The sequence below is a fragment of the Glycomyces albidus genome, from assembly GCF_009451885.1.
GTDB lineage: Bacteria > Actinomycetota > Actinomycetes > Mycobacteriales > Micromonosporaceae > Glycomyces > Glycomyces albidus.
On the sequence record NZ_WIAO01000001.1, the window covers coordinates 222621 to 335861 of the forward strand.

A 113241-nucleotide genomic window follows, 5' to 3' on the forward strand; every position below is an offset into this window, starting at 1 on the left:
CGGCGGTGCTGATCCTGGACGAGCCGGTGAACGGCCTGGACCCGGACGGTGTGAAGTGGATCCGGCTGCTGCTCAAGGGCCTGGCCGCGGAGGGCCGGACGGTGTTCCTGTCCTCGCACCTGATGAGCGAGCTGGCGCAGACCGCCGAGCACCTGATCGTGATCGGGCAGGGCCGGCTGCTGGCCGACACCACGGTCGACGACTTCGTGTCGGGCAGCGGGCAGTCGCGGGTGCGGGTGGTCTCGCCGGATGCGGCGCGGCTGGCCGAGCACCTGGCCGGCCCGGGCGTCTCGATCGCGAGCCCGGAGCGGGGCGTGCTGGAGGTGAGCGGCACCGAGGCCGCGGTGGTGGGCCAGACGGCCGCCGCGCACGGCCTGGTCCTGCACGAGCTGCGGACCGACCGCGGCTCCCTCGAGGACGCGTTCATGCAGTTGACCGCGGACGCGGTCGAGTACCGAAACACTCTGGAAGGGGCGAAGTGATGACCGCCGCTGCGATGACCGACCGCCCGGCGTACGCGCCGAAGGGCGAGTACCGACTGACCGGGGCGGGGCTGCTGCGCTCGGAGTGGACGAAGCTGTGGTCGCTGCGGTCCACCTGGATCGTGCTGCTGTGCGCGGTCGTGTTCGCGGGCGGCCTCGGCGCGCTGATCTCGGGGTCCGTCCCGACGGACCAGGGGTTCTCGGGCGCGGACATGTCGCTCGGGTTCGCCATGGCCGGCGTGTCGCTGAGCTCGGTGTTCATCGCCGTGCTGGGCATCCTGACGGTCACCGGCGAGTACTCGACCGGTTCGATCCGCTCGACGATGTCGGCGGCGCCGCGGCGCCTGAGCGTGCTGTGGTCCAAGGCCGCCGTGTACGGCGCGGTCGTGGCCGCGCTCTTCACCGTCATGGTGTTCGCGACGTTCTTCCTGTCGCAGGCGCTGTTCGACGGCACCGCGCTGGGCGGGATCTCCGTCGGCGACGACGGGGTCCTCGGAGCGCTGCTCGGGTACGTGGCGATGATCGTCTACCTGGCGCTGCTGGCGATCGCGATCGGCGCGATCCTGCGGAACTCGGCGGGTTCGATCGGGTTCTACATCGGCGTGATCATGATCCTGCCGGAGCTGGCGACGCTGCTGCCGTGGAACTGGGTGTCCGACGTGACCCCGTACGCGCCCGGGAACGTCCCGAACACGCTGCTCCTGGTCGACACCTCGCAGGGGACGCTCGGCGTCGGCGAGTCGTGGCTGTGGATGGGCGTCTGGCTCGTCGTGGCCTACGGTCTGGCGGCCGTCCTGCTGAAGCGCCGGGACGTGTGACAATCGTCGGCGTGGTGAGAACGGCGTCGTGGCGCAGACCGTGAACGCGACCCGCAAGCGCGGGCTGTGGCAGCGGGTGTCGGAGTTCGACTCACGGCACCCGCTGCTTTGGAACCTGTTCCCGATCTTGCTGTACCTGTTCTTCGGGTGCCTCGGTGTGATCGGGGCGGCGATCGGCGAGGTCGAGTTCCGGCATCCGTGGGCGCAGGCCGCGGCGGCGGCGCTGTTCCTGGTGCCGACGATCTGGCGGCGGCGGTACCCGTTCTCGGTGCTGGTGAGCCAGCTGGCGCCGGCGGCGATCACGGTCCCGCTGGCGCTCACCGGGAACGGGTCGGGAGTCGTGGACGGCGCGGCGGCCCTGTCGTTCACGGTGGTGCTGTACAACGTGGTGCTGCGGCGCCCGCTCAGGCTCCTGTGGTGGGCGGCGCTGGTGTCGCTGGTGCCGACCTTGATCGACTGGGCGGTGAACCATCCGTTCTCGGTCGGGAGCTTCCTGGGGTACTTCGTGCCGACGGCGGTCTACTTCGGATTCATCGTGGCGATCGGGATGCTCGTGCGGACCCGCCGGGACTTCCAGAGCACCCAGCGCGACCAGGCGACCCGGGAGGCGGTCGCCGAGGAGCGCAACCGGATCGCGCGGGAGATGCACGACATCATCGGGCACAACCTGGCGGTGATCAACGCGCTCGCCGACGGCGGCTCGTACGCGGCCGCGGCCTCGCCGGACAAGGCGAAGGAGGCCCTGGAGGCGATCGGGCGGACGAGCCGGGAGGCGCTGGGCGAGCTGCGGCGGGTCCTGTCGGTGCTCAAGGCCGAGGACCCCGCGGAGATCGAGCTCGCACCCCAGCCGGGCCTGTCCGACATGGACGCGCTGATCGAGCGGGTCCGGGAGGCGGGGCTGCCGGTGACGCTGCGGGTCTCGGGCGATCCGTGGGAGCTGACGGAGAACCAGCAGCTCGCGGTGTACCGGACGGTGCAGGAGTCGCTGACGAACGTCCTCAAGCACGCGACCGGGCCGAGGCGGGCCGAGGTGTCCCTGGAGTACCAGGACTCGGGTCTGTCGTTGACGGTGTCGAACTCCGGCGACCGGGTCGACCAGGCCGGGACCGCGCGCGGTCTGGCGGGGCTGGCGGAGCGGGCGGCGGCGTTCGGCGGCACAATGGTGGCCGGGCCCGAGGCGCGCGGCGGATGGCGCGTCGCCTTGTGGATGCCCGAGAACGGGAAGGAACGCCGGTGACCACGCTGCTCATCGTTGACGACCACCCTCTGCAGCGCATGGGGTTCCGGATGCTCGTGGAGAGCCAGCCGGACCTGGTGGTGCTCGGCGAGGCCGAGAACGGGGCGGACGCGGTGCGCCGTGCGACCGAGCTGGGCCCGGACGTGGTCCTCATGGACGTGCGCATGCCCGGTGTCGACGGCATCGAGGCGACCCGGCGGATCATCGCCGCGGGCGGGCGCAGCCGGGTCCTGGTCCTGACGACGTTCGACCTCGACGAGTACGCGTACGCGGCGCTGCGGGCGGGCGCGAGCGGGTTCCTGGTCAAGGACGCCCAGCCCGAGGAGCTGCTGGCGGGCATCCGCGTGGTCGCGGCCGGGGACGCCGTGGTGGCCCCGAAGCTCACGCGCCGGCTCCTGGACCGGTTCGCCGACCAGTTCCCGGTCGGCGACGAGGCCGAGGCGGGCGCCGACGCCCAGCTCGACGTGCTCACCGAGCGCGAGCGCGAGGTCCTGACCGCGATCGGCAAGGGCTGGAACAACACCGAGATCGCCGAGCGGTTCCACCTCGCCGAGTCGACCGTGAAGACGCACGTGGGGCGCATCCTCGCCAAGATCGGGGCCAGGGACCGCGTGCAGGCGGTCATCTTCGCCTACAACACCGGACTGGTCTCGCCCGAGAGCCGCTGAGGCACCTTGCCGCAGGCGCATGCGCGCCGTGCGCCGGCGGTGATATGTCACATGGCACGTGTCATATGGCGCCGGCGGCCGCGAGGACGTGTGGGAGCCGGACGAGGACGTGGGGCCCGGAGACCACCTGGCCGGGCGACGCCCGCTACTCGGGCGGCCAAAGGGCGTTCACAGGCGCGTGAACGCGAGCAGGTCGCATTCGGCCTCGACCGGCCGCGACACGGTCTCCTCGGCGGCGTCCGCCTCCAGGGCGGCCAGGCCGTCCCGGTACTCCTCGTCGGTGAGGTGCTCGTACACCGACAGGGCCCGCATGCGCTGGCGCTCGGTGTACTCGCGGAGGCTGTCGGCGGAGCGGTGGTGGACCTCGAGGAGCCCGGCGTGCGCGAACCCGGCGGCGGCGAAGACGCCGACGGTCTCGCCGAGCGTCGGGAACAGTTCCATGTCGATGTCCCGGCTGCGCGGGAAGTACCGGTAGAGCAGCAGGTCCTTGAGGCGGTCGGCGAGGGTCGTGGCGATGAGCAGCCGCGCGCCGGGCGCGAGGACCCGGGCGAGCTCGCGGGCCGCGGCGGGCCGGTCGGGTACGTGGTGCCACACCAGGAACATGAGCGCCAGGTCGACGCCGGCGTCGTCGAGCGGCAGGTCCTCGGCGCTGCCCTCGACATAGGTGACGAGCGGGTGCGAGGACTCGACGTGGGCGACCTCGCGCATCCGCGCGGACGGCTCGACGCCGACGACCTCGGCGCCGAACGCGTCGGCGAGGACGGGCGCGAACCGGCCGGTGCCGGAGCCGACGTCGGCGATGCGGGAGATCCGGCGGTCGCCGGCCAGGTCGCGGAAGGCCCGCATCCAGTTGCGGCGGCTGGACGGCAGGAGCCTGCGTCCCTTGGCGTATCCGGCGTGCTGGGTGCGGTCGTAGTCGACGCGTTCGAGCCCCACGGTGTTCCCCCTCGTTCAGTCGGCCCCGGGCGCGGTCGGCACCCAGAAGCGCAGCTTGTCGCCGCGGCGGTCCTCGAGTACCCCGCCGTTCGCCTCGATGACCTTGCGGGAGGCGGTGTTGTCGGCGTCGCAGGTGATGAGGGCCTTCTCGATGCCGTAGGACGCGGCGACGGGCAGGGCGGCGGCGAGCATGGCGGTGGCGTGGCCGCGTCGGCGCGCGGAGGGGCGCACGTCGTAGCCGATGTGGCCGCCGATGTCGCGCAGGTACTCGTTGAGGCGGTGCCGGATGTTGATGCGCCCCAGCCAGGTGTCGCCGTCCACCCACCAGTGGGTGGTGGAGGGCACGAAGGAGGCGGGCGGGTCCTCGGTGAGCATGCGCTCCATCTCCAGGACGCCGGTGATCCAGACCGAGGGGTCGTCGGGCGGGCCGAACCGCTGGATGAGGTCGCCCAGGAGGCTCCCGTCGTCAGGTCCGCCGCGGCCTTCGGCGATGAACTCGCGGACCGCCTCCGCGAACGAGCGGGCCAGCCGGTCGGTGGGAAGGATCAGTTCTGGCACGGTTGCGACGGTAATGGACCCGTTCCGGGACTGCAACCGCAAACCGCACGCGCACCGCGAGTTCGCGGATCGGCGCGGGAAATGTAGCGCGGCCGTCATCTTGCGTTGGTACCGTTGCGGGTCGGTTCAAGGGAGGTTCCGCATGGGCGGTTCGGTGCTGGCGGCTTCGGTGCTGCTGTTCGACATGGACGGGACGCTGGTCGACTCGACGGCGTCGGTGGAGCGGGCGTGGGGGCGGTTCGCCGCCCGCCACGGCCTGGAGGCCGCGGCGATCCTGGCGGTGGCGCACGGGCGCCCGACGATCGAGGTGGTCGCCGAATTCGCGCCTCCGGGCGTGGACGTGGTCGGCGAGACCGACCGCATCGAAGCCGAGGAGATCGACCGCACCGACGGCATCAGCGAGATCCCCGGCGCCGCCGCGCTGCTGGAGTCCCTCGACCCGTCCCGCTGGGCGGTCGTCACGTCGGCGACCCGCGCGCTCACCCTCCGCCGCCTCGCCGCGGTCGGCATCCCGCTCCCGAAGGTCCTCGTCGCCGCCGACGACGTCACCAAGGGCAAGCCCCACCCGCAGCCCTACATGCTCGCCGCCCGCGCGCTCGGCTTCGACGCGAGCGCCGCGGTCGCCTTCGAGGACGCCCCGGCAGGGCTCATCTCGGCCACGGAGGCCGGCGCGGCCACGGTGGTCGTCGGCGGGTACGAGGGCGACGCCACCGCCGGCCTCCCCCGCGTTCCCGACCTGACCGGCGTCACCGTGACCCAGGACGGCCCGGCCCTGGCGGTGCACCTGCCCTGAGCGGTCACCGCTGCCCGCATCCGCTGTCATGTTTCCGACAATGCAGTGCCGGGTCCGTGTGCGCCCGTTCGATGCGGCACGGGAACCCACGTGCGGTTCCCGATCGGTTCCGCCTCGATTCCCGTGCCGCTTCAGGATCCGGCCCCCGCATGCGCCCTGGTCGACGAGGTGCTCCACGATGGGGGCATGACCCCGACCGGCAGCAGGCGATGGAACCACAACATCCATTACTTCCCGCGCATACTGGGCGCGGTCCCGGCCACCGCTCGCCGCGCACTCGACGTCGGTTGCGGTGAAGGGATGCTCGCGCGCGAGCTGCGTCGGATCGTTCCGCAGGTGACCGGCATCGACCTCGACCGCCCCAGCGTCGACGAGGCGCGCCGGCACGGCGACGACATCGACTACGTCCTCGGTGATTTCCTCACGCATCCGTTCACGCCGGCCTCGTACGACTTCGTCTCCTCGGTCGCGACCCTGCACCACCTGGACGCCGCAACCGGGTTGAACCGCATGCGCGAACTGCTGCGCCCCGGCGGTGTTCTGGCCGTCGTGGGGCTGGCCCGCAGCGAGATTCCAAGGGATCTGCCGTGGGACCTGGCCGGAGCCGCCGTCGGGACGGCCCACCGCGCCTTCAAAGGACACTGGGAGCATCCGTCCCCGACGGTGTGGCCGCCTCCGGCGACCTATTCGCAGATGCGAACGCTGGCGGCCGAGATCCTGCCGGGCGCCCGGTACCGGCGCCATCTGCTGCTGCGCTACAGCATCATCTGGCGCCGACCACCTGAGTGAGGCCTGTCGAGCGTGTGCGCCGGTGCCGCCCCGGTCCGGTCCGAGCGCGCGACCCGACCGGCGTGCGGCGTTCTCGGTGCAGGCGGCCGATTCCTGTACGGTGGAGACCGGTGTGCCGGGAAGTCTGGTCGGCGATGAACATGTTCATCCGCTGATCGGAGCACCCTTGCGCGACCTCTACAAGTCCCGTGCCGACCGCGAGGTCATCGTGCGATGGTGCCGTGCACGGCTGGACGCCTGGGAGGTGCCGCACCGCCGCGAGACGATCGCGGTCGAGGGCACCCCGGTGCACCTGACCCACATCGGTACCGGACCCGCCCGGGTCGTGTTCGTGCCGGGCACGAACTTCAACGCGGCCACGAGCTTGACGGTCGCGCGTTCCCTTGCTCGCCACTGGGACACGACGCTCATCGACCTGCCTGGACAGCCGGGGCTCAGCAGCGGCGGGCGCCCGCATGCCGCCCACCGCGCCTGGTACGGGCGCATGCTCGCCGAGACCCTAGACGCGTTCGGCGCCGATCAGGTCGTGGCGGTCGGCCATTCGCTCGGCGGGTCGGTGCTCCTGTCGTGCGACTCGGACCGGATCGCCGGTCGCGTACTGCTCGCACCCGCCGGTGTCATACCGCTGCATGTGGACATGCGGATGATGGTGCCTTCCCTCCGGTGGCTGCTCGCACCGAGCCAGGAGCGGTCCGAAGCGCTGCTCGCCGACTTCACCGCGCCCGGCCACGCGCCGCCCGAGGCGATCGTCCAATGGCTCCAGCTGGTGGCCGCCCACTGCCGCTCCACCCTCGCCCCGCCGCCACTGCCCGAGGCCGTCCTGCGGCGCCGCCTCGGGTCACCGCTGATCGTCGCGACCGGAGCCCATGACTGCTTCCTGCCTCCGGCGCGCCTCGGACCGGCGGTCAGGGAGAGGCTCGGCGTCGACCTGCACGTCATCGACGACGCCGGCCACCTCGCCGCCGACGAGCAGCCCGAGGCGATCACCACGCTCGTCGCCCTCATGCTCGCCGACCCCGACGCCCCGCTGACCGCCTTCACCAGGAGGAACGACCGGTGAATCGGCCCAGAACCGACTGGTGTCCCTTCGCGAGGCGGGGAACACCGGCGTCAGGGTGATGCAGTTCCGACGGACCGGAGCTGTCCGCCCTCATACCTTCGCCCAGGGGTCTGCGTTGAAACGGAAGGGCTCGGACGTTCGGTCAGTCGCATCCCCTGTCAGGTGAGCCGGTCCCGTGGCGTCGGGTCAGGACCGAATGCCGGCGGTCGCGGCCGGTGCGGTCCGGCCGCCTGACGCCGGATGTCACACCGTCGAGCGCCCGAACGTCATGGGAGGTGATCGAAGCCGAACCCATAGGAGATCGAACATGAACGCCGACAACGCATCAAGCCGGATCGCCCTGATCACCGGTGCGAACAGGGGCATCGGCCGCGCCACCGCCGAGCGGCTCGCCGCGCTCGGTGCCACCGTCGTCATCGGCGCCCGGCACCGCGAGCGCGGGGAGGCGGCCGCTGCGTCGATCCGGGAGTCCGGCGGCGACGCCCGCGCGGTCGCGCTCGACGTCACCGACCAGGCGACGGTCCAGCAGGCCGCCGAAGAGATCGAGGAGCGCTACGGCCGCCTCGACGTGCTGGTCAACAACGCCGGCATCTCCGGGTCGGGGAACGCCGCGCCGCAGGATGCGGTCGACCGCGTACCGAGCGCGGTCGACCTCGCCGTCGTGCGGGAGGTGTTCGAGGTCAACGTCTTCGGTGTCATCGCCGTCACGAACGCGATGCTCCCGCTGCTGCGGGCCTCCGACGCCGGCCGCATCGTCAATCTCACCAGCCACGCCGCCTCGCTCACGCTCTACGCCGACCCTCAAGGGCCCCTTGCGGGCCTGCCCTCGGTCGCGTACTCGCCTTCGAAGACCGCACTGAACGCGGTCACGGTGCAGTACGCCAACGAACTGCGCGGTGAGGGCATCCTCGTCAACGCGGTCGCCCCCGGCTACGTCGACACCGAGATCAACGGGAACACCGGGATCCTCACTCCGGAGCAGGCCGCCGAGCACGTCGTGGACCTGGCGCTGCTCGGCGGGGACGGTCCGACCGGCGGATTCCACAGCGCCGATGGGCCGCTCCCCTGGTAGACCTCGCGCAGCGGGCCGACCGGGCCCGCGGCCGACCTGCCGCGGGTCCCGATCGGCGCGGGTTCAGTTGGGAGAGTGAACGGTGCCGTCGTCCCAGTCGCGGGTGGCGCCGCGATGTTTCCAGAAACGTTCCAGGACTTCCGTCGACGTCGGGCCGGGCGCGGCGTCCGCGGCTCGCGGTGCGGGCTCACGGGCTCCACTCGTGCTGCGGCGGGTCGGAGCGCGACCATCGATGCAGCCCTTCGAGAAAGATCCGAGTGCGGCACGCCGTGTCCACCGCCCGCCGGTGCTCGGCCTGCGACACGGGCACGCCGAGCGCCGCCGCCAGGGAGTCATCCACAAGGGACACCGCGGCGCGGTCGCGTTCGCTCGGGACGGGATCGGCGAGTCGCCGCGTGACGGCGTCGCCGAGGTAGATCTCGGCGACCGTGCACTGCATCCGGGCCTGCGCCGAACACAACGCCTCGGCGGCCGTCCGCAGGCCCGGCGCGTACTCGGCGGCGACGAGGGCGGTCACCGTCGCCTCCGCGACATGCCGCAGCGCGCGCTCGGGGTCGTACTCCGGACGCCGCGAGCGGTAGGTGAACGCGACCAGCGGATAGCGGTGCGCCATCTCGTCGACGGCGCGCAGGTGCTCCGCCCAGCTCCGACAGCGCTCGCGGGTCTCGTCGACGCCCGCCTCGGCGAGGCAGTCGGTGAGCATCGTGACGCCGCCCTGGCCTCGGGCGTCGTCGTGGAGGGCGAGGGTGAACCGGTTGCGCGTCGCCACACCGCCGACGACCTCGATCACATAGGTCGCCATCCCGGTGAACATGGTGAATCCGACCCCGGCGCCGAACACGGATATCAGCTGCGCCTGTGTGGACAGCGGAGTGAGGTCGCCGTAGCCCAGCACCGTGATCGTGCCTGCGGCGTAGTACAGCGCATCGGCGAAGTCGGGGGTGCCGAGCGGGGTCTGGACCGCGAAGTCGGTGTCCAGCAGGCGCCACACCGCGAGCGCCAGTCCGACGATCGCCAGCAGGATCCAGCCGAGGAACGTGCAGGCCAGCATCGCCGGCCCCGCCAGCGCGAACACGAAGGTGCCGAGCCGGGTGCTCAACCGGGTCGTCGCGCTCCACACGACGCGCCTGACCGCCGTGGCGAGCAGTCCCTCGCGGTCCGGGTGGAGCACGGTGACGGCCGCGTCCCAGGCCACCGCCACGATGAGGGCCAAACCGAGTATCTGTACGGCGATCACGCGGGAGCAGTACCCACTTCGACCGATGCTGACGCGCGGCGGGCCTTCGCCGCAAGGCACCGGCGGATGGGCCGGAATCGGTCCCGAAGCGGACCGGTTTCGCCGCGAGGGGACGTCCGGCATCGGCCGGATGCCGGACGTCTGGGGCACGCCGGGATCGAGCTCAGGTGGTCGCTTCCGGGGCTCGCGGTTCTCGGGACGGCATCTCAGGCGGTCGGAAACGCGGTCGTCGTCAGCGCTTCCGAGACCTCCCAGACGCGCCGCGCCTCGTCCTCGCGGCCGCGCAGCGGCCGGTACATCCGGTGCTCGACGGGAGGGCCTCCGAGATTTCCCGGGCCGCCGGGGCCGTACAGCGCGCCGGCCTTCGCCTCGGGGCCGGTCGCGGCCATGAGCGCGGGCAGCTTCGCCGTCTCGACGGTGCCGAGGAGGATGCCGCGGGCCGAGAGCGCCCGGATCAGGCGGATGTTCGGCGTGTCCTCGTCGCGTCCGAGTTCGGGGCGGGCGGCCAGCAGGCTGGTGGGCGCCACGCCCGGGTGGGAGAGGTTGCTGGTGATCCCCCACGCGAGGGCCCTGCTGCGGCGTTCCAGCTCGAGCCCGAACAGCCCGAGCGCGATCTTGGACTGGCTGTATGCGCGCATGACGTGGTACGAGCGCTCCCAGTTCAGGTCGGCCCAGTTGACCCGGCCCCGCCGGGCGGCGACGCTGATCTGCGAGGTGACCCGGGCCCGGCCTTCGCGAAGCAGCGGGAGCAGCGAGCCGACCAGTGCGAAATGGCCCAAGTGGTTGGTGCCGAACTGGAGCTCGAAGCCGTCTGCTGTGGTGAGCCGGTTCGGCGGCTGCATCACGCCCGCATTGTTGATCAGGAGGTGGACGGGCCGCCCGTCCGCCCGCATGGCCTCGCCGAACGCCGCGACCGACTCCAGCGACGACAGGTCCAGGCTGCGGAGCGAGACCTGGGCGTTCGGTGCGCTGCGCCGGATGGTCTCGATTGCGCGCTCGCCTTTGCCGAGGTTGCGGACGGGCATGATGACCTCCGCGCCGGCCGAGGCGAGACGGGCGGCGATGCCGAGGCCCATCCCGTCGCTGGCGCCGGTGACGACGGCGCGCTTGCCGGTCAGGTCCGGAACGGCGATGTCGAATTCGGTGCGTGTCATGGTGGATGCTCCTCGCGGTGGTGGTGTCGCAACCACCGTGCTCGATGCGGCGGCCGCTATCCAGGGCCTCCCGGTCCGAGGCTGAGCGGGCCGCCCTCGGGTTCGGGCCGGCAAGGGGGGATCGGCGAGTCCTGGCTGAGCGCGCTCGCGGGACGCTATACATGAGCCAGCTCGCGAGAGGGAGGGCATGGTGATCGATCGCTCCGGACTGGCCGAGTTCCTTCGGGCGCGGCGCGAGGCGCTGCAGCCCGAGGACGTCGGCCTGCCTCGCGGGTTCCGCCGCAGGACCGCCGGCCTCCGGCGCGAGGAGGTCGCGCTGCTGTGCCACATGTCGACCGACTACTACGCCCGGCTGGAGCGGCGGCGCGGGCCGCAGCCGTCCGAGCAGATGCTCGCCTCGATCGCGCAGGGCCTGCACCTGTCGCACATCGAGCGCGACCACCTGTTCCGCCTCGCCGGCCACAATCCGCCGGTGCAGGGGGCGGTGAGCGAGCACATCAGCCCGGGGCTGCTGCGGGTGCTCGACCGCATCGACGACACGCCGGCCGAGATCGTCACCGAACTCGGGGAGACGCTGAGGCAGACGACGCTCGGCGTCGCTCTCACCGGCGACACGACCCGCTTCAAGGGTCCCGAGCGCAGTCTCGGCTACCGGTGGTTCACCGATCGCGCCGCTCGCGCACGCTACGATCCGGCGGAGCACGACTTCCTGAGCCGCATGTACGCCTCGGGCCTGCGGGAGGTCCTGGCGCTGCGCGGCCCGGGTTCCCGGGCCGCTCGGCTCGCCGACCTGCTGCTCGAACGCAGCGAGGAGTTCCGGCGGCTGTGGGCCGACCACGAGGTGGGCGTACGCCCGAACGAGGTCAAGCACTTCATCCATCCCGAGGTCGGGGCCCTCGAACTGCACTGCCAGCGGCTCGTCGATCCGGGACACGCGCACTCGCTGCTGGTCTACACCGCCGTTCCCGGCTCCGAGAGCCACGAGAAGCTGCGGCTGCTCTCCGCCATCGGGACCCAGTCGATCCATTAGGGACAGGCTGGCGTCCGTCCCGGCCGGTCGTCGACGTGGAGACCCGCCGTGCCCGCAGTGGCCGTGAAGCCATACCGCCGGCGATCAGGTCCGGTTCCTTCGCCAGTACGGCCCGCGCCTGTGCGCCCGCCCGCCCGCGGACGAGCGCTGACCGCTGTACGTGCCCGAAAGCACAGGCACCGTCAAGACATTCGTCTCGCGCACCCGTCTGGTTTCCTCGCCGCCGTCCGTCAGTGGGGTAGGGAGCAGATCCCGCACGGAACGAAGGAGAACAACCATGAACACCGATCTGACGCAGCCGACGCAGCAGGCCGGCCACGCCCTCGTCACCGGGGCCAACAAGGGCCTCGGCTTCGAGACCGCCCGCCGCCTCGGCGAACTCGGCTACACCGTGTTCCTCGGATCGCGCGACGAGCAGCGCGGCAAGGAGGCCGCAGCGGCGCTCGCCGACAGCGGTTCGGACATCGTCGTGGTCCCGCTCGACGTCGCCTCGGACGAGTCGGTCGCCGAGGCCCTGCGGATCGTCGGCGAGCGCACCGACCGCCTCGACGTGCTCGTCAACAACGCCGGCGCACCGGGGCACATGGTCCACCCCGGCCAGGCCACTCCCGAAGAGCTGCACGGCGTCTACGACGTGAACGTGTACGGGCCCGTGCGGGTCACCAACGCGTTCCTGCCGCTCCTCGAAGCCGCCGACAATCCCCGAGTCGTCATGGTGTCGAGCGGGATCGGGTCGTTCACGGTGACCGCGGGCGACGAGTACAGGCTCCCGCTGCACGAGTTCGCGTATTCCTCGTCGAAGGCCGCGCTCAACATGATCACCGTCCGGTACGCGCAGGCCTACCCGGGGATCAAGTTCAACGCGATCACGCCCGGCGAGGTCGCCAACGGCAAGTTCGCGGCCACCGACATGAACCAGCACCGCGGCCAGCTCACCGCCGCCGAAGGCAGCGACCCGATCGTCGAGCGCGCCACCCTCGGCGCCGACGGCCCGACCGGGACGTTCATCGACCGCCTCGGCCCGGTCGGCTGGTAGCCCGAGAGCGGCGGACGGAAGCGGGCCGGAGCGGGCCGGCTCGCAGACGCCGGCCCGCTCGATGCACGCCGCACGAGGTTCACCTTCAGTCCGGACGCCGGTGGGGAGGACGCGATCACGTCGCGGCGGCGACCGGTTCGGGGAGGCGGGCCGCGGTGCCGCTGCGCCGTTCGCGCCAGTGCCGGGACGAGAGCAGCCGCAGCCCGTTGAGGCCCACGATCACTGTAGACAGCTCGTGGCCGGCCACGCCGAGAACCAGAGGCAGCGTCCCGAACAGGTCCCAGGATGCGAGCACGAGGATCACCGCCGCGGCGAAGGCCAGGTTCACGCGGGCGACCCGCCTGGCCCGGCGGGCCAGGTCGACGGCCGCCGGGACGGCCGTGAGCCGCCGACCGACCAGGACCACGTCCGCGGCCTGGAGGGCCAGGTCCGATCCCGTACCGCCCATGGCGACACCGACGTGCGAGGCCGCGAGCGCGGGCGCGTCGTTGACGCCGTCGCCGACGTAGAGCGTCCGCGTCCCGGCCAGCCGGTCGGCCTTGTCCCCCGGCAGCAGCGCGGCCTCGGCGCGCTCGATGCCGGCGGCCCGGGCGACCCGACGCGCCGCCGAACCGTGGTCGCCGGTGAGCAGGAGCGGCGCGCTTCCCAACTGCGCCCTGAGGTCTGAGACTGCGAGTGCGGCCTCTGGCCGGACCGCATCGGTCAGACCGATGACACCGAGGGGTCGGCCGTCGGCGATCACCACGGCGACGGTCAGTCCCGCTGCCTCGAATTCCGCGACGGCCTGCCGCGTGGCGGCGTGGTCGATGCCTTCGAGCAGCACCGGGTGACCGACCGCCACGTCGACGCCGTCGACGCGGGCGCGGACGCCGCGGCCGGGCACGGCGGCGAACGATTCGACCGGCGAGACGGGCCCGATCCGGCCGAGGACGCGTCCGATCGGATGCTCGCTGCGGACTTCGGCGGAGGCGACCAGGTTCCGCAGCCGCGCTTCGTCGCCGTCGAGCACTGCGATGCGGTCGACCTCGGGTTCGCCGTTGGTGAGCGTCCCGGTCTTGTCGAAGGCCGCGGCGTCGACCTCGGCGAGGCGCTCCATCATCAGGCCGCTCTTGACGAGCACGCCGTTGCGGCCGGCCAGGGCGACGGCGGCCAGCAGCGGCGGCATGGTGGCCAGGACGATCGCGCACGGACTGGCCACGATCATGAAGGTCATCGCCCGCAGCAGCGTCGGTTCGAACGCGGCGCCGAACACGAGCGGCAGCGCGATGAGCGCCGAGGTCGCACCGACGACGGCGAGCGAGTACGGCTGCTCGATCCTCTCGATCGTCAACTGGGTCTTCGACTTCGCCTCGGACGCCTCCTCGACCTGCCGGGCGATCCGGGCCAGCACCGTGTCCTCGCTCGAACGCGAGACCCGGACTTCGAGGGCTCCCGTGCCATTCAGCGTCCCGGCCAGCACCGCGGAACCGGGTGCCTTGCGGCCGGGCAGGGCCTCACCGGTGAGGGTGGACTCGTCGACCTCCGATTCTCCGCCGGTCACCGTTCCATCGGCGGGAATGCGTTCGCCCGGCCGGACCAGGACCATGTCGCCCGGGACCAGCGCAGCGGCGTCCACGTCCTCTTCGCGGCCGTCGGCCAGCCGAACCGCCCGTTCGGGGGCGTGTTCGAGCAGGCTCCGGACGGACTCGGCGGTCCGCTCGGTCAAGACCGCCTCCAGCGCACCGGAGGTCGCGAAGATGACGATGAGCAGGGCACCGTCGAACCACTGCCCGATCGCGGCGGCCGCCAGCGCGGCCAGCACCATGAGCAGGTCGACCTCGAAGCGCGGCTTGAGGAGCGCGCTGACGCCCTCCCAGGCCGGGCCCCATCCGCCGGCGATGTAGCAGGCGGCGTACGCCGCGGTCCACACCCAGGCCGGGGCGCCGGAGAACTGGGCGGCGGCGCCCGCGACGAACAGGGCGAGGGCGGCTGCGGCCCAGCGCACGTCGGGCAACCGGAACATTCTCGCGAACATGCGCATGATCGTATCTTCGCAATCACGAAGATAGCAAGGCACGGTACGCTCAGTTCCATGCACGAGAGCATCCCGGACTTCACGATGCCCGACGACGACCAGGTCCAGACCGCCGCCGACGCGCTCCGCATGCTCGCCGACCCCACCCGCCTCAAGCTCATGTGGGCGCTGCTCCAGGGCGAGGAGAACGTCGCCTGCCTCGCCGAGCTCACCGGCGCACGCCCCACCGCGGTCAGCCAGCACCTTGCGAAGCTCCGCCTCGCCGGCCTCGTCCACGCCCGGCGCGAGGGCACGTTCGTCTACTACTCCGTCGCCGACGACCACCTGAAACCGCTCATCGAGCAGGCCCTCGGCCACGCCGCGGCGAGCCGCACCGCCGGCGCCCGCCCCCCACGCGAGCGCGCCGCACACGGACCCGCTTGAGGAGCACCGGCTTTCGATCGTCCTCAATCGCCGGACAGAGGCGACCGGAAGCAGCGCCGGGCCGGCGATGAGTGGCACGCACCCGGACGAGCGAGACGCGCGTCAGGACACGGCCTCTCAGTGATGCCGTCCTGCACCTTCCCGGAGGCCTCCTCGCCGGCGCACTCGCTTCGGCGCCTGAATGCCATCGGTGGCGCCGGGCGCCCCGATCGGTCCGGCGCTCCGGTTCCGGGCGCGGATCCGCCGCGACGATTCCCCCGTGCCGTAGAGGCATCCGACCGCCAGCGCCGCGAGCAGCAGGGCCGGAAGGAGCAGTGCGCTGGAAGTCGCCGCCGCGATGCCCTCGCGCAATGCGGGATCGTCGGTGGGCTGCAGGGTCTGCGCCAGGTCGGCGTTCGCGTCCGCGTTCGCCAGGCCCGCTTGCAGCACCGCGCTGACGGCGGCGCTGCCGACCGCGAAACCAAGGATCCGCAAGGTGCTCATGGCCCCGGCCGCGGCGCCGGTCAGGGATTGCGGGACGTGGGCCATCGCCAGGACGGTGGGCGGGGCGAAGACCACGCCCATGCCGACGCCGAACACCACCAGACCCGGCAGCAGCAGGGCCCAGTGCGGTCCCGCCGCGATGCCGCCGGACAGGGCGAACAGGCCGGCGGACATCGACCCCAGTCCGGCCAGGATCGGGCCGCGCCCGCCGTGGCGGTCGGTCAGGCGCCCCGACAGGACGGCGAACGGCACCGACACGGCCGGGCCGAGGGCGATGAGCAGCCCCGCCTGCGTCGGTCCCAGTCCGGCGACCGTGCGCAACTGCACGACCGTCACCAGCACCATGCCGGCCACCGCGCACGACAGGGCCCCTGTGGTCACGGCCATGAGGAGGAACTGGTGTGCGCGCAGGACCGCGAACGGCACCAGCGGATCCCGCGACTGCCGGCGGCGCTGCTGCAAGGCGACCGCGGCGGTCAGTGCGGCGAGGACCGCGAGGGCGGCAGGGAGTGCCGCCGGCCCGAGCAGCCGCCGCAGCGGCTCGGGGACCCCCTCGAGCAGGAGGTGGACCGCGGCGGCGAGCAGCGCCGCCAACAGGACCGCACCCGTCAGGTCGAGGCCGGCCGTTCGGGCGGACGGCAGGCGCGGCAGCAGCGGGGTGCAGGCCAGCGCGGCGGCGGCCCAGAGGCCGATGCCGCCGTAGACCCATCGCCAGTCCAGGTGCTCGGTGATCAGGCCGCCGAGCGCGGGCCCGGTGGCGACGGCCAGCCCGGCCACCATTCCCCATGCGCCCAGGGCGCGGCCGCGCCGCTCCGGCGGGAAGGTCCGGGTGAGGATGGTCAGCGTCTGGGGGGTCACGAGTGCGGCACCGATGCCCTGGAGCGCCCGGGCGGCCACCAATGTGGACGGGTTCGGGGCCAGTGCGCAGACCGCCGAAGCCGCTGCCACCAGGAGCAGTCCGATGGCGAGCGCTCGGCGCGGGCCGAGGTGGTCGCCGAGGCGGCCGGCCAGCGGCAGCAGCGCGGCGAAGGCCAGCAGGTAGCCGTTCACCACCCACATCATCTGGGTCAGTGACGCGTCGAGGTCGGCCGCGGTGGTCGGCACCGCGACATTCGCCAGCGAGACGGTGGCGCTGAGCAGGAAGACGCTCAGCAGGAGGACGGCGAGGACGCGGCGGCACTCGCCGGTGTCGGGTTCGCGCAGTCGCGGGCGCGGGAGGGTCGTAGTCATGGCATGAAGTCTCATGGCCGAGCGGCCCAGTGTTAAGGTCCAGTTCGATGAAGGAAGACTGGTCCGCTTTGCGGGAGCTGCTCCTGCCGCCGGTGTCCGAAGGCGGGCAGCGAGGCCGACGGCTCGAGCGTGCACTGCGCGAGGCGATGCGCGACGGACGCCTGCCGGCCGGCACCAGGCTGCCCGGTACGCGCGACCTCGGCGCCCAACTGGGTCTGGCTCGCGGCACCGTCGCCGCCGCTTACACCCAGCTGCGGGCCGAGGGCTATCTGACGGCCCGGCCCGGTTCCGGTACCCGCGTAGCGGACTCGGTCGCAGCGCCGGTCCCTGCGGCCGAGCCCGATCCTTCCCCGCCGGAGTGGCGGTTCCGGCTGACGCCCGGCCTGCCGTCGCTGGCGGAGTTCCCGCGCCGGGCCTGGCTGAGGGCGGTCGCCACCGCCGCGGAACGGCTGCCCGATGCCGCCCTGGGCTATCCGGACGCCGCCGGCCTGCCGCAACTGCGCGCCGAGCTCGCTGCCTACCTGGGGCGGGTGCGGGCGCTGGCGGCGGGCGCCGAGGACCTGGTCGTCACCCACGGCACCTTCGACGCGCTGGGCATGGTGGCGGGATCGCTGGTGGCAGCGGGCCACCGGTCGATCGCGATCGAGGACCCCAGCGGGACCGACCAGGCCGAGCTGCTCCGCGACCGGGGCCTCGAGACGGTACCGGTGCCCGTGGACGGCCACGGCCTCAGGGTCGACGACCTGGCCCGGACCGGGTGCCGCGCCGTCATCGTGACACCCGCCCACCAGTATCCGACCGGAGTCGCCCTCTCCGCGGAGCGGCGGCGCGAGCTCATCGCCTGGGCTCGTGAACGCGACGGCCTCATCGTGGAGGACGACTACGACGCGGAGTACCGCTATGACCGTCCCGCCGCCGCGGCCCTGCAGAACATGGATCCGGGGCGGGTGGTGTACGTGGGCTCGGTCAGCAAGACGCTGGCTCCGGCCGTGCGGCTGGGATGGCTGGCCGCGCCGGCCGCGCTGCGCCCGGACCTGGTGCGGCGCAAGTGGCTGGCCAGCCGCGGGTGCGGCGTGTTCGAGCAGGCCGGATTCGCCGAGCTGCTGCGCGGCGGCGGCTACGACCGCCACCTTCGCCGCACCCGCCTCGTCTACCGGCGCCGGCGCGACGCCCTGGTCGAGGCGGTCGCCCGCCACCTGCCCGAAGCCGCGCTGCAGGGCCTGGACGCGGGGCTGCACCTGCTTCTGGTCCTCCCCGAGGGCGGCGACGACGCGGCCGTCGCCCGGGCGGCGGCACGGTCGCAGATCCGGGTCTCGCCCTTGTCGGACTACCTGCACGCAAGGGAGGCGCCGCCCGCTCTGGTGCTGGGCTTCGCCGGGCTCACTCCCGCCAGGATCGATGCGGCGATCGCCTCCCTGGCCGAGTCGGTCGCGCAGGCGGCGTGAGGGCTGACCCGCGATTCGTCGGAATCCCTGCGGCTCCCGGCCGGCGCGGTGACCGGGCTCGAGGGCCCGCGGGACCGATAGCGCGTCCCGGTCGACCGGGCGCCGATCGCCGCGCGCAGGCGAGGCATCGCCGGGGCCTTGTTCGCGGTGCTCCTCAATCGGCGCGTCGGACGAGGTGCGGGACTCCTACCGGGTTCGTGATCCAGTGGCCCGCCATGCCGGGCGGCAGGGGCTCGAGCTCGTCTCGGGGGAACACGCCGTGCCCGGCCAGGTGGTCGGTGGCCTGTTCTACGTCGTCGGTGAACAGTTCCAGCCAGAGCTCGGCGCTCGTGTAGTTGTCGACTCGGTCGAGCCAGAGCGTCACCGGTCCGAACCGCACGGAGGCGGACTGCTGGACGCCGGCCGCGATGTCGGCTCCGCTCTCGTCGACGACGTCCATGCCCAGGACGTCCCGGTAGAAGGCGACGGTCTGCTCGAACTGCGCTTTGGGGAGCTTCATGGCGATGTTCTGACCGCCGCGGAACCGCGGGTTCATGATCGGTCCTCCGATGTTCTCTCGAGGTGGTCCTGCAAGGTCTGCAGGCGCGTGTCCCAGTCCCGTGCCATCGCGGCGAGGAACTGCTGCGCCACTTGTATCGGTGCGGAGCGCAGCCGGTACCGCACGCGCCGGCCTTCTCTCGGTTCCGGTGCCACCAGACCCGCCTCGGCGAGGAGGGTCAGGTGCTTGGCGACCGCCTGTCTTGTGATCGGCAGCCGCTCGGCGAGTTCGGTGACGGTGGCGGGGCCCCCGGACGTCAGCTCGGTCAGCACGGCGCGCCGCGTCGGGTCGGCGAGCGCGACGAAGACCTGTTCGGCGATCGACTCCGTGTCAGGAGGCATCGAGGTATCCGACGAGCTCGTCGAGTTCGCTCGACCAGCCTTCGACATTGCCTTCGAACGCCTCGCGGTGGAGGTTCTCGGGGAGCTGCGCGAATCCGGTCTCGACCACGCGCAGCAGCGTGCCCGCGCCCACCGGTTCGAGTGCGAACTCGACATAGGTGCGCCTCGGGTCGTCCTCGGGCAGCCCGGTGATGGGCCAGGTGAATCCGAAGACCTTGCCCTCCTCTACGCGCTCGACCCGCAGTTCGGCGGTCTCGCCCCCGGGCCACCGCATCCACCCCGGCCCGCCCGGACGCAGATCGATCCGGGCTTCGGTACCGAACCAGCCGCTCAGGCCCTCGGCGGTGGTCAGCGCGGCCCACACCTTCTCCGGTGAATGAGCGAGCTCCACAGTGCGCTCGATACGGTCCGGAAATCCCATGTCCTGCCTCCTGTGAATCGCAACCTACTGGTTGCCATAGTAACGCAACCTATCGGTTGCGTCAATGATCCCGGGAGGTCCTGCCGGGCCCCGTCCGTGGAGTCGGCATTCGGCCGGTCCGACGCAAACGCAGCAGACAGGCTCGATTCGTCGGCCGCCATCCGGCACGGCCACCGACAGGAGAAGATTGCGAAGGCTCTGGTGGGTCCGCCGCGGTACGCCCAAAGCCCCGGGGCTCCGTACGGACCGACCCCCACTGTGACCGAGGTGGTGGCGGCTGATCCCTACACTGAGCGCGTTTCTCCGTCCTTTGCCCGACAAGAGAGCAGATCACCGCACCATGAGAATCAGAGCAGCGAGAATCAGAGCGGCCCTGTGCTGCCTCGCCGCCTCGGGAATGCTCCTGAGCGCATGCAGCGACGACCCCGGGACCATCGACGAATCCGGAGGCGATGCCACCACTGCCGAAGCCGCCGAAGAGCCGGCGCAGGCCCAGGCGTTCGACCCTCCGAAGCAGTTCGACGCCGCAGCGGGCGTGGCGCTTCCGGAGGAGGCCGTGCTCTCCAAGATGAACACCACGGGCGTCAACGTCCAAGAGCTCCCGGTCGCGCTCGTCGGCACCAAGGCGTTCATCGCCTCCGCGGAGCGGCTCCAGGTCGTCGACACCGCCACCGGGGAGGCGCTCCCCGACGTCGTGCCGCCGACCGGGACCCCAATGGCCCCGATGGTGGCGACCGGCCTGGTGGGAGAGAACCCGTACGAGGCCCCGCTCGCCGTCGACTCAGGCGGCACGAGCCTGGTCGTCGCACCGTTCATCGTCAGCGGCGATGACGGAGACTACGACCTCGACGTCGTCGCGGTGGACGCGGTCACCGGGGAGGTCGCGTTCGACGTCCCGGTCGATCTGCCCCAGCTCACCTTCAACGGCTACGCGCACGCCGAGGCCCTCGGCGAGTCCGGCGGCGTCGTCGTGATCGGAGTCGGGGACCAGTACACCGTCGCCGTCGACCTGGCCGCGCAGGCCCTGGCATGGGAGAGCCCGATGGCGCCCGATGCCGTCTCCGGTGATGTCGTGATCGGGTCGACGGACACCGGCGGCTACGGGAGGGACGCGCTCCTCATCGCCGACGGCACGCCGAAGTGGCAGGGCAAGGACCTCGGCCTCGACGGCCTCGGCGGCACGTACACCATCGCGGCCGCCGGCCCGAACTTCTTCGTCGTCCTCGGATCGAACTACACCCTCACCGACGGCCAGCAGCCCTACGACATGCTCTTCGACACCGCCACCGGCGAGGTCGTCCGCCAGGACGAGCGGGACTTGAGCGGGCACGAATGCAGGTTCGACGGAATGGAGACCGTCGTGTGCTTCTACCGCTCTCCGGACAACTGGGTGGCCGCGATGGACGCCGAGACCGGCGAATGGCTCTGGGAGACTACCGCGACCGCGCCCGGCGTCAACGTCACGGCCGTGTGGCACGGCGTCGTCTACGGCGTCGGGAGCAGCGGTCCGGCCACCCTCGACGCCCGCACCGGTGCCGACACCGGCACCGCCCCGGGTGTTGCTCCATACGTCGTCAACGAGTACACCGCGATCGCCGACACCGTGGCCGGCGAGTGGGGCGGAGGCGGCGTCTCGGCCTACCCCGCGATCGGATAGCACTCCCCCGCGGGAGAGCCCGAGTCGATCGGGGCCGGCGCACGCGAGCGCCGGCCCCGATCGACGAGCGGCGAGCACGTCGGCAAAGGAGTGCCGGTCGGACTCCCGGCCCGGCGAGGGACGCGATGCGCGTCGTCGCGTGCCGCCCGCGGAGGTCAGCGGCGCACCCGGTAGCGCAGGTGAAGGACCCGGTCGCCTTGCAGCACCACGTCGGGATCCTCCAGCAGGTGCTGCGCGTCGACGGACCCGAAGTAGCGCTTGCCGGACCCGAACACGACGGGTGCGACGTCCATGCGCACCTCGTCGACCAGGCCGGCGGCGAGCGCCTGGCCGCCGACGTCGCCGGCGGCGACCTCGACCAGGCGGTCCCCTGCGAGCTCCTGCGCCTTGGCCACGGCCGCCTCGACACCGTCGACGAAGTGGAACGGCGCCTCGGGGTCCCAGCCCTCGGGCTTCGGGCGGTGCGTCACGACGACAACATGGTCGATCCCGCCCGGGGGCTTCCCGTCCCAGCCGTCCGTGAGGTCGAAGACGCGGCGGCCGGCGATCGTGGTCCCGATCTGGTCCCAGTACGGACGGGTGTAGTCGTAGGACGTCTGGGACACCTTCACTTCGCCGCTCTCGTCCAGCGGGACGTCGCCGTTGACCAACCATTCGAACAGCGGTCCGGGCTGGTCGCGGTCGTCCGCGATGAAGCCGTCCACCGACACCGTGCCGTACATGACCACCTTGCCCACGGGGCGCTCCTCTGCTCTCGGTTGCCCCTCAAACTAGCGCGTCCTGAGTGGTCGGTCTTGTAAGAAATCAATCGGCCGGCAGCGGCCAGCTGTCGAGGACATGGCCGGGGTGCTCGCGAAGGAACCGCCGCCGGACTTCGACGTACCGGGTCGGCGTGAGCCCGGTGAACTCCCGGAACTCGTGGTTGAAGTGGGCCTGGTCGAAGTAGCCCGCGCTACTGGCGAGCTCGCCCCAGTCGACCGGTCCGGCGGGGTCGATCGCGAACGCGGCGGCGGCGAAGCGGTGGGTGCGGGCCAGGCGCTTCGGCGTGACGCCGATGTGCTCCTTGAACCGCTGGGCCAGGTGCGTGCTGCTGACGCCGGCCGCCGAGCTCAGGTCGCCGATCGACACCGCCCCGCCGGCCGCTGCGATGACGCTGCTCGCATGGCGGACCAGCCCCAGGCCGGCCGTCTCGCGCAGCCGCCGCACGAGCTCCTCCTCGAGCAGCGTGAGCATTTCGTGCGGCCCGGCGGCTGCGGCCAACCGGTCCTGCAACTCGGTGACGGCGGACCGGCCCCACACCTGCTCGATCGTCACCGGCCGGTCGCGCAGCTCGGCCGCGGGCATCGACAGGAACGGTCCCATCCCCCACGGTTTGAAGTGCACGCCGACCGACCGGGTCCGGGGCGGATAGCCGAACTCCCACGCACGGGTGGGCATGGTGACCACGCAGCCGTCGGCGTAGTCGGCCGGCTCGCCGTCGGTGCCGGCCCGGATGCGGAACGGCGCCCCGAGGTTGACGATGAGCAGCGCCGCCGGCGGCGGCAGCGTCAGCCGGGCGTACGGCGGCGCCCCCTCCAGGTAGTAGAGGTCGTCGATCAGCCCGTCCAGCGGCGGTCGCGGCACTCTGGACACGTACTCCATGCCCACAGCATCGCCGACGCGTCCCCTGCATCGCGCGCCGGGACGGCCGGGTCCAGGCGTTCGTTCCCCGGGCGCAGCGCGCCGATACCTGCTTCGGCGCACCGGCATTCGCCCCAGGCCGCCATGCGCGAACAGAGCCCCTCGAGAGCGGTCCGGAGCGCCGAGCCGTCGGCTCGGCGCTCCTCACTGCGGGGTGCGGCTAACGCAGGGCCCATTGCTGGTTGGATCCGCCCGTGCAGGTCCACAGGATGAGCGGCGTGCCGTTGCGGGTGCCGCCGCCGAAGGCGTCCAGGCAGAGGCCGCTGCGGGCGTTGGTGATCGTGCCGTCGGCGTTGACGTTCCAGAGCTGGTGCGCACCGCCGGTGCAGTCGCCGATCACGGCCTTGGTGCCGCCGGCCGTGCCCGCGGCCTGCGCCTCGAGGCACTTGCCGTTCACCTGCAGCTCGCCGGTCGCGGTGTGTGTGAACGTCTGGTCGGCGCCGCCGCTGCACCTCCACAGCACCGCCTGCGTCCCGTTCACCGTCCCCGTGCCGGGGAGGTGCGCGCAGCGGTTCGACGCCTCGCCCGCGATCTCGCCGACGACCGGCTCGGCGGGCGTCAGGCCGAGGAAGCGGAGCGTCTCCATGAGCCGGTGCGGCACACCGTGGTCGACGCCCGCGAAGCTGACCGCCTCGACCAGCGCCTGGCCGCCGATGGTGCCGTAGCGGGTGCGGGTCGCGTTCGGCTCCGGGTGGTCGGTGAACTCCGCGACCTGGTCGGTGCCGTGGACGTCGGTCCACTGGTCGATCTGCTCCCCGAAGTTCGGGTAGTAGAGCGCCTGGTCCTCGGTGCCGTGGAAGATCTGCATGCGCGGCCAGGGCCCGTCGTAACCGGGGTTGGCGCTGCGGACCGCGTCGCCCCACTCCTGCGGGGTGCGGTCGATCATCCCGGTCGCGCAGGTGCTGTTCCACTCCGAACCGTCGGTCGTCGCGAAGCACGTGAACGGCACACCCGCGTAGACCGACCCGGCCTTGAACACCTCGGGGTAGACCCCGAGCAGGACGTTGGTCATCATCGCGCCCGAGGAGATGCCGGTGGCGAAGACCCGGTCCGCGTCGCCGCCGAGTTCGTCGACGGCGTAGTCCACCATCGACTTGATGCTCGCCGAGTCGCCGCCGGTCCCGGTGAGCGACGCCTGCGAGGCGACGTCGAAGCACTTGCTCTCGCGAGTGACCGACGGGTAGACGACGATGTACCCGTACTGGTCGGCCATCTCGTCGAACTGCATCCAGTCGTAGAGGTTGGCCGCGGAGCCGGTGCACCAGTGGTTGGAGACGAGGATCGCCGGATTCGGTCCGACATCATCGGGCACGTACACGTACATCTCGAGGTTGCCGGGGTTGTCCCCGAAGTCGGTGATCTGAGTGAACTGCGCGGCGTGCGCCGCTTTCGGGGCTGCGAAGACCGCCAGTGCGGACGCCAGCGCGAGCGCGGTCGCGAAGACCGCCGCCGCACCGCGGCGCCATCGGTGGACTGCCGACATGGAATGGTCCTTCCTTGCGGACGCGGGCCCGGCGCCGTCATGCGCCGGACCCGCGTCCAGGGGCTCGTCAGGGTGCGGGGACCGGGGTCATCATGCGGCGATGTCGCCGTAGACGATGCCTCGGCCGTTGGTGGTGAGGTAGACGCGGCCGTAGATCCGGGGGTCGCCGGTGATGGCGGACCCCGACCAGGCCCACTGGTGGTCGTCGTCGTTGATGCGGTGCCAGCGGGTGCCGCCGTCGATCGAGCGGTAGATCGCGGCCTTGCCGTCGATCTCGGCCGAGGTGTAGATCGCCGGGTATCCGGATCGCTTGGCGGGCTTTCCGAAGCCGACGGACTCGGCGGTCTCGAAGGCGGCGATGCGCTTCCAGGTCGTGCCGGCGTCCTTGGAGCGCCACATGCCGCCCCCGATGCCTTCGGTCTCGTCCCCGCGTCCGGCGAGCCAGATGTGGTTCTTGTGGCCGGGGACGGCCCGGAAGTCCTCGACGGCCGCGGCGGGCAGGCCGGTCGCGCCCGTGTCGGTGAAGGTCTTGCCGCCGTCGGTGCTGCGGTAGAACGTGCCGCCCGAGAACGAGTACAGGACCGAGGCCCTGACGCGGTCGGACCGGATCTTCGCGCCGGCCGGCAGCCCCTCCACGGGGTTCCAGGTCTCGCCGAGGTCCGTGCTGTACACCGGGGTGACCTCGGTGCCGCTGGGCGACCAGAGGATCGTGGACCCGTCGGCGGTGATCGCGACGGTGCCGCCGTGGCCGTCGCCGGGGACGCCTTCCAGGCGCGCGGCGTTGCGCCAGGTCTTGCCGCGGTCGGTGGAGACGCCGACGTGTCCCTTCTCGTTGCCGTGGACGTTGCCGGTGCCCACGATGATGTCCGGGTTCGACTGGGCGAAGTCGACGCTGGTGCCGGTGGACCAGTCGGTGTCGATCATGGGTTCGGCCCGGTCGAGGTCGGTGTGGACGAAGCCGCCGACGTCGCCGACCGCGGAGACGAGCGTGCCGCCGATCGCGGCGAGGTCGAGGACCGCGCACTCCTCGACGCCTTCGGCGCGGACGCCGACGGCGAACTGCTCGACGGGCAGGGGCACGCGCTCGCCCGCTTCGTTCTCGCCGATGAGCTCGCCTTGCGAGTCCCACTGGGTCAGCGAGTCGGTGCCCCAGATGGTGGCGCCGGTGCCCCACATGATCCGGTCCGAGTCGTGGGGGTCGATGGCGAGCGCGTCGATCATCCAGCCGTGCTTGACCGCGTACGCCGGGCCCTGGTCCTCGCCGTTCCACGACAGCCACGGGCTGCCGCTGTCATCCATGGCGAACCGGTCGTGCCGGTCCTGGCCCTCGGCGTAGCCCCAGCTCAGCGACCAGGTGGCGCCGGAGTCGGTCGAGCGGTAGAGGATCTCGTCGGGCCACCAGTTGTTGCGCGTGGCCGCCATCAGCGTGCCGGGGTTCTGGCGGTCGACGGTGATGCCGCCGAAGCCGGGGATCACGCCGCGCGGGTTGTAGGCGGGCGTGACGTCCGTCCATTCGCCGGTCTGGGTGGCGAGCCGCACGATCTTCCCGCCGCTGCCCGAGGCGGGGGCGCCGTTGTACGGTCCGGGGTCGTGGCTGGTCACCATGTACAGGTAGCCGTTGGTGTTGTCCACTGCGGACTGCGTGGGGAAGGTGCGGTTGCCGTCGGCGGAGCCGAGGATCTCGGCCGCGCCGGGGACGGGCTGCCAGGTCGCGCCGCCGTCTTCGGAGACGTACAGCGGGTCGGCCGGGTCGGCCACGCCCACGTAGATCTTGCCGCCGATCTGGTCGAAGTCGATCCAGATGACGCCCTGGTTGTCGGAGAGGGTCGGGTTCGAGGGGTCGACGACGAAGTTCCCGGGGTTGGGGAAGTTCTCGACGGCGGCCCAGGTGCGCCCGTGGTCCTTCGAGCGCCACAGGCCGTTCCCGCTCGGCGTTCCCAGGTACAGCTCGCTGTTGTCGGCGGGGTTGACCGCGAGGCGTTCGCCCATGCCGCGGCCGGGCATGTTGCCGCCCTGCTTGAACGGCAGTTCGGCGGCGCCCCAGGTCTCGCCCTGGTCGTCGGAGTAGAGGACCGCGCCGTTGTTGGGGTCCCAGTCGATGGTGTAGGTGCCGACGGCGGCGTAGACGCGGTTCGGTTCGACCGGGTCGGTGGCCATGGAGACGACGCCGGACCAGCCCCACTTGTCGCGGCCGACCCAGTCGAGGAGCGGCTTCCAGGTCCGGGTGTCCTCCTGCCAGCGGTAGCAGCCGCCGATGTCGGTGCGGGCGTAGATCAGGCCCGGCTCGGTCTCGTTGAAGACGATTCCCGGGACGAAGCCGCCGCCGTTGATGACGGCGTTCTTCCAGACGTAGGCGTCGCCGCCGCGGCCGCCCTCTTCACGGGCCCAGGCCGGCAGGGTGCCGGCGGTGACCGCGGCGGCGGCCGCCGCCGCGCCGACGGATGCGGTGAATGTGCGTCGTCGCATCGAGTACTCCTTTGATTTCGGTTGCGAGCGGTTGCTGAAAGCGCCGGGACGCGGACGCGGGCCGGCGCGGGAAGTGTTCGGGTGCGGTGCGTGCCTTGGGGAGCGGCCGGGAGTTGCGGGCGTCCGGGCCCGGCGGGATCCGGACGCCCTCCCCCTTGCGGACCCTCACAGACCGCGGGTCATCCCTTCACGGCGCCGGTGATGACGGCCTTCGTGAAGTGCTTCTGAATGAACGGGTACATGAGCACGATCGGGATGATCGTGCAGACCACGACGGCCATCTTGAGCGCGGCGGTCGGCGCGGCCTCGCCCTGGTCCCGGTACTGGGCCGCGGCCTGGGCGCCTTCGGGCAGGCCCTGGGTGGACATGAGCATGCGCTGGAGGACGACCTGGATGGGCTGGGTCTCCAGCCCGGGGGTGTACAGCACCGCCTGGAAGTACATGTTCCAGTAGCCCACGGCGTAGAACAGGGCGATGACGGCGAGGATCGCCTTCGACATCGGCAGCACGATCGTGAACAGGGTGCGGAACTCGCCGGCGCCGTCCATCTTGGCGGCGTCGAGGAGCTCGCCGGGGATCGAGTTCATGAAGAACGCGCGCAGGATGATGATGTTGAAGGTGCCCACGGCCCCCGGCAGGATGAGCGCCCAGTAGCTGTTGAACAGCCCCAGCTTCTGCACCACCAGGAAGCTGGGGAACATGCCCGGTCCGAACAGGAACGTCAGGAGGATGAACCACAGGATCGGGCGGTGCAGCAGCGAGCCGGTCCGCGAGAGGGCGTAGGCGCCGCAGATCGTCAGGACCATGCTGATGGCGGTGCCGGCGATGGTGAGGACGGTGGTCAGGATCAGGGAGTCGGTGAGCGCGCCGCCGGAGAAGATCTCCTGGTAGGCCTGGAAGCTCACTTCGGTGGGCAGGATCAGGAGGTTGCCGCCGGCGCGGCTGAGCGCCTCCTCGCTCGCGACGCTCGTGGCGACCACGGCCCAGAGCGGCAGCACGATGGCCGCTCCGTAGCAGATCAGGAACAGGGCCTTGACGGCCTTGCCGATGAAGGACGGCTCCTCGTCCCAGACGGGCCGTGCGCTCCTGCGGCGGGGTTTCACGTCGATGGCGGTCATGACTTCTGGTAGATCCCTTGCTCTCCGAGGCGGTGCGCGATCTTGTTGGCGACGAGGATGAGGATCAGCCCGATGACGCCCTTGAACAGGCCCGCGGCGGTGCCGAAGGACTCGCCCTGGCCGCCGACGATGCTCTGGTAGTACACGTAGGTGTCGAGCACTTCCGTGGCCTGGAAGCCGACCGCCTGCCGCTGCAGCTGGTACTGCTCGAAGCCGACGGAGAGGATGCCGCCGATCTGGAGGATGAGCAGCAGGATGATGACGGGGCGGATGCCGGGGAGGGTGATGTGCCACATCCGGCGCCACCGGTTCGCGCCGTCGGAGGCCGCGGCCTCGTAGAGGCTGGGGTTGATCGAGGAGAGCGCGGCCAGGAAGATGATCATGCCCCAGCCGGCGTCCTTCCAGGCCCACTGCATCCACACCAGGAACGTGAAGGTCTCGGGGTTGGACGTGAAGTCGAGCCGTTCCCCGCCTCCGGCCATGATCCAGTTCGAGACGAGGCCGTCGGCGCCGAGGACCTGCACGAACACGGTGACGACGAGGACCCACGAGAAGAAGTGGGGAAGGTACACGATGGACTGGAACGTGGACCTGACCTTGACCGAGATGATGCTGTTCATGGCCAGCGCCAGCGCGACCGACAGCGGGAACATGCACAGCAGGTTCAGCGCCGCGAACTTGAGCGTGTTCGCCAGCGCCGGAGCGAAGTACGGGTCGGCGAAGAGCCGCTCGAACCACGCGAAGCCCACGAACGGGTTCTCCCAGAACGGCCGGTAGGGGCTGTAGTCCATGAACGCGATGATGTTCCAGGCCGTGGGCCAGTAGTGGAACACCGAGAGGTGGGCGACCACGGGGAGCGCCAGCAGCAGCAGGGGCCAGTCGTGCCGCAGCCGCTGCAGCACGGTCCGCTTGCGCCTGACGATGGGGCGGTCCGCGGGCCGGTCGGTGTCCGGTGGCGCGGTGCTCTGGAGTGTTGCCATCGTTTGGGATTCCAGTCGTCGTAGATCCAGGGTGGAGCCGGTGGACGGTCGGGCGGCCTCCGATTCGGGAGGGCCGCCCGGCCGGAGCGCGCGTCCTATTCGCCGTGGAGGGCCTTGTACGCGTCGGTGTAGTACTGGCGGGCGGCCTCGCCGCCGTTGTTCAGGTACGTCTCGACCATGTCGGGGATCGACGAGAGTTCGGCGCGCCCGTAGGCGATGTCCTGCTGCTGGTCCCAGAGGGTCGAGCCGGCGGCCTTGGCCTCGGCGGGGGGTTCGATCCGGACGCCCTCGAAGGGGTTCTCCATGCGGTAGTCCTGGATCGCGGCGTCGTACGCGAACCGCTCGGCGACCATGTCGGGGTCGCCGGTGAGGAACGTCTGGACCTGGCAGGCCAGCGCCTTGTAGTGCACCGGGCCCTGGACGACTTCGCTGCCGAGCGTGGTGAAGACGGGGGTGCCGTCGGCGCCGATGGTGAAGTGCTCGCCTTCGACGCCGTAGTTGAGGAGCTCGTACTCCTTGGTGCCGAACGGCGAGGCGCACCAGTTCGCGATGTCGAGGATCTCCTCGACCTGCTCCCTGGAGAGGTTCTTGTTGAGGAAGGTCCAGCCGCCGCTGCCGGCGGCCATCGCGACGGTGGGGGTGCGGCCCTTCGCGGCCAGCGGCGGGAGCGGGGCGACCCGGCCCTCGATCTCGCCCCGCTTGACCTTGAGGTTGTAGTCGTTCCAGCGGACGAGGTTGTCCTGCGTGAACATGACCTGTCCGGCCTCCTGCATCGCGGCGGCGTCCAGGGTGCCGGTGGGGGCGTCGGGGTGGATGAGCTTCTCGTCCCACAGGGTGCGGCGGAACTCCATCAGCTCGGTGAACTCGGGACGCTCGATGTTGTTGATCATCTTCTTCTGGTCGGGGTCCCAGTTCCAGCCGTCGGTGCCGCCGAGGCCGAACCACTGGCCGATGAACCAGTCGAGGCCGACGGTGGCCCACCTGCCGGCGGCGTCGTCGGACCAGGCGCGGGCGACCTCGAGGAACTCCTCGACCGTGGTCGGCATCGCGAGGCCTTCGGCCTCGAGGAGGTCGACGCGGGCGAGGATGCCGTTGCCCTGGCCGCCGTTGTAGTTCATGGGGATGGCGTAGATGCCCGCGGTCTCGGGGTCGTCGGGGTCCTTCTGCCACACCGCGTAGCCCCACGCCTCCGACGGGATCGCGGCCAGCAGCGGCCAGCGTTCGGAGATGTCGCCCTGCACGATGTCCGTGAGGTCGTAGAAGCTGTTGACCACGGTCTCCTGGAAGTTGCTGAAGGAGCCGGTCATGTAGTTGAACAGCTGGATGCCGTCGCCGTACTCGTCGGCCTTGACCCACTGCACCGCCGTGTCGCCGTAGGTCATGCCGTCGCCTTGGCGCAGTTCGAGCTTCGTGCCGCCCCAGGCCTCGTACACGGCCGTGAAGTACGGGTCGTCCTTGGCGGGGGCGGGGCCCCAGCACGGCACGGTCAGCTCGTAGGTGCCGCTGCCCGAGGGCAGGTCGGTGATGGCCTGGACCGGCTCGGGGTAGGACGTGAAGCCGGAGGGGTGGTGCGGCGGTTCGCCGACCAGGTCGGGCTCGACCGGGAGCGGCCATTCCTCGTGGGTCGGGAGGAAGTCGTAGCCGGTCGTGGCCTGCGTGCTGCCGCCGCTGGACTCGATGTCGGAGCAGGCGGCGAGGACCGGGAGGCCCGCGGCCCCCGCGGCCCCGAGTCCTGCGGCCTTGAACAGTGAGCGGCGCTTGAAAGGCGTCCGGTCGGAGGGAGTAGCCATGTCGCTGACCTCGTAACTGCGAAGGGATGGGAGGGACACAGGTCTGGGCATCGAGGGATGTGCATCCCTGACCTGGTGCGGTGTACCGTACGCAGACGCCGGCGACTTTGTCAACTATCCGTATCAAGTATTCGCGCTGGGCCGGGTGCGAAACTCTGCAGAACCAGACATACAAGGGCAGACATCGGCGACCGGGCAGCCCGATACCGTTGCTTGAGCGCAAACCGAGGAGTAGCAATGCAGACGACGTCGCCACCGCCGGCCGAGGGCCGACCGCCCCGGGCTCCGCTCAGCGGCCTGGAGCGCAGCGCCCTCCGGGAGCTGCTGATCCACGGGCCGAAGTCGCGGGCGGAGATCGCTCGCGACCTGGGCATCTCGCGGACGAGCCTCACGGTGGTCATGCGGGCCCTCATCGAGCAGGGCCTGGTGGCCAGCGGGGCTCTCGAGCTGCGCGGGCCGACCGGGCGGCCCAGCGAGGTCCTCCACATCCGGCCGGAGGGCAGGCGGTTCCTCGGCGTCAAGCTGACCAGCGACCGGCTCTTCGCCGTCGTCACCGACCTCAAGGCGCAGGCGCTCGCGGAGTACGACGAGCCCTTGGCGTCGCGGCGGGTCGAGGACGTCGTCGCGCAGATCGGCGGCGTCCACGAGCGCCTGTCGGCGCAGTTCCCCGGGATCGCCGCGGCGGGGATCGGGCTGGCGGGCGACGTGATCGCCGTGGGCGGGCACCAGATCGTGCGGGAGTCGCCGTTCCTGGGCTGGCGCGAGGTGCCGCTGGCCGAACTGGTGACCGAGCGGTTGGGCGTGCCCGCCGCCGCGGAGAACGACGTCCGCGCCCTGACGGTGGCCGAGCACTGGTTCGGCATCGGCGTGGGGTACGAGTCGATGGTGCTCATCACCGTCGGTGCGGGGGTCGGGGTCGGCATCGTCGTGGACGGGAGGGTCATGACCGGCGCCAACGGCAGGGCCGGCAGCCTCGAGCACCTGCCGGTCGACCCGGGCGGCCCGCGGTGCGCGCGCGGCCACCGCGGCTGCGTCGGCTCATACCTCTCGAACGCGGCGATCGTCGGCGCGCTGCGCACTCCGGGCCTGGACTATGCGAGCGTCGTCGCGCTCGCGCGCAGCGGCGACCCCGCCGCGGAGCAGGCGTTCCGCGAGGCCGGCCACGCACTCGGCGTCCTGGTGGCGGTGCTGGCGAACACCGTGGACCCGCAGAAGATCGTCGTCACCGGCGACGGCATCGCCGTGACCGAGTTCGCCCGCGGCGAGCTCGACGCCGCGATCGCGGCGAACCGCGACCCCGACGGGGCGCCGATCGCCCTCGACGTCCAGCCGTTCGAGTTCGACGAATGGGCCCGGGCCGGCGCCGTGCTCGCCATCCGGGACTTCCTCGGGCGCGACCAGGAGTTAGTGATTTTATTTGACAAAGTCAGGCGGCTTGTCGATACTGGGTCGGCCCCGAACCCGTCTACCGAGGAGTCCGCATGACCGAACCGCGAGCCGTCGCCGAAGTCCCGCGCCTCAGGCACGCCGACACCGCGCCGAACGGAACCGCCGCGGGCGGCCCCGGCGGTCGCGACGAGGGCGGGCAGACCCGGGTGCTCTCGGCCGGCGGCGTATCGGTGGTCGTGCACCTGCCCGAGCACGGACTCCCCGAGGTGCTGCACTGGGGCCGGGACCTCGGCGACCTCACCGACAGGGACTTCGAGCAGCTTCGACTGGCGCGCGCACGGCCGGTCTCGCCCAGCGCGCTCGACGAGCCGTGGCCGCTCACCCTGGTGCCGGGCGAGCATGACGGCTGGGAGGGACGCCCCGCCTTCGCCGCGCACCGCGCGGGCCGGGCCCAATATCCGGAGTGGACCGTCGTCGGCTCCGGATCGGAGACCGGCGTCGCCGCCGGGACGCTGCACGTCCGGGCCGAGGCCCCCGGTCTCCTCCTCCGCAGCGAACTCCACCTCGACGACGCCGGGGTCCTGCGCATCGCGCACGAGGTCACGAACACCGGAGACCGGCCGCTGTCGCTCGCCGCGCTCGAAGCGGTGCTGCCCGTGGACGACCGCGCCGCGGAGGTCCTCGACTTCACCGGCCGCTGGACCCGCGAACGGTCCCCGCAGCGCCGGACCCTGGCACAGGGCAGCCACGCGCGCGAGACCCGGCGCGGGCGCACCGGCCACGACACGCCGTTCGCCCTCGTCCTCGGCACCGCCGGCTTCGACACCGCCGCAGGCGAACTGTGGGCGGTCCACCTCGCCTGGAGCGGCGACGCCGTCTACCGCCACGACGCCCTCCCCGAGGCGCGGACCGTTCTGGGAGCGGGACCACTTCTGCGGCCCGGCGAGATCGACCTCGCCCCCGGCGAGTCCTTCCGCACCCCCGACGCCGTGTTCGTCTGGACCGACCGGGGCCTCGACGGGCTCGGCGACCGCTTCCACCGCTCGCTGCGCGCCCGGCCCTCGCACCCCCGCACTCCCCGCCCGGTCGTGCTGAACACCTGGGAAGCCGTCTACTTCGCACACGACCTCGACCGCCTCACCACCCTCGCCGACACCGCCGCCGGCATCGGCGTCGAACGGTTCGTCCTCGACGACGGCTGGTTCCGCGGCCGCCGCGACGACACCGCCGGCCTCGGCGACTGGACCGTCGACGCGCAGGTGTGGCCCCGAGGGCTGCATCCGATCGCGGACCGGGTCCGCTCCCTGGGCATGCAGTTCGGGCTCTGGTTCGAACCCGAGATGGTCAACCCCGACTCCGACCTCGCACGCGAGCACCCCGAATGGCTCCTCCAGCCCCTGACGGCGCGGGCGTGGCGCGGCCAGTACGTCCTCGACCTCACCCGGCCGGCGGCGTTCGAGTACCTCCTCGCCTCGATCTCCGCGATCGTCGGCGAATACCGGCTCGACTACATCAAATGGGACCAGAACCGCGACCTCATCGAAGCCGTCCACGACGGACGCGCGAACGTCCACCGGCACACCGAGGCCGTGTACCGCCTCATCGACCGGCTGCGGATGCTGCACCCGGACCTGGAGATCGAGTCCTGCGCCTCGGGCGGCGCCCGCGTCGACCTCGGCGTTCTCGAACGGACCGACCGCGTCTGGGCCTCCGACACCAACGACCCGGTCGAACGCCTCGCCATCCAGCGCTGGACCGAGCTGCTCCTCCCCCTCGAGCTCATCGGCTCCCACATCGGCCCGCCGACCGCCCACACCACCCACCGGCAGTCGAGTCTGGACTTCCGGATCGCCGTCGCCCTCTTCGGTTCCGCGGGCATCGAATGGGACATCACCTCGTGCACCCCGGCCGAACTCGACCGGCTGCGCCACGGCATCGCCTGCTACCGCCGCCTCCGCGGACTCCTCCACACCGGAACGCTCACCCACCCCGATACCGGCGACACGGGCGTGACCGCGACCGCCGTCGTCGACGACGACCGCAGCCACGCGGTCGTGCGCGTCGCACGGCACGCCACCGGGAACCGCGCGCTCGCCACCGCGCTCCGCGTACCGGGCCTCGATCCGGAGAGCCGGTACCGCGTCTCGCCCGTGCGCGAACTGCCGGTGCCGCGAGGGCTCGACGCGGCGCCGCCGCACTGGCTGGAGCACGGGTCCCTGCTGCTCCCCGGCGCGGTGATCGCCGATGTGGGCCTGCAGCTCCCGCTCCTCGCGCCCGGAGAGGCACTCGTCCTCGAGATCACGCGCTGACCGCCCGGCGAGGCGATCGACGACGCCGGACATGAGGACCTGCTGGTCACGCTCGCGCGTCGGCGAGCGGCCCTGCGACGGAGGGGACCTGACGAGTCGAGGTGCCGGTCGCGACCGGCACCTCGACATGGCGGTGGGTCGCTATCGGAGGGCCCAGCGCTGGTTGGCGGCGCCGGTGCAGGTCCAGAGGATGATCGGGGTGCCGTTGGCGGTGGCGGCGCCGTTGGCGTCGAGACATAGTCCGTTGTGGACGTTGGTGATGGTGCCGTCGGCGTTGGCGGTCCACTTCTGGTTGTTGCCGCCGTGGCAGTCCCAGATGGCCGCCTTGGTGCCGGCGGCGGTCCCCCAGCGTGCGGCTTCGAGGCATTTGCCGCTGACCCGCAGTTCACCTGCGGCGGTGCGGGTGAACGCCTGGTTGGTGCGCTGGTTGCAGTCCCACAGCTGCGCCTGGGTCCCGTTCGCCGTGGACGCGTTCGGGATGTCCAGGCACCGGTTCGAAGCCGCGCCGACGATCGCCACGGAGGTGGACGGCTGGCCCGTTCCGAGGCCGGTCATGATGGCGTCGACGATGCCCGGTTGGGTCACCGAGTTGTTGGACCGGTTGAACAGCCCGAACCCGTACTGCCCGTTGTAGCCGTTGTCCCAGTAGATCGTGGCGGCGCCGTACTTCTTGGCGGTGGACACCAGTGTGCGCGCGAAGTCCTGCCGGTACCGGTTGTTCGCCGAGTCGTGCGAGGACTTGTCGATGGCGCCGTACTCGCCGACCACGACGGGGTAGCCCTTGGTGACGAAGGCGTCGTAGGTCTTCTTCAACTGGGAATCCATGTAGTCCTCCTGGCCCCAGGTGGACGTCTTCGACGGATTCGCGGCGCCCGGCCCCCACTGGGTGATGGTCCCGTTCTCCTCTCCGGCGAAGTCCCACGGCGAGTAGTAGTGGACCGAGATCATGATCCGCCGCTCCGCGCTGGGGATGGCGGGAGACCGGTGGTTGTCGGACGGGATCGCGAATCCCCAGTTGCCGGTCGTGTAGTCGATGTTGGTGTTCCAGCCGGGGACCAGCAGCCACCGCGAGGCGTTGTTCCCGCCGGTCTGGCGCACGGTGTCGACGAAGATCTGGTTGTAGGCGTTGATGTTCGAGTAGCACGGCTGGGTCGGGTCGCCGTACTGGCCGTCGAAGTTCTCGTTCATCGACTCGAGGATCAGGTGCTGGTCGTAGTCGCGGAACCTGGTGGCGATCTGCTGCCAGGCCCGCTGGTACTTGGCCTTGATCGCGGTCTGGTTCGCCGCGTCGCAGATGAGCCAGGAGCCGCCGACGGTCTTGTACCCGTCGCCGTGCATGTTGATCACGACGTACATGCCACGGTCGTAGGCGTAGTCGACGACCTGCTGGACGCGGTTCAGCCAGGTCGGGTTGATCGTGTAGTCAGGGCCAGGACCGATGTGGTTCAGGTACGACACCGGGATGCGGATCGTGTCGAACCCGGCCGCCTGCACGCGGTCGATGAGCGCCTGTGTCACGGCGGGGTTGCCCCACGCGGTTTCGCTCGGGACGCCGTTGGCGTTGGCCTCCAGGCTGTTGCCAAGGTTCCAGCCCGCTCCCATCTCGGCGACGATCTGCGAGGCGTTCAACTGCGTCATGGTGTCGGCCGACGCCGGCGGCGGCCAACTGGCGACCGACAGCCCGACTGCCACCGCCGAGAGCACGGCCGCGAACGCGGCCCTGAACCTGATCCTTGTAGCGCCCACGAGGGCCCCCTTTTCACATCTTCCCGATCGCCGCCGACGTTCGAAGGCCAGCGCCTTCGCTTCGCTCCCGCGGCGGTCCGACCGAGCCGGAGCGGCTCACGAACGTTTGTTGGACCAACTGCTAAAACAATCATCCATGACAATATTTCCAATTGTCAATGGTTGGTCCGGGAGGTCGGATCGGTCGCTCGGCAGGCGGCACGGGCCGGTTCGACAGTCCGCCGCCGTCCGGGGATCGAGTGCTAGGCGGCTCGGCTGAATCGGCGCGGCTCGGCGAGGAGCGCGGGCAGCTCCGCGAGGGAGGTGATCCGCATGGGGCCGTCCGGTTCCGGTTCGGTTCCGCTCCGGTCGAGCCAGATGCCGGTGAGTCCGGCGGCGTCGGCCGCCCGGGCGTCGTTGTCGGCCAGGTCGCCGACGTAGGCGACGGCTTCGGGCGGCAGGTCGAGCGCGGCGCAGGCGGCGTGGAAGGCCGCGGCCGCGGGCTTCGCGACACCGAGCTCCTCGGCGCAGGCCAGCACCTCGAAGCGGTCGCGGATGCCCAGGGCGCGGAGCTTCTGGTCCTGCTGGAAGGCGGCGTTGTTGGAAAGCACCCCGTGCCGGTATCCGGCGGCGAGCGCGTCCAGCGCCGGCACGGTGTCGGGGAACGCCCGCCAGTGGCGTTGATAGGCGCCCAGGTAGCCGCCGAACCAGGCATCGGCCTCGTCGTCGGTGAACGCCCGGCCCGCGAGGGCGCGCGCCCGCTCCCGCCGCTGGTCCTGGAAGGTCAGCGCCCCGTCGAGATAGCGCCGCACGAACGCCTCCGACACCTCGTGCCAGTGGGCGGCGGCCTCGTCCTCGGAGCCGTACCGCCCGAGCAGCCCTTCGGACGCGAGGTGCTCGAGCGCCGCGAGCCGCTCCGCACCCGAATGGTCGAACAGCGTGTCGTCGACGTCCCACAGCACCGCGGCGATCCGCCCGTCGCCGGCGGTGGCGTTACGGCCGCTCATGGGCGACAAGCGGATCGGCTGCGGAGGATCACTTGCGGAATGCTACTCGGCCCCCATCAGAGCGCCAACGTGACGCGGCGGGCGGCGATCGCGGTGCCGCTGAGGCGAATCCCGGCGTGCGAGCCGGCCGGTGCGGCCGCGGTGATCGCGGCGGGGCTCCCGAGCGCATCGCCCATGTCCACGGTGATGGAGCCGAGGCCCTGTCCGGCGAGCATCGCGGCGAGGCAGGCGGTGCTGTCGGCGTCGGCGATGTCCTCTTCGACGCCGATCGAGGGCGCGGACATGCGCGCCGCCAGACGGCCGTCGCCGTCGGGACGGCTGTAGGCGTAGCAACCGAGGAGCCCAGCCGGTCGCAGACGGCACGGAGCCGTCCCGTGCGCAGACCGGGTCATGACCGGTTGCGCCGGCCGTCGCCGGCGTCCTCGGCGGCAGCGGGCGGGGCGTCGGCGAGTTCGGCGGCCCACCTTTGCGACCACTCGATGAGCGGATCAAGGGACTCGCGGGCGTCGCGTCCGAGCGGGGTGAGGGAGTAGCCGTCGTCGGGCAGCACCTCGACGAGCCGGGCTTCTTGGAGCTCGGTGAGCCGCTGCCGCAGGACGCTCGACGACATGCCGTCGCAGCGCCGCTGCAGGAGCCGGAAGCCGAGCGGCCCGTTCCTCAGCTCCCAGACGATGCGCAGCGTCCAGCGGCGCCCGAACAGGTCCAGTGCCGCCATCAGCGATCGGCCGGTGGTGGAACCGCGGACCGGCCGGCCCGGCATCGGCGTCGCGTTCATGGCTCTCCGTCGAACTCTTGCGCTTCGGATATCGAAGCAGTAGTATCGCACATCGCCGGCGCTTCGGAATCCGAAGCGCTCATTCCAACACTGGAGGTTCCACATGCCCAAGGGCTACTGGGTCAGCGTCTACCCCGCCATCGAGGACCCCGAGGGACTCGAGTCCTACAACGAGCTGGCAGGTGTGGCCGTCAAGGCCGCAGGCGGACGGCTACTCGCCGGCATCGGCAGCCGGGTCGCCGCATACGAGGCCGGGATCGCCGAGCGCGTCGTCCTGATCGAGTTCGACAGCTTCGAACGGGCGGTCGCCGCATACGAGAGCGCGGCCTACGAGAAGGCGCTGGCCGAACTCCCCGCCGGCTTCGAACGCGACTTCCGCATCATCGAAGCCCTCGACTGACGATCAGGCTGCGCCGCAACGATCCCGACGCCGGCCCCGGGGTTCACCGCCTCGTCCCCCGTTCTCCCGGCGAATGGCTACCAGAAGGCGTCGGGTGCGACCTCATTACAGTAGGCGGCCAGGAGGAAGGCCCCCAGCACCAGGCCCGCCGCCTGTCCGGCGGCGGTGATGCCGCGGCGATTGCGGGCCCGGGCGTCGGCGGGCCGCGGCACCGCCGCGAACCAGTCCTGGGTGCGCTGCCGCGACAGGTTCACGATGACGGCGACGGGCAGCACGATCAGCAGCAGGCCCAGCAGGAAGTTCCAGTTCGAAATGGCCGCCGAGTTCGGGAGCATCGGCATGACGGCGACCGGGACCGCGAGCGATGTGTACACCCCGAGCACGGGCGCCCATCTGATGCGCCGCAGGAGCAGCGCCACCGAGGCGGCGGAAGCGCACATGGCAAGGAAGACGATCACGTAGGCACCGCCGAACAGGAGATCCCAGCTGTACAAGTACAGCGCGCCCACCTCGATCCCGGTCTCGATCGCGCCACCCCACAACGGCAGGAACGGCATGGCCTGCAACGCCAGGAGCACCGCGGCGACGACGACCGGCACGGGCACGCGCGCCGCTGCCGCACCCTTGGTCCTCGGCTGCCCGGGATCCGGAGGCAGCGGCCGGCGGTCGGTGTGCTGCGGCACCGACGCGACGGGGACGGGGGAGGCAGGGGGCTCGGTCGGTAGTCCATGCGCGGCGCCGGCTCGACCGGCGGTGTCCCGGAGGCGGCGGGCGGCATCGGGTCTGCGGCGTGCTCGTCGTCCGGCGGCGCGGCCAGGCTGCCTTCGGCGACGACCAGCTCCGGGTGGTCGATCGCGGTCGGCGCGAGGCCCAGGGCCTGGTGGAGCATGGTGGCGACGAGCGGCATACGGGAGGCGCCCCCTACGAGGAACACCCCCGCGGTCGCGGCCGGCAAGAGCCCGGCTGCGGCGATGACCGCCCGGGTCACCTTGACGGTCGGGGCCAGGAGCGGCCGAGCCAGGTCGTCGAGTTCACCGCGAGTGAGGTGCGATTCTCGGTTCGAAGCCGGGAGCGTGACCGCTGCATGGCTGTAGGTCGAGAGGCTCTCCTTGGCGAGACGGATCTCTTCCTGCAGTTCCTGGCGGTGGCGGCCCTGCCCGTCCTCACCTGCTTCATCGGGATGCTGGAGACGCAGGTGGTCGGCGATCGCCGCGTCGATGTCGAGGCCGCCGAGGTCGTCGCGTCCGTCCTGGGCCAGCACCGTGAAACCGCCGTCGCGCCGCTCCACCACTGTCGCGTCGAAGGTGCCCGCGCCGAGGTCGTACACCACGACCGTTTGTCCCTCGCCGATCCGGTGGCCCAGGCGGTGCAGGAAGTACGCGGCCGCCGCCACGGGCTCGGGCAGGAGCCGCACCGCGCCGAGCCCCGCGCGTTCGGCGGCGTCGGTGATGACCAGTCTTCGGGTCGGCCCCCACGTCGCGGGAACGGTGACCGTGACCGACACCGGCACCCCGGCGACCCGCTTCGCCTCGGCCCGCACGCGCCCCAGGACCGCTGCGATCGCGTCGGGGACGGCGACCTCCCTGCCGCCCAGGAGCATCGCGTCGGCATCGATCCAGCGTTTCGGATGCGGTTCCAGGGCGGCGGGCCTGCGCCGCCCCTGTTGCAGTGCGGCCCTGCCGACGATCAACTCGCTCCCATCGGCGAACACCGCCGACGGCAGGAGCGGCGACCCCTCGAAGATCAGCGGTCGGCCTGGGCCGCCCTCGGAGCCGAGCATCGCGATGGTGTGAGAAGTCCCGAAATCGATGCCGAGTTCGATCCGCTTGTCCGTCACCGGTCGCGCCTCCTTCCAGATCCGTGCCCTCGCCGCACGGCGATGCCGTTGCCACTCATCCGATACCCGTGCGAACCGCCGCGTCCGACGAGTCCCGTTTCGAGACGGGCGGTTCGCAGATGCCCCCCGCGGTGAACGCACGCGGCCGCCGTCACCCGGGGTCGAGGTAGCCGGAGTCGATCAGCACCTCCTGGCAGTTCTGCGCATCCACGGCGACCGGTTCGAGGTACACCGAAGGGACGTCGGCGGCGGCCGCGGCGGGGTCCTCCCCGGCGAGGACCGTCGCTAGCAGGTCCACTGTGGCCTGCGCAAGCGTACTCGGGTCGTTGAAGACCGTCATGGCCTGGAGGCCGTCCTCCAGGTACGCCAGGGATTCCGCGCTCGGGTCGTGGCCCACCACCAGCGGCATCGCGATGTCGGCGTTCTGGATCGCGTCGATGACGCCCGCGGTGATGCCGTCGTACGGGGACAGGACCGCGTCGAGCCGGGTCCCGTCGTCGTAGAAGGACGCCAGCAGGTCCTCCATGCGGGACCGGGCGAGTGCGGAATCCCATCGCTCGGTGGCGGTCTGCTCCAGACTCGTCTGCCCGGAGGGCACCACGAGCCGGCCTTGTTCCACATAGGGCCGCAGCACCTCCCAAGCGCCGTCGAAGAAGAGCCGGGCCACGGGGTCGGAGGACGCGCCCGCGAAGACCTCCAAGCGGAAGGGACCGGTCTGACCGTCGAGTCCGAGCCGGTCCACTATGTACTGGCTCTGGAGCGCCCCGACCCGCGCGAGGTCGAACCCGACGTAGTAGTCGGCGACGGCCCCGTCCTCGACCAGGCGGTCGTACGCGACGACGGGCACGCCCGCGTCCCTGGCCCGTTCGAGCGCGTCCCGCTCGGCGGCCGGGTCGATCACTGCGACCACCAGGGCGTCGACGCCGTCCTCCAGCATGCGCTCGATCTGGGTGGCTTGGGAGTCGGCGGTGCCGTCGGCGTACTGGAGCAGGACGTCATGGCCTGCGGCCTCGAACAGGGAGGTGAGCTGTTCGCCGTCGTAGTTCCAGCGGGGTTCGGAGTTGTGGGGCAGCGCGATCCCGATCCGCTTCGCGTCCCCGCCGGAACCGCCGCCGAGCGAATCGTCGCGGTCCAGCAGCAGCCACAGTGGAACGGCCGCCGCGAGCGCCGCGACGACGCCGGCCAGGAGCGCCCGCCGGGCCGGCCCGCGCTTCGCGTCGGGCGGCGTCGGCTGCACGACGGTGTCGCCGGCAGGGAACGGCGCAGCTGGGCCGGACCGGCCCGGCGCGAAGTCGGGCACCCCGGCATCCGGGTCGACCGCGGTGGGAGGGTCGGTCACGGCGGTGAGCCCGACTCGGAGCTCGTCCGTGGTCGGGCGCTGCTCGGGCGCCTTGGCAAGGCAGGCTTCGAGGACCGGGCGCAGCCGATGCGGGACGCCGTCGAGCCGCGGCGGTTCGGAGAGGACGCGGTGGATGACCGCGGGCACCGTGGAGGCGTCGAACGGGCCGTTCCCGGTGGCGGCGAACGCGAGCACGCAGCCGAGTGCGAACACGTCGCTCGGGGTCCCGGCCGTGTCGGCGGTGATCTGCTCGGGCGACATGAACCCGTACGTGCCGAGCACGGTTCCGGTCCCCGTGAGCGTGCTGGCGTCCACCGCCCGCGCGATGCCGAAGTCGATGATGCGCGGCCCGTCCTCGGCCATGATCACGTTGCTCGGCTTGAGGTCGCGGTGGATGAGCCCGCAGGCGTGGATGGCGGCCAGGCCCTCGGCGAGGCCGACCCCGAGGGCCGCCGCCGCGGCCGGGCCCAAGGGCCCGTGCTCGAACACGTGCTCCCGCAGCGTGGGCCCGGGGATGTGGGCGGTGGCGAGCCAGGGCCGCTCGGCCTCCGGGTCGGCGTCGACGACGTGCGCGGTGCGGTCCCCCGCGACCCGCCGCGCCGCGGCGAACTCGCGCGCGAACCGCTCGCGGTACTCGGGGCTGACGGCGAGTTCGGGGTTGAGCAGCTTGACGGCCGCACGGCGGCCGTCCCCGTCCTCCCCCAGGTACACCTGGCCCATCGCACCCGCGCCCAACCGCGCGATGAGGGTGTACGGCCCGATCCGCTCCGGATCGCCTCCACGCAACGACTCCACCGGCCACTCTCCGATTCGACACACGCAATGTCTTGCAGGACAACCGGACCAATCTGACCTGGGCCGCCATCGTTCCGTCCCGACTCCGTCACCGCGGGAGCACTGCCTCACGGCTGGCCGGGCGCCACGGCGGGTCGATGCGGCGTGAACGCGATCTGCGGCCGTCCAGTGGCATCGCCGATGCTCACCGCCGCTTCGACTTCGTAGACCTCGGCGATGAGGTCGGCGGTGAGGACTTCGGCGGGGGTTCCGGCCGCGACCGCCCTGCCGTCCTTGAGGACCAGGAGCGAATCGCAGAACATCGCCGCGAGGTTGAGGTCGTGCAGGGCCGCGATCGTCGTGACCGGCAGTTCGCAGACGAGTCGAAGCAGGTCGAGCTGGTGCCGGATGTCCAGGTGGTTGGTGGGTTCGTCGAGCAGGAGTTCGCGGGGCCGCTGCGCGAGCGCGCGTGCGATGTGGACGCGCTGGCGCTCTCCCCCGGAGAGCCGGTGCCAGAACTGCCCGGCCTTCGCGGTGAGCCCGGTGCGCGCCAACGCTTCGGCGACGGCCTCGTCGTCGGCGCCGCGATCGCCGCCGAAGGCGCCGCGGTGCGGGATGCGGCCGAGGGCCACGATATGGCGCACCGTGAGATCCGCGGTGGTGTCGGCGTGCTGGGTGACCGCGGCGATGGCGCGAGCGGCCTCGCGGCGGGGCACCGTCGGCAGCGCGCGGGCGTCGAGGGTCACGACTCCGGCGGTGGGCCGTGCGATGCCCGCGAGCAGGCGGATGAGGGAGGACTTGCCCGAGCCGTTCGGGCCGAGGAGGCCGACGGTCTCGCCGGGCTCCGGGCGCAGTGAGACGCCGTCGACGACGAGTCTGCCGCCCCGGTCCCAGGAGACCTCGCGGGCCTGGAGCGTCACAGGGTCCTCCTTCGGTGGAACATGATCGCGATGAACACCGGGACGCCGACCAGCGCGGTGCTGACGCCGATCGGCAGCGGCGAGGGCGAGAAGGCGACCCGCGAGAGGGCGTCGACCCAGACCATGAAGACGGCGCCGACGAGCGCGGTGACCGGCACGAGGCGCAGGTGGAGCGGCCCGGCGAGGTACCGGGCCGCGTGCGGCAGGACGAGGCCGACGAATCCGATCGCGCCGGCGATGCTGACCATGACCGCGGTCAGCAGCGCCGCTGCGGCTATGAGCACGGCGCGCTCCCGTCTGACGTGGACGCCCAGGGAGGCGGCGACCTCGTCGCCGAACGCGAAGGCGTCGAGGACGTGTGCGCGCGCCAGGCACAGGACGGTCCCGGCGAGCGCGGCGATCCCGCACAGGGCCGCACCGTTCCAGCGGACGCCTTCGAGCGATCCCAGGAGCCAGAACATGACGCCGCGGGTCGCGTCCGAGTCGGCGAACGCGAAGATCACGAACGAGGTGAGCGCGGAGAACATCTGGGTGACCGCGATCCCGGCGAGGATGAGCTTGTCGTCGCCGCCGCCGGCGAGGCGCGCGATGAGCAGGACCGCGGCGAAGGAGACGAGCGAACCGACGAACGCGCCGCCGGGCACCCCGAAGCCGGCGGTGCCGACGCCGAGGATCGCGACGACCACCGCACCGGAGGAGGCGCCCGAGGAGATCCCCAGCACGTACGGGTCGGCGAGCGGGTTGCGCAGCAGCGACTGGAGGACGAGGCCGCACAGGCCGAGTCCGGCGCCGCAGGCGGCGGCCACGAGCGCGCGTGGCAGCCGGTCCTGCCACACGATCGCCTCTTTGGAGACGCGCACCGGGATCTCTGCTCCCGCAAGGTGGTTGAGAAGGATGTCGCGCACGTTCATCAGGGACACGTCGGCGGGGCCGAGCGTGATCGCCGCGCCGATCGAGGCGAGCAGGAGGGCGAGGGCGCCGAGGCTGACAGCGGCGAACTGCAGGCGCGTCCCTCCGCGCGGGGGTGCGGCCTCCGCGAGCGCGGTGGTCACGCGGCGGCCTCGATGGACTGCAGTCCGGCGGCGAGCGCCTCGATCCCGTCGACCATCCGGATCGAGGGGTTGAGCTCGGCGCCGGTCAGCAGAATGAACCGCTCCTCGGCCACGGCGGTGAGGTCCTTGGTGACCGGGTCGGTGGTGAGGAACTCGATCTTCTCCGCGGCCTGGTCGCCGGGCCAGCGTTCGCGGGCGAGGTCGGCCAGGACGATGACGTCGGGGTCGCGGTCGACGACGGTCTCCCATGTGGTGGCGGGCCAGTCGTCGGCGAGGTCGCCGAACGCGTTCTCGGCGCCGACCTGGTCGGCGAGGAGCGCGGGTGCGCCGAGCCCGCCGGCGATGTAGGGGGTCTTGAGGTCGGAGAACCAGAATGCGACCGTCAGGCCGGTGCCGGTGATCCCTGCGATCGCGGCCTGGCGGCGGGCTTCGAGTTCGGCGACCAGGTCCTCGCCGCGGCTCGGGACGTCGAAGACCTGGGCGAGTTCGCGGATCTCCTGGTAGAGCGGGTCGAACGTGAGCGGCTCTGTGCGGGTGCCGCCGCCGTTGATGCTGACGCCGCCGTCGCAGTCGGTGGGCGAGAGGTAGGACTCGATCCCGGTCTCGGCGAACCGGTCCCGGCCCGCGACGCCGCCTTGGACGAAGTGGCGGCCGAAGGAGGCGGTGACGAAGTCGGGGTCGGCGCTCATGACCACTTCGTAGGCGGGGGCCTCGTCGGCCAGTCGCGGCACGCCGGAGCCGGCCTCCGCGAGCGATTCCAGGACCGGGTCGGTCCACGAGGCCGTGCCGACGATGCGGTCCTCGAGTCCGAGCGACAGCAGGATCTCCGTCGAGCCCTGGTCGAGGGAGACCACGCGCTGGGGCGCGGCGTCGAAGACGACCTCCTGGCCGCAGTTCTCGACCGTCAGCGGATAGGAGGTCGCGCCTTCGCCTGCGGCGGTGGTCGTCTCGGGGACGGGCTCGGAGGCGCCGCAGCCGGCCAGGGTGGCCAGGAGCAGGAAGGCGGTTGCGGCGGTGGGAAGTGCGCGCGGGCCGGGATGCATCGGAGTTCCCTTCGGGATCTGGTGGACGCGGCCTTCGCGACCGCCTAGCGCGCGCCAGATTAGGCTAGCCTCCCTAATAGTTGAACGTTCATCGATTTTGTGAGGCGGCAGTCACACCATTGGCCGCCTCATCGACCACGAGGCGTCCGTTCGCCAGGGCGATGCGGTGATCGGCGCTCGCGGCGTCCTCGGGATCGTGCGTGGCGTGGACGACCGTCACCCCTCTAGCGCTCTCCTCGGCGAGCAGGGCGGCGATCTGGGCCTTGGCCTCCGCGTCGAGGCCGGTCGCGGGCTCGTCCAAGAGGAGGAGATCCGACTCCTGCGCGAGACCCTGAGCGAGGAGGACGCGCTGGCGCTGCCCGCCCGAGAGCGTGCTCAGCCGGCGGCGGGCGAGTGCGGCGATGCCGAGGCGCTCCATGCACCGGTCGACAATGGACCGGTCTTCCCTGGTGAGGCGCCGCCAGGCGCCCCGATGCGCCCAGCGGCCCATCGCCACCGCCTGCCGGACGGTGATGGGCAGCGCGTCGGGAACCTCGCTGCGCTGGACCACGAGCGCCGCCCGTCCCGCGTGCGTCCGCCGCAGCGCTCCCGATGCGGGAGGGTGAACGCCGGCGAGGACGCCGAGAAGCGTCGACTTCCCCGAGCCGTTGTGTCCGGTGAGAGCCGTGATCTGTTGTGCCGCAATGGAGACGGTGAGTTCGTGCAGTACCGTCACGGCACCGTGGCGTGCGCTCACACCGGTCAGCTCGATCGCGTTCGACATGTCGGGGATCACTCTTCCATGCGGTTGGCTATTGCAAATGATTGTCATTATAGTTCTCGCCGTGGAATGGTTGACCGGCCCCTTCGAGGTGGGCTTCGTGGCGCGAGCACTGTGGGGCGGACTGCTCGTGGCGGTGATCTGCGCCCTCGCGGGCACCTGGGTGGTGCTGCGCGGCATGGCCTTCATGAGCGACGCGATGGCCCACGGCATGCTGCCGGGCGTCGCCATCGCCTCGCTGCTCGGAGGCAGCCTCCTGCTCGGGGCCGCGCTCAGCTCGGTGGCGATGGCCCTGGGCGTCACCGCGCTGTCCCGCTCCTCCCGGCTGTCCAGAGACACCGGGATCGGACTGCTGTTCGTCGGCATGCTCGCGGCAGGCGTCATCATCGTGTCCCGTTCCCAGTCCTTCGCCGTCGACCTCACCGGATTCCTCTTCGGCGACGTGCTGGCGGTGCGCGGCAGTGACCTGCTGGTCCTGGCCGGGGCGCTCGTCGCTGCGCTGCTGATCACCGTCGCGTGCCATCGGTCCTTCACGGCGCTGGCGTTCGACCGCCGGAAGGCCGCGACCCTCGGGCTGCGGCCCGGTCTGGCGCAGGGACTCATGACGGCCCTGCTGACCCTGGCGATCGTCGCGTCCTTCCACGTGGTCGGCACGCTCCTGGTCTTCGGCCTGCTGATCGCACCGCCCGCCGCGATGGCGCTGTGGGCCGACCGGATCCCGGCGATCATGGCCGGCGCCGCCCTCATCGGCGCGGTCGCCACCGTCTGCGGGCTGCTGATCTCCTGGCACTTCGGGACGGCCGCCGGGGCGACCGTCGCCGCGTCCGCCGTCGCCTGCTTCTTCGTCTCCGTGCTGGCCGCCTCGGTCCGCGACCGGATCCCCGCCACCGACCGATGAAAGGACACCGCATGCCGCACGCGACCCGAGCCCGCATCGCCGCCCTGACCGCCGGATGCGCCCTGCTCGCAGGCTGCTCCTCCGGCGCACCGCCGGGCGAGGACGCGCCCACGCCGCACGGGTACGTCGAAGGCGCCGAAGAGACCGCCGAAGCCCAGCTGCGGCTCGTCATGGCCGACACCGAAACGGGCGCGGTCCACATGCTCGACCCCGTCACCGAGGAGACGGTCGAGGTCGCGCAGTTCGAAGGGGCGCAGGCGATGGACACCGACGGCCGCTTCGTCTACATCGGCGGCGCCTCGAGCACCGAGGTGCTTGACAGCGGCGTCTGGACGGTCGACCACGGCGACCACGTGCACTACTACCGCACCGAACCGCGGACCGTCGGCGGGATCGACGGGTCCGGGTTCGCGCCGATCGGCGACCCGGCCGTGACCGTCCTCAACTCGGCGGCGCACGTGATCGCACTCGACCGGGAGTCCCTCGAAGCGGGCGAGGCCGGAGCCAGCGACGAACTCGACGCCGAGGCGGTCCTCCCGTACGGCCGGCGGCTGCTCGCGGTCGACGGCGGAGCGGTCCGGGTTCTGGGCCGCGACGGCTCGCTCGAGTCCGAACTGGACGCGACCTGCGCCGAACCGCAGGGGCAGACCGTCACCCGGCGGGGCGCCGTGTTCGGCTGCCGGGACGGCGCGGTGCTCATCACCGGCGACGACGAGCTGACGGCGGAGACGATCCCGTATCCGGGCGCCGGCGTCGACGGCGGATTCCACCACCGCCCCGGCACCGCGGCTCCGGCCGCCCGCAGCGAGACCGGGGGAATCCTGGTGCTCGACATCAAAGAACGGCGTTGGACCGAGATCCCAGTGCAGGGAGTGGTCGCGGTGACCGCGACCGGTGAGGACTCCCCCGTCCTCGTCCTCACCGACGACGGCGTCCTGCGGTCCTACGACCCCGCCAGCGGCGCCGAACTCGCGCGACTCGCGCTCATGACCATCACCGACGGCGGCACGCCCGCGATCCAAGTGGACACCGCCCGGGCGTACGTCAACGATCCGGCCGGCGCGGCGGTCTACGAGATCGACTACCGCGACGACCTTCGCCTGGCCCGGACCTTCGAGGTCGACTTCCGACCCGACCTCATGGTGGAGACGGGATGGTAGCCGCGATGAAGCGCCGCTCGCTCGCGGCACTGCCGCTCCTCGCCGCCGCCTCGGCAGTGCTGCCGGGCTGCGCCGCCTTCGGATCCGACCGGTCGGGCATCGTCGTGACCACCAACATCCTGGGCGACCTCACCCGGAACGTCGTCGGCGACCAGGTCGAGGTGACGGTCCTGATGGCGGCCGGCGCCGACCCGCACTCCTTCGGCGTCTCCGCGCGGCAGGCCGCCTCGCTCGAACAGGCCGAACTGCTGATCCACAACGGGCTCGGCCTCGAAGAAGGAGTCATCGGGCATGTCGAGGCGGCCGTCGCGGCCGGCGTGCCGGACCTGGCCGTCGGCGAGCACGTCGACCCGATCGACTACAGCGCCGACGCGACCGCAGGCCTGCCCGATCCGCACTTCTGGACCGATCCGGTGCGAGTGGGCGAGGCCGTGGACCTCATCGCCGACCGCGTGATCGAACAGGTCTCGGGCATCGACGCCGAACAGGTCCGCGCCGACGCCGAGGCCTACCGGGCGCAGATCGACGAGCTGCACGAGCACACCACCGCGCTGTTCGGCCGGATCCCCGAGGAGCACCGCAAGCTCGTCACCGACCACCACGTCTTCGGCTACCTGGCGCAGCGCTACGACTTCGAGATCATCGGCGCGGTCATCCCCAGCGGCACCACCCTCGCCTCGCCCAGCGCCTCCGATCTGAAGGACCTCGCCGACGCCGTCGCCGCGTCCGGCGTCCCCGCCGTGTTCGCCGACTCCGCCCAACCGGACCTGCTCGTCCAGGCCATGGCCGAGGAGACCGGCGTGGACATCGAGGTGATCCCGCTGTTCACCGAGTCGCTCACCGAGCCCGGACAAGGCGCCGGGACCTACCTGGAGATGGCCCGCAGCAACGCCGAAGCGATAGCCGGAGGCCTTGCGGGCCACTGACATCCTTCCTCCCGCACACGAGCGGGAGGACCGCCCGACCCATCGACCACAGGAAAGTGATGTACACATGAGCATTCGCGCACTCGCGGCGCCTTCACTGGCGGCCGCCGGCCTGCTGCTCGCGGCCTGCTCCGCACCCGCCGAGGAGACCGCGGACGAGCGGTCCGCGGAGGTCGCCGACGCCGTCGTCGTCACCTATGACGGCGGCCTCTACGTCCTCGACGGCGAGACCCTCGAGGTCGCGGCAGACCTCCCTCTCGAAGGTTTCAACCGGCTCAACCCCGCCGGCGACGGACGGCACGCCCTCGTCTCCACCTCGACCGGATTCCGGGTCCTCGACGCGGTCGCGGCCGAACTCACCGAAGACGAGTTCGCCGCGCCCGAGCCCGGCCATGTCGTCAACCACGCCGGCGTCACCGTGCTGTTCTCGGACGGCGCCGGGGAGGTCACCGTGTTCGACCCCCAGGAGCTGGGGGACGGTCTGCCCGACACGCAGACCTTCACCACCGAGCACCCGCACCACGGTGTCGCCGTCCAGCTCGAGAACGGCGAGCTGCTGGTGACCCACGGCGACGAGGAGACCCGCACCGGGATCCAGATCCTCGACGCCGAGCGCAACGAGATCGCCCGCAGCGAGGAATGCCCTGGCGTGCACGGGGAATCGGCCGCGATGAACGAGGCCGTCGTCGTCGGCTGCGAGGACGGCGTCCTCATCTACCGGGACGGCGCCATCACGAAGGTCGACAGCCCGGACGAGTACGGCCGCATCGGCAACACGCGAGGACACGAGGACTCCCCGTACATCCTCGGCGACTACAAGGTCGACCCCGAGGCCGAACTGGAGCGCCCCGAACGCGTGTCGATCATCGACACCGAGACCGGCGAGCTGCGGCTGCTCGACGTGGGGACCAGCTACAGTTTCAGGTCCCTCGGCCGCGGTCCCGCCGGCGAAGGCCTGCTGCTGGGCACCGACGGCGCGCTCCACGTCATCGACATGGCGAACGCCGCGGTCGTCGAGTCGATCCCGGTGGTCGAGGCGTGGGAGGAGCCGCTCGAGTGGCAGGAGGCCCGCCCCACCCTCTTCGTGCGGGGCGGCACCGCTTACGTCACCGAGCCGGCCGCCTCGAAGATCTACGCGGTGGACCTCGCGACCGGCGACATCACCGCCGAAGCGGAGCTGCCGAACCCGGCCAACGAAGTGACCGGAGTCTGAACGGGCGCCTACCGACCCGGCCGCCGCAGGCTTCTCCGTGAAGCCCGCGGCGGCCTTGTCTTCGGATGAATCGCCCGGGGACGGCGCATCCGGGGCCACCGGGGACGGCGCGCGTCGTTCTCCGCGTCGCTGCAGGGCACCGGCCCCCGGAGTGAGGCGGCCGTCGAGTGCCGTTGTTGCAAGTATCTGGCAATAGTAAGCTGATGGCGATACTGCTCCGATCACGAAGGACCCGCTGGTGTACACGACCTCGGCCCCACCGGGCCCGCATCGTCTCGACGCCGCCGACTCCCGAGAAGCGAACGCGTGAGCGGGACGGTCCCCCCGGTGGTGCTCGGGATCGAGTCGTCATGCGACGAGACCGGCGTCGGGCTGGTCGCGGGCGGGAAGCTCCTCGGTGAATGCACCGCCACGAGCATGGACCGGCACGCGCGCTTCGGCGGCATCGTGCCCGAGGTCGCCGCCCGAGCGCACCTGGAGTCGTTGGTCCCGACCGTGCGGACGGCACTCGAGCGCGCCGGAATCGGGAAGGGCGACGTGGACGCGGTCGCGGTGACCGCCGGGCCCGGCCTGGCGACCGCGCTTGCGGTGGGGATCGCCGCCGCGAAGGCGTACGCGATCGCGCTCGGCGTTCCGCTCATCGGCGTCCACCACCTCGCCGGGCACATCGCGGCCGACACCCTCGAACACGGGCCGCTGCCCGAGCGCAGCGTCGGGCTGGTCGTCTCCGGCGGCCACACCTCGCTGCTCATGCTCGGCGATCTTGCCCGCGACCCGATCGTCCACCTCGGCGACACCGCCGACGACGCCGCCGGGGAGGCGTTCGACAAGGTCGCGCGGCTCCTGGGACTCGGCTACCCGGGCGGTCCCGCGCTCTCCGAGGCGGCCCTCGACGGCGACCCCGCCGCGATCCGCTTCCCCCGGGCGTCGGTCGGGAAGTACGGGTTCTCCTTCTCGGGGTTGAAGAGCGCGGTCGCCCGCCGGGTCGAGGCCGCCGACGGGCCGCCGCCGGCCGCCGACGTCGCCGCCTCGTTCCAGGAGGCGGTGTGCGACGTGCTCACGGCCAAGGCCGTCGCCGCGTGCACCGATCACGGCGTCGACACGCTCGTGATCGCCGGCGGCGTGGCCGCCAACGGGCGGCTCCGCGAACTCGCCGAGGCCCGCTGCGCCGAGCGCGGCATCACGCTGCGCGTCCCCGCGCCGCGTCTGTGCACCGACAACGGCGCCATGATCGCCGCCGTCGGCTCCATGCTCGTCGAGGCCGGAGCACCCTGGGCGCCACCGGGCCTCGGAGCCGACTCCTCCGCGCCGCTCACCGCTGCACTCCTGCACCCGAGTGCACGTTGACGACGCTCGCGAAAAGATTCCACACGAAACCACATTCGCCACGCTTCCAACGGAAACCCCGCGTGCGCATACTGTGGCTCACGAGTCGCCCCTGAGAGGAGCGCCATGGACCGAGAGCCGGGCCCGACGATCGCCGACCTCGCCGCCGAGACCCCGCCGGGCGGTGAACGCCGCGAGGCGGTGCGCGGCCTGCGCCGCACGGTCGCGGCCGTTCCGCTCGAATCCGAAGCGCCGCAAGCCGGCTGACACCCGCCCACCGAGAGGAAGTCCATGAACCGTGCGAGCGATCTGACCGCACTCGAGCACCGCTACGGCGCGCACAACTACCACCCGCTGCCGGTGGTCCTGGCCGAGGGCGAGGGCGCCTGGGTCACCGACACCGAGGGGAACCGCTACCTCGACTGGCTCGCGGCCTACTCGGCGCTCAACTTCGGGCACCGCCACCCGCGCCTCGTCGCGGCGGCGAAAGCGCAGCTCGACCGGCTCACGCTCGCATCGCGCGCCTTCCGCACGGACGCACTCGGCCCCTTCCTGTCCGCCCTGGCCGAACTGTGCGGCAAGGACGCCGTCCTGCCCATGAACACCGGCGCCGAAGCCGTCGAGACCGCGATCAAGGCCGCCCGCAAATGGGGCTACACCCGCAAGGGCGTCGCGGCCGGAAACGCGCGGATCGCGGTCTTCGACGGCAACTTCCACGGCCGCACCACCACCATCGTCGGCTTCTCGTCCGACCCCGACTCCCGCGAGGGCTTCGGGCCCTTCGCCGGCGGATTCGACTCGGTGCCCTACGGCGACATCGACGCCCTCGGCGCCGCCATCGGACCCGACACCGTCGCCGTCCTCATCGAACCCGTCCAGGGCGAGGCCGGCGTCATCGTCCCGCCGGCGGGGTACCTCCGCGCCGTGCGCGAGGCCTGCGACGCGAACGGCGTCCTGATGATCGCCGACGAGATCCAGTCCGGCCTGGCCCGGACCGGGCACACGTTCGCCTGCGACCGCGAGCAGGTCGTCCCCGACGTCTACCTGCTCGGCAAGGCCCTCGGCGGCGGCATCGTCCCGGTCTCGGCGGTCGCGGCCGACCGCGAGGTCATGGACGTCTTCACCCCCGGCACCCACGGCTCCACCTTCGGCGGCAACCCGCTCGCCGCCGCCGTCGGGACCGAGGTGGTCGCCATGCTCGCCACCGGCGAATGGCAGGCCCGCGCCCTGGAACTGGGCGAGCACCTCGAAGGCGCGCTCACCGGGATCGAAGGCGTCGACGAGGTGCGAGTGTGCGGACTGTGGGCGGGCATCGACCTCGCCGCAGGGGGCCCGACCGCCCGGGAGGTGTGCGAACGCGCGGCGCGGATGGGCTTGCTGTGCAAGGAGACCCACGACCGGACCGTGCGCGTCGCACCGCCGCTGGTCATCGAACCGGACGAGATCGACCGCGGCGTCGCGATCCTGGAGCAGGCGATCGGCGGCTGATCGGGGCGCTCGGGCTGGCCGACCGAAGTCGACGGTCCGTGCCCGGACGCATCAGCGCTTCCGGTGAGCAGCGCCTCCTCCGACTATCGAAGGAGGCGCTGCGCTTCCGATCCTCCTTGCGTCGTATATGAAGTTCCTTCCCATTGCGGTGGTTCGGGATGGCGCGCTTCAATAGCGTTGCAGCATGCGCACATACCTCCCCATCGCGGGCGCTCTCGCGCTCGCGCTCATCGCACTCCCCGCCTCTGCCGCCGGCGCGGCGCCCTCCGGCGGACTCGACGAAACACTGCTCGACAAGGAACTCCAGGAGCTCTACTCGGTCGCCGACCACTCCATCACGGCTGAGGTCCGCCTCGGCGACGAGACCTGGGCCGAAGCCATCGGCCCCAGAAAGGTGAACGGCTCCGGAGGCGGCGTCGACGAGGACGACCGGGTCCGGATCGCGAGCCTCACCAAGTCGATGGTCTCGGCGGTGCTCCTCCAGCTCCAGTCCGAAGGCGAGGTCGACCTCGACGACACCATCGGCGACCATCTCCCGGGGCTCCTCCCGTACGAGAACGAACCGACCATCCGCCAGGTCATGCAGCACACCGGCGGCCTGCGCGACTACTTCGTGTACCTCTACCCCTCGCTCCTGGAGAACGACATGAGCGACGTGTACGAGGGCTACCGGAACGACTACGCGCCGGAAGAGCTCGTCGCGATGAGCACCGCGGACCCGCTGCTGTTCGAGCCGGGCACCGGCTACTCCTACTCGAACACCGGCTACATGGCCCTCGGCGTACTCGTCGAGCACCTCACCGGGGACGAGCTGCACGAGGTCCTCGACGAGCGCGTCTTCGAGCCGGCCGACCTCGACGACACCTACCTGCCGAAGGACGGTTCGTCCGGCATCCGCGGCGCGAACCCGGTGCCGTACATGACGACCGGCGAGGCCGACCACCCGTACTTCGACACCACGAGGCTCTCGAACGACCAGCTGTGGGCCGCCGGAGCCGTCGTCTCCACCATGGAGGACGTCAACGACTTCTACGACGCCCTGCTCGACGGCACGCTCCTGACCGGCGCCGAACTGGCCGAGATGACGGACTTCCACGACGCCGGCGAGGACGGCCTGTACGGGCTGGGACTGGCCGGCCTCCCGCTGCGGTGCACCGACGGCCCTGCGGAGACCTTCGTCGGCCACACCGGCGGCGGACTCGGGCACATGACCTACTCGTTCCACTCCCTCGACGGTGACAAGCAGGCCACCTTTACATGGAACATCGACGACCGCCACGGCGCGGCCGACCCGGAAGCGCTCACCTGGGCACTCGTGTCACTCCTCGCCGCCGGACTGTGCGGCATCGATTTGGGGGCGATGCCGGCCGATGCGGAGGAACGCGCCGAGGCGATGACCGCAGCGGTCTCCTTTGCAGAGCCGACGCTCCTCGGCTGAGACTCCTGGACCGGGATCCCTCGATTGGGACTCCTCGACTGGGATGATGACCGGCCCGGACGGGTCCTTCCGGCGGTCGTACCGCCGTGGACCCGTCCGAGACCCCGGCGCATGGAACCGCCCTGTGTCGGCAAGCGTCGCCGCGAAAGGCCCTGCCACGGCCCACGCAGAACCACGTGGGCCGGGACGTACCTGTGATCAGGACTTGGTCATGCGCAGCAGACCGGCCAGGTCACTGCCGGTCAGGTCGAAGACCGGTGACCGTTCGTCCAGCTTGCTATCGCGAATCTGGAATCCTTCGGCCGTACTGCGCAGTTCAACGCAGGCGTTCTGGCCTGCACTGCGGGTTGACTTTCGCCATTTCGCCATCGCGTACTCCTCTCCGACGAACCAGCGATGACTGTATCGCAGGAGCATCCATGATAATCAATTGCACGCTGCGTCAGCATCGTTCAGAGAGAATTCGAGAACGGGCGATTCGCGTCCTATACGAAGTCGCTATCCGGTTGCGGCAATCCCGGCTGAGAACGTCGGTTCGCATACGATGCCTAGTCGAGTTCCACAGCGAAGTGAAAAGCCATGATGGTCAGTCGCTCCCGCATGTAGAAGCGGTGGGCGTCGCGCCGGTGCGTTCCTGAGTCCAGATGGAGTGCAGTGCAGCCGAGTTCACGAGCTCGCCGCTTCAGGTCCTCCAGAAGGGCGTGTCCGACTCCGGTCGACCGCGCCTCCGAAACCGTGACGAGGTCGTCGACATAGAGCATCCGCCGCCGATTCGTGTTCGCGACAGTGCGCCAGCCCGCCACCCCCACGCAGCGCCCTTCCGAGTACGCCGCGGTGAATCGCAGTCCCTGTCCATACCCCTCGTCGTATACGGCGATGAAGTCCCCGGCGCTCAGATCCGGGCGCAGTTCTCGGAGGACGGGCAGCAGTTCTGCGGTGAGCCGGGCGTCTCCGGGCTCGATGTCGATGATCTCCATCGCAGGATTGTACGAAGGCCGGCCCGCGGCGAACCGGACCGCAGGATGCCCCGCAACGGAAGAGCACCGCGCTGCGCCGCATCAAGCTCGCCGGCCGGGCGGCTGCTCCGCCGGTCTCCGAGGAGGGCCCGGCCGGGACGGTGGTGCCGCCTACCGGCCCCAAAACCTGTCCGTGGCCGCCACGAGGGCGTCGGCGGTCGTGCCTCCCGAGGCGTCGTGGCCCTCGTTCTCGATCAGGACGAGTTCGGCGTCCGTCCAGACCTGCGCGAGGTTCCACGCGATGTCCGCCGGACCGCTGATGTCCAAGCGGCCGTGGATGAGCACGCCGGGGATTCCGGCGAGCCTGCCGGCTTCGCGCAGGAGCTGCCCGTCCTCCAGGAAGCCGGCGTGCCGCCAGTAGTGGGTGACGAGGCGCGCGAACCGCATCCGGAACGGCGGCTCCTCGAACCGGGGGTCGGGCTCGTGATCGGGGGCGGTCGAGACGTGCACGTCCTCCCACCGGCACCATTCGCGCGCCGCCCGGTCCCGCACGGCGGGATCGGGGTCGGCGAGCATCCGGGCGTACGCCGCCGCCAGGTCGCCGTCGCGCTCGGACTCGGGGACGACGTCGCGGAAGCGGGCCCACTCCTCGGGGAAGATCCGGCCCATGTCCCGGGTGATCCACTCGACCTCCCGGCGGCTGGTGTTGGTGACGCTGAACAGCACCAGCTCCGACACGCGGTCGGGATGCCGCTCGGCGTACGCGAGCCCGAGCGTGGTCCCCCACGAGCCGCCGAGGACCAGCCAGCGGTCGATGCCGAGATGCTCGCGCAGCAGCTCGATGTCGGCCATCAGGTGCGCAGTGGTGTTGGCGGCCAACGAGGTCTCCGGGTCGGCCGCATCAGGGGTGCTGCGCCCGCAGCCGCGCTGGTCGAAGACCACGATGCGGTAGGCCGCCGGGTCGAACATCCGCCGCCAGAGCGCCCCCGCTCCGGACCCGGGCCCGCCGTGGAGCGCCAGCGCGGGCTTGCCCTCGGGGTTGCCGCTGACCTCCCAGTACACGCGGTTGCCGTCGCCGACGTCGAGCATGCCGTGCTCGTAGGGCTCTACCGGGGGATAGAAACTGCTCACGGACGTCTCCTCGAGAAAGATGTAACAGTGCTGTTAGATTACCAGTGTGAAGACGCAACCCGACTCCGACGCCGTCGGCACCCTGCTTCGCCACGTCCTGGACCTGCTCGAAGGCGATGTGGCCGCGGTCTACCGGGATCAAGGACTCCCCGAGTACCGCCCCAGGTTCTCCCCGGTCGTCCGGGTCCTCGCGGCCGAAGGCCCGCTCTCGATCCGGGACCTGGCCGCGGCGATCGGCGTCACGCACTCGGCCGCGAGCCAGACGGCGGCGCAGATGTCGCGCGCCGGCCTGGTCACCCATGCCTCCGACCCGGGCGACCACCGCCGCCGGCTGGTCGCACTGACCCCGAAGGCGCGGGCCCTGCTCCCCCGGATCTCCGAGGAATGGAAGGCGACGGCGGCGGCGATGGCCGATCTGGACGCCGAGCTGTCGACACCGTTGGGCCTCTTGCTGAAAGAAGCGGCCGAGGCGCTCCATCGACGGCCGCTTCGCGAACGGATCGCCGAACGGAGCCGCTGAACCGGATTCGCCCGCCGGCGCAGATCCGAAGCGGCGGTTCAGCGGTCGAGGCGCCCTCCGGGCAGCCGAACCCGGACGGGGTGGTCGACCGCTCCGGCGTCGGGGATCCCGGTCGGGAGGCGGCGGCCGCCGCCCTGCTCGGCACGACTCGTGGCCGGGGTCGGCGCGCCGTCGCCGTCCCGTGCGACTCGGTCGCGCTTCTGGGCTGCGTCCGGGGCCGGCCGTGACCGGCCCCGGACGTGCGCTAACTGTCGGCCGTGAACAGGCGCGGGAGGAAGTCGATCAGCGACTTCTGCCAGACGTCCCAGCTGTGCGGACCGGCGATGATGGGTGCGAACTCGTGCTCGATGCCGCGGCTCTCCATCGCCGCGATCAGGTTGAGCGTGGGAACGTAGGTGAAGTCCTGGCGGTCGCCGGAGTACACCCGGAGCAGCTCGGTGCCGGCGTTGACGGCGTCGACGTCGGTGCCCGCGGGCGGACTGCCGAAGGCCGACATCGCTCCGATGTAGGCGAACTCGCCGGGGTGTGCCCACAATGTGCTGAGGGTGTGCCCCGAGCCCATGGACAGGCCGGCCAGCGCGCGCAGGCGCGGGTCGGCGCTCACGTTGTACCGCTCCTCGGCCGTCGGGGCGATGCGTGTCGTCATCTCGGTCGGGAAGTCGACGCCGTTGCCGTTGGCCATCACCACGACCATCGGCACCATGGTGCCCTGCCGGTAGTGGTTGTCGAGGATCCGGTCGACATGGCCGACCTCGAGCCAGTCCGTCCACGTCTGCCCGCCGCCGTGCTGGAGGTAGAACACCGGGTACGGCTCGGCGCGGTCGGCGTCGTAGTCCGGCGGCGTCCAGACGTAGGCCGAGCGCTCCTGCTCTCCGGCGGTGCTGGTGTAGCTCATGACGCTCACCTCGCCGCGCTCGTCGGCGGGCACCTCTGCGGTGTAGCGGCCGCGGAGGGTGTCGCCGGCGACGGTGAACGTGCTCCAGGCGGGTTCGGAGAACACCGACGTCGGGTTGCCGGGGTCCTTCTGGTCGACGCCTTCGACCTCGAACTTGTAGTAGTACGAGCCGCCTTCGAGCGGCATCGTCAGGCGCCACGAGCCGTCGTCCTGCCGGGTCATCGGTGTGCGCGGCCAGCTTCCGGCGGGTCCGAAGTTGCCCCAGACGGTGACCCGGGAGGCGTCGGCGAACTCGGGGCCGGCCTCGAAGGTGACGACGCCGTTCTCGTCGATCCAAGGTGTGGGGGTCGTGCCCGGTGCGGGAACCTCGCGGGCGGTGAAGGGGAGGTGTCCCGCGCTCGGACCGCCGTCGCCGGCGGGCCGGAACAGGCGCTGGGCGAAGTCGTGCAGGCCCGCCTGCCAGGTCTCCCAGGTGCCGCCGAAGGCGGGGTTGGATCCGTCCGACTGGAACTCGACACCGGCCGCGGTGAGCTTGGCCTCCAGCGCGACGACGTCGTCGTAGGCGGGGTCGGTGACGTTGCCGCCGTACACGCGGATGAGGTCGGTGCGGTCGTTGATCTGGCGTGCCTTGCCGTGGCTGATCCGCTCGTCGAAGCCGCCCGAGAACGACCCGACACCGGTGAACGTCCCGGTGGCGGCGGTGAGCGTCTCCAGCGCGAGCTCGGCTCCCCTGCCGATGCCGGCGATGGCGCGGTCGCACGGCTGGGAGGAGACGTGGAACGCCTCTTCCGCGGCGGGCACGAGTTCCTTGGTGAGGTCGTGCTTGACCGAGAGTCCGTCGCTGTCGGCCATGACGACCACCATCGGCTCGGCGTCGCCGTCGAGCACGAGGTTGTCGAGGATCTGCTTCAGTCGGCCCAGTTCCGCCCACTCGCGGTGGCTCTGGCCCTCGTCCTGCAGCAGGTAGAGCGCGGGGTACGGCTCGGCGCGGTCCGGGTCGTAGCCCGGCGGGGTCCAGACGAGCGCTTCGGAGCCGGCGCCTCTGCCGTACTCGAGGGTCGCGAACTCGCCGCCGCCGTCGACGTCGGCGAGCCATTCCGCGCCCGGACCGGGCACGAACAGGGTCGTGAGGTTCGGTTGCGACGTCACTTCCCGGTCGGTCTCGGGGTTGCGGAACGCGACGGCCTCCTCGTCGGGGGCGGTGCGCACCGCGTACTGGTAGTAGTACAGGCCCGGCTCGAGCGGGCCGATCGTGGCGACGCGGTTCGCGTCGCCGTCGGCGTTGAACTCGGTCCAGGACCTGCCCGGCCCGAAGTTGCCCTGCACGGTGACCTGGCCGTCCTCGACGCCCGTCACCTCGCTCATGACCTCGGCGGGCACGGTGAAGCGATACACGTCCTCCACTGGGTTGTCCGGTACTTCGGTCACCCACGGATCGCTGCTCACGGCCGCTGTCGCGGAGGGGGCCGCCAGGAATGCGCCCGCACCCACCGTCGCCGCCGCCACGGCGGCGAGCACTGCGGTGGGGCCGGGGCGGTCCGGCGGGACCGTCCGTCGTGCGTGAGACTCCATCATCGTCGTCTTCCTCTTGTGCGCTGCTTCTCGACCGGCCGGGAGGGGCGACCGGATCGAACGTCCACACCAGGCTTATATACCGATAAATCAATGTCAAGAGGTCACGGCCCGCATTCGCGCGGAAGCCACGCTCCGGACGAGGTGTTCACCTGCCGTGCGACACAACCCGTGACGGCAGCGGGCCACCGGGGCTGACGGGGCCGGACTGGCGGGCGATGACCGCCGCCTGCGGGCGACGCGCCGGTCTGCGGAAGCGACCACCGGTCGTGATCGAAGGCGCCGTCCCGTGGTCGGCAGAACGCCGGAACGGTCCGCACGTCCAGGCCCTCCCGCGGAACCTGAACCAGGGCCCGACTGAGGCTCATGTCGCGGGCTATCGTGGCGGCATGTCGCTGGTGGGAAGAGACGACGAGCTGAGGCGGATCGAACGACTGCTGGCGGAAGCGCGCGCCGAGCGCGGTGGAGCGCTGGTGGTGCGGGGAGAGGCGGGCGTCGGGAAGTCGGTCCTGCTCGACCGCGCGGTGTCGGTGGCGAAATCCGAAGGCTTCCAAGTGGTTCGCGGCATCGGGGTCGAATCCGACTCCGAGCTGGCGTACGGGGGCCTGCATCAGCTGTTGTTTCCGCATCTGGACCGGTTGAAGACGCTGCCGGAGCCGCAGGCCGCGGCATTGCGCGGTGCCTTCGGGCTGGCCGAAAACGGTGAGCCGAGCCGGTTCCTGATCTCCGCCGGCACCTTGGCGCTCCTGGCGGACATTGCCGAGGAGGCCCCGCTGCTCTGCGTCGTCGACGACCTCCAGTGGTTCGACCAGGGCTCTGCGGAAGCGCTGCTCTTCGCCGCTCGCCGCTTCGGAGCCGACCCGGTCGCGATGCTGTTCGCGGTGCGCGAGACGTCGATGCCGTTCGAGACTCCCGGTGTCGAGGTGTTGCCGCTGTCCGGCCTCGCGGCGAGCGACGCCGCCCGGGTACTCGACGAGCATGCTCCGGACCTCGCCGACCCGTTGCGGGCCCGCGTGCTCGAGGAGTCGGGCGGCAACCCGCTTGCGATCATCGAGCTCGGATCGATCCGACGCCGGACCGATGAGATCGACTTGTCCGACCTGGCCGGAACGGTCGGCACACTGCCGGTTCCCGCCCGCGTCCAAGAACTGTTCCGCCGCCAGATCGCCGAGCTTCCCGACGCGACGCGACGAGCGCTCCTGGCCGCCGCGGCCGACTCCACGGCGCCGGTCGAGACGGTCCTGCACGTGGTCGAAGCCCTCGGCGGTGCCGCCGCCGACCTGGAACCCGCCGAGCGCGCCACCTTGGTCTGCATCGGGACGCGCGTCGTGTTCCGGCATCCGCTGGTGCGGGCGGCCGCCTACCGGGGCGAGCCGCTGCATCGACGGGTCGAGGTGCACCGGGCGTACGCCGACGCGCTGATGGACGACACGGACGCCGACCGCCGCGCTTGGCACCTCGCCGCTGCCGCAACCGCTCCCGACGAGACGGTGGCGGTCGAACTCGAAGGCGCCGCCGAACGCGCCCGGCACCGCGGCGGCGCGATGGCGGTGTCCCTCGCCTACGAGCGTGCCGGCCGACTCAGCGTGGACGCCAAGCTGAAAGCCCGGCGGATCGCCAGGGCCGCCCAGGCCGCGTTCGACGCGGGCAAGCCCGACCGAGCCGCTCGGCTGGCGGCCGAAGCGCTGTCGCTGACCGCCGACCCGGACATCCGAGCCGAGGCCATCTACGCCCAAGGCGCCGTGGCCTACGAGCGGACCTCGCCGCGGACCGACGCGGAGCTGACGATCGAAGCCGGCGCCCTGGTGCGCGACACCAACCCCGAGCATGCCGCGCTCACGCTCTACGAAGCCGTGCACGCCGCCAGGCACGGGGCGGCCCACGACCTCCTCCAACGCGCCGCGGACCTGTTGCGCGAGTTCACGCCGCCCCCGCACTGGGCCGCCGTGGTCGCCGCGCTGCTCGCTTGGGAGGACCTGTTCTCCGGACACCCGAAGCCGGCCGTCGGCCCGATGCGCGAACTTCTCGACGCCGCACCGGCTGGCGACCTCGACCTGACGCACCAGATGACCGCGGGCATCGGCGGCCTCCTGATCGCCGCCGACGACGAGGCCGTCACCGTATCCGAGGCCATGCTCGCCCACGTCCGGGCGACCGGGGCCCTGGGCTGGGTCCCCTACGTCCTCAACATGCTCGCGGTGGCGCGGCTGCTCCGCGGCGAGTTCGCCGACGCCCGCGCGCATGTCGCGGAAGGCGCAGCCGTCAGTGCGGAGTTCGGCAACGCGACCGAGCAACTGGCCCACCGGTCGCTGGAGGTGTGGCTCCACGCCGTGTCGGGCGAGGAGTCCCGCTGCCGATACCTGGCCGCCGCAGTGCTTCCCGACGCTCAGAGCCGGCACCGGGTGAACGCGGAGATCGCGTCATGGGGCCTGGCGATGCTCGACCTCTCCGTCAAACGGTTCGAGACCGCCCTCGAGGCACTCGAGCAGGTCTGCCGCGGTCCCGCCCGCCGCGACGTGCTGATGCGCGCGGTGCCCGACCTGGTGGAGGCGGCCGTGCGCAGCGGCGCGCCGGACCGGGCGCGCGAAGCGCTGGCGGAGTTCACGCACTGGTCTGCGCAGGTCGACCGCCCGGTCACCACCGGGCTCGAGCTGCGCTGCCGCGCGCTCTTGGCCGATGGCGACGAGGCCGAAGCGCTCTACAGCGAGGCCGTGCGGCTCCATGCGCGCTGCGGCGGCCCGTACGACCACGCTCGCACCAGGCTGGTCTTCGGCGAATGGCTGCGTCGGCACCGCAGGCGCACGGAAGCCCGTGCCCACCTCGAGGCGGCTGCCGCGGGGTTCGAGCGCATCGGTGCGACCCTGTGGGCCGAACGCGCCCACGGCGAACTCGCCGCCTTCGGCGGCGCCCGGACCGAGCATCGCGGCACCGGCCCCCTCGCCCTGCTCACCCCGCAGGAGCTGCAGGTCGTGCACCTGGCCGCTGCCGGGTACACCAACAAACAGATCGCCGCGCAGCTCTACCTCAGTCCTCGCACCGTCGGCCACCACACGACGCGATCACCTGGGCCAAGCAGGCCTCCAAGGCCCTGCGAAGCCGAGTCGAGGTCCGCGCCTTCCAAGAGGCGCCCCCCGCGTAAGCACCCGAAGCCTCGAACGGCTTCAGGCCGTGGACTTTCGCCCGGTTCGGGGATGACCTGGTCGTCGATGACCACGCAGCGTGCGGTCAAGAGGGTCTCGAAGTCTTGAATCTGATTCACATCAATGACAACCAGACCCTCTCTTGCTGGTCACGCCCGGCCGGATGAGCGAACAATCATCTAGGCACGGCGAGCCACCACGGCCCGGAACCGCTTCGGCGCGGTGACCGCGCCCCACTGGCGTCGCGGCGCGCCCGGCCGCGTCGTGACCGTCCGGTCCGCGAGCAGGTCGGCGGCGGTCTCCAGCACCGCGTTCGAGATGTGGACTCCGGTGCAGATGCGCGGACCCGCGCCGTAGGGCAGGTACGCGTGCGGGTCGTGGACGTCAGAGGCGAGCCACCGCGCCGGATCGAACCGGCTCGGGTCCTCGCGCCACCAGCGCGGGTCCGTGTGGAGCAGGAGCGGACTGAGGAAGACCGAGTCGCCCGCCGGGACCGTGACGCCGCCGAACCCGGTGTCCTCCAAGAGGATTCGGCTGGTGAGCGTCACCGCCGGATAGACCCGCAGGGTCTCCCGCACGACGGCCCGGTTCCAGTCCTCGCGGCCCACCTCCTCCGGCCGGGCGAGGTCGTGGGCGGCATGAGCGGTCAGCAGCCACGCCAGGCCGGTGCCGCCGACCGTGTACAGGTTCTCGAGATTGATCGAGAGCGACTGCGCGACTTCGAGGTCGGAGAACGCCGGCCGGTCGCCGTCGCGGGCGTCCAGGAGCAGATCGAGCAGGTCCGAGGGCGCCTCCTCGGCGTCCCGGATCGCGCGTCGCGCGCCGACGTGTGCGATGAGGGCCTCGATCCACGCGTCGTTCGCGCGGCGGCGGCGGCGCGTCAGCGAGGACAGCCAGTCGGGAAGTTGGACCGAGGCCGAACCCGCTTGCAGAAGGAGGTCGCCTACGGCGACGAAGGCGTCCCGCAGGTCGCACTCCAGGTCACGGACGAAGATACCGCCGGCCGCGTCGAGTACGGCGTGCTCGCAGTCGGCGAGACGGATCGGCGATCGCCCGGGGGCGTCCAGGAATCGCTGGAGGGAACTGCGGATGACCGGTGCAGTCCGTTCGGCGACCTCGCGGCCGAGGCGATGCCACTGGGCGGTGCGCCTGGTGGCCATCCACGTCTCGACGCGATCGCGCAGGAGCGGTCGCTCCGCGATCTTCTCGGGCGGTGTCGGCGCGTCGACCCGGGTCTCGCGGTTGGTGCGGGCCAGCGCCCAGTGGACCCATGCGGGGTGGGCGAGCACGACCTTGCCCGGTGCGAAGGCGAACACGTCGCCGTATTCGTTCCGCAACCGCTTGAGGCATGCGATCGGGTCGCGGTCGAAGTCGTCGGGGGGAAGGCCCAACGGCCGCCGTGCCGGTCCTGGGAGAGGTACGGCCGAATCCCGTGAATCAGCTTTGCTCAGGGGAGTCGGACGAATGTCGGCACTGCGACCGTTGGGATTCATCTTTAGAGCCAGTAGTGCCAGGCGTACCAGCCGCGGGTGCCCTGCTTGCCTCCGACGGCGCGTACGGCGGCTGCCTTGACGAGACTGCGCATGTGTCCTCCATTCATCCGGGCGACTAGAAGCCGCTTCGAGATTCGTGCGTCGAGTAGATCAGCCGGCGGCTGCGGAATCGAGGCGGAGAACCGGCGGGAAGGCGGCAGGAATCGCGCCGGAGAGCCGGCTGTGGCCGTTCATCCGCAAGACGATCCTGCGGTACTTGCGCGGCTTGTAGCCGGCCGCCCGAGAGCGGCCGATGCGCCTGCGGTGCCGATCTCATGAACCTGTGCCAGGTGCCGGAGGGCCGGCCGCAAGCCTGTCGGGCTCGCCGCGCGGCGGCGCGCGGCGAGCTCGACGGTCAGAGGTGCAGCAGCGCTTCTCGGAAGGCCTGCACCGCTCGTGCGGCCTGGGCGGCGACTCCGGGGATGCTGGAGGTCAGGAACAGTCCGCCTGCGGCGAGGTCGCCGACGACGTGGAGCCGCGGGTCGGCCGCGTTCAGTCCGCCCTCCGGGCCCGTTGTCGCGAGGCCGGCCGCGAGGAGGGCCGCGACCAGCTCGGCGGCGCCGCTCGGCACCGACTGCGGCGCCGGGTTCACCGCGTTCAGGACCACGTCGGCGGACGCCTCGCCGCCGCCGTGCCGAATGCGGAACCGCCCGCCCCGGTGCTCGATCCGTTCGAGCCCGGCGGTGACGGTGAGCTGCCCGGAGTCGAAGAGCCGCAGCATGGCGGCCGCGTTCACCGGCACCATGGGCGAGGCGATGCCCGTCGCCAGCCTGGCGATGCGCCGCACCCGGTCGCGGTCGGCCGCGGCGAGGTGCCGCCACGCGAGCGGGCCCGCCATGTGCGCGGCCTCCTGCAGGAACCTGCGGCCGATACGCGGGTCGTCGACCGCATCGAGCTGGGATCGCAAACGCTCCGCCGGGTCCTGCGACGGCGACGCCAGCAGATCCGACGCGAACGCGGAGAAGTCCTCGCCGGCCTCTGCGAGCTCCTTGCGCAGCAACCCGATCAGGTCGTCGATCGTGACACCGCCGCGCTCGCGGGCCAGCGCGGCGACCCGCTCGCCCGTCATGTGCTGGGGACGCCGGTCGACCGGCCGCTGCCAGACGTGCGGGAGCGTCCCGCCGCGCGACAGCAGCCCGATGCGGCCGGTGTGGCCGCGGGCGGCCAGGGACACGACGATGTCCACGGCGGTGAGGCCGCTGCCGATGACGGCGACGTCGGCGCTCGCGGGCACGGTGTCGAGCGTGCGGGCCAGCGGGTACGGATCGGCCGCGAATCCCGGTGCGCCCGTGAGCTTGTAGTGGTCGCGCGGGGTGCCTGCACCTACGCAGAGCACCACCCGGTCGGCACCGAACTCGCGCCCGTCCTCGGTCCGGACGGCCAGCCGGTCTCCGGCTCGCGCGATCGCGATGACGCGCGCGGCGACCGCCTCGACGGTGCCGCCGCGCTCGCGCAGCACGCGCGACGCCGCCTCCGCAGTGTCCACTAGGTACTGTCCGTACATCGCTCGTGGGATCAGGGGCCGGTCGAGCCGCTCGTCGAGGTGGTCTCGTCCCCGCTCTCCCAGCCAGGCCGAGAAGTGCCCGAAGTCGCCGTGCCGGATCGACATGATGGCGGGCGGGGCGTTGACCAGGACCGAGTCGAGGTCCGGGCTGTAGGGCCGCCCCCGCCACAGGTGCGGGGACGGCTCGAACACCGTGATCGACGCCGTTCCTTCGGATTCGGCGGCCAATGCGTCCAGTACGCCGACCGCGGCGGCGCCTGCTCCGATGATGGCGATGTCCATGGTGGTTTCCTCTCGTGTTCCTCGAGGTCTCCGGCTCGGGCCGGGACCGCCTCAAATCTGGCCCGGGCGGGCGCCGGCGCCCATCCCGCAGGTGCGGGCGGCCGCGCCGCGCCGACCCCCGCAATCGAGGGATGGGCGATGTCGGCCGGGCGGGGCAGACTGGGGGTTCCGTACGACTCCGGAGGACTGATGACCGACTCGCGACTGCTCACCGAACTGGCGTCGACGGCGGATCGGGCGGCGGATGCGCTGGACCTGTTCACCCGGACGTCCGCCAGGTTGCGGCGGAGCGTCCCGTTCGATGCGGCCGTGTGGGCCGCGACGGACCCTGACACGGGTCTCATCACGGCGCCGATGCTCGTGGAGAACCTCGGTTCGAGCGAACGGTGCGGCGAGTACTGGGAGAGCGAGCTGCTGGAGGAGAACGTCGCCTCCTTCCGGGACCTCGCCCGCGCCGCCGTCCCCGCGATCGGTCTGCGGGTGGCGACCGGCGATTCGCCCGCGCGCAGCGCCCGGTTCCGGCGGCTGCTGCAGTACCAAGGGGTGCACGACGAGCTGCGGGCCGTGTTTCGGATCGGCGACCGGCCGTGGGCGGTGGTGAGCCTGTTCCGCATGGGCGCGGGCGCTCCGTTCGGTGCGGAGGAGACCTCGCTGATCGCCGACCTCTCGACTCCGCTCGCGGCGCGGCTGCGCCGGTTCGCCCGCCTGCCGGCGACCGGTGCCGGCGCGCCCGCGCCGGGTCTGATCCTGTTCGACGGCTCGGGCGAGGCCACGTCGATCAATGCCGAGGCGCTGCATCACCTCTCGTTCCTGCCCGACGGCCCTTCGGTGCCCTCCGCGCTCGGCCTGCGGCTCCCGATCTGGCTGGCGGCCACCGCGATGCAGGCGCGCGCCATCGCCGAGGGCCGCGACCGGGGCGTCGCGCGTATGCGCATCCGCACCGTCGACGGCCGGTGGCTGACGTGCCGGGCCTCGTGCCTGACCGGCCCGACCGGGCTCGGGCCGGTCGCGCTCGTCATCGAACCGGCCGCCGCGGCCGACCTGGTGGAGATGATCGCCGAGGCCTACGGGCTCACGGCGCGCGAACTGGAGATCGCCCGCCTGGTCGCGCTGGGCCGGCGCACCGCGGACGTCGCCGCCGAGCTGTTCATCTCCGCGCACACGGTGCGCGACCACCTCAAGGCCGTGTTCGCGAAAGTCGGGGTCTCCAGCCGAGGCGAACTGGTCGCGCGCCTGTTCACCGGTTCGAGTCCGGCCGCCGGTCGTGAACGGGTGCCGTTGGAAGCCGCTTAGGGCGGTCCTTGAACCGGTGAAGCTGCTCGACCGGCCCGGCCGTGCACGAGACGGCGGTGCGCTGCGGCCGGTTGCGCGTCGGCTCGGCGCACTCGAGATATCCGGTCGAGCTCGACGTGGGCCGCGGCATGCGGGGTTTCGCGGTGGTCCGCAGCTCTGATCGGGTCGCGGGGCGATCGATCCGCTCGACGGTCTTTGTCCACTCTCGAGGGCCGAGGCCCGGTGTCCGGGCTCCGGCCCTCGGTGCGGGGGCGCGCGGTCAGTCCCAGGGGCTGTCGCGGCGGGCGTCGGGGTGGCGGTATTCGCGGTCGCGCATGGGGTTCCTCCTCTCGAACGGTGTCCCTCCCGTACCCGGTGCATCGGAGCTCGCGTCGTGCGCGTACGCCGGGCTCGACTGCCGGTGCCGCACGGGTGCGGGTGGTGGCCATTGCATCGGGTCGAGGCGCGGATGCGAAGGGCTCGTTGGAATCCGCTGGAACCCGGCCGTCTCGCCGAACCGATCCCGTGGCGTCCTGTACTCCCCCACCCGCGCGACCGACCGCGCATGAGGTCCCGGTGAACTGCCGAAGCGGGGAGCACCCGAGCGACGACGATCGGCCCAGTACCGGCCGGCGCGCAATGCCGGGGCGTCGGGCATCGGGCGGCACCTGTCATGGATCGGGGCGCTGTCTCGTTAAGAGGGTGCAAGACTCAGACAGGAGCCAGACATGAAACACCGCATCATCGTCCTCGGCGCGGGGTACGCCGGGGCGTTCTCCGCCGGCCGGCTCGCCCGCCAACTGCACCCGGACGACGTCGAGATCACCGTGGTCAACGCCGAACCCGACTTCGTCGAGCGGCTTCGCAACCACCAGGCGGCCGCGGGGCAGGAGCTTCCGCGCCGGCCGCTGTCGAAGGTGTTCGCGGGCACCGGGATCCGACTCAAGGTGGCGCGGGTGGCGAGGCTCGACCCCGACCGCCGGACCGTGCACGTCGAAGACAGCCTCGGCACCGACACGCTCGAGTACGACACGCTGCTGTACGCGCTCGGCAGCACGGTCGACGACCACGGTATCCCCGGCGTGCGCGAACACGCCCACCACGTCGCCACCCGGCCCGCCGCGCTTCGCCTGCGCGAGCGCCTGGACGAGCTCGGCGACGGCGGGAGGGTGCTCGTCGTGGGCGGCAACCTGACCGGGATCGAGACCGCCACCGAGCTCGCCGAGTCCCGGCCCGGCCTGCGCATCGCACTCGCCACCAGCGGCGAACTGGGAGGCTGGCTGGGCGACAAGGCACGTCGGCACCTCCTGCGGTCCTTCGAGCGGTTCGGCATCGAGGTGCACGAGCACGCCCCGATCGGTCGGGTCGAGGCGTCGGCGGCGATCGCGGCCGACGGCACGGTCTTCGACACGGACGTGACCGTGTGGGCCGCCGGATTCGCCGCTCATCCCATCGCGGCCGACAGCGGGCTCGCCGTCGAGGAGAACGGCCAGATCACCGTCGACCGCCGGATGCGGTCGGTCTCGCACCCGGAGGTCTTCGCCGTCGGCGACAGCGCGTTCGTCATCGCCGAGAACGGGAAGCCGCTCCCGATGTCGTGCGCCTCGGCCGGCCCGACCAGCAAGCAGGCCATCGCCGGGATCGTCGGCGGCCTCACCGGCCACGAGGTGTCGCTGACGAAGTTCCCGTACATCGGCAACCACATCAGCCTCGGCCGCAAGGACGCGATCTTCCAGCTCGTCGACGGCGACGCGCAGGCCAAGCCGGGCGCGATGCTGGGCGGCTCCGCCGCGCAGGTCAAGACGGCGATCCTCAAGACCGCCGCCTGGAGCGTCGCCCACCCGACCTCCGGCCTTCCCACCCGCAGGCACCGCAGCGCAACAGCCGAGGACAGGACGGTGCGGACCCTTGCCGCATAACACCGTCGACGCGGATGCCGCGGAACGCCTCGAGGCCGGCCGGCGACGGCCGGCCTCGTCGGCATCCCTCCCGCCCGGTTCGACCCTCCAGCCCTCGGAGCCGCCCGTGAACGCCGCTCGTCTCAACGGCACCGTGCCGCCGCACCTGACGCGGCTGCTGGTGGAGGCCGGCGGACTCGCCGGAGTGGAGCCGCGGGCGTTCGCAAGGATCAGCGGCCTGTCGGCGCTGGGAGACGACCGGGTCCGGATCCCGACCCGCTCGATGATGCGGGTCTGGGAGGAACTGTCGGTCGGCCTGCGCGGGGCCGGCGGCGGCACCCGTCCGATCGAACTGTGGCGACCGGGCCGGCTCGGCGCCTGGGACTACCTCTTCACCGCCGCCGGCACCCTGACCGAGGCGTTCGCCGACGCCGACCGGCACTTCACCGCGGTCACCGATCCGCGCGACGCGATGGCGGCGACACGCGACGACGACGGACTGACCATCGTCTACCACGGGCCGTACGAGGAGCTTCCCGTCGTCGGCGAGTTCGCGCTGAGCCTGCTGCTGGCACAGGCCCGCTCCGGGGCGGGCCGGGACCTGCGGCCGACCCGGATCCGGCTGCCCGGCGCGGCCCGCTCCCGCCACCGCGACCTCTCGACCGCGTTCGCCACCCGCGAGATCGAATTCGAGGCGCCGCGGCCATCGATCACGTTCACCGCCGCCGACGCCGAACGACCCTTCCCGCGAGCCGACCCCGCGCTGGCGGCGATCCTGCGCGAGCACGCCCGGCTGACGGTCGCGACCGCCAGACCCGTGCACGGCTGGCTGGACCGGCTCCACGCCGAGATCGACCGCGAGCTCGCCACCGGTGCACCGACGCTGGAACGAGTGGCGCACCGGCTCAATCTCAGCGTCCGCACGCTGCAGCGCCGGCTGCGGGACGAGGACACCACCTGGAGCGCCGAACTCGAACGCATCCGCGCCGAACGGGTCGAGCGGCTGCTCACCACGACCGCGCTGCCGGTCGAGGCGATCGCCGCCCGCGTCGGCTACCGCGATCCCCGAGCCCTGCGCCGCGCCGTCCACCGCTGGCTTGGCCGCGGGCCCGGCGCGGTCCGCGCCGGACGCTGACACGATCCGGTCGACATCGGCGCCACCGGTCCCCTCCGTGTCGTCCGCAGCCCTCCCCGCGCCGCCGCACGGCCCATACCCTTCCGGTCATGAACCAACACGACACCACCGAGAACGAGCTGTACGACTACAGTCCCATCGTCGACCGCGAACCGATCACCTGGCCGGGCGGCGCCCGAGTCGCGTTCTACATCGGACTCAATGTCGAGCACTTCCACCTCGGCAAGCCCTCCACGAGCATCAACGCGGCGACCGCGTCCCTGGTGCCGGACCCGCTCAACCACGGCTGGCGCGACTACGGCGCCAGGGTCGGGATCTGGCGCGTCATGGACACCCTCGACCGCCACGGCATCCGCGCCAGCGTCCTCCTCAACTCCGACGTGTGCGAACGGTACCCGCAGATCATCGAGGCGGGGAACGCCCGCGGCTGGACATGGCTGGCCCACGGCAAGACCAACTCCGAGCTCCCGGCCGAGATCCCCGCCGAAGCCGAACGCGAGTACCTGACCGAGATCCTCGAGACCATCGAGAAGGCCACCGGCCACCGGCCCAGGGGATGGATGGGGCCGGCGCTGAACCACACCTTCCAGACCCCGTCGCTGCTGGCCGAACTCGGCGTCTCGTACCTGCTCGACTGGACCGCCGACGACCAGCCGTTCCGGCTGAAGGTACCGGGACTGCTGAGCGTCCCGTACTCGGTGGAGCTCAACGACATCGGCCTGTTCACGATGAAGAGCCACACCGGCCCGGAGTTCGTCCGGATGCTCGAGGACCAGCTCGACCAGCTCTGCGACGACGCCGCCGACAGCGGCCGGGTCATGGCGCTCGCCCTGCACCCGTTCGTCATCGGCCAGGCGTTCCGCAACCGGTACCTCGACGAGGCGCTCGCGTACATCGCCGGACACGAGGGCGTCTGGCTCACCACCAGCGACGAGATCGCCGACCACTTCGACCGGACCGCGCCCGCCTAGCGCCCGGGCCGGGGTCGGTCAGCGCCGGACCTCGTAGCGCAGGTGCAGGGTTCGAGGGGCCTGGAGCACGCGGACCAGATCGAGTTCGACGTGCTCGGGCGGCAGACCCTCGAACAGCAGCCGGCCCTGGCCCAGCAGCACCGGTCGCAACTGGATCTCGACCACGTCCAGCACGCCGGCTTTGAGGCATTCCTGGGCAGTGTAGGCGCCGTGGAGCATCACGTCGCGGTCGCCGGCCGCCGCCTTCGCCTGCGCCACGCACGACTCGATGCCGTCGGTGACGTAATGGACGCGCTCGTACGGGTTCTCGGGCGGAGCCTGGTGGGTCGGCACGAAGATGGGCACGCCGTCGTGGTGGTCGCCGCCCCAGTAGCCGGCGAAGTCCCCGGTCCGCTTCCCGGTCACGACGGCACCGGTCGCCATCGCCTCGTCGAAGACGATCCGGCTGCCGGGATCGCTCGGACGGAACGCCTGCGGACCGTCCGCCGCGCCGCCCTCGCCGCCGCCCCCGAGCCAGTCCATCAGGCGCATGCCGCCGATGCCGGCGGGATTGTCGGCGTCGTCGTGCGGACCGGTGATGAAGCCGTCCAACGACATCGCCATGTACAGGATCAATTGGGACATCCGTCTTCCTTTCGATTGCGGCCTGCGTCGGAGTCGCGCGCACGGACCACCGATCAGTGCACCCTGCGACCGGCGCGCCGGACAGGACCGGTTGGAATTCGTTGGAATCCGAAGCCGGCGCCCCGCGGTCCGCCGCTCCAAGTCGAGCACATGCGGCTCGTCATCGACGGTGACCGACACCCCGACCGATCGCCTCCGTAGGCGCGGCGGCCTCGATGAAGCCGAGCAGCGCCGTTGACCAGGAAGCCCACCACCGACTCCGGAGCCGCCCGTTCGTAAGTGACACAACGAACTGACCAACAGAACTATTTTAGTCAGTTAGTCTGCTAGGGTCGAGGCAGTCGAGAGAAGGAGTCACCATGAACCAAGCCAAACGCCCCCGCGCACTCGTGGTCGGCCTCGGGATCGCCGGGATGGCGGCCGCGCTGCGGTTGCGGCAGATCGGTTGGGAGCCGGTCGTCGCCGAACGCGCACCGGGGCGCCGCTCAGGCGGGTACTTCATCATGCTGTTCGGCGCCGGGACCGCCTCCGCCCAGCGCCTCGGCGTCCTCGACGCGATCGGCGACCGCAGCCATCCCGAGGTGCGCAACTACTCGGTGAACCGGGCAGGGCGCCGGACCAGCGGTATGAACCCGGCGACCAGCCCCGGCCCGAACCGGCCGCGACTGCTGCTGCGCGGCGATGTCGAACGAGGCCTGTTCGACGCGCTCCCCGAGGACGTCGAGATCCGGTACTCGACCGTCCCGACCCGCATCACCCAGGACGCCGGCGCGGCCGAGGTCGACCTCCACGACACCGCCGCCGACACGGTGAGCACCGAGCGGTTCGACCTGGTGGTCGGCACCGACGGCATGCGCTCGACCGTCCGCCGCCTCGTCTTCGGCCCCGACGACCACCTGCACCCGCTGAACTACATGATCGGCGCGACCCTGCTCGACGGCCCGGTCGAAGGATTCGGGCCGCGCGAGGGCACGATCCTGGCCGAGCCGGGACGATCGGTGTGGACGTTCCCGTTCAAGGACCACGCCCCGAGCCTGCTGTTCTCCTACCGCACCAGCGATGTGGACGCCGAATTCCGGCGCCCCGCAATCGAGTCCATCCGCGCCGCCTTCGGCCCCCAGCCGCCCGGCCCGATCCTCGAGCACCTCTTCACCCGGTTCGAACAGGCCGACGACTACCTGTTCGACTCGGTCAACCAGGTGCGCATGCCGCGCTGGCACCGAGGCCGGGTGGTCCTGGCAGGCGACGCGGCCTGGTGCGTGACCTTGTACGCCGGCATGGGCGCCTCCAGCGGGATCGCCGGCGGCGAACTGCTCGGCACGATGCTCGAACGCCACGCCGGCGACGTGCCCGGCGCGCTCCGAGCATGGGAGGCGCGGCTGCGGCCGTTCATCACCACCGAGCAGGAGTCGGCGTTCACCACTCGTAGACTGTTCACGCCCCACGACCGCAGGGAGCACTTGGTGCGCGCCGTGATGATGCGGGTCATGAGCTCGCCGGCCCTCCGCCGGGCATTGGGGAGGTTCGCGGAGTTCCCGGGCATGGCGCACAAGGCGATCGACATCGCGGCGGCCTGAACCGCCGAACACCACCGAGAAGGACGGACACGAGTTGAGCCAGTTGATCGAGCACCGTTCGCGCAAAGCCGCCCGCGTGCTGGAGAGTGCCCGCGAGCTGGTGCTCGATCACGGCATCCGCAAGGTCACCGTGGCCGAGATCGCGAAGGCCGCCGGCGTCGGCAAGGGCACCGTCTACCTCTACTGGCCCTCCAAAGAGGATCTCATCGTGGGCCTGTTCGCCCGCGACGCGCTGACCGTCATGGAAGCCGTCACCGAGCGCCTCACCGCCGACCCCGCGGCCGTACTCCCCAAGCACCTGGTGTCGCTGCTGATGAGCAGCGGCCGGAAGTCCATGCTCAAGAACCGGCTCACCGCCGGGGACTTCGAGCTCCTGCGGCAACTGGTCCAGCAGTCGGGCGCCCGTGACCTGTTCGCCGGCATCACGCCCGCCGCACTGTGCGAATCGGTCATGCCGCTCCTCCACCGGCACGGGCTGCTCAGGGACGACCGGCCGCTGGCGGACCAGACGTACGCCATGCACGCCATCCTCTCCGGCTTCGGCGCCGCGATCAGGGAACCGGACACCGCTCCGCGTCCCGAGGGCGACCCGGAGGCGATCCTCGCCGACACCGCGGACCGCCTCCTGGGAGCCGCGTCCGCCCCGCCGGAATCAGCTGTCGCCGCGGCCGCCGCAGACGTCGTAGGGGCCTTCGACCGGGCCCGCGAAGCGGTCCTGGAACTCATCGGGCGCACCCAGGTCGACGGGGCCTGACCGCCCGGCTCCAGCACGTCGACGTCATGCTCGCCGGGCTCTGGCTCGAAGGGAGCCGTTCCTCGCTCAGATAAGGATCGCCTTTCGGGCCTCGCGAATCGTTGCGTGCGAGCTCTTCGGCGTCGATATCCGGGTGGCTCCTGGCGTTTCCTACCGCTAGGGTGCACCCATGCACGAGACGGAAGCCCCTCCCCCGGATCATCCACTCCGAACGGATCGTCGACGAACGCGCCCTGCCGTCCCGTCGATCGCAGGTGTCGAACTTCCGGAGTGCCGGCGGCATGAGCTGGACTGACCTCGTCCATGAGACCGAGGGACTTCTCGCCGCCTTCCAGGGTCGGCCGCCCAGCCTCGAAGCGGTGGCGATTCACCAGGTCAGTGTGAACGCGGATGGCTGGGAAGTCCGCGTCCGCTTCGACCTGCGCGAGTTCCCTGCGCAGCCTCCGGCGAAATGGGCCACGCGCTACGCGAACACTGTCCAGCTCGACCTCGGCCTCGGCAACCTCTCGCGCCTGGCCGTCACCGGTGTCCTTCGACCTGTCGGGCCTGGTCGGATCACGATCGGCGGTGATCGCGTCAACGGTATCGAGCTCGCCGTCGCGGCTGGCGACTTCCGCGTTGAGGCGTTCGGCGAGGTGGCCATGCTTCGCAGTCTCTCTGCGTACCTGCGCGGGGCCGGCTGCTTCGACTGACCCGAGTACCCCAGATGTGGAGTCAGGATGGCACCATCGCGCGGTACCCGGTTCCGCTGACTGGAGCACCGATGCGAACCGCGACCGCTGGTCGGCGCCCTCGCGGCCGCTTCTGGGGCGCGATGAGGGGCGGGCCCGGTCCGGTCCCGCCCCCGATCGCTCAGCCCCGCGGCTCCTCTGGTGCTGGAACCGTGATGCAGTTGTCCCTGGTGGCCACGTCACGGCCTCGGGCGCAGAATTGCAGGTCGGCCTCGAGTTCGGCGTCGTCCAGGATCTGGAAGGCCAAGGCGCCGATCATGGTCGCGCCGGCCGGGAGGTCGACGGTCCCCGCTGTGTCGGCGCTGACCCACATGTGGTCACGCCACTCGCCGTCGGCGACCTGCTCGATCTTGGTGATCGGTTTGGCGACGCAGGCGCCATAGGCGTCGACACTGCTAGGGGCGCAGGCACTGTCGACGGTAGGGAAGACCAGCTCGAAGTCGAAGTAGTTGAACCAGGCGCCGGCCACGCCGCGGTCGTCGGCCTCGCCGGTCACCGCCACGTAGATCACCAGGTAGTGGGCGCCCACTTCGGCGATCTCGCCGGCGAGTTCGGTCTGCCAGGCCGTGTCGACGGCCTTCAGCCGCAACCCGACCGGCACTACTCCCTGCTCGACGTACAGCAGTTCCTCACCGGGGAAGTCGGCGAACGCGGTAAAGGAGGGCCCGGACGTGCTCGGAGACGACTCCGGCTGCGAGGCCGATCCGGTGGAGTCGGTGTCGCCGCCGCCGGCGCATCCGGTGAGCGCCAGAAGAAGTCCGGCCGTGAGTACGGAGATCGAGCGTACCGGCATCAGGCTCGCTCCCCCGTCGGCTCGGGAACGGCGATGCAGGTCTCGTAGTCCATCAGGATCGATGCGCCGCCGCCGCAGAACTCGATCGGACCGGTCGCATCGGAGGTGTCGGCGACGGTGAAGGCCACGACCCCGGCCACGGTCTCCCCCGCGTCCAGCGGAATGCCGCCGAAGCCGCCCTCAGCCCAGTCGTACGAGCCCCAGTCCTGGTAGGGAACGTCCGCGAGGTACGTGGTCAAGGTGGCGTTGTCGTGGCAGATCGCCTCCATCGACTCGTCCCGGGCGCCGATCGCGTCGCGCTTGCAGTCGTCGCCCGACCCGAATCGCAGGCCCAGCGAGAAGGCGTTCAGGTAGGCCTCCTCCACGCCGCGGTCGGCGGCCTCGCCGGTGGCCACGACGTAGACCGCCAGGAAGTGGGTGCCCATCGAGGCGGGCCTGCCGGCCAGCTCGGTGAGCCAGGCCGTCTCGACCGCCTTGACGCGCAGGCGGTACGAGTCGCGGCCGTCGGTGTACACCATCTCCTCACCGGGGTAGTCCTCGTACGCCGAGTACGCGGGCTCGGACGGGCTCGTCGAGGCGTTCGCTTCGGAGGCCGTCGCGCCGGACGGGGTCTCGCCGCTGCCGCCTCCGGAGCAGCCGGCGAGCGCCAGGAGCAGGCTCAGGGCGAGTAGGGACGGGGAACGTAGGGACATGCGGTTTCCTCGATCTATGGGTTGGCTTCGCCGCCTCCGCCCGCCGTGCCGTCGGCGGTCCTGGCGGCTCCGCGGAGAAGTATCGGCGAACCCGGCTTCAGATCGGCTTCACCGTCGCCGGAGCCATCGCCCCGCGGGACTAAGATGGCGACGTGCCGGACCTTCATGGCAGCGAGAGCAGCGCGAACGCGCCCGCTGGATCGCCTGGCGGCGTTGCGCTCGGTGTGCTCGGGCCGCTGCGGATCGCCGCAGGCGGCACGGAGTTGGCGCTGACCTCACCCCGGTCGCGCATCTTCGTGGCAATGCTGGTGCTCAACGCCGGCAGGCAGGTGACGCTGTCGGCGTTCGCGGATGCCTTGTGGGGAACGGAGCTTCCGCAGAACCCCCGTCGCGCGGTCCAGCTGTGCGCGGTGCGGGTGCGGGCGCAGCTCGACCGGATCGGCGCCGGCGACATCGTGCTGACCTGTCCGGACGGGTACCGGCTCGACGTCCCCCCGGAGGCCACCGACATCGGAGGGCTCGCGAACCACCTGCGTGACGCCGACGCGGCCGCCGCCGGCGACGATGCCGAACGAGAGCTGGCCGCAGTGACGGCGGCCCTGGGACTGTGGCGGGGTGAGCCGCTGGCCGACGTCCCGTCCGAAGAGCTCCAGCGGGAGGTGGCACCGGGCCTGCGCGAGAAGCGCCTGCAACTCATCGAACGGCGCATCGCGATCCTGCTCCGCGGCGGCCGCGCCGCCGAGCTGGTGGACGAGCTGGTGGCCCTCACCGCACGCCATCCACTGCGCGAAGGGCTCTGCGGCCAGTTGATGCAGGCGCTGCACCACTGCGGACGACGCGCTGAGGCGCTGGACGTCTACCACCGGTTCCGCCGCCGGTTGAGCGACGAATTCGGCGTCGATCCAAGTGAGTCGATGCGCGAGCTGCACACCGCGATCCTGGCCGGTCGACAGGACGAGCGCGGCAGCGCCGAACCGCTGCGACTGCCGGTCCCGCGCCAGCTCCCGTCGAGTGTGCCGGCGTTCTCGGGCCGCAGACGCGAGCTCGCGGAGCTCGACGACCTGCTGGCGGTCGTGCATGGATCGTCGGAGCCGGTCGTCGGTGTGATCACCGGAACGGCCGGGGTCGGGAAGACCACGCTGGCGGTCCATTGGGCGCGTCGGGTCGCCGACGACTTCGTCGACGGCCAGCTGTTCGCCGATCTGCGCGGGTACCACCCGGGACAGGCGGTGTCGCCGGATCGGGTGCAGGCGCGGTTCCTGCGGACGCTGGGCGTGCGCGTCGAGGACATCCCCACCGAAGCCGACGAGCTGACCGCACTGTACCGGTCCACGATCGACGGCCGGCGACTGCTCATGGTGCTGGACAACGCGAACGGCGCCGACCAGGTGCGGCCGCTGCTGCCGGGCGGCCCAGGCTGCCTGACCCTGGTCACCAGCCGGGACGCGCTGCTGAGCCTGATCGCGACCGACGGGGCGTACCGGGTCGACCTCGACCTGTTCGACATGGTCGAGGCGCGGGAGCTGCTGGCACGGCGCCTGGGCACCGGACGGCTGGCCGTCGACCCGCAGGCGGCCGACGACATCATCGCCGCAAGCGCACGGCTTCCGCTCGCACTCGCGATCGCGGCCGCCCGTGCCGTGATCGACCGGGGCGCTCCGCTCAGCGCGCTCGCCGAGGAGCTGCGCGAAGGGCTCGACGCCTTCGACACCGCGTCGGAACTCACCGATGTGCGCGCGGTGTTCTCGTGGTCGTATCGCGCGTTGAGTCTTGACGCCGCCCGCATGCTGCGACTGCTCGGGCTGCACCCGGGACCGCATCTGACGGTGTCCGCCGCGGCGAGCCTCGGCGGACTCCCGGTGGCGGCGGCCGGGGAGCTGCTCGACGAGCTGGCACAGGCGAACCTCGTCATCGAACCGGTGCCGGGGCGATTCGCCCTGCACGACCTGATGCGCGAGTACGCCGTCGAGCTGGTGTCCGCCGACGAGTCCGGGGACGACCGCGACCGGGCCGTCCGCCGCCTCCTCGACCACTACCTGCACAACGGATACGCCGCCGTGGCCGTCATCGACCCGATGCTGACCGGTGACGTACCGGAGGAGGCGGTTCCCGACGTTCACCTGGAGGAGCTGGCGGACCATGACGCGGCCATGGCCTGGATCGCGGCCGAGCAGGACGTGCTTCTCTCCATCCTGGACTGGGCGGCCGACGCCGGGTTCGACCGGCAGGTCTGGCAGCTGGTGTGGGTCCTCGTCCCGTACTTCGGCCGCCAGGGCAATACGGCGCACCTCCTCCGCTGCATGGACGCAGCGCTGAAGGCCGGTGAACGGCTCGGCGAGCCACTGATGCAGGCGCGAGCGCACCGGGGGCTCGGCAACGTCTACTTCAGGGCCGCGCGCAACGACGACGCCGACCGGCACTTCGCGACCGCGCTGGCGCTCTATCGCGGCGGCGGCGACCTGGTCGGCGAGGCGCACGTCGAAATGGGGCTGTCGGCGTTCCGCGAACAGCAGGGACGACACCCTGAAGCACTCGAGCACGCACTGCGGGCGCTGGAGCTGCACCGGCGGCTGGGCGACCCCGGCTCCCACGCCAACGCCCTCAACTCGGTGGCCTGCTGCTACATCCAGGTGGGGCAGCATGAACCGGCCCTCGACTACGCCCGACGGGCGCTCGCGGCGTTCCGGGAGCTGAAGGCCCTCGACGCGGAGTCCGCGGCGCTGGACACGATCGGCGACGCCCACCAGCGGCTGGGGCAGTTCAGCGAGGCGATCGACAGGTACCGGGAGGCCATCCGAGTGGCGCAGCAGGCGGGCAACCGCTTCTACTCGGCTCGGTCGCTCGTCAACCTCGGCGACGCCCATCACGCGGTCGGCGACCGGACCGCTGCGCGCGACGCCTGGCGCCGGGCCGAGACCATCCTCGACGAGCTCCGGCACCCTGCCGCGGGACAGGTCCGGGACAAGCTCGCCCGCGCCGGCGTGTGAAGGCGGGCCCGCCCCTCACGCCCTCCCCGGGTCTCGGCCCGCACCAGGGGAAGAGCGGGCGGCGGCGAGCGGCCGGAGCACTCGTGCGTGTGATGCGGTCGCGGCCCGCCGCTCGTCTCATTTCGTGGGCCACCGACGCCGGGGTCCCTACCATTGGCCCGTGACCACGACCGCCACCGCGCCGACGCCCACCAGGCGCCGCCCCCGCCTCGACCGGCTCGATCTCGTCAGCCTCGGCATCCTCGCGGCCGGCCTCCTCTCCTGGGGCACCGGCGCGCTGCCGACGGCCGAAGCCGTCGCCAACCTGACCCGCGTCGCGCCGCTCGTGCTCTTCCTCGGCACCGTCATGGTCATGGTCGCGATCGTGCAGGCCTCGCAACTGTTCGACATCGCCGCCGTCGCCCTCGCCCGTCTCGGACGCGGCAGCCATGCCGCCCTGTTCGCCTGCTGCTTCGCCCTCGCCGCCGCGACCTCCATGCTCCTCAACCTCGACACCACCGTCGTCCTCCTCACCCCCGTCATGCTCGCCCTCGCGGCCGCCACCCGCGCGCCGGCGCTCGCGCTGGCGATGACCACCGTGTGGCTCGCCAACACCGCGAGCCTGCTGCTGCCGGTCTCGAACCTCACCAACCTGCTCGCCGCCGACCGGATCGGCCTCGGCCCGGTGCCGTTCGCTGCGCGCATGTGGGCGCCGCAACTGGCCGTCCTCGCCGTCACCGCCCTGTGCCTCTGGTGGTGCTTCTGGCGTCGCCGCCACCGCGAACGCGAGCGCTATGTCGTGCCGGGCGCACTGCCCGCCGTCGCCGACCGGCGGCTGCTGGCGACGTCGGCCGCGGTGTGCGCCGGGTTCGTGGCCGCCGTGGTCGCCGACGTGCCCATTCAGGTCGTCTCGACCGCCGCCGCCGGTCTCCTGCTCGTCCACTGTCTGCGCCGCCGCCGCGACCTGCTCTCCTGGGAGCTCATTCCGTGGCGGCTCATCACCCTCACCGCCGGACTGTTCCTCGTGGTGCCCGCGCTCATGCGCCACGGCGGTGCCGAAGCCGTCTCGGCGCTCATCGGCGCGGGGACGGGTGACGCGGCCGTGTTCCGGGCGGGCCTCACGGGTGCCGGTCTGTCGAACCTCGTCAACAACCTTCCCGCGTACACCGCGGTCGAGTCGGTCGTGCCCACCGGACGCGAAGACGTGCTCCTGGGGCTGCTCATCGGCACCAACGCGGGGCCGCTGATCCTGCCGTGGGCCTCGATGGCGACCCTCCTGTGGTTCGACCTGGTCGCCGGCCGCCGCTCGGACCCGGCGGCGCCCCGCCTCGACGTCCGCCTCGGCCGCTTCATCGCCACCGGCGCCCTCCTCGCGACGACCGCTACCCTGGCCGGACTGGCAGTGCTCGTCTGGGTCTGACGCCCGTCCCGGCGCCTCGCGTCCGGCGTCGCCGACTGCGAATCGGGGAAGTTCGTGAGGCCGCTTTGAGCATTCGTCGATCTTGGTAGGACACGGTGTCGTTCACGGCTCGATGTCACGACCGTTCAGCGGTCGCCCACGGCGGGGAGGAGCGATTGGAGTCGACGCCAGTCGCGTTTCGCGGTGTTCCACTTGGCGATCGGCGTCTTCGTCAGGGTTCCGTCGGCCCGCTGGGCGCAAACGGCGTTGCCCGCGATGACCCACCTGTCGCCCGCTTCGAGCCTGACGGGCGCCTCCCAGCCGTTGCGGCCCCGGTACATCACCCGGTCCTCCATGAGGCGCATCCAGGTGAACGGGAGCATGAGGGCGCCGAGAAGGACGCCGGCGAGGGACAGGGCTCCGACGAAGCCGAGCAGCGCGAGGCCCTCGAAGGTCAGGTCGGGCACGATGAGCATCATGACCAGCGCGACGAGCGCGAACAGTGCGCCGCAGACCGGCATCAGCCAGACCGAGAAGCGCAGCTTCAGCAGAGGGCTCTCGTTCACGGCCCCATCGTCGCCGATCGTTCGGGCCGCCGCCAACGATCTGTGACGGCGGCGACCGGTGGTCCTGCCCGGGCCCCTCCCCTCGGGAGCGGGCACACGGGGAGTCTGCCGGGAGGTCGAGCAGGACGCGCGGGTCATTCCCCTCGCGAGTCCGGCTCCGCGCTCACCGGAAGGCGAATACCCCGCCGTCACAGTCAAGCGAGGGGCATCCGCTCAGCCGGACGAGACCGGTGCCCGGGTCGGCCAGGCGACGTCGTCGATCGCGAGCCACGGGGCAGCGGCCACGACCGCGGGCGTGAGGCCGGTGAACGCCTTGACCTCGCGGTGGAGGTGCGACTGGTCGACGAAGCCGCCGGCGACGGCGGCCTCGGCGGCGGGGCGTCCGGCCGCGAGCAGGTGGGCGGCGTGGTCGAAGCGTACGAGTCGAGCGGCGCGTTTGGGCGTGATGCCGAGCTGGGAGCGGAAGCGGGACCACAGGCGCTTGCGGCTCCAGCCGACCTCGGTGGCCAGGCGCTCGACCCGGACCCGTCCTCGGCCGGTCAGGGTCCGGTTCCAGGCGTGGGCGACCTCCGGATCGACCGGTGGACGGGCGGCCGGCCGCGAGCGGAGGAGGTCCGCCGCGATCGTGAACCGTTCGCTCCACGAAGCGGCGGCGCGCAGCCTGTCCTCCGCCCGTTCGACGTCGCGGCCCCAGATCTCCTTCAGGGAGACCAGTGTCCCGTTGAGTTCGGATGCGGCGCTGAGCACTCCGGCCGCGGCGACCGGGTCGAGCCGGATCTGGAGGCACGAGCCGTGCCCTCGGCCGATCGCGCGAAGGTCGCCGGGGGCGAGTCCGGCGACGACACTGCCGCGTTCGCGCCGTCCGCGGACGTCATAGACGAGCTCGGATTCGTCGCTGAGATCGACGAGCACGGTGACGGAGGGGTGGGCGACCATGGCGATGTCCACTGTCGCGGGGGCGCGGTGGCGGAAGCCGGCCATGGTGATGCCCGGCAGTCTGAGCGACGGGTGCGGGACTGCGACGTCGACGTGCGCCCAGTCGAGGGTTCCGGTAGGCAGCACGTGACCAGTCTAGACGTCGGCGGGACAACCGTGCGGGTTCAGTGCTCCGCGGCCGTGAAGTCGAGCAGCAGCCTGGCGGTCCGCTCCGGTGCTTCGAGGAGCGGCAGGTGCCCGACGCCCGGCAGCGGCTCGATGCGCGCGGCCGGCACCGCCTCGTATCGGTGCGCCGACGCAGGGTCCCACCGAGGGTCGGCGGCGCCGAAGATCACCAGCACCGGGACGCCGAGGCCGGCGAGACGCTCGGGCACGCTCCGCTCGGTGATGTAGGCGCCGTTCTGGTGCAGCGACGCCCTGAACGCGCGATACGAGGTGCTTCTGACGGCGGCCACCAGGTCGTCGGGGAGATCCACTGGGCCGGCGGAGGTGGCTCTCAGTCCCTTGCGGATCATCGCGTCCGAGCGTCGCGACCAGAGGAGCGGACCGAGCGGCGGGGCCGGCAGCGCCCGGAGGATGAGCGGCTGCGGCAGCAGCGCATCGGGGCTCGGGCCGGTGCTGACCAGCGCGAGCGACCGCACCAGCTCGGGGCGTTGCTCGGCGAGGGCGGTGGCGATGTACCCGCCGCTGGAGTGCCCGGCCGCGATGACCGGGCCGAGGGCGAGGTCGTCGAGCATCGCCGCCACCCGCTTCGCTTGCGCGGGAACGTCGTACGAGCGCGCGGGCGGGGACTGGCCGCAGCCGGGGAGGTCGATCCGGATGACGCGGTGGCGCTCGGCCAACGCGGGGATCATCGGGTTCCAGAAGCCTCCTGAGGCGCCCGTTCCGTGGATGAGCAGCAGCGGCGGTGCCTGCGGCGGGCCAGCTTGGGCCACGAGCATCCCGTGCAGGTACTCGGATTCGTACTCGGTCATGCGGCGATGATGCACGGTAGGACGGCTGCCCGTCTTGGACGAATGTCGCCGTGCGGTTCTGCCGGAAGGCGGCGGGGTTGCTCCGGGGCAACGACACCGCGGCGGCCGGGGGCACGGGCGGCTTCGACTGCGAACGCTGATTCGCTTCCCGCCGGCCTTGACCGCGATCGCCGGCGGCGGGGCGCCGCGCAGTAGAGGTGCTCGGTACCGCATGTCGGCGTCGCCGCCGCATCTCTGGCGCACACGCCGCGGCCGGCGGCGGGAACCGTGCCTCAGGAGAGGACGCGGTACTCGCCGTCGGCCGCAGGGCCGTCCGAACGCGGAACCGTCCGCGGACCGGACCGGTCACGCCCATCTGATCGCGGCGCGCCGCTCGGCGATCGCCGCGCGGAGCTGCTCGGCCGCTCCGGGCGGTTCCATGTCGGGAACCCGGTTCTCGAGGAGGTCGAGCTGCGCGGTCTGGAGCCGCTTGACCGCCGAGCGCGCAGGCGACGGAATGCGACGCAAGGACCTGCGCCGCGCATGCCGCTGTGAAAGGACCTGCGCCTCGCCCGCTCGGAGCGCACCCGAGACGGTCTCTTCGGCGCAGACCTCCCTCCAGCGGGCGAGGAAGCGGCGACGGACGAGCACGAACGCGACCATGACGACGACGAGGTTCACGGCCGGCTTGAGCAGCGACTCCCACACCGTCCCGTCGAGGAACGGGCTGTCGAACTGGAAGTGCATGGCCATCGCGAGCGCCAAGCCTCCGAGCGCGACGAGGAGCCGCCGCGAGCGCGGTCGACCCGCGGCGCCGACGAAGTACCCGATGCCCGCCCCGGCGACGGCCGTCATCGCCCAGTGCGAGCCGTACCCGGTGCCGAGCACCCGTATGACCAGCACGTCGAAGGCCGAGCCCGCCGAACCCACGCCGCCGGTGGCGGCGACCTGGTTGAACCCGTAGACGAGATTCTCCGCGACCTGGAAGCCCAGGCCGACCAGCGCGCCGTACACCAGTCCGTCGGCGGCGCTGCGGACCAGTCGCGACGAGACGGCGGCCAGGAGGACGACGCCGAGGAGTTTCACCGTCTCCTCGTCGATCGGGGCGGTGAGGGCGGCACCCCAGCGGCCCGCGAACTGGAGGCCGGCCGCTTCGGAGAGCGTCGACTGGTTGAGGCTGTTGAGAATGAGGGCCAGGCCGGTGGCGGCGAGGGCGCCCCAGCCGACGGCCAGCCAGGACGCGGCGAGAGGCGGAGCCTGCACCGGGCGCAGGACGCGCCGGGCCAGCCACATGCCGACGGTCGAGGTGACGACGAGGAAGAGGAGGTTCACGGCCGTGACGGCGGGGAAGGCACCGGCGATCGCGCCGAAGTCCTTCCACAGTGTCCACGCTCCGAAGAGCAGGTAGGCGCTGAACACCCAGAAGCCGAGGGAGGCCGCGCGGACCGGCGGCCGTCGCACCGCCGTCACGGGTGTCGCGGCCAAGACTGCATTCGTCATAACACCTCCATGTTCGAGAGGAGCTCCACTGACTGGACGACCGCGAGTGCGGCATCGATATCGGTGTTCGAGGACTGGAGCGGGCCGAGGACGGTGCCCTCGACGGCTTCGAGGCCGTCGTCGGCGGTGACCACGAAGGCGGCTCCGGCCCGGTCGGCGACGTGGAGGCCGCTCCACTCGCCTTGGGCGGCGCCCTCGACCTGGAGCGGCTCGCGGTCGCCGAGGGCGATCCCGCCTTCCCGGGCCGTCGAGGCGCTGAGCAGGTGCTCGAAGCCCTGCCATGCGTCGTCGCCGGAGGCTTCGCGGCCGAAGCCGTGGTACGAGATGAGCAGCACCTGGTCGCCTTTGTCGAGCACGATCTGCTGCGCCAGGTCGCTTGCGGCGGTGTCGAGCGTCCATCCTTCGAGATCGGTCACCACGGCGCCCCCGACCTCGACGGCGTCGCCGGGAGGCACCGGCTCCCGGTTCGGCAGTGCCCGGTTGACTGCGACGGCGAGGACCACCCACGCCAGGGTGAACGCGACCGCCGCCGGCGGCACCCAGCGGCGGTGGCGTGCCCTGCTGGGACTCACATTCGTATTCGATGTGTCATTGCGCATGTGCTCAACGTATGAAGACCGGCTCGACGGAAGCTGGGAATCAGATCGGCGCCTCCGTGGAGTCGGGCCGGCGGCGACCCGCGGGTCGGGTCGACCCGGCTGCGGTGGTCAGGTTCTGCACTGGAACAAGTTCGGCGTCGGCCTGGTCGAGCAGGCGCTCTGCGGAACCGCCTTAGTCGGTGATCCAGCCGTACTCGACGGCCCACTCGCGGGTGATCGCGTCGGCGGCGGGCAGTGTGGCGATGGAGGCGGTGAACATGATGACGAGGACGGCGACCGGGAGCGCCCAGGCTCGCGGGCGGGTCTCCCAGGAGCGCATGCGGACCGCTGGTTCGGCGGCGGCCCGCTGCGGGAGTCGGGTCTCGGGGAATCGGCGGTCGGCGGGCCGCAGTGCCCAGGAGATCGCGCCGAAGATGGCGAACATGAGCGGCGGCAGCCAGGTCTTGGGGCCGTCGCCGAGGGTCAGATGGAAGATCACGGCGCCCGTCCAGAGGAAGCCCGTGCCCGCGTACGCCCATTCCTTCACGAGCGGCAGCCGCGGCGCCATGATCGCGATGGCGGCGGCCACCTGCGCGACACCCGAGATGTACGGGAAGTAGTGGGGGTAGCCGAGGTGCGCCGCCTGGACCTCGATCCAGTCGATCGTCGCCAGGGTCCACACCGATCCGGCGGCCAGCTCGCCGACGATGATCAAGGTCGCGGTCCAGAAAGCGATGGGGCGCAGCCGTTTCCAGGTGCCGCTCCCGGTCACCGGGTCAGCGGTTCGGCCTGCGGCCGGGGCGTTTGCGGTCGTGTGCACGGGTCCTCCTTGTTGACGGGCGTTCGGATTCGGTGTGTCGGGGCTGATGCAACAGCCCTTGCCGGTCGCGACCCTTTTGGGGGTCGACGGCCCGGTCACGCCCCCAAGACACCGGCGAGACCGTCGGACGTGACAGGCCGTGACCCAGGTCATCCACGTCGATGCGGTGAGCGGGGGCCGAGTACCGCACGGGTCCTGGTCGCCGCCGGCGGGCGTACGCCGAGCGGTGGCACCTGGAAGCCGGTCGTACGCCGCGGCGCAGCGCTTCGAGAATCAGCGGTCGAGCTGGAGCCGCCGCCACGAGGCGACGGTGAGGGCGGCGAAGGCGAGGGCGAACGCCGGTGTGAGCAGGAGTTGGGCGGCGGTGACCGCCTCGGGCCGCATCGCCCAGAGGGCGGGCGCGGCGATCGGCAGCCATGCGCCGCCTGCCGGGAATGCGACGACGGCGACCTGGGCGGCGACGATGAGGCCGATGGCCGCGGCGACGCCGGGCAGCGGTCCGCGGCCGAGCGTTGCGGCCCAGGCCGCCGGGGTCGCGACCAGGCCGGACAGGACGGTGAGGGCGAAGAGCCGCATCAGTGACGCCGCGGCATGCGCGTCAGGGGCGCCGAGCCCGGCGGCGAGGCCGGCCGCGGTCACGAGCCCGGTGAGCGCCGACGCCACGGCGACCGTCCACACCAGATGGACGATGAGTTTGGCGGCCACGATCGCCGGGCGGGAGACCGGGATCGCGGTGAGGCCGTTGACGGTGCCGTCGGTGAACTCGCGGCCGAAGCTCCATCCGAGCGTGACGCCGAACGCGAGCACCGCGCCGGCGCCCACGACCTGCGTGGCGACGACGACGAGGAGATCCCAGCCGGCGGCCGCGGCGAAGACGCCGAGCTTGGCGGTGACCTGCTCGTTCCCCGACCGCACCGCCGCGGCCAGGACCGCGGCGAGGACGGCCGTGCCCGCCGCCAGGGCCGCGCCGCCGACGCGCAGCACGAGTGCGGCCGCGGCCTTGCGGGCCTCGACTTCAAGGACCGCTGCCATGCCGGTCATGACGTAGTCCGCTGGACGTCGTCGTCGAGGACGAGGGCGAAGAAGGTCCGCTCGAGGTCGGTGCCGCCGGGGTCGAGGGCGCCGATGATGCGGCCGCGGTTCATCACGGAGATCCGGTCGGCGATGCGCGCGACCTCGTCGAGGTGGTGGCTGGAGACCAGCACGCCCGCACCGGCCCCGGCGAGGCGGCGAACGGCCTCGCGCAGGGCGATCACGCCGACGGGGTCGAGTCCGTCGGTGGGCTCGTCGAGGATCGCCAGGTCGGGTCCCGCGAGCAGCGCGGCGGCGAGGCCGAGCCGCTGCCGGTTGCCTTTCGACAGCTTCGCGGCCTTGACCGGCCCGTAGCGGGCGAGTCCCCAGTCCTCGAGCACCGCTTGAGCCAGCGCGGCGGTGTCCGCTGACGGGATGCCGCGCAGGCGGGCGGCGATGGCGAGGTTCCCGGCGGCGTCGATGTCGGGGTACGCGAACGGGCGGTCGATGAGGTGCCCGACCCGGGCCCAGGCGGCGGTCGGCAGCCGCTCGAGCGGTGCGCCGCCGATCCGGATCATGCCGGCATCGAGCCGGACCATGCCCAGGGCGGCCCGCATCAGGGTGGTCTTGCCGGCCCCGTTGAGGCCGATGAGGGCGTGGACTTCGCCGGCGGCGACGTCGAGGGAGGCGCCGAGGACGCCGGCTTCGGCGCCGTAGGCGCGCACGGCACCGGTGATCGCAAGGCGCTCAACCATTGCCGTGCTCCAGGGTGTCGAGTGCGGTGGCGATCGCCGCGGTCAGGCTCGTGCGTTCGTCCTCGGCCCAGGCGTAGAGCGCCGCGGTCACGGCCGCGAGCACTGCGGCGGCGGCGACGCGGGCGGCGAGCGGTTCGGCGCCGTCGGCACTCAGCCGGTCGCTGATGGCTTTGGCGGTCGTCTCGTTCTGTACTGCTGCGGCCCCGCGGAGCTCGGGTGTCGCCGCGACGATGCGGACGCGGCGGCGGGCGGTCTCAAGGTCCGCTTCGGACAGTGCCGCGAGCGCCGCCCGGAGGCCGCGGGCGGCCCGGGCCACCGGTGCTTCGGCTGCGGGCCGGGCCCCGACGGCTTCGGCGATGGCCGGGTCGAAGGGGTCGGTCAGGACCGCCTGCTCCTTGCTGCCGAAGTGGCGGAAGAAGGTCATCTCGGTGACGCCGGCGGCGTTCGCGATCTGCGCGACGCTGGTGGCCGCGAAGCCTTGGGCCTCGAACAGGTCGAGCGCGCATTCGCTCAGGCGCTCGCGGGTCCGGAGGCGTTTCGCACTCATCCCAGAATGTTAGTCCCTAACATTCTGGGGTGTCAAGTGCCGGTCAGCTCACCAGGGGCCGTTCCTCCGGGAAGGTGTAGAGGCGGCGGCGGGTGCGCAGGGCGAGCGCGGCGGCGACGGCGACGGTCCCGACGCGGCCGATGAACATGAGGATGATGACCGCGATCTGGCTGGCCGGCGGCAGGTCGGGGGTGATCCCGGTGGACAGGCCCACGGTGGCGAACGCCGAGACGGCTTCGAACAGGACCCGGTCGAGGCCGAAGCCGGTGTCGACCATGATGACCGCGGTCCCCATCGCGACGGCGGCGACGCCCAGGAGCGCGACGGTGAGCGCCTGGCGCTGCGTCTCCGCGGGGATGGCGCGGCCGAAGACGGCCACGTCCGGCTCGCCGCGGATCTCCGACCAGATCACGACCGCCAGGAGCGCGAACGTCGTGACCTTGATGCCGCCCGCGGTTCCGGCCGGGCCGCCGCCGATGAACATGAGCGCGTCGGTCAGCAGCAGCGTCTCGGGGGTGAGCGCGCTGACGTCGAGGTTGTTGAACCCGGCGGTGCGGGGCTGGGTGCCGGCCACGAACGCCGCCAGCAGCTTGTCGCCGGCACCGAGCGGGCCGAGCGTCGCCGGGTTGCGCCATTCCAGGACCGCGTAGCCGGCGAACCCGACCGCGAGCAGGACACCGGTCATGACGGCGGTGATGCGCGTGTGCAGCGACCACGCGATCCTGGCGTGGCCGCGTCCGCTTCCCCGTCGGGCCGCTCTGCGGGCGTTGCGCAGTGCTTCGACCATCACCGGGAACCCGATGCCGCCGATGATGACCGCGGCGCTGACCGTCAACGTGACCACCGGGTCGGTCACGAACCCCATGAGGCTGTCGGCCTCGAGGCCGAATCCGGCGTTGTTGAAGGACGCGACCGAGTGGAACACGCCGTGCCAGACCGCGTCGGCCGCCCCGTACCCGTAGTGGATGCGGAAGCGGAAGGCGAGCACGACCGCGGTGGCGGCCTCGACGACGACGGTCAGCAGCGCGATCTGGCCGACCAGGGTGCGGACGTCGCCCAGCCGCACCGAGCTGTTCTCGGACTGCGCCAGCAGCCGGCCGCGCAGCCGCAGCCTGCCGAGGACCAGGACGCCCAGCAGGGTGCCGGCCATGATGATCCCGAACCCGCCGATCTGGATGAGGGCGGTGACGACCGCCTCGCCGAAACCGGACCAGTAGGTGCCGGTGTCGACCACGACGAGGCCGGTCACTGACACCGCCGAGACCGCGGTGAACAGGGCCGTCAGCACCGGCGCGGCCCGGCCGTCCTCGGTCGCGACCGGGAGCATGAGCAGCCCGGTGCCGGCGAGGATGAGCGCCAGGAACGCCAACGGCACCAGCCTGGCCGGGTGCTGCAGCGATCGGATCACTCCTGGACGATAACCGCGACCGGGCCGCCGCCCGGACGGCCTCGCAGCTGCCGTCCGAGCGTGGAACACCAGGTCACGGCCTCGGACGGCGAGTCCGACGCGGGCTGCGGGCCGCCGCGGGGACGCCGTAGCGATCCCGTCAATATTCCGTCAACAACCCGTCGACCGACGGCGGGTTCGACGCGTCGCGGCGGACGGGGGGCCTGGCCCGCCCTTCAGTCGGCGGTGCCGGCGCTCCGCTTGGGTGCGGTCATGGCGACGATCGCGGCGCCGATGAGCGCGGCGGCGACCGACCCGGCGAGGACGCCGATCTTCGCCTCATCGGTGAGCAGTGCCGTCTCGGCGCCGTGGAAGGCCAGTTCGGTGATGAACAGCGCGACGGTGAAGCCGATGCCCGCGACGGCGGCGATGCCCGTCAGCAGCGGCCAGCCGGTGCCCTCGGGAAGGCGCCCGGCCCCGGTCTTGACCGCGAGCCAGGTGGCGGCGGTGATCCCGATCGTCTTGCCCGCGACCAGGCCGAGCACGATGCCGAGCGTCACCGCCGACGTGGCGGCGGTCGCCAGCAGGTCGCCGGACAGCGCGACGCCGGCGTTGGCGAGCGCGAACAGCGGGAGCACCACGAACGAGGAGAACGGGTGGTGCTCGTGCTGGAGGCGGTGCGTCGGCGGCTGCGCGTCCCTGGTGAGCCGCACGAGCTGCTCGGTCTCCTCGACCGTCAGGCCCTGCTTCGCCAGCTCCTGCGCTTTGGCGTGGGCCGCATCGGGGTCCAGCAGCGGCTTGGCGGAGATGATCAGGCCCATGGCGACACCGGCGACGGTGGCGTGGATCCCCGACTCGAGGGTCGCCAGCCACAGGGCGACGCCGATGACGAGGTAGACCGGGCCGGACCACACGTTGAGCAGGCGGAGCCCGATCGCGAGGGCGAGGATGACGCCTGCGGCGGCGAGCCAGGGCATGGACAGGTCGTCGGTGTAGAAGATCGCGATGACGGCGATCGCCCCGAGGTCGTCGACGATCGCGAGGGTCAGCAGGAACACCTTCGCCGCCGACGGGATGCGCGAGCCGAAGAGGGCGAGCACGCCCACGGCGAAGGCGATGTCGGTGGCCATGGGAATGCCCCAGCCTCCGGAGCCTTCTCCCCCGGCGTTGAACGCCGCGAAGATGAGGGCCGGAACGGCCATGCCGCCGATGGCGCCGGCCACCGGCGCGACCGCGTTGCGGACCTGCCGCAGTTCGCCCGAGACGATCTCGGACTTGATCTCCATGCCGACCACGAAGAAGAAGACCGCCATCAGGCCGTCGTTGATCCAGTCCCGCAGCGAGTGGTGCAGCTCGAAGTCGCCCACGTGGATCGAGATGTCCAGGCCCCACAGGGACTCGTAGGAGGCGGCCCACGGCGAGTTCGCCCACAGCATCGCGACGGCGGCGCAGACGACGAGGACCACGCCGGCGGCGGGCTCGATCTTGAGGAACTCGGCGGCCGGGCGCCCGACCCAGCGGGCGAGGGGCTTGCGCGAGTACAGGAACGTGGGCTGGTCCCGCCAGATCGGGGACTTCCAGGGCTCCTTGGTGGCGGTGGGCACGGATGGGCTCCGTTCGGGTCGACGACAGCGTTCGCCGACCAGACTTCCCGGCACACCAGCCGCAACCCTACAGCATCCGCAGCAGCCGAGAACTCCTCATGCCGCGGCACCGCACGGGCGGGCGGCCGCCGGCCCAGGACGCTCCCGGGTCCTGTCGCGCTTCGCCACTCGCAGGCCGCGTCGCACTGCCGGACCGGAACGGCCACCGGCGGACGGGGGCACCGCAACCGGCGAAGGACTCGTGATCGCCGGCCACGAGTCGGCACGGGGATTCGGTCGGAAAATATCCTTCGGGAATCCGTCTGGTTCCTTCGCTTCCGTCCGTCAACGCTGTGCAAGCGAATCCGGACGAGAACACGGAGGAAGTCAATGGAAGCTCGCATGACCAGCCCCGCAATGGTGCTCCCCGACGCCTACAAGGCGATCGGCGCGCTCAACAAGGCCATCGTCGCGGCCGACGTGCCCGAGAGCACGCTTGAACTGGTGCACCTGCGCGCGAGCCAGATCAACGGCTGCGCCGGATGCGTCGTCTTCGGGGTCGAGCAGGCGAAGCAGAAGGGCGAGACGGACGACCGGCTCCACTCGGTCGCCGTCTGGCGCGAATCGCCGCTGTTCACCGAGGCCGAGCGCGCCGCGCTGGCGCTGGCCGAGGCGGCGACCCGGATCGCCGACCGGCCGGACGCGGTCACCGACGAGATCTGGCTCGAGGCCGCGAAACACTACGACGAAGAGGCCCTCGCCGCCATCCTGCTGATGATCGGCATGACGAACCTCTTCAACCGCCTCAACGTCCCGACGAGGCAGCCCGCGGTCAAGAACTGGTGAACCCGAGCCGGTGGCGCCGGACGGCGCCACCGGCTCCCGGTGGGCGCTCAGCTCGTGAACGCCCAGGGGCCGAAGCGGCCGATGGCGATGAAGACCGCGATCGCCAGGTAGACGAGGTCGCCCACGACCGTCTTGCGTTCGCCGCGGCGCAGGCGCACGGCGGTCGCACCGACGAACAGGAGCGCGACGCAGGTGGCCGTCACAGGGACCAGGACCGGGGCGATGCCGAGGACCGCGGGGAGGATCAGACCGATCGCGGCCAGGAATTCGAGGGCCGCGATGCCTCGCAGCGCGGCGGGGCTGAAGTCGAGGACCCATTCGGCGGTCGGACCGGCCGAGGCGATCTTCTCCCTGGGAACGAACGCCTTCGAAGTGCTGACGAGGAGCGCCGCGGCGAGCAGCCCGGTGAGGATCCAGAGGACGGTGTTCATGGTCGGTTCCTTTGCAGTGATAGTCGGTCGGGCCTTCATGTGGAACGGGTCCGCCGCCCGACCGGCCTGCCGTTGCGGCCGGTCGGCGTACGATCTCGTTCCTTACTGCTGTTGACGGATGGCGACGGGGAAACCAGACAGATGGACGAAGGAACGTTGTCGGCCGAGCGATTCGAGGAGCACCGCGCTCATCTGCGAGCGGTGGCGTACCGGATGCTCGGTTCGCTGAGCGAAGCCGAGGACGCGGTCCAGGAGGCGTGGATCAAGGCCGCTCGCGCGGACGTGAGCGGGGTCGAGAACCTCCGGGGCTGGCTGACGACGGTGGTGAGCCGGGTGTGCCTGGACCTGCTGCGGTCGCGCAAGTCGCGGCGCGAGGATCCGCTCGACGAGCGGCCCGTCGAGCCGGCGGTGCGGCTGCTCCGGCGGTCCGATCCCGAGGCGGAGCTGGTCATGGCCGATTCGGTCGGCTTGGCGCTCTTGGTGGTCATGGAGGCGCTGTCGCCGGTCGAGCGGCTGGCGTTCGTGCTGCACGACCTGTTCGCGGTGCCGTTCGCCGACATCGCGCCGATCGTGGACCGCAGCCCGGAGACCACGCAGCGGATCGCCAGCCGCGCCCGGCGGCGGGTCCGCGACCAGGGCGAGGCGGATGCCGGCGACCGGCTGCGGCGCTTCCGTGCGGTCGACGCGTTCATGCAGGCCGCGCGGGACGGCGAGTTCGCGACGCTGCTGTCGATGCTCGACCCGGAGGCGACGTACCGGCCGGACGAGGCGGCGCGACTGCTGGGCGCGGGAACCGAGATGTTCGGGGCCCGGGCCATCGCGGAGGCGTTCTCCGGTGCGGGCCAGTGGACCCAGGCGGTGCTGCTGAACGGCGACGTCGGCGTGGTCCTGGCGCCGCGCGGCAAGCTGCGGCTGGTGCTGACGGTGTCGTTCAAGGGCGACAGGATCGCCGCGATCGAGGCGTTCGCCGAGCCGGAGCGCCTGGCGGCCGTGGAACTGCGCCTCCCTTGACGGCCCGGCCGGCTCCGCGCCGTTCGACCATCCCGGCGGACGCTGCCGCGGCTCAGCTCCAGCCGCGGCGGATCGGCCGGGTGGCCGCGGTCGGCCGCCGGTCGCGGGACCGGTAGACCACGTAGGGCCGGAACAGGTACCCGACGGGGGCGCTGAAGGCGTGGACCAGCCTGGTGAACGGGAAGAGGGCGAACAGGGCGAGACCGATGAGAGCGTGGAGCTTGAAGGCGCCCGAGGCCGCCGACATCGCCGCGACGTCGGGCTGGAGCACGAAGACGCTCCGAAACCAGACCGAGACCGTCTCGCGGTAGTCGACCTCCGGGGCACCGGTCAGGCCCGCGACCGCCGAGAGCAGCGTCGTCGCCAGGCCCGCGAGGATCGCCGCCACCAGCACCAGGTACATGACCTTGTCGTTGACGGTGGTGGCGCTGAAGACCGGGCCGGTGGTGCGGCGGCGCCAGATGAGCAGGGCGATGCCGCCGAGCGTGGTCACCCCCGCGAGGGCGCCCAGCGACAGCGCGGTCACGTGATACGCGTCGTCCGTGATCCCAACGGCGTCCGTCCAGCGCTCGGGGATCAGGAGGCCCACCACGTGGCCGATGATCACCACCAGTAGTCCGAAGTGGAACGTCGGGCTGGCGATGCGCAGGAGCCTGGACTCGTAGAGCTGAGATGAGCGGGTGGTCCAGCCGAAGCGGTCGTAGCGGTAGCGCCAGACGGTGCCGCCGACGAGGACGGCGAGGACGACGTACGGCAGTGCGCCCCAGAGCAGGTAGTCCAGTGCCGACGGTGTCATCGCCCGGCTCCCGCCTTCGCGGGCATCCCCAGGAGGACGGCGCCGCTCCGCGGTTTCCCGTAGGGGTCGAGGCCGACGTCCTCGGTCGGCGGCCCGGCGGCGGCGAGGCGGGCGGCCTCGCGGCGCGCCTCGTCCGGAGGCGGGAGCGTGGCGGCCACGGCGTCGAGGACGGCCGCGTACGGGCTCCCGCGTTCGCCGAGGGCGGCCCAGAGGAGCTCGATGCCCGGCTGGAAGCGGACGAGTAGGCGCTCTCCTTGCGCCGCATCCCCCCTGGCCGAGAATTCGAGGACCACGGCCAGGTGGTCGGGGAGCTCGGCCGCGTCGAGCGTCCAGCCGCAGGCGCGATAGACCTCCTTGATGCTCGCCAGCGCGTGGCCGCGCCGCCTGGTGTCGCCGTCGGTGTAGTAGGTCAGGTGCAGGGACCGCTTGCGTTTGAGGTCGAACGTCTCGACGTACTCGGCGCCGAGGCGGAGGGCGGGGGTGCGCGCGGCGTGGTCGCAGCAGGAGGCCAGCGCTCGGCCGGCGGCGGTGCCGAGCTCGGCGGCTGCGGCCGCGACGAGGGGCAGGCGGTCGTAGAAGCGCTGGTCGGGGTAGGTGAGCAGCATGGCGGCGGCTTGGCGGACGACCGCGGTCTCGTTCACTGTGGCTCCTTGTTCTCGGGGTTGCGGCTCTCGGGGTCGCGGGCCGGTGCGGTGCCGGCCTTCTGGTCGCGTTCGGGGAAGAGGCCGGCCGGGCGGCCCTTGCCGTCCCAGTTGAGGAGGTTGACGCGGCGGGGCGGGCCGGTGTGGCCGTCGCTGGTCTGGCGGTCGCGCAGGGCGTGGAAGTTCTCGACGGCGGCCGCCTGGGGCCTGCCGGACGCCTCGCCGAAGGGAGCGCCGCCGCCCATGCCTCCCATGCCGGGGCCGCCCTCGAAGTCGAGGCTGCACCCGATCTCCTCGATGACGCCGCGGTCGGCCTCGTCCACGCCGTACGCGGTCGGCACGACGTACCGCTCGTCGTACTTGGCGACGGCGAGGAGGCGGTACATCGCTTCGACGTCGGCGCCGGTCATGCCGACCGCGGTCGCGATGGCCTCGTCGGGCGCCTGGCCGAGGTTGATGCGGCGCATGTACGAGCGCATCGCCGCCAGCTTCGCGAGCACGCGCTTCACCGGCGCCGGGTCGCCCGCGGTGAACAGCTCCGCGAGGTACTCGACCGGGATGCGGAGGGCGTCGATGGCGGCGAACAGGTTCCCGGCGTCCTCGCCGTCGTGGCCGGTCTCGCTGAGGGCGTCGACGACGGGCGAGAGCGGCGGGATGTACCAGACCATCGGCATCGTCCGGTACTCCGGATGCAGCGGCAGTGCGACCGCGAAATGCTTGGCCAGCTGGTACACCGGGGACCGGCGCGCGGACTCGATCCAGCGCGCGGGGATGCCGTCGCGGGCCGCGGCCGCCTGGACGTCGGGGTCGCCGGGGTCGAGGAAGACGTCGAGCTGGGCCGCGTACAGGTCCCGCTCGTCCTTGACGGCGGCGGCCTTGCCGACGCGCTCGACGTCGTAGAGGACGACGCCGAGGTACCGCAGGCGCCCGACGCAGGTCTCGGAGCAGACGGTGGGCATGCCGACCTCGATGCGCGGGTAGCAGAGCGTGCACTTCTCGGCCTTGCCGGTCTTGTGGTTGAAGTAGACCTTCTTGTAGGGGCAGCCGGTGACGCACATGCGCCAGCCGCGGCACTGGTCCTGGTCGACGAGGACGATGCCGTCCTCGGCGCGCTTGTACATGGCGCCGGACGGGCACGAGGCGACGCAGCTGGGGTTGAGGCAGTGCTCGCAGATGCGCGGCAGGTAGAACATGAAGGACTGCTCGTACTCGAACCGGACCTTGTCGCCGATCTTCTGGACGATCGGGTCCTGCGAGCCGAGTTCCTCGCCGCCGGCGAGGTCGTCGTCCCAGTTGGCGCTCCACTTGATCTGCATGGGGTCGCCGGAGAGGAGGGAGCGGGGCCGCGCGCCGGGGATGTCGTCGCCGAGCGGGGCCGAGACCAGGTGCTCGTAGTCGTACGTCCAGGGCTCGTAGTAGTCCTGGATCGCGGGCATCTTCGGGTTGGCGAAGATCGTGGCGAGCTTCTTGAGCCGCCCGCCCGCGCGGGGTTTGAGTCTGCCTGCGGCCGTGCGCTTCCAACCGCCCTGCCAGCGCTCCTGGTCCTCGTGGCGGCGCGGGTAGCCCTGGCCGGGACGGGTCTCGACGTTGTTGAACCAGACGTATTCGACGCCGGAGCGGTTGGTCCACGCCTGCTTGCAGGTGACCGAGCAGGTGTGGCAGCCGATGCACTTGTCGAGGTTCATGACCATGGCGACCTGGGCCATGACCTTGCCGATGCGTGCCATCAGTAGTGGACCTCCGTGGTGCGCTTGCGGACGACGGTGATCTCGTCGCGCTGGTTGCCGGTGGGGCCGATGTAGTTGAACGCGTAAGAGAACTGGGCGTAGCCGCCGATGAGGTGGGTGGGTTTGACGAGGAGGCGGGTGAGCGAGTTGTGGATGCCGCCGCGCTTGCCGGTGGTCTCGGTCTTGGGGACGTCGACGACGCGTTCCTGCGCGTGGTGCATGAAGACGGTGCCGTGCGGGATCCGGTGGGAGACGACGAGTCGGGCGGCGACGACGCCGTTGCGGTTGACGGCCTCGACCCAGTCGTTGTCCTTCGCGCCGATGGCGTCGGCGTCCTGCGGGCTCATCCAGATGTTCGGGCCGCCGCGCGAGAGGGTGAGCATGAGCAGGTTGTCCTGGTACTCGGAGTGGATGGACCATTTGGAGTGCGGTGTGAGGTAGCGGACGGCGACGGCCTTCTCGCCGGTCGGGCCGATCTCGGGTTCGCCGAACAGCGCGGCCATGTTCAGGGGCGGCCGGTAGACCGGGAGGGCCTCGCCGAACTCGTGCATCCAGTCGTGGTCCAGGTAGAAGTGCATGCGGCCGGTGAGGGTGTGCCAGGGCTTGTCGTGTTCGAGGTTGATGGTGAAGGGCGAGTAGCGCCGGTCGTAGGCCTCCTTGCCGGACCATTCGGGGCTGGCGCCGACGGCGGTGGGGCCGCGCTGCGCGTCGGCGAAGACGACGCGGCGCTCGGCCGAGCCGTGGACGAGTTCGCCGAAGTCGGTGCCGGTGCGGGCGGCGAGGCGCTGGAAGCCCTGGGCGGCGAGGCGGCCGTTGCTGGTGCCGGAGAGGGCGAGGATCGCCTCGCAGGCCTTGACGTCGGTGTCGAGGCGGGGGCGGCCTGCGGCGGGGCCTTCGGCGACGGTGCCGCAGCGCTCGCCGAGCCATCCGATCTCGACGTCGGGTGTGAAGGAGACGCCTTTGACGGGGAGGCCCTTGGTCTCGGCGAGGGGCCCGAGCGCGCCCATCTTGGCGGCGACGGCGGTGTAGTCGCGTTCGACGGCGATGATGGCGGGCATGGTCCTTCCGGGGACGGGGAGTGCGCCCCGGGCCTTCCAGTCGGGTGCGGTGCCGCCGGGCTGCGCGAGTTCTCCGGGGGTGTCGTGCTGGTGCGGGGCGGCGACGAGGTCGACGGCGGTGCCGAGGTGGTCTTCGGCGAGTTCGGAGAAGCGCTGCGCGAGGGCGTGGAACGCTTCGAAGTCGGTGCGGGCCTGCCAGGGCGGGTCGATCGCGGGCGAGAAGGCGTGGACGAACGGATGCATGTCCGTTGTGGACAGGTCGTGCTTCTCGTACCAGGTGGCGGCGGGGAGCACGAGGTCGGAGAGCAGCGTCGTGCTGGTCATGCGGAAGTCGAGGGAGAGCAGGAGGTCGAGCTTGCCCTGGGGAGCCCGGCCGTGCCATACGAGGTCGGCGGGCCGCCGGTCGGGCGCGGCCTCCTCGCCCTGGACGGCGTTCTGGGTGCCGAGCAGGTGCTTGAGGAAGTACTCGTCGCCTTTCGCGGAGGAGCCGAACAGGTTCGCGCGCCAGACCGTGAGGACGCGGGGCCAGTTCTCGGGCGCGTCGGGGTCCTCGCATGCGAACCGGAGGTCCCCGGAGGCGAGCTCGCGGGCGATGTACGCGCCCGGTTCGAGGCCGGCCTCCTTCGCCTCCTGTGCGAGGAGGAGCGGGTTGCGGTCGAAGGTCGGGTAGGACGGCATCCAGCCCATGCGGGCCGAGGCGGCGACGAGGTCGGCGGTGTGGCGGCCGGACAGCTCGCCCGGGCCGGTCGGCGAGGTGAGCGCGCCGGCGTCGTAGGTGTCGTAGCGCCACTGGTCGGTGTGCAGGTACCAGTACGGAGTGGAGGCCGTGAACCTGGCGGGGCGGGTCCAGTCCATCGCGGAGGCGTATGCGGCCCAACCGGTCAGGGTCCGGCACTTCTCCTGGCCGACGTAGTGGGCCCAGCCGCCGCCGTTCCTGCCCTGGCAGCCGGTGAGCAGCAGCAGGGTCAGGAACGCGCGGTACATGGTGTCGCCGTGGAACCACTGGTTCGTACCCGCACCGAGGACGATCATCGCGCGCCCGCCCGAGTCCCTTGCGGTGGCGGCGAACTCGCGGGCGATGCGCGCGATCCGCTCGGCCTTCACCGAGGTGAGCGATTCGGCCCACGCGGGCGTGCACGGCTCGTCCGCGTCGTCGTAGCCGGTGGGCCACTGCCCGGGCAGGCCGGGCCGGGCGACGCCGTACTGGGCGAGCAGCAGGTCGAACACGGTGGTGACCAGGCGGCCCGCGACCCGGTGGACCGGGACGCCGCGCACCGCGGTACCCCCGCCGGCGCCGTCGACGGGACCGGCGGCGGTACCGGCAGCGCTGTCGAAGCGCGGCAGCGCGATCGCGGCGTTCTCGCCGCCGTCACGGTAGAGGGAGAGCCGCGGTGTGACGCCCTGGAGGTCGAGGTTCCAGCGGCCGGGGCGGTCCTCGTCCCAGCGGTGCCCGAGCGTGCCGTTCGGGGCGACCGGCTCTCCGGTGCCGTCGTCGATGAACACCGGCTTCCACTCCGCGTAGGGCTCCTCCCCCGGGAGGGCGTCGCGCCGCAGGAACCCGCCCGGGACCAGCGTGCCGCCGCGCTCGACGAGCTCGACCAGGAACGGCAGGTCGGTGTACTTGCGCACGTACGCGTCGAACGCTTCGGTGCGCTGCTCCGCGAAGTGCTCCCTGAGGATCACGTGGCCCATCGCCATCGCGAGGGCGCCGTCGGTGCCCGGGTGCGGGGCGAGCCATTCGTCGGCGAACTTCGCGGCGTCGTTGTAGTCGGGGGCGACGGTGACGACCTTCTGGCCCCGATAGCGGGCCTCGGCCATCCAGTGCGCGTCAGGGGTGCGGGTGACCGGCACGTTCGAGCCCCACAGCATGAGATAGGCGGCGTCCCACCAGTCCCCGGACTCGGGCACGTCGGTCTGGTCGCCGAAGACCTGCGGCGAGGCGACCGGCAGGTCCGCGTACCAGTCGTAGAACGAGAGCATGGAGCCGCCGATGAGGTTCACGAACCGCGCGCCGACGCCGTGGGAGACCTGCGACATCGCCGGGATCGGCGAGAACCCGGCGATCCGGTCGGGCCCGTACGCGCCGACGGTGTGCACGTGCGCGGCCGCGGCGATCTCGATCGCCTCGTCCCAGGTGATGCGCACCAGCCCGCCCTTGCCGCGCGCGGACTGGTAGCGGCGGCGCCGCTCCGGGTCGGTGGTGATCGCGGCCCACGCCGCGACCGGGTCGCCGAGGCGGGCCTTGGCCTCGCGGAACATCTCGACGAGGACGCCGCGCCCGTACGGGAACCGCACCCGCGTGGGCGAGTAGGTGTACCAGGAGAACGCGGCCCCGCGCGGGCACCCGCGCGGTTCGTACTCGGGCCGGTCCGGCCCCACCGACGGGTAGTCGGTCGCCTGGGTCTCCCAGGTGATGATGCCGTCCTTGACGTACACGTTCCACGAGCAGGAGCCCGTGCAGTTGACGCCGTGCGTGGAGCGGACGACCTTGTCGTGGCTCCAGCGGTCGCGGTAGAACACGTCCCCTTCGCGCCCGCCCTCCTTGAACACCGCGCGGAGGTCCTCGGTGGAACCGGACCGGGTGAGGAACACCCCGGTGCGCAGCAGCAGGTCGGCGGCGCTCGGCGCCTGGTCCGTCTGGTCCACCTGCGTGTTCCCTTCTGTCGGTCCCGGCGACCCGCTGGATCGAACCGGGAGCCCGCGGTCCAGATTAGGGGCTTTTGCCCCGAACGGAGGGTGCAATCGTCATACTGTCCGCGGGCCCTGTGCTCGAACCGGCCGCGGCGGATCACCGCCGGGACCGCGTCCCTGGATCCGCTGCAGCGAGGAGGCCGCCCGATGGGAACGCCCGAAGCGTCCGCTCCGGTGCAGCGCGGGGCCGGAGCCAACCTCGCCCTCGCCACCGCCGCGTTCGTGCTCACCTTCTGGGCGTGGAACCTGATCGGCCCGCTGTCCAAGACCTACTCCGAGCAGCTCGGCCTGAACCCGACGCAGACCTCGGTCCTCGTCGCGTTCCCGGTCCTGGTCGGCGCCGTCGGGCGCATACCCGCCGGCATCCTCACCGACCGGTTCGGCGGCCGGGCCATGCTCACCGCGACGTGCTTCGCCGCGACCGTCCCGGTGCTCCTCGTCGGGCTCTCCGGGAACTCCTACGCGGCCCTGCTCGCCTCGGGATTCCTGCTCGGCGTCGCGGGAACCTCCTTCGCGGTCGGCATCCCGTTCGTCAACGCCTGGTACCCGCCCGCGAAGCGCGGCTTCGCCACGGGGGTCTTCGGCGCCGGCATGGGCGGCACCGCCCTCTCGGCGTTCCTCACCCCGCGCCTGGTCGACGGTGTCGGACTCCTGCCCACCCACCTGCTCATGTGCGCCGCGCTCGCCGCGATGGGGCTGGTCTGCTGGGCGTTCGTGCGCGACGCCCCGCAGTGGCGGCCCGCGAAGGAGCCCGCGCTGCCGCGGCTCAAGACCGTCATGCGGCTCAAGGTCACCTGGCAGATGGCGCTGCTGTACGCCATCGCGTTCGGCGGTTTCGTCGCCTTCTCGACCTACCTGCCCACCATGCTCACCACCGCCTACGGCTTCGCGCAGACCGAAGCGGGCCTGCGGACCGCCGGGTTCAGCCTCGCCGCGGTCGTCGCCCGGCCCGTTGGCGGGAGCCTCTCCGACCGGGTCGGCCCGCTCAGGGTCTGCCTGGCCTCGTTCTTCGGCGCCTCGGTCATGGCCGTCGTCCTCGCGTTCGAACCGCCTCCCGAGATACCCGCCGGGACCGCGTTCGTCCTCATGGCGCTGTTCCTGGGCCTCGGCACCGGCGGCGTGTTCGCCCTCGTGGCCGAACGGGTCGAGCCGGCCCGCGTCGGCGGCGTCACCGGGATCGTCGGCGCCGCCGGCGGCCTCGGCGGGTACTTCCCGCCCCTGGTGATGGGCGCGGTGTACGAGCTGACCGGCAGCTACATGCTCGGCCTACTGCTGCTGGCGGCGACGGCCGCGGCGGTCGGGATCTTCGCGATGCGGGCCTTCCGGGGCGCGCGCGAAGTCGAGCACCGCCCGACCTGAACCGGTGTCACCGGCTCGCCGGGACGATCCCGTCGAGCAGGTTGGCGACGAGCCCGCGGGCGAAGTCCTCGGTGACGGGTTCGTCGGGGATGAGGAGTCGGTGGTAGACGGCTCCCCAGAGCTGGTCGACCACGATCTGCACGTCCACGTCGGACCGGATCTGCCCCTGCCGCCGGGCCTTCAGGAGGCGGTCGCCGGCGAGGCGCCGCCGCTGGGAGGAGTAGAGCTGCCGGTAGGCGACCGCCAGTTCGGCGTCCGTCTGCGACTCGCCGATCAGTTCGAGCAGCGCCCGGCCCGCCGGCGTCTGCGTCATGAGGCGGGTGAAGGCGAGGAGCTGGCTGAGCAGGTCGGCCCGGATGTCGCCGGTGTCGTCGAATGCGAGGGTCTCCTCGACGGCGTGGAAGTAGCCGTCGAGGGCGAGCGCGCCCTTGGAAGGCCACCATTTGTAGAGGGTGGTCTTGCTGACTCCGGCCTCGCGCGCGACCCGTTCGAAGGTGAGGTCCGCGAGGCCCTCGCTGAGGATGAGCGCGCCGACGGCCTCCAGGACGTCGGCGCGCACTTCCTCGGCGGGGCGGCGACCGCGGCCTCGGCCCGCGGGGGCCGTCGTCCGGTCGGTCATCGGCGGACCCTCAGGGGAGCGGCGGGGACGGTGGTGCGCATGGGTTCATTCTCCTTGCTCGACTTGAGGGACGGGCTCGCGGTCACCTGCTCGCCTCCGGCGTCAGCAGCTCCTCGATGCCGATGCGGTGGAAGAAGTCGTGACGGATCCGGTCGTAGACCGTGGAGACGACCTCGCTGCCGTCGCGGGTCGGGTCCACCGTCACGCGGAAGGGGCGCCGCCCTGCGGGGAGGCCGACGATGCGGACGATCTCGTCCGACACCTCGTCGGCGGTGTGCCCCTCCGGGAAGATGTCGTGCAGCTTCTGCGCCATGTTCTCACGCAGGAGGCCGTACAGGGCGTCGTACTCGCGGGCGCGGTCGGCGTCCTCGGGGACGCCGGCGTGGGCGAAGTGGTTCGTGCCGCTGGTGTACGCGCCGGGGACGACGATCGAGGTCTCGACCCCGAACTTGATCAGCTCGGCCGCGTAGCTCTCGGCCAGTGCGTTCATGCCGGCCTTCGCCGCGAAGTACGGGGCGAGGAACGGCGGGTGGCCGCCGAGCGTCGAGGACGAGCCGACCCAGACCACCAGCCCCGACCCCTGCTCGCGCAGGTGCGGGAGCACGGCCCGGTTGACGCGCTGGGTGGAGACGACGTTCACGTCGTACTGCGCCACGATCTGCTCAGGGGTGAACGCCTCGGTCGGCCCGAGCACCATGTGGCCCGCGTTGTGGACGAGCACGTCGATCCGGCCCTGCTCGGCGATGATCTGCGCAACGGCGGCATCGATCGAGCCCTGGTCCTGCACGTCCATCTCGATGCCGCGCACATCGACCCCCTCCGCGGCGGAGAGGTCGGCGAGTGCCCGCACGGCGGGCGCGTTGCGACCCGCGGTGGCCCGCATTCCGGCGTAGACGGTGTGACCGGCGGCCGCGAGCGCGCGGGCGGTGAGGTTCCCGAACCCGCTCGATGTTCCGGTGATGACGACGACGTTGCTGCTGGTGTCCATGACGGTGATCTCCTTTTGCGTTGAATGCGATGGGAAGCGGCTGCGGCTCAGGCGATGCCGCCGTTGGGGAAGATGACCTGCCCGTTGATCCACCGGGCCGGTCCGGCGAGGAACGCGGCGACCTCGGCGATGTCGTCCGGGGTGCCGAGGCGCTCCAGCGGCGGCAGCGAGGCGAGCCGGTCGATCGTCTGCTGGTCCTTGCCCTCGAGGAACAGCGCCGTGGCCGTCGGCCCGGGCGCGATCGCGTTGACGGTGATGTCCTTGCCGCGCAGTTCGCGGGCGAGGATCAGTGTCAGCGCCTCCACGGCGGCCTTGCTCGCCGCGTACGGCGCGTAGGTGGGGTGCTGGAGCCTGGTCTGGCTGGTGGAGACGTTGATCAGCGCGCCGCCGCCGCGGAGCCGGTTCGCGGCGAGTCGGGAGACCACGAAGCTGCCGCGGATGTTGGTGCGGTGCATGCGGTCCAGGTCCGCCAGGTCGAGGCTCGCCACCGGCGACAGGATCATGATGCCGGCCGTGTTGACGACCACGTCGATGCCGCCGAGTTCGGTTTCGACCGCGTCGAACGCGGCGGCCATCGCATTCTCGTCGGCGACGTCGCCGCCGACCGCGATCGCGCGGCCGCCTCCCGCGACGACCTCGTCGACGATGTCCTGCGCCCGCTGCGCGTTGCCGGCGTAGTGCACGGCGACCGCGAAGCCGTCGGCGGTCAGGCGCTGGACGATCGCGTGGCCGATGCCGCCCGAGCCGCCGGTGACGAGGGCGACGCGAGGCGTTGCGCTGGTGTCGGTGTTGGACATGGGGGTCCCTCCTCAGTTATATGAACGATGAGACCATTAAACCATGATATGAACGCGACGTCCATAAAAATGTTCCTGCTCTCGCGGATTTTTTTGCCGAGGCGCCGCCCGGCCCGGGCACGCGAAAGCGGCCGGCCCCATTGGGGACCGGCCGCTTGTCATGAGGACGGGGGGCCGCGACCTGCGCAGACGTGGCTGAGCCGGTGGAGAGACGGCGTCGGTCGGCACGACCCCGCCGGAGCCGGCCGCCCCTCGCCACGGAGGTCGTCGATCGTGAACGACCGCCGGTCGGTCGCTCGGCGACCGAGCCGGCGCGGGCGCTAGTCGCGGACGACCGCGCTCACGCGGATCTCGACGCGCATACCGGGTGCGCCGAGGGCGGCGACGCCGGTCTGGGTCCAGATCGGGGCGCGCCCGCCCATGCGCTTGCGGAACTGCTCGGCCATGACCCGGGTGGGTCGATCGCCGATGAAGGCGGGGTCGTCGGGCAGGTGGTAGGAGTTGACGTGGACCACGTCGGCCCAGGTGGCCCCGGCGGTGGCGAGGGTGCGCTCGACGTTGTCGAAGGCGCGCACGATCTCCTCTTCGAGGTCCTCGGGGAATTCGAGCTCGTCGTTCCAGCCGCCCTGGCCGGAGATCTCGACGCGGTCGCCGATGCGCACCGCCTGGCTGTATCCGAGGAGCGCGTGCAACTGCTCTCCCGCCCCCGGGGTGATGAAGAACTGGGGCTCGTCCATGGCGCTTCCTTCCCATTGACTTCACGCTTGAAGTAAACCTAGCACATTCACTTCAAGCGTGAAGTCAATGGCGGCTCGGTAGACTGCCGCCATGCCCACGACTGCGGACGCCGAGGGCCGCGACGCCGGCCCGGTGCGATGGCTCGACCCGGCCGAGAAGGAGGCCTGGACCGGCCTCGTCTCGCTCATCTACCTCCTGCCCGAGCGGTTGGAGGCGCCGCTGCAGCGCGAGTGCGGGATGAGCCTGTTCGAGTACCTGGTCCTCAGCCACGTCTCCGAGGCCCCGGACCGGCGCATGCGCATGAGCGAACTGGCGTTCCTCGCGAACGGGTCCCTCTCGCGCCTTTCCAACGTGGCCAAGCGGTTCGAGCAGCGCGGCTGGCTCGAGCGCTCCCCCGACCCCGCCGACGGGCGCTATACCCTCGCCGCGCTCACCGACGCCGGGTACGCGGCCGTGGTCGCCGCCGCGCCCGTGCATGTGCGCGCCGTGCGCGAGGCCGCCCTCGACCGCCTCGACGCGGACGACCACGCGGCCCTCGCCCGCATCGCCGAGAAGCTGCGGGTCCGCCCGGTCGATCTGGCCTAGCCGGTCGCGGACCGGCTCGCCCGCCGGGTCTTCCGTCGTGCCCTTGACGCTGGTGTCCGAGCCCCAGGTTGAAGCCGCCGTCCACGGCCGGCCCCCATCCGGTGGTGAACGCTGCCCTGCTCGATGAAGCGGGACCCCTCCCGGACCGTCTCGGATACAACGGAACCCGATCCGTTCGAGCCGAGGAGTCCAACCGTGAAGCGCACCGGCAGCCTGTTCACCCTCGCGGCCGCGACTCTGCTCGCGTTCGCCGCCTGCGGTCCGTCCGATGAGGACGACTCCCCTGAGCCGACGACCACGGCGCCGGATGAGATCGGCGCGACATCGACGCAGGCGCCCTCACCGTCGGCGTCGCCGACCGCGGCCCTTCCCGAAGCCGCGGACGGCACCGACTATGGCGCCTGCTACGACGGCTCCTGCGAAGTATTCGTGACCGCGCCGGTCGAGATCCCACTCGACCCCGGGCTCGACACCGAAGCGACCTCCGCCGCCGTCACCGAAGTCGACGGCTGGGTCATCGGCGTGGCCTTCTTCGCCGACGGCCGGCCGCTCGGTTCAGTCACCTGGAACGACGCGCGCGCGAACGGCGAAGGCACGATGTACACCACGTACGACGGCGCGTCGTTCGAGCTCGTCGCCTATGCCGAAGGCGAGTACGTCATCGCCGTTTCCGCGCCCTGAACCAGGGGTCGAAGCGGACCGCATCGACGTGGGCGAGAAGAGGTGTCCTGCGCACGATGCGGCCCGGCCGATGACGACCGTCTGCGGCCTTTCCGCGCACGCATCTGCCGGCCGCGCATCGCTCACGGCCGGTAGAGGGATCTGAGGCTGGCGACGAGGACGTCGGGGGCCTGCCCGGTGGTCAGGCGGCCCGCCGAGATCTCGTCGGAGGCGGCGTGGACCAGGCTGTACAAGGCGGTGATCAGCCACGACAGCGGCAGGTCGGTGCGGAAGGCGCCGTCGTCCCGGCCGCGCGTGATCAGGTCCTCGATGCGTTTGAGGATCGGGTCGTGGCGGGCGCGCAGCCACTGCGGGGACACGTCGCCGATGATGTTGTCGCGCAGGTTCCGGTTGCGCTCCATGAGGTGCCACTGCTCGCGCAGGACCCGCTCCAGCGCTTCGTCGGCGGGTCCGGAGGTGTCGACCTCCCGCCAGGCGGCCTCGGTCTCGGCGAACGCCCGCTCCAGGAGGGCCTTGGCGAGCTCGGTCCGGGACGGGAAGTGGCCGTACAGGGTCACGCGCCCGACCCCGGCGGCGGCGGCGACCTCGGCGACGCTCACGCCCGGCCGGGAGGTGTAGAGCCGGAGCCCGGCGTCGAGGATCCTGTCGATGCTGCGCTGGGCGTCGGCACGGCGCTGCCCGCTGGGCCGCCGTGCCGACGCGGTGGTCTTGCCGTCGGCCATGCCTGAAGGGTACTAGTGGCCGTGGGGGCCGCCGCGCGGCTCGACTCGGCCGGCCGGGACGAGGACCAGTGCGATGAGCGCGGCGACGCCCGACGCGACGGCGCAGACGAGGAACGCGTCGGTGAACCCCGAGAGCGCCGGGGCGCCCGCACCGATGCTCGCGGCGGCCACCGTCGACATCACCGCGACGCCGATCGAGCCGCCGAGCTCGTGGAAGGTGGTGACCATCCCCGAGGCCACGCCGGCCTCGTGCGCGTCGACGCGCGAGAGCGCGGTGGCGTTGGCGGTGATGAACAGGGTCCCGAGTGCGAACGCGCCCAGGGCGAGTCCGGCGACGACGGCGACGGTGCGGCTGCCGGTGTCGAGCATCGCGAGCCACGCCGATGCGGCCGCGGCGAGCACCATCCCGGCCACGGCGATCGGCCGCGGACCGGTTTTGCCGATGAGGTGCGCGGCGAGCTGCGCGCCGATCGTGGTGGCGACCGCGACGGGCAGGAAGAGCAGGCCGGTGCGCAGCGCGGAGTACTCGGCGAAGTCCTGGAGGTACAGCGACCCGAGGAAGAAGAACGAGATCAGCAGCGCGGTCGCCATGAGCATGAGGAACGCGCCGGTGACGACGGTGCGGCGGGCCAGGAGCGCCACGCGCATGAGCGGGGCGGCGGTGCGCCGCTCGACCAGGGCGAAGACCGCGTAGAGCACGACCGCGGCGGCCAGGGCCCCGAGCGTGGTCGCCGAGGTCCACCCGTCGTCGCCGGCGCGGACCAGGCCGAAGATGAGCGCCGCGGTGGCCGCGGTGACGAGCAGCGCGCCGGGCACGTCGACGCGTTCGCGCTGCGGCGCACGAGTGTCGGCGGGGAGGGTCCCCGGCAGGAGCGCCAGGATCACCGCGCCGATCGGGACGTTGATGTAGAAGATCCACTGCCAGCCGGGTCCGGCGGTGAGCACGCCGCCGATGAGGACGCCGAGGGCCGCGCCGCCTCCGGCGATCGCCGAGAGCAGGCCGAGCGCGCGGTGGCGTTCGGTGCCGTGGAAGGCGGTGGTGACCGTGGAGAGGATCGCGGGCGCCATGAGGGCCGCGCCGAGCCCTTGGGCGAGGCGGCCGCCCAGCAGGACCGGGCCGGTCTGGGCCAGTCCGGCGGCGAGCGAGGCCGCGGTGAACAGCGCCAGTCCGATCAGGAGCATGCGGCGGCGGCCGAAGAGGTCGGCGAGCCGGCCGCCGAACAGCATGAGACCGCCGAAGACCAGGGTGTAGCCGGTGACGATCCAGGTCAGCGCCTCCCGGTCGAGGCGGAGTTCGGAGCCGATCGTCGGCAGCGCGATGTTGACGACGGTGATGTCGATGATGAGCATCGCCTGCGCGGTGCACAGCAGGGCCAGCATGAGCCAGCGCCTCGGCAGGGGCGGCGCTTCGCTCTCGGTGTGGGCGTGGACGGCGGCGGACACGGCGGACTCCTTAACTCGAACATCGATGTACGGGTTGCCAGCGTACTCCCGATTCCTCAGAACGCAAACACGTGTGTTCGAGATATCGTCGGCTCGGCCGCCGCGCGCGACCGGTCCCCTACGCCCGCAGGAGCGGACGGCGCCGCGACTGCACCCGGGGGCGTAGGTCCGATTGCGGCCGCCGGTGCGATGCGCCGAAGCCCCCGGGGCGGGACGCTGTTCTCCAAGCGATCAAGGAGAGCGGGAGCATCATGATCCTCATCACCGGTGCCACGGGCACCGTCGGCCGGCCGCTGGTGGCGGCGCTCGTCGCACGGGGACTGGAGGTGCGGGCGATCACGCGCGATCCGTCCCGGGCGGCGTTCCCCGCGGGGGTCGAAGTCGTCGCCGGCGATCCGTCGCGACCGGAGACGGTGGCGGCGCATCTGGAAGGCGTGCGGGCGGTGTTCCTCAACGCCAGGGCGATCGGCGACGCCTGCGCGGCGTTCGCGGACCTCGCAAGGGAGCACGGCGTCTCGCGCCTGGTCGCGCTGGCCGCGTACAACGTCGAGCAGGATCTGTCGCTGCAGCCCTCGCGGTACGTCGGCGACCGCAACCGCGAATGCGAGGCGGCGGTCGAGTCCGGCGGGCGGGAGTGGGTGAGCCTGCGCCCCCAGGTCTACACGAGCATGGCGCTCCCGCTCTGGGGCGACCAGCTCAGGCGCGGCGACACCGTCGAGTGGCCGTACGCCGATTTCGCCGAAGCCGTCGTCGATCCGCGCGACGTCGCCGAAGTCGCCGCGCATGCGCTCACCACCGACGTCCTGCTCGGACGCAAGCCGGTCCTCACCGCGCCCGAGCCGATCACGCACGCCCAGATGGCGGCCGTGATCGCGGAGGTCACCGGTCGTCCGCTGCGATACCGGGAGTGCTCGCTCGAGGCGTTCGCCGCCCGCATCGCGGCCATGGGCCTGCCGCCCGAGCTCGCGGCGTCCTTCATCGCGCGGTTCGCCGCGTTCGAGGGGCGGGCTCCCGAAGTCACCGACGAGGTGCCGCGCATCCTGGGCCGCCCGGCCCGGACCTACCGCGACTGGATCGCCGACCACGCCGACGACTTCAAGGCACTCGCATGACGCCGCTCCACCGGTCCGACCCGAAGCGGTTCATCGCCGGGTTCTTCACGGACTTCAACGACCAGGTCGTCCACGTCGACGGCGACCCGGGCCCCGCGATGGACCGCTTCTACACCCGCGACATCGTCCAGTACGCCGACGGGATCCGCCTCGACTACGACCGGCTCCTCGCCCACATCAGGCCGGTGCGCAAGAACCTGGTGGAGGGCCGTTTCGAGGTGCACGAGGCGATCGCCGACGGCGACCGGATCGCCGCCCGGTTCACCGTCCACGCCCTGATGCGCCAGGGGCCGGTCACGACCGAGGTGTACTTCTTCGGCCGGTTCGCCGCTGACGGACGGCTGGCCGAGGCGCACCAGTCGACCCGCGCGGTCAAGGAGTCCTGAAGCGCCCCAACGGATTCGGTCGAACCGGCCGCGCGCGGGAGCCGAACGCGAGCCCCGCTCGAAGAACTACTACCGCTGATAGTAGTTTGGGGCGTGTTCGACCGCCGCCTCAGGCCGCCGGGGCATCGCGGGTCGACCCGGCCCGCGGCCGATCGATCCGCCGATCGTCCTCGTCGCGCCTGACGTCCCGAAGGAGTACTCCGCTCGTGAAGCCGTCGTCTGCTCGTCGCAAATGGACTTCTCTTGCCGTGGTCGGCGGCCTCCTCCTGCCCGCCGTCGGCTCGGCCCCCGCCTGGGCCCAGCGGGACACCTCGGAGATCACCGACGAGATCGAGGAGACCGACGCCGATCTGACCGCCGCCGTCGAGGAGTACAACCGGCTGGCGCAGGAGGCGCAGGACAACCGCGACATGATCGCGCAGACCCAGGAGTCCCTGGACGCGGCCGAGGCCGACCTGGACACCCTGCGCGAACAGCTGGCCGACTACCTCACCGCGACCCACGTGGACCAGGGCATCGGCGACGCCGCGCTGCTGCTGGACGCCGGATCGCCCGACGCGTTCGTCGAACGGCTCGACCGGCTCAACTCGGCGAACCTCTACAACTTCGCCCTGCTGGACGAGCTGCGGACCGCCTCGGAGGAGTACGCGGTCCAGCTCGAACTCCTGGGCGACCTCCAGGCCGACCTCGACGCGCAGGAGGCCGAGCTCGAGCGGCAGCAGGAGGAGCTCAACGCGCGCATGGACGACCTCGAGGAGGAGTGGCAGGCCGCCGCCGGCGACGCGATCACCGACTACGACCTGCCGTACATGACCGAGGACGAGTACGCGGTCGTCTCCTTCGCGCTCGACCAGGTCGGCAAGCAGTACGTGTGGGGAACCGCCGGGCCCGACACCTACGACTGCTCGGGCCTGGTCCTGCGCGCGTACGCGCAGATCGGGATCGAACTGCCGCACAACGCCGCCGCCCAGTACAACTCGACCGCGAGCATCGGCCGCGACGAACTGCAACCGGGCGACCTGGTGTTCTACAACGACCTCTCCCACATGGGCATGTACATCGGCAACGGCCTGATCGTCCACGCCCCGAACTCGCGGTCGGTCGTGAAGGTCGTCGAACTCGACCACGGCAACGTCTGGTACGGCGCCACCACCATCCTCCATTAGCGCGCGGCTCAGGCCGCACGGCGACGCGGCGGCCTGAGCGGCGTTTCGCGCCGGGGAGGTGGGCGGCGGGAGCGGCCACGAGGAGTCGCGGCCACCTGGATACCCCGGCGGGGTATGCTTGGCGCCAAGGGCCGCCGTGTCCTCCGCCGCTCAACCGGATTGCGGCGCCGGGACTGGGATGCGGTCCCGCCGAAGGGATGAGCCTCCGCTCCCCTCCACCGCAAACCCGGTCCGAAAGGGCTTCCATGCGCGCCTCCCGCACCCCGGTCCTCGCCAAGCTCCTCGTCGCCGGCGCAGGCATCATGAGCCTCGCCAACTCGGTGACCATCCCGTTCCTCGCGGTCTTCCTGCGCCGCGAACTCGGCCTCGAGCCGGCGGCCGTCGGCCTGGTCATCGGGTCCTCGGTGTTCTTCTCGATCGCCGCCGGATTCCTCGGCGGCACCCTCTCCGACCACTTCGGACGCGTTCCGGTCCTCCTCGCGGGACTGGCGGGGGTGGTCGTGTCGTTCGCGGGCTTCGCGCTCGCGGAGCACCTGGCCGCCGTCGTGGCCGCCAACGCCGCACTCGCGCTGTCCAGCAGCGTGTTCGCACCCGTCGGCAAGGCGCTCCTGGGCGACCTCCTGCCCGAGGACACGCGCGTGCGCTGGTTCTCACACCAGTACCTCGCCACCAACGCCGGGTACGCGATCGGCCCGCTCCTCGGCGTCGCGCTCGGGCTCTCCGGCGCCCGCCCCGCCTTCGCGGCGGCCGCGGTCGTCTACGGCCTCTACCTCGGCGCGCTCGCCGTCGCGGTCCGCGTCGCCCCTGCGGTGCCCGTCCCCCGAGCGGCGGCCGAAGGCCCGCGCGCGGGCGAGCGGTTCCTCGGGAGCCTGCGGGCCGTCGCCACCGACGCGCGGCTGCTGACGCTCCTGCTCGCCGGGCTGCTCCTCGAATCGGTGCAGCTGCGCATCTCCGCGCTCCTCGCCCAGGACCTCGACCTCGGCTTCGCGAACGGCGCCCGGATCCTCGCGGCGGTCATGACCGCCAACGCGGTCACCGTCGTCGCCTTCCAGCTGCTCGCCGCCAGGTACGTGCTGCGCCTCCGACCCGTCACCGCCATCACCGTCGGCGGACTGCTCCTGTTCGCGGGCATGGCGGGTTTCGCGTTCTCGGTCTCGTTGTGGCACTTCGTGGCCGCCATGGTCGTCTTCAGCTTCGGCGAAGTGTTCATCGTCCCCTCCGAGTTCGCCCTCATCGACCGCATCGCCCCGCCCGCCGACCGCGGCGCGTACTTCGGCGCGCAGTCCTTCACCCAGCTCGGCGGCTTCGCCGGGCCCTTCCTCGGCAGCCTGCTCCTTGCGGGCTGGGGCGGCACGGTCATGTACCTCGGCATCGGATCCCTCGCCCTCGCCGCAGTGGCCGTCTACCTCGTCCTCGGCCGCCGCATTCCGGGGCTTCGCCGCCGGACCGAGGCCGCCAGCGGAATCCATTGAGGACCGACGCGGGTCGGTAGGGCAGAACGAGCGGCCCGACCGCCGTCCGGTCCACCGGCCGCGCCGCCGACGCGCCGGACGCGGGATCGGCGGCGGGCCCGGTTGCAGCGATCCGCATCACTGCAGTTGATATACCCCCCAGGGGTATGTTAGAACTACATCCACGCGGATCGCCGGCCCTCGGAGATCCTCAGCGACAAACGGAGTACTGCCTCCCTGGCATACCCCCTACCGGTATAGGAGACGGACATGTCGTCCACATCGACACCCCCGG

General features: G+C 71.7%; 103 protein-coding genes (2 of these 103 running past the window's edge). 45 read left to right on the forward strand and 58 right to left on the reverse strand.

All coding sequences use genetic code 11. From position 1 onward, the window contains the following. The 4 genes in view from GFD30_RS01065 to GFD30_RS01080 are tightly spaced (at most 28 nt apart) and all read left to right on the forward strand, a layout consistent with a single transcriptional unit that may run on beyond the window. A protein-coding gene (locus GFD30_RS01065) for an ATP-binding cassette domain-containing protein (RefSeq protein ID WP_153023356.1) crosses the window boundary here: on the forward strand, positions 1-482 show its 3' portion. 436 nt of this gene lie to the left of the window's left edge; 482 of the gene's 918 nt are visible here — the last part of the coding sequence; its start codon lies off the left edge, out of view; it ends in the stop codon at positions 480-482. Next, positions 482-1300, forward strand: a complete 819-nt coding sequence (locus tag GFD30_RS01070) for an ABC transporter permease (RefSeq protein ID WP_153023357.1) — start codon at positions 482-484, stop codon at positions 1298-1300. Before GFD30_RS01065 ends, GFD30_RS01070 begins: the two co-directional genes overlap by 1 nt. 28 nt (positions 1301-1328) lie before the next feature. Continuing rightward, the gene (locus tag GFD30_RS27715) at positions 1329-2537 is read left to right on the forward strand and encodes a sensor histidine kinase (protein ID WP_153023358.1); all 1209 of its coding nucleotides are present in this window, start codon (positions 1329-1331) and stop codon (positions 2535-2537) included. Beyond that, positions 2534-3205: a response regulator transcription factor gene (locus tag GFD30_RS01080; RefSeq protein WP_322632807.1), complete on the forward strand. Its 672-nt coding sequence runs from the start codon at positions 2534-2536 to the stop codon at positions 3203-3205. The genes GFD30_RS27715 and GFD30_RS01080 overlap by 4 nt, the downstream gene beginning before the upstream one ends. Before the next feature lie 168 nt (positions 3206-3373). Here GFD30_RS01080 and GFD30_RS01085 read toward each other — a convergent pair whose 3' ends face one another. Both GFD30_RS01085 and GFD30_RS01090 read right to left on the reverse strand, forming a co-directional pair. After that, entirely contained in the window at positions 3374-4141 is a 768-nt protein-coding gene (locus GFD30_RS01085; RefSeq protein WP_153023360.1) for a class I SAM-dependent methyltransferase, read from the reverse strand. Between the two features lie 15 nt (positions 4142-4156). After that, complete coding sequence (locus GFD30_RS01090; RefSeq protein WP_322632808.1) at positions 4157-4699, reverse strand: GNAT family N-acetyltransferase; 543 nt, start codon at positions 4697-4699, stop codon at positions 4157-4159. A gap of 142 nt (positions 4700-4841) precedes the next feature. On the opposite strand from GFD30_RS01090, the gene GFD30_RS01095 reads away from it, so the two are divergent. The 4 genes from GFD30_RS01095 to GFD30_RS01110 all read left to right on the forward strand — a co-directional run bounded on the left by GFD30_RS01095 (position 4842) and on the right by GFD30_RS01110 (position 8413). After that, on the forward strand, positions 4842-5492 hold the full coding sequence (locus tag GFD30_RS01095) for an HAD-IA family hydrolase (protein ID WP_227995699.1): 651 nt from the start codon (positions 4842-4844) through the stop codon (positions 5490-5492). Between the two features lie 186 nt (positions 5493-5678). Further along, entirely contained in the window at positions 5679-6281 is a 603-nt protein-coding gene (locus tag GFD30_RS01100) for a class I SAM-dependent methyltransferase (RefSeq protein WP_153023362.1), read from the forward strand. Between the two features lie 166 nt (positions 6282-6447). Further along, entirely contained in the window at positions 6448-7341 is an 894-nt protein-coding gene (locus tag GFD30_RS01105; protein WP_194201805.1) for an alpha/beta fold hydrolase, read from the forward strand. 307 nt (positions 7342-7648) lie between these two features. Then, positions 7649-8413, forward strand: coding sequence for an SDR family oxidoreductase (locus GFD30_RS01110; protein WP_153023364.1), 765 nt, complete (start codon positions 7649-7651; stop codon positions 8411-8413). A gap of 187 nt (positions 8414-8600) precedes the next feature. On the opposite strand, the gene GFD30_RS01115 is transcribed toward GFD30_RS01110, so the two are convergent. Continuing rightward, positions 8601-9626, reverse strand: a complete 1026-nt coding sequence (locus GFD30_RS01115) for a potassium channel family protein (RefSeq protein WP_227995700.1) — start codon at positions 9624-9626, stop codon at positions 8601-8603. Positions 9627-9856: 230 nt separating this feature from the next. Next, complete coding sequence (locus tag GFD30_RS01120; protein ID WP_153023365.1) at positions 9857-10804, reverse strand: SDR family oxidoreductase; 948 nt, start codon at positions 10802-10804, stop codon at positions 9857-9859. A gap of 190 nt (positions 10805-10994) precedes the next feature. Between GFD30_RS01120 and GFD30_RS01125 the strand changes: the two genes are divergently transcribed. Further along, complete coding sequence (locus GFD30_RS01125; RefSeq protein ID WP_322632809.1) at positions 10995-11834, forward strand: helix-turn-helix transcriptional regulator; 840 nt, start codon at positions 10995-10997, stop codon at positions 11832-11834. Positions 11835-12111: 277 nt separating this feature from the next. Further along, positions 12112-12870, forward strand: coding sequence for an SDR family oxidoreductase (locus GFD30_RS01130; protein ID WP_153023367.1), 759 nt, complete (start codon positions 12112-12114; stop codon positions 12868-12870). A gap of 115 nt (positions 12871-12985) precedes the next feature. Here the strand turns inward: GFD30_RS01130 and GFD30_RS01135 are convergent, their stop codons facing one another. After that, positions 12986-14884 carry a heavy metal translocating P-type ATPase gene (locus tag GFD30_RS01135; RefSeq protein WP_153023368.1) on the reverse strand — a complete coding sequence of 633 codons (1899 nt, stop codon included), beginning with the start codon at positions 14882-14884 and terminating at the stop codon, positions 12986-12988. A gap of 57 nt (positions 14885-14941) precedes the next feature. On the opposite strand from GFD30_RS01135, the gene GFD30_RS01140 reads away from it, so the two are divergent. Further along, the gene (locus GFD30_RS01140) at positions 14942-15307 is read left to right on the forward strand and encodes an ArsR/SmtB family transcription factor (RefSeq protein ID WP_153023369.1); all 366 of its coding nucleotides are present in this window, start codon (positions 14942-14944) and stop codon (positions 15305-15307) included. A gap of 117 nt (positions 15308-15424) precedes the next feature. Here the strand turns inward: GFD30_RS01140 and GFD30_RS01145 are convergent, their stop codons facing one another. Continuing rightward, positions 15425-17020, reverse strand: coding sequence for an MFS transporter (locus GFD30_RS01145; RefSeq protein WP_194201806.1), 1596 nt, complete (start codon positions 17018-17020; stop codon positions 15425-15427). A 47-nt stretch (positions 17021-17067) separates the two neighbouring features. Between GFD30_RS01145 and pdxR the strand changes: the two genes are divergently transcribed. Then, the gene (gene pdxR, locus GFD30_RS01150) at positions 17068-18465 is read left to right on the forward strand and encodes a MocR-like pyridoxine biosynthesis transcription factor PdxR (protein ID WP_153023371.1); all 1398 of its coding nucleotides are present in this window, start codon (positions 17068-17070) and stop codon (positions 18463-18465) included. 154 nt (positions 18466-18619) lie between these two features. On the opposite strand, the gene GFD30_RS01155 is transcribed toward pdxR, so the two are convergent. From GFD30_RS01155 to GFD30_RS01165, 3 genes are read right to left on the reverse strand one after another with little or no spacing between them, the layout of a single operon-like run. Further along, on the reverse strand, positions 18620-19000 hold the full coding sequence (locus tag GFD30_RS01155) for a VOC family protein (protein WP_153023372.1): 381 nt from the start codon (positions 18998-19000) through the stop codon (positions 18620-18622). Next, positions 18997-19344, reverse strand: a complete 348-nt coding sequence (locus GFD30_RS01160) for an ArsR/SmtB family transcription factor (RefSeq protein WP_153023373.1) — start codon at positions 19342-19344, stop codon at positions 18997-18999. Before GFD30_RS01160 ends, GFD30_RS01155 begins: the two co-directional genes overlap by 4 nt. Next, on the reverse strand, positions 19334-19765 hold the full coding sequence (locus tag GFD30_RS01165) for an SRPBCC domain-containing protein (protein WP_153023374.1): 432 nt from the start codon (positions 19763-19765) through the stop codon (positions 19334-19336). The genes GFD30_RS01160 and GFD30_RS01165 overlap by 11 nt, the downstream gene beginning before the upstream one ends. Before the next feature lie 340 nt (positions 19766-20105). On the opposite strand from GFD30_RS01165, the gene GFD30_RS01170 reads away from it, so the two are divergent. Then, the gene (locus GFD30_RS01170; RefSeq protein ID WP_153023375.1) at positions 20106-21422 is read left to right on the forward strand and encodes a PQQ-binding-like beta-propeller repeat protein; all 1317 of its coding nucleotides are present in this window, start codon (positions 20106-20108) and stop codon (positions 21420-21422) included. Positions 21423-21577: 155 nt separating this feature from the next. Here the strand turns inward: GFD30_RS01170 and GFD30_RS01175 are convergent, their stop codons facing one another. From GFD30_RS01175 to GFD30_RS01205, 7 genes are all read right to left on the reverse strand, one after another. Beyond that, positions 21578-22159 carry a dihydrofolate reductase family protein gene (locus GFD30_RS01175; protein ID WP_322632810.1) on the reverse strand — a complete coding sequence of 194 codons (582 nt, stop codon included), beginning with the start codon at positions 22157-22159 and terminating at the stop codon, positions 21578-21580. Between the two features lie 67 nt (positions 22160-22226). Continuing rightward, the gene (locus tag GFD30_RS01180; protein ID WP_153023376.1) at positions 22227-23063 is read right to left on the reverse strand and encodes a helix-turn-helix domain-containing protein; all 837 of its coding nucleotides are present in this window, start codon (positions 23061-23063) and stop codon (positions 22227-22229) included. Between the two features lie 199 nt (positions 23064-23262). Continuing rightward, positions 23263-24585, reverse strand: coding sequence for an extracellular catalytic domain type 1 short-chain-length polyhydroxyalkanoate depolymerase (locus GFD30_RS01185; protein WP_153023377.1), 1323 nt, complete (start codon positions 24583-24585; stop codon positions 23263-23265). Positions 24586-24675: 90 nt separating this feature from the next. Beyond that, the gene (locus tag GFD30_RS01190) at positions 24676-27051 is read right to left on the reverse strand and encodes a sialidase family protein (RefSeq protein ID WP_153023378.1); all 2376 of its coding nucleotides are present in this window, start codon (positions 27049-27051) and stop codon (positions 24676-24678) included. A 179-nt stretch (positions 27052-27230) separates the two neighbouring features. Next, positions 27231-28169, reverse strand: coding sequence for a carbohydrate ABC transporter permease (locus GFD30_RS01195; protein ID WP_153023379.1), 939 nt, complete (start codon positions 28167-28169; stop codon positions 27231-27233). Then, the gene (locus GFD30_RS01200; RefSeq protein ID WP_153023380.1) at positions 28166-29149 is read right to left on the reverse strand and encodes an ABC transporter permease; all 984 of its coding nucleotides are present in this window, start codon (positions 29147-29149) and stop codon (positions 28166-28168) included. The genes GFD30_RS01195 and GFD30_RS01200 overlap by 4 nt, the downstream gene beginning before the upstream one ends. A gap of 95 nt (positions 29150-29244) precedes the next feature. Continuing rightward, a complete protein-coding gene (locus GFD30_RS01205; RefSeq protein WP_194201807.1) occupies positions 29245-30939 on the reverse strand; it encodes a type 2 periplasmic-binding domain-containing protein in 1695 nt (564 codons plus the stop codon). 237 nt (positions 30940-31176) lie between these two features. Between GFD30_RS01205 and GFD30_RS01210 the strand changes: the two genes are divergently transcribed. Further along, positions 31177-32424, forward strand: a complete 1248-nt coding sequence (locus GFD30_RS01210) for an ROK family transcriptional regulator (RefSeq protein ID WP_153023382.1) — start codon at positions 31177-31179, stop codon at positions 32422-32424. Continuing rightward, entirely contained in the window at positions 32421-34637 is a 2217-nt protein-coding gene (locus tag GFD30_RS01215; RefSeq protein WP_153023383.1) for an alpha-galactosidase, read from the forward strand. The genes GFD30_RS01210 and GFD30_RS01215 overlap by 4 nt, the downstream gene beginning before the upstream one ends. Before the next feature lie 141 nt (positions 34638-34778). On the opposite strand, the gene GFD30_RS01220 is transcribed toward GFD30_RS01215, so the two are convergent. From GFD30_RS01220 to GFD30_RS01235, 4 genes are all read right to left on the reverse strand, one after another. Next, positions 34779-36383, reverse strand: a complete 1605-nt coding sequence (locus GFD30_RS01220; protein ID WP_153023384.1) for a cellulase family glycosylhydrolase — start codon at positions 36381-36383, stop codon at positions 34779-34781. Between the two features lie 242 nt (positions 36384-36625). Further along, the gene (locus tag GFD30_RS01225) at positions 36626-37369 is read right to left on the reverse strand and encodes an HAD family hydrolase (protein ID WP_153023385.1); all 744 of its coding nucleotides are present in this window, start codon (positions 37367-37369) and stop codon (positions 36626-36628) included. Between the two features lie 56 nt (positions 37370-37425). Beyond that, a complete protein-coding gene (locus tag GFD30_RS01230) occupies positions 37426-37653 on the reverse strand; it encodes a hypothetical protein (protein WP_227995701.1) in 228 nt (75 codons plus the stop codon). A 104-nt stretch (positions 37654-37757) separates the two neighbouring features. Further along, entirely contained in the window at positions 37758-38144 is a 387-nt protein-coding gene (locus GFD30_RS01235; RefSeq protein ID WP_153023386.1) for a winged helix-turn-helix transcriptional regulator, read from the reverse strand. 103 nt (positions 38145-38247) lie between these two features. Between GFD30_RS01235 and GFD30_RS01240 the strand changes: the two genes are divergently transcribed. Continuing rightward, entirely contained in the window at positions 38248-38544 is a 297-nt protein-coding gene (locus GFD30_RS01240; RefSeq protein WP_153023387.1) for a DUF1330 domain-containing protein, read from the forward strand. Positions 38545-38621: 77 nt separating this feature from the next. Here GFD30_RS01240 and GFD30_RS26115 read toward each other — a convergent pair whose 3' ends face one another. The 7 genes from GFD30_RS26115 to aztA all read right to left on the reverse strand — a co-directional run bounded on the left by GFD30_RS26115 (position 38622) and on the right by aztA (position 46320). Further along, the gene (locus tag GFD30_RS26115) at positions 38622-39002 is read right to left on the reverse strand and encodes a hypothetical protein (RefSeq protein ID WP_194201808.1); all 381 of its coding nucleotides are present in this window, start codon (positions 39000-39002) and stop codon (positions 38622-38624) included. Continuing rightward, the gene (locus tag GFD30_RS01245; RefSeq protein WP_153023388.1) at positions 38999-40381 is read right to left on the reverse strand and encodes an Hsp70 family protein; all 1383 of its coding nucleotides are present in this window, start codon (positions 40379-40381) and stop codon (positions 38999-39001) included. Before GFD30_RS01245 ends, GFD30_RS26115 begins: the two co-directional genes overlap by 4 nt. A gap of 151 nt (positions 40382-40532) precedes the next feature. After that, complete coding sequence (locus GFD30_RS01250; RefSeq protein ID WP_153023389.1) at positions 40533-42515, reverse strand: substrate-binding domain-containing protein; 1983 nt, start codon at positions 42513-42515, stop codon at positions 40533-40535. Positions 42516-42622: 107 nt separating this feature from the next. Further along, the gene (locus tag GFD30_RS01255) at positions 42623-43414 is read right to left on the reverse strand and encodes an ABC transporter ATP-binding protein (protein ID WP_322632811.1); all 792 of its coding nucleotides are present in this window, start codon (positions 43412-43414) and stop codon (positions 42623-42625) included. Further along, complete coding sequence (locus tag GFD30_RS26580; RefSeq protein ID WP_322632812.1) at positions 43411-44466, reverse strand: FecCD family ABC transporter permease; 1056 nt, start codon at positions 44464-44466, stop codon at positions 43411-43413. Before GFD30_RS26580 ends, GFD30_RS01255 begins: the two co-directional genes overlap by 4 nt. Then, positions 44463-45509: an ABC transporter substrate-binding protein gene (locus GFD30_RS01265; RefSeq protein WP_153023391.1), complete on the reverse strand. Its 1047-nt coding sequence runs from the start codon at positions 45507-45509 to the stop codon at positions 44463-44465. The genes GFD30_RS26580 and GFD30_RS01265 overlap by 4 nt, the downstream gene beginning before the upstream one ends. An 88-nt stretch (positions 45510-45597) precedes the next feature. Next, positions 45598-46320, reverse strand: a complete 723-nt coding sequence (gene aztA / locus GFD30_RS01270; protein WP_153023392.1) for a zinc ABC transporter ATP-binding protein AztA — start codon at positions 46318-46320, stop codon at positions 45598-45600. A gap of 13 nt (positions 46321-46333) precedes the next feature. Between aztA and aztB the strand changes: the two genes are divergently transcribed. The 8 genes from aztB (at position 46334) to GFD30_RS01310 (ending at position 54718) form a co-directional block, all read left to right on the forward strand. Further along, entirely contained in the window at positions 46334-47167 is an 834-nt protein-coding gene (gene aztB / locus GFD30_RS01275) for a zinc ABC transporter permease AztB (protein WP_322632814.1), read from the forward strand. Between the two features lie 11 nt (positions 47168-47178). Further along, complete coding sequence (locus GFD30_RS01280; RefSeq protein ID WP_153023394.1) at positions 47179-48327, forward strand: hypothetical protein; 1149 nt, start codon at positions 47179-47181, stop codon at positions 48325-48327. Further along, positions 48321-49253, forward strand: a complete 933-nt coding sequence (gene aztC, locus GFD30_RS01285) for a zinc ABC transporter substrate-binding protein AztC (protein WP_153023395.1) — start codon at positions 48321-48323, stop codon at positions 49251-49253. The genes GFD30_RS01280 and aztC overlap by 7 nt, the downstream gene beginning before the upstream one ends. Before the next feature lie 67 nt (positions 49254-49320). Then, positions 49321-50466, forward strand: coding sequence for a zinc metallochaperone AztD (gene aztD / locus GFD30_RS01290; RefSeq protein ID WP_153023396.1), 1146 nt, complete (start codon positions 49321-49323; stop codon positions 50464-50466). Positions 50467-50772: 306 nt separating this feature from the next. Then, positions 50773-51813: a tRNA (adenosine(37)-N6)-threonylcarbamoyltransferase complex transferase subunit TsaD gene (gene tsaD, locus GFD30_RS01295; RefSeq protein WP_322632815.1), complete on the forward strand. Its 1041-nt coding sequence runs from the start codon at positions 50773-50775 to the stop codon at positions 51811-51813. Positions 51814-51918: 105 nt separating this feature from the next. Then, positions 51919-52059 (forward strand): hypothetical protein, encoded by a 141-nt coding sequence (locus GFD30_RS01300; protein ID WP_153023397.1) that lies wholly within the window; start codon positions 51919-51921, stop codon positions 52057-52059. Positions 52060-52083: 24 nt separating this feature from the next. Further along, positions 52084-53280 (forward strand): ornithine--oxo-acid transaminase, encoded by a 1197-nt coding sequence (gene rocD / locus GFD30_RS01305; protein WP_153023398.1) that lies wholly within the window; start codon positions 52084-52086, stop codon positions 53278-53280. A 184-nt stretch (positions 53281-53464) separates the two neighbouring features. Further along, positions 53465-54718 carry a serine hydrolase domain-containing protein gene (locus tag GFD30_RS01310; protein ID WP_153023399.1) on the forward strand — a complete coding sequence of 418 codons (1254 nt, stop codon included), beginning with the start codon at positions 53465-53467 and terminating at the stop codon, positions 54716-54718. Between the two features lie 198 nt (positions 54719-54916). On the opposite strand, the gene GFD30_RS01315 is transcribed toward GFD30_RS01310, so the two are convergent. The 3 genes from GFD30_RS01315 to pip all read right to left on the reverse strand — a co-directional run bounded on the left by GFD30_RS01315 (position 54917) and on the right by pip (position 56805). Next, positions 54917-55087: a DUF397 domain-containing protein gene (locus GFD30_RS01315; protein ID WP_153023400.1), complete on the reverse strand. Its 171-nt coding sequence runs from the start codon at positions 55085-55087 to the stop codon at positions 54917-54919. 179 nt (positions 55088-55266) lie between these two features. Continuing rightward, positions 55267-55695, reverse strand: a complete 429-nt coding sequence (locus tag GFD30_RS01320; RefSeq protein ID WP_153023401.1) for a GNAT family N-acetyltransferase — start codon at positions 55693-55695, stop codon at positions 55267-55269. A 150-nt stretch (positions 55696-55845) separates the two neighbouring features. Next, complete coding sequence (gene pip / locus GFD30_RS01325) at positions 55846-56805, reverse strand: prolyl aminopeptidase (protein ID WP_322632816.1); 960 nt, start codon at positions 56803-56805, stop codon at positions 55846-55848. Positions 56806-56851: 46 nt separating this feature from the next. Here pip and GFD30_RS01330 point away from each other — a divergent pair, with 46 nt between their 5' ends. Continuing rightward, entirely contained in the window at positions 56852-57325 is a 474-nt protein-coding gene (locus GFD30_RS01330) for a MarR family winged helix-turn-helix transcriptional regulator (protein WP_322632817.1), read from the forward strand. Between the two features lie 244 nt (positions 57326-57569). Here the strand turns inward: GFD30_RS01330 and GFD30_RS01335 are convergent, their stop codons facing one another. Further along, a complete protein-coding gene (locus GFD30_RS01335; protein WP_153023402.1) occupies positions 57570-59648 on the reverse strand; it encodes an alpha/beta hydrolase-fold protein in 2079 nt (692 codons plus the stop codon). A gap of 533 nt (positions 59649-60181) precedes the next feature. Here GFD30_RS01335 and GFD30_RS01340 point away from each other — a divergent pair. After that, positions 60182-63040, forward strand: a complete 2859-nt coding sequence (locus GFD30_RS01340; protein WP_227995702.1) for a helix-turn-helix transcriptional regulator — start codon at positions 60182-60184, stop codon at positions 63038-63040. A 71-nt stretch (positions 63041-63111) separates the two neighbouring features. On the opposite strand, the gene GFD30_RS01345 is transcribed toward GFD30_RS01340, so the two are convergent. Next, entirely contained in the window at positions 63112-64323 is a 1212-nt protein-coding gene (locus GFD30_RS01345) for a cytochrome P450 (protein ID WP_153023403.1), read from the reverse strand. Positions 64324-64819: 496 nt separating this feature from the next. Continuing rightward, positions 64820-66250: an FAD/NAD(P)-binding protein gene (locus tag GFD30_RS01350; protein ID WP_153023404.1), complete on the reverse strand. Its 1431-nt coding sequence runs from the start codon at positions 66248-66250 to the stop codon at positions 64820-64822. A gap of 189 nt (positions 66251-66439) precedes the next feature. Between GFD30_RS01350 and GFD30_RS01355 the strand changes: the two genes are divergently transcribed. The 4 genes from GFD30_RS01355 (at position 66440) to GFD30_RS01370 (ending at position 71526) form a co-directional block, all read left to right on the forward strand. Continuing rightward, positions 66440-67543 (forward strand): helix-turn-helix transcriptional regulator, encoded by a 1104-nt coding sequence (locus tag GFD30_RS01355; protein ID WP_153023405.1) that lies wholly within the window; start codon positions 66440-66442, stop codon positions 67541-67543. Positions 67544-68250: 707 nt separating this feature from the next. Continuing rightward, positions 68251-69441 carry an NAD(P)/FAD-dependent oxidoreductase gene (locus GFD30_RS01360; RefSeq protein WP_153023406.1) on the forward strand — a complete coding sequence of 397 codons (1191 nt, stop codon included), beginning with the start codon at positions 68251-68253 and terminating at the stop codon, positions 69439-69441. A 106-nt stretch (positions 69442-69547) separates the two neighbouring features. Beyond that, entirely contained in the window at positions 69548-70555 is a 1008-nt protein-coding gene (locus GFD30_RS01365) for a helix-turn-helix transcriptional regulator (RefSeq protein WP_194201809.1), read from the forward strand. A gap of 89 nt (positions 70556-70644) precedes the next feature. Further along, the gene (locus GFD30_RS01370; protein ID WP_153023408.1) at positions 70645-71526 is read left to right on the forward strand and encodes a polysaccharide deacetylase family protein; all 882 of its coding nucleotides are present in this window, start codon (positions 70645-70647) and stop codon (positions 71524-71526) included. 18 nt (positions 71527-71544) lie between these two features. Here the strand turns inward: GFD30_RS01370 and GFD30_RS01375 are convergent, their stop codons facing one another. After that, positions 71545-72150 (reverse strand): dihydrofolate reductase family protein, encoded by a 606-nt coding sequence (locus GFD30_RS01375; RefSeq protein WP_153023409.1) that lies wholly within the window; start codon positions 72148-72150, stop codon positions 71545-71547. A gap of 359 nt (positions 72151-72509) precedes the next feature. On the opposite strand from GFD30_RS01375, the gene GFD30_RS01380 reads away from it, so the two are divergent. The 3 genes from GFD30_RS01380 (at position 72510) to GFD30_RS01390 (ending at position 75173) form a co-directional block, all read left to right on the forward strand. Continuing rightward, the gene (locus GFD30_RS01380) at positions 72510-73727 is read left to right on the forward strand and encodes an FAD-dependent monooxygenase (RefSeq protein WP_153023410.1); all 1218 of its coding nucleotides are present in this window, start codon (positions 72510-72512) and stop codon (positions 73725-73727) included. Between the two features lie 34 nt (positions 73728-73761). Beyond that, positions 73762-74481, forward strand: coding sequence for a TetR/AcrR family transcriptional regulator (locus GFD30_RS01385; RefSeq protein WP_153023411.1), 720 nt, complete (start codon positions 73762-73764; stop codon positions 74479-74481). Between the two features lie 281 nt (positions 74482-74762). Continuing rightward, positions 74763-75173 (forward strand): Imm50 family immunity protein, encoded by a 411-nt coding sequence (locus GFD30_RS01390; RefSeq protein ID WP_153023412.1) that lies wholly within the window; start codon positions 74763-74765, stop codon positions 75171-75173. Positions 75174-75333: 160 nt separating this feature from the next. Here the strand turns inward: GFD30_RS01390 and GFD30_RS01395 are convergent, their stop codons facing one another. Together GFD30_RS01395 and GFD30_RS01400 are read right to left on the reverse strand one after the other, a co-directional pair. Next, positions 75334-76005, reverse strand: coding sequence for a hypothetical protein (locus GFD30_RS01395; RefSeq protein WP_153023413.1), 672 nt, complete (start codon positions 76003-76005; stop codon positions 75334-75336). Further along, entirely contained in the window at positions 76005-76697 is a 693-nt protein-coding gene (locus tag GFD30_RS01400) for a hypothetical protein (protein ID WP_153023414.1), read from the reverse strand. The genes GFD30_RS01395 and GFD30_RS01400 overlap by 1 nt, the downstream gene beginning before the upstream one ends. 302 nt (positions 76698-76999) lie before the next feature. Here GFD30_RS01400 and GFD30_RS01405 point away from each other — a divergent pair, with 302 nt between their 5' ends. Together GFD30_RS01405 and GFD30_RS01410 are read left to right on the forward strand one after the other, a co-directional pair. After that, positions 77000-79684, forward strand: coding sequence for an AfsR/SARP family transcriptional regulator (locus GFD30_RS01405; protein WP_153023415.1), 2685 nt, complete (start codon positions 77000-77002; stop codon positions 79682-79684). A gap of 160 nt (positions 79685-79844) precedes the next feature. Next, on the forward strand, positions 79845-81083 hold the full coding sequence (locus tag GFD30_RS01410; RefSeq protein ID WP_322632818.1) for an ArsB/NhaD family transporter: 1239 nt from the start codon (positions 79845-79847) through the stop codon (positions 81081-81083). A gap of 125 nt (positions 81084-81208) precedes the next feature. On the opposite strand, the gene GFD30_RS01415 is transcribed toward GFD30_RS01410, so the two are convergent. The 11 genes from GFD30_RS01415 to nhaA all read right to left on the reverse strand — a co-directional run bounded on the left by GFD30_RS01415 (position 81209) and on the right by nhaA (position 91719). Further along, on the reverse strand, positions 81209-81628 hold the full coding sequence (locus GFD30_RS01415; RefSeq protein ID WP_153023417.1) for a hypothetical protein: 420 nt from the start codon (positions 81626-81628) through the stop codon (positions 81209-81211). A 213-nt stretch (positions 81629-81841) separates the two neighbouring features. Then, positions 81842-82609 carry an AraC family transcriptional regulator gene (locus GFD30_RS01420; protein ID WP_153023504.1) on the reverse strand — a complete coding sequence of 256 codons (768 nt, stop codon included), beginning with the start codon at positions 82607-82609 and terminating at the stop codon, positions 81842-81844. Between the two features lie 119 nt (positions 82610-82728). Then, a complete protein-coding gene (locus tag GFD30_RS01425) occupies positions 82729-83538 on the reverse strand; it encodes an alpha/beta fold hydrolase (RefSeq protein ID WP_153023418.1) in 810 nt (269 codons plus the stop codon). Between the two features lie 345 nt (positions 83539-83883). Continuing rightward, on the reverse strand, positions 83884-85017 hold the full coding sequence (locus GFD30_RS01430) for a PrsW family intramembrane metalloprotease (RefSeq protein ID WP_153023419.1): 1134 nt from the start codon (positions 85015-85017) through the stop codon (positions 83884-83886). After that, positions 85014-85589 (reverse strand): hypothetical protein, encoded by a 576-nt coding sequence (locus GFD30_RS01435; protein ID WP_153023420.1) that lies wholly within the window; start codon positions 85587-85589, stop codon positions 85014-85016. The genes GFD30_RS01430 and GFD30_RS01435 overlap by 4 nt, the downstream gene beginning before the upstream one ends. Before the next feature lie 199 nt (positions 85590-85788). After that, positions 85789-86415, reverse strand: coding sequence for a DoxX family protein (locus GFD30_RS01440; RefSeq protein ID WP_194201810.1), 627 nt, complete (start codon positions 86413-86415; stop codon positions 85789-85791). 273 nt (positions 86416-86688) lie between these two features. Next, on the reverse strand, positions 86689-87456 hold the full coding sequence (locus GFD30_RS01445) for an ABC transporter permease (protein WP_153023422.1): 768 nt from the start codon (positions 87454-87456) through the stop codon (positions 86689-86691). After that, entirely contained in the window at positions 87453-88181 is a 729-nt protein-coding gene (locus GFD30_RS01450; protein ID WP_153023423.1) for an ABC transporter ATP-binding protein, read from the reverse strand. Before GFD30_RS01450 ends, GFD30_RS01445 begins: the two co-directional genes overlap by 4 nt. Next, entirely contained in the window at positions 88174-88728 is a 555-nt protein-coding gene (locus GFD30_RS01455; protein ID WP_153023424.1) for a TetR/AcrR family transcriptional regulator, read from the reverse strand. The genes GFD30_RS01450 and GFD30_RS01455 overlap by 8 nt, the downstream gene beginning before the upstream one ends. A gap of 43 nt (positions 88729-88771) precedes the next feature. Then, positions 88772-90136, reverse strand: coding sequence for a TrkH family potassium uptake protein (locus tag GFD30_RS01460; protein ID WP_322632820.1), 1365 nt, complete (start codon positions 90134-90136; stop codon positions 88772-88774). Positions 90137-90351: 215 nt separating this feature from the next. Further along, entirely contained in the window at positions 90352-91719 is a 1368-nt protein-coding gene (gene nhaA, locus GFD30_RS01465; protein WP_322632821.1) for a Na+/H+ antiporter NhaA, read from the reverse strand. A gap of 369 nt (positions 91720-92088) precedes the next feature. Here nhaA and GFD30_RS01470 point away from each other — a divergent pair, with 369 nt between their 5' ends. Then, positions 92089-92544 carry a carboxymuconolactone decarboxylase family protein gene (locus tag GFD30_RS01470; RefSeq protein ID WP_153023425.1) on the forward strand — a complete coding sequence of 152 codons (456 nt, stop codon included), beginning with the start codon at positions 92089-92091 and terminating at the stop codon, positions 92542-92544. 47 nt (positions 92545-92591) lie between these two features. Here the strand turns inward: GFD30_RS01470 and GFD30_RS01475 are convergent, their stop codons facing one another. Further along, positions 92592-92975, reverse strand: a complete 384-nt coding sequence (locus GFD30_RS01475; protein WP_153023426.1) for a DoxX family protein — start codon at positions 92973-92975, stop codon at positions 92592-92594. 39 nt (positions 92976-93014) lie between these two features. Here GFD30_RS01475 and GFD30_RS01480 point away from each other — a divergent pair, with 39 nt between their 5' ends. Beyond that, a complete protein-coding gene (locus tag GFD30_RS01480; protein ID WP_322632822.1) occupies positions 93015-93986 on the forward strand; it encodes a sigma-70 family RNA polymerase sigma factor in 972 nt (323 codons plus the stop codon). A 52-nt stretch (positions 93987-94038) separates the two neighbouring features. Here the strand turns inward: GFD30_RS01480 and narI are convergent, their stop codons facing one another. Genes narI through GFD30_RS01500 form a run of 4 tightly spaced genes read right to left on the reverse strand, consistent with a single transcriptional unit; the run spans position 94039 to position 100854 of the window. After that, positions 94039-94782: a respiratory nitrate reductase subunit gamma gene (gene narI / locus GFD30_RS01485; RefSeq protein ID WP_153023427.1), complete on the reverse strand. Its 744-nt coding sequence runs from the start codon at positions 94780-94782 to the stop codon at positions 94039-94041. After that, positions 94779-95387 carry a nitrate reductase molybdenum cofactor assembly chaperone gene (gene narJ / locus GFD30_RS01490; protein WP_153023508.1) on the reverse strand — a complete coding sequence of 203 codons (609 nt, stop codon included), beginning with the start codon at positions 95385-95387 and terminating at the stop codon, positions 94779-94781. The genes narI and narJ overlap by 4 nt, the downstream gene beginning before the upstream one ends. Positions 95388-95419: 32 nt before the next feature. After that, positions 95420-97150: a nitrate reductase subunit beta gene (gene narH / locus GFD30_RS01495; RefSeq protein WP_153023428.1), complete on the reverse strand. Its 1731-nt coding sequence runs from the start codon at positions 97148-97150 to the stop codon at positions 95420-95422. Then, positions 97150-100854, reverse strand: a complete 3705-nt coding sequence (locus tag GFD30_RS01500) for a nitrate reductase subunit alpha (RefSeq protein ID WP_322632824.1) — start codon at positions 100852-100854, stop codon at positions 97150-97152. Before GFD30_RS01500 ends, narH begins: the two co-directional genes overlap by 1 nt. A gap of 192 nt (positions 100855-101046) precedes the next feature. Between GFD30_RS01500 and GFD30_RS01505 the strand changes: the two genes are divergently transcribed. After that, the gene (locus tag GFD30_RS01505) at positions 101047-102258 is read left to right on the forward strand and encodes an MFS transporter (protein WP_153023429.1); all 1212 of its coding nucleotides are present in this window, start codon (positions 101047-101049) and stop codon (positions 102256-102258) included. Between the two features lie 7 nt (positions 102259-102265). On the opposite strand, the gene GFD30_RS01510 is transcribed toward GFD30_RS01505, so the two are convergent. The 4 genes from GFD30_RS01510 to GFD30_RS01525 form a co-directional block, all read right to left on the reverse strand. After that, positions 102266-102877 (reverse strand): TetR/AcrR family transcriptional regulator, encoded by a 612-nt coding sequence (locus GFD30_RS01510; protein ID WP_153023430.1) that lies wholly within the window; start codon positions 102875-102877, stop codon positions 102266-102268. An 82-nt stretch (positions 102878-102959) separates the two neighbouring features. Next, a complete protein-coding gene (locus tag GFD30_RS01515) occupies positions 102960-103865 on the reverse strand; it encodes an SDR family oxidoreductase (RefSeq protein WP_153023431.1) in 906 nt (301 codons plus the stop codon). Between the two features lie 47 nt (positions 103866-103912). Next, complete coding sequence (locus tag GFD30_RS01520) at positions 103913-104662, reverse strand: SDR family oxidoreductase (protein WP_153023432.1); 750 nt, start codon at positions 104660-104662, stop codon at positions 103913-103915. A 320-nt stretch (positions 104663-104982) separates the two neighbouring features. Next, complete coding sequence (locus GFD30_RS01525; protein WP_153023433.1) at positions 104983-105399, reverse strand: RidA family protein; 417 nt, start codon at positions 105397-105399, stop codon at positions 104983-104985. Between the two features lie 91 nt (positions 105400-105490). Here GFD30_RS01525 and GFD30_RS01530 point away from each other — a divergent pair, with 91 nt between their 5' ends. Next, the gene (locus tag GFD30_RS01530) at positions 105491-105985 is read left to right on the forward strand and encodes a MarR family winged helix-turn-helix transcriptional regulator (RefSeq protein ID WP_153023434.1); all 495 of its coding nucleotides are present in this window, start codon (positions 105491-105493) and stop codon (positions 105983-105985) included. A gap of 195 nt (positions 105986-106180) precedes the next feature. Continuing rightward, positions 106181-106666: a hypothetical protein gene (locus tag GFD30_RS01535; RefSeq protein ID WP_153023435.1), complete on the forward strand. Its 486-nt coding sequence runs from the start codon at positions 106181-106183 to the stop codon at positions 106664-106666. Positions 106667-106788: 122 nt separating this feature from the next. Here the strand turns inward: GFD30_RS01535 and GFD30_RS01540 are convergent, their stop codons facing one another. Together GFD30_RS01540 and GFD30_RS01545 are read right to left on the reverse strand one after the other, a co-directional pair. Next, complete coding sequence (locus GFD30_RS01540; RefSeq protein WP_153023436.1) at positions 106789-107388, reverse strand: TetR/AcrR family transcriptional regulator; 600 nt, start codon at positions 107386-107388, stop codon at positions 106789-106791. Positions 107389-107400: 12 nt separating this feature from the next. After that, on the reverse strand, positions 107401-108831 hold the full coding sequence (locus tag GFD30_RS01545) for an MFS transporter (RefSeq protein ID WP_322632825.1): 1431 nt from the start codon (positions 108829-108831) through the stop codon (positions 107401-107403). 251 nt (positions 108832-109082) lie between these two features. On the opposite strand from GFD30_RS01545, the gene GFD30_RS01550 reads away from it, so the two are divergent. The 5 genes from GFD30_RS01550 to GFD30_RS01570 form a co-directional block, all read left to right on the forward strand. Next, positions 109083-109943 (forward strand): NAD(P)H-binding protein, encoded by an 861-nt coding sequence (locus tag GFD30_RS01550; protein WP_153023437.1) that lies wholly within the window; start codon positions 109083-109085, stop codon positions 109941-109943. After that, positions 109940-110329: a nuclear transport factor 2 family protein gene (locus tag GFD30_RS01555; protein WP_153023438.1), complete on the forward strand. Its 390-nt coding sequence runs from the start codon at positions 109940-109942 to the stop codon at positions 110327-110329. The genes GFD30_RS01550 and GFD30_RS01555 overlap by 4 nt, the downstream gene beginning before the upstream one ends. A 248-nt stretch (positions 110330-110577) precedes the next feature. Continuing rightward, entirely contained in the window at positions 110578-111495 is a 918-nt protein-coding gene (locus GFD30_RS27720) for a C40 family peptidase (protein ID WP_153023439.1), read from the forward strand. 245 nt (positions 111496-111740) lie between these two features. Continuing rightward, positions 111741-112967: an MFS transporter gene (locus GFD30_RS01565; protein ID WP_153023440.1), complete on the forward strand. Its 1227-nt coding sequence runs from the start codon at positions 111741-111743 to the stop codon at positions 112965-112967. Between the two features lie 249 nt (positions 112968-113216). Next, a protein-coding gene (locus GFD30_RS01570) for an MFS transporter (protein WP_153023441.1) crosses the window boundary here: on the forward strand, positions 113217-113241 show its beginning. 1394 nt of this gene lie beyond the right edge of the window; 25 of the gene's 1419 nt are visible here — the first part of the coding sequence; it begins with the start codon at positions 113217-113219; its stop codon lies beyond the right edge, outside the window.

Excerpts from the sequence above, each read along its gene's own strand:
- GFD30_RS01315 (WP_153023400.1), bottom strand. The coding sequence starts at position 55,087 with ATGGCGAAATGGCGAAAGTCAACCCGCAGTGCAGGCCAGAACGCCTGC.
- GFD30_RS01210 (WP_153023382.1), top strand. The coding sequence starts at position 31,177 with ATGCAGACGACGTCGCCACCGCCGGCCGAGGGCCGACCGCCCCGGGCT.
- GFD30_RS01370 (WP_153023408.1), top strand. The coding sequence starts at position 70,645 with ATGAACCAACACGACACCACCGAGAACGAGCTGTACGACTACAGTCCC.
- GFD30_RS01445 (WP_153023422.1), bottom strand. The coding sequence starts at position 87,456 with ATGACCGGCATGGCAGCGGTCCTTGAAGTCGAGGCCCGCAAGGCCGCG.
- GFD30_RS01320 (WP_153023401.1), bottom strand. The coding sequence starts at position 55,695 with ATGGAGATCATCGACATCGAGCCCGGAGACGCCCGGCTCACCGCAGAA.
- GFD30_RS01565 (WP_153023440.1), top strand. The coding sequence starts at position 111,741 with ATGCGCGCCTCCCGCACCCCGGTCCTCGCCAAGCTCCTCGTCGCCGGC.
- GFD30_RS01265 (WP_153023391.1), bottom strand. The coding sequence starts at position 45,509 with ATGCATCCCGGCCCGCGCGCACTTCCCACCGCCGCAACCGCCTTCCTG.
- GFD30_RS01390 (WP_153023412.1), top strand. The coding sequence starts at position 74,763 with ATGAGCTGGACTGACCTCGTCCATGAGACCGAGGGACTTCTCGCCGCC.
- GFD30_RS01170 (WP_153023375.1), top strand. The coding sequence starts at position 20,106 with ATGAGAATCAGAGCAGCGAGAATCAGAGCGGCCCTGTGCTGCCTCGCC.
- rocD (WP_153023398.1), top strand. The coding sequence starts at position 52,084 with ATGAACCGTGCGAGCGATCTGACCGCACTCGAGCACCGCTACGGCGCG.
- GFD30_RS01420 (WP_153023504.1), bottom strand. The coding sequence starts at position 82,609 with ATGGCCGGCTTCCGCCACCGCGCCCCCGCGACAGTGGACATCGCCATG.
- GFD30_RS01190 (WP_153023378.1), bottom strand. The coding sequence starts at position 27,051 with ATGCGACGACGCACATTCACCGCATCCGTCGGCGCGGCGGCGGCCGCC.
- GFD30_RS01200 (WP_153023380.1), bottom strand. The coding sequence starts at position 29,149 with ATGGCAACACTCCAGAGCACCGCGCCACCGGACACCGACCGGCCCGCG.
- GFD30_RS01300 (WP_153023397.1), top strand. The coding sequence starts at position 51,919 with ATGGACCGAGAGCCGGGCCCGACGATCGCCGACCTCGCCGCCGAGACC.
- GFD30_RS01070 (WP_153023357.1), top strand. The coding sequence starts at position 482 with ATGACCGCCGCTGCGATGACCGACCGCCCGGCGTACGCGCCGAAGGGC.
- GFD30_RS01355 (WP_153023405.1), top strand. The coding sequence starts at position 66,440 with ATGACCGACTCGCGACTGCTCACCGAACTGGCGTCGACGGCGGATCGG.
- GFD30_RS01515 (WP_153023431.1), bottom strand. The coding sequence starts at position 103,865 with ATGGACACCAGCAGCAACGTCGTCGTCATCACCGGAACATCGAGCGGG.
- GFD30_RS01120 (WP_153023365.1), bottom strand. The coding sequence starts at position 10,804 with ATGACACGCACCGAATTCGACATCGCCGTTCCGGACCTGACCGGCAAG.
- GFD30_RS01140 (WP_153023369.1), top strand. The coding sequence starts at position 14,942 with ATGCACGAGAGCATCCCGGACTTCACGATGCCCGACGACGACCAGGTC.
- GFD30_RS01425 (WP_153023418.1), bottom strand. The coding sequence starts at position 83,538 with ATGACCGAGTACGAATCCGAGTACCTGCACGGGATGCTCGTGGCCCAA.
- GFD30_RS01100 (WP_153023362.1), top strand. The coding sequence starts at position 5,679 with ATGACCCCGACCGGCAGCAGGCGATGGAACCACAACATCCATTACTTC.
- GFD30_RS01360 (WP_153023406.1), top strand. The coding sequence starts at position 68,251 with ATGAAACACCGCATCATCGTCCTCGGCGCGGGGTACGCCGGGGCGTTC.
- narI (WP_153023427.1), bottom strand. The coding sequence starts at position 94,782 with ATGACACCGTCGGCACTGGACTACCTGCTCTGGGGCGCACTGCCGTAC.
- GFD30_RS01130 (WP_153023367.1), top strand. The coding sequence starts at position 12,112 with ATGAACACCGATCTGACGCAGCCGACGCAGCAGGCCGGCCACGCCCTC.
- GFD30_RS01475 (WP_153023426.1), bottom strand. The coding sequence starts at position 92,975 with ATGAACACCGTCCTCTGGATCCTCACCGGGCTGCTCGCCGCGGCGCTC.
- GFD30_RS01455 (WP_153023424.1), bottom strand. The coding sequence starts at position 88,728 with ATGAGTGCGAAACGCCTCCGGACCCGCGAGCGCCTGAGCGAATGCGCG.
- GFD30_RS01095 (WP_227995699.1), top strand. The coding sequence starts at position 4,842 with ATGGGCGGTTCGGTGCTGGCGGCTTCGGTGCTGCTGTTCGACATGGAC.
- GFD30_RS01350 (WP_153023404.1), bottom strand. The coding sequence starts at position 66,250 with ATGGACATCGCCATCATCGGAGCAGGCGCCGCCGCGGTCGGCGTACTG.
- GFD30_RS01510 (WP_153023430.1), bottom strand. The coding sequence starts at position 102,877 with ATGACCGACCGGACGACGGCCCCCGCGGGCCGAGGCCGCGGTCGCCGC.
- GFD30_RS01135 (WP_153023368.1), bottom strand. The coding sequence starts at position 14,884 with ATGTTCGCGAGAATGTTCCGGTTGCCCGACGTGCGCTGGGCCGCAGCC.
- GFD30_RS01530 (WP_153023434.1), top strand. The coding sequence starts at position 105,491 with ATGCCCACGACTGCGGACGCCGAGGGCCGCGACGCCGGCCCGGTGCGA.
- GFD30_RS01310 (WP_153023399.1), top strand. The coding sequence starts at position 53,465 with ATGCGCACATACCTCCCCATCGCGGGCGCTCTCGCGCTCGCGCTCATC.
- GFD30_RS01520 (WP_153023432.1), bottom strand. The coding sequence starts at position 104,662 with ATGTCCAACACCGACACCAGCGCAACGCCTCGCGTCGCCCTCGTCACC.
- aztD (WP_153023396.1), top strand. The coding sequence starts at position 49,321 with ATGAGCATTCGCGCACTCGCGGCGCCTTCACTGGCGGCCGCCGGCCTG.
- narJ (WP_153023508.1), bottom strand. The coding sequence starts at position 95,387 with ATGCTGCTCACCTACCCCGACCAGCGCTTCTACGACCGCCTGCCCCTC.
- GFD30_RS01395 (WP_153023413.1), bottom strand. The coding sequence starts at position 76,005 with ATGCCGGTACGCTCGATCTCCGTACTCACGGCCGGACTTCTTCTGGCG.
- GFD30_RS01225 (WP_153023385.1), bottom strand. The coding sequence starts at position 37,369 with ATGAGCGGCCGTAACGCCACCGCCGGCGACGGGCGGATCGCCGCGGTG.
- GFD30_RS01280 (WP_153023394.1), top strand. The coding sequence starts at position 47,179 with ATGCCGCACGCGACCCGAGCCCGCATCGCCGCCCTGACCGCCGGATGC.
- narH (WP_153023428.1), bottom strand. The coding sequence starts at position 97,150 with ATGGCACGCATCGGCAAGGTCATGGCCCAGGTCGCCATGGTCATGAAC.
- GFD30_RS01505 (WP_153023429.1), top strand. The coding sequence starts at position 101,047 with ATGGGAACGCCCGAAGCGTCCGCTCCGGTGCAGCGCGGGGCCGGAGCC.
- GFD30_RS01155 (WP_153023372.1), bottom strand. The coding sequence starts at position 19,000 with ATGAACCCGCGGTTCCGCGGCGGTCAGAACATCGCCATGAAGCTCCCC.
- GFD30_RS01540 (WP_153023436.1), bottom strand. The coding sequence starts at position 107,388 with ATGGCCGACGGCAAGACCACCGCGTCGGCACGGCGGCCCAGCGGGCAG.
- GFD30_RS01180 (WP_153023376.1), bottom strand. The coding sequence starts at position 23,063 with ATGGAGTACGTGTCCAGAGTGCCGCGACCGCCGCTGGACGGGCTGATC.
- GFD30_RS01185 (WP_153023377.1), bottom strand. The coding sequence starts at position 24,585 with ATGTCGGCAGTCCACCGATGGCGCCGCGGTGCGGCGGCGGTCTTCGCG.
- GFD30_RS01145 (WP_194201806.1), bottom strand. The coding sequence starts at position 17,020 with ATGACTACGACCCTCCCGCGCCCGCGACTGCGCGAACCCGACACCGGC.
- GFD30_RS01110 (WP_153023364.1), top strand. The coding sequence starts at position 7,649 with ATGAACGCCGACAACGCATCAAGCCGGATCGCCCTGATCACCGGTGCG.
- GFD30_RS01525 (WP_153023433.1), bottom strand. The coding sequence starts at position 105,399 with ATGGACGAGCCCCAGTTCTTCATCACCCCGGGGGCGGGAGAGCAGTTG.
- GFD30_RS01375 (WP_153023409.1), bottom strand. The coding sequence starts at position 72,150 with ATGTCCCAATTGATCCTGTACATGGCGATGTCGTTGGACGGCTTCATC.
- GFD30_RS01450 (WP_153023423.1), bottom strand. The coding sequence starts at position 88,181 with ATGGTTGAGCGCCTTGCGATCACCGGTGCCGTGCGCGCCTACGGCGCC.
- pdxR (WP_153023371.1), top strand. The coding sequence starts at position 17,068 with ATGAAGGAAGACTGGTCCGCTTTGCGGGAGCTGCTCCTGCCGCCGGTG.
- GFD30_RS01160 (WP_153023373.1), bottom strand. The coding sequence starts at position 19,344 with ATGCCTCCTGACACGGAGTCGATCGCCGAACAGGTCTTCGTCGCGCTC.
- GFD30_RS01240 (WP_153023387.1), top strand. The coding sequence starts at position 38,248 with ATGCCCAAGGGCTACTGGGTCAGCGTCTACCCCGCCATCGAGGACCCC.
- GFD30_RS01215 (WP_153023383.1), top strand. The coding sequence starts at position 32,421 with ATGACCGAACCGCGAGCCGTCGCCGAAGTCCCGCGCCTCAGGCACGCC.
- GFD30_RS01165 (WP_153023374.1), bottom strand. The coding sequence starts at position 19,765 with ATGGGATTTCCGGACCGTATCGAGCGCACTGTGGAGCTCGCTCATTCA.
- GFD30_RS01340 (WP_227995702.1), top strand. The coding sequence starts at position 60,182 with ATGTCGCTGGTGGGAAGAGACGACGAGCTGAGGCGGATCGAACGACTG.
- aztC (WP_153023395.1), top strand. The coding sequence starts at position 48,321 with ATGGTAGCCGCGATGAAGCGCCGCTCGCTCGCGGCACTGCCGCTCCTC.
- GFD30_RS01400 (WP_153023414.1), bottom strand. The coding sequence starts at position 76,697 with ATGTCCCTACGTTCCCCGTCCCTACTCGCCCTGAGCCTGCTCCTGGCG.
- GFD30_RS01205 (WP_194201807.1), bottom strand. The coding sequence starts at position 30,939 with ATGGCTACTCCCTCCGACCGGACGCCTTTCAAGCGCCGCTCACTGTTC.
- GFD30_RS01555 (WP_153023438.1), top strand. The coding sequence starts at position 109,940 with ATGACGCCGCTCCACCGGTCCGACCCGAAGCGGTTCATCGCCGGGTTC.
- GFD30_RS01195 (WP_153023379.1), bottom strand. The coding sequence starts at position 28,169 with ATGACCGCCATCGACGTGAAACCCCGCCGCAGGAGCGCACGGCCCGTC.
- aztA (WP_153023392.1), bottom strand. The coding sequence starts at position 46,320 with ATGACAATCATTTGCAATAGCCAACCGCATGGAAGAGTGATCCCCGAC.
- GFD30_RS01235 (WP_153023386.1), bottom strand. The coding sequence starts at position 38,144 with ATGAACGCGACGCCGATGCCGGGCCGGCCGGTCCGCGGTTCCACCACC.
- GFD30_RS01230 (WP_227995701.1), bottom strand. The coding sequence starts at position 37,653 with ATGTCCGCGCCCTCGATCGGCGTCGAAGAGGACATCGCCGACGCCGAC.
- GFD30_RS01405 (WP_153023415.1), top strand. The coding sequence starts at position 77,000 with ATGCTGGTGCTCAACGCCGGCAGGCAGGTGACGCTGTCGGCGTTCGCG.
- GFD30_RS01470 (WP_153023425.1), top strand. The coding sequence starts at position 92,089 with ATGGAAGCTCGCATGACCAGCCCCGCAATGGTGCTCCCCGACGCCTAC.
- GFD30_RS01430 (WP_153023419.1), bottom strand. The coding sequence starts at position 85,017 with ATGACGAATGCAGTCTTGGCCGCGACACCCGTGACGGCGGTGCGACGG.
- GFD30_RS01380 (WP_153023410.1), top strand. The coding sequence starts at position 72,510 with ATGAACCAAGCCAAACGCCCCCGCGCACTCGTGGTCGGCCTCGGGATC.
- GFD30_RS01550 (WP_153023437.1), top strand. The coding sequence starts at position 109,083 with ATGATCCTCATCACCGGTGCCACGGGCACCGTCGGCCGGCCGCTGGTG.